This window comes from Paenibacillus sp. UNC451MF, assembly GCF_000686845.1.
Taxonomy (GTDB): Bacteria; Bacillota; Bacilli; order Paenibacillales; family NBRC-103111; genus Paenibacillus_S.
In genome coordinates, this window is sequence record NZ_JMLS01000024.1 from 57,672 (window position 1) to 145,997 (window position 88,326).

Below are 88,326 nucleotides of genomic sequence, written 5' to 3' on the forward strand. Positions count from 1 at the left end.
TGGGCAATATCAATGAACAGCTTCCCACCCCCTGATATTTCCAGAAAAGCTCCGAACAATATAAAGTAGAACACGAAATCTACGGATACCCCGATTGGAGAACCGAATATCCCATCTACAGAAAGGAACTGCAGATCTACCATCTCTGTAAAGTTCATTCCACGGTGCTGCAGAAGACCAGACAAGCTTGGGCCAAAGAAACCGTATAGTATAAACCCAACAGCCAGTAATGTCATTGCGTAGCCAACCGTTCGTCTGGAAGCTTCCAGCAGCAAGAGAACGGTCAGAACCCCAATGATCCAGTCCATTGAAGTGATGTCGTCTACGTACGGAATTCGGGAATTCAACCGTTCGCTGGAAAATGCGATATAAAAGCCTGGAATTAACCCAAGTACGGAAAGCGAGTAGTTATATACCTTGGACAACGTACTGGTATGTTCTTTCTTTGCATTGAACAAGCAAAAGGTTAAAGCAAGAGCGAAGCCAACATGGATCGCTCTTTGGGTGACGCTAGGAAAGCTGCCGAAACTGGCTGTGTATAACTGGAATACGGACCATGCGATAGCAATAAGTGATGGCAAACTTAAAAATTTTTTCATATGGCATTGTCCTCTCTTCCAATTATTATTTTAGCAGTCCCTTTTCCTTGAAATATTTCTCAGCCCCCGGATGCAGCGGAACGTTTACACTTGCCGGATCCATTGCCTTTGCAGGGTCGAAGTCTTTTAATGCATCATGCGCGTTAACCAGCTTCTCTTTATTTTCCATGATGGTTTTGGTGATGTTGTAAGCAAGCTCTTCGTTCAAGCCGATGGTCGTCAAGATCATGCTGGAGAAGCCGATGGTCGGCACGTCTGCTGCTTGTCCTTTATAGGAGTCTTTAGGCAAAGTGGCTGCTTGGTAACCCATTTTCTTGAACTTATCGACTACATCGTTCTCCATGGGTACGAAAGCAATGGGAGTATGTACAGCAATTTCACTGATGGTTGGGTGTCCTTTAGGCATAACGAGAATGTGAAGATCGGCTTCACCGTTTTGGAAAGCGGTTTGAATAACGTCGTTGGAGGTCAGCTCCACTTTTCCGCCGAATTTCTTCACGCTGTCATAAGTTAGGCCATAAGCTTCAAGTACCTGTCTGGTTGCAAATTCCGCCAAGCTTCCTTTGGTATTGGTGTAAATGCGAGCAGGGAGCTTTTTGTCTGCAATATCCTTAATGGATTTCACTCCGTTTTTCTCAACGAACGATTTGGATGCGACAAGCCCTACATAATATTGGTCCATCGAGCCTACAAGTGCCCGCAAGTCCTGTTGTTTGTCGGTATAAGCGATGTTGCCTTCATAAGCCCATTTGCTTGTAATACTGAAGGATAATGCCATATCTGCTTTTTTATCCTTCAACATGGTCGCATTTCCTACCCCGCCTGAGAACGGAAGTACGTCTACGGTCGAATTTTTGAGTACAGGACGCATTAATTCTGCGATGGATGCACCATATACATACCATGCGCTGCCCTGTGTATTCGTCGCAAATTTAATATTTGCTGGAACTGTGCTGCTAGGAGTCGATGCTGCAGGTGCTGCTGCAGGTGATTTCGCTCCACCACCATTGGTGCCGCAACCCATTGTGGCTACTAACATTAAACTTAATACACTTGCTGTCATAGAGCGCTTGTTGAACAATTTCATAATATCCCTCCATATGTCAAATTGGTTCATTTAATCAAAATGCCTCCATTACTTCGCGTAATAGCGAACCTCAAACGTTTTGCAGCCGTTAGGTGAAATCCAAGGTCCATGCTTCATTCCAGGAGGTCTGCATGCAACCATACCCGCCGTAAATTCCTGATTCAGACTTAAATCAATGATGGAACCTTCGATAATATAGAGCTCTTCCCAGAAATCATGAATCTGTACCCCGTTAGGAGTCGTATCCGTATTCGGTGCAAAAATGAGAATGCGTGTTGCCACCCCCGAATCAGAATCCTTTGCTATCACTCTTTCTGTCAGGCCCTCCACTGCACTAAAAGGCTTCTCCTCAAATAGGCGAAAATCCGTAAATTCCAACTCCGGCTTTGCCAACTTCCATCTCTCCTCTCATTCATGAATATCTTTCTGCAAAGAGTTCTAGCAGCTCACCCCCAGCACGAAATAAACTGTATTTTCCAAATTATCTAAATATTCTGTATTCCGTGTTGTGTATACATTAATACACAGTACCCCGTTTATAAAAGCGCTTCCATTTATATATTTACCGGATAGATTCTTTAGTTCTCTGCAAATGTTCAATCATTGTTAGGACCGCTGAATCCGGTTTTCGCTGCTCCAGAGTGGAAATGATTTTCAAATGCTCCATCAGCACTTCCTGCATCCGATTGCTTTTTTTCACCGCTTTAAGCCCAATTAACTGGGATAAGTTATGAAAGTTCAGCAGAGTCTGCTCTATTAATTCGAAACCTGCAAAATGAATCAACGTGCTGTGAAACTGCTGATCCAGATGAATAAATCTGACATCGTCATTTTCGAACATCGCCTTCTCCTGCTGCTTACAGCTGCGTTTTAATTGCTCCAACTGCTGCTCAGTGATCGTCTCAGCCAGACTTTTAATCACTTCGCTCTCAACAGACGTCCTTACAAGAAAAATTTGCTCGATTTCACTTTCTGTTACTGTACGAATCGTCATTCCTTTGCGGGGAATGGAAGTGATCAAGCCCTCTTTCATCAAATCAAGCAGCGCTTCGCGAACCGGAGTTCTGGATGTGTTTAATGAATCAGCTAGCTGTACTTCGGTAAAAATTTCCTTTGATGAAATATATCCGTTAAGGATTACCTTCTTGATCTCGTTGTAGGCTCGTTCTTTTGTTGTCGTATGTTTAACGATGGGATTCATATTAAATTTCATGATCAACATCTCCTCATATCTGGTTGTCTCATCCAAATATTTCATTTATTTCATGTACACATGATACGTGATACGTATTGGACGGTCAACATTTTTATGAGAATTTTCTCCTATAAAATCCCATTTTATGGCATTTATTGATAGAGAGATGTGGGTCTATCTTATTCAGATAGCCCACTCCATTTTTAACTATTTGAACATTTTCAAGGAGCGGTGTTTGTCTAGATTTTGAAGTGACCGATAAGTCCTTGCAGATCTTGTGCCATCTTGCTCAGATCGCCTGCGCTTGCGGTAATTTCCTCCATGGAAGCCATTTGTTTCTGTGCAGAGGACGATACGTCTTGGGCAAGTCCGGTTGATTCCTTGGCAATGTTCGCGGACTCATCCAGCGAAGCGGACACTTCCTCTGTTCCGGCTGCAATTTCCTCGGCGACAGCAGATATTTCTTGCACTTGGTTCGCCACTTCCTGAGCTGCTCTATAGATGAGGTTAAACGTTTCTCCCGCATCAGCCACGACCTGAATGCCTGTCTCTACTTCTCTTGCATTTTCATTCATAGCTTCAACCGCAAGAACCGTATCGTCTCGAACCTCTCGAATTAATGCTGTGATTTCGTTGGCGGATTGAGCGGATTGCTCAGCCAGCTTTCTGACTTCCTGTGCGACTACAGCAAATCCACGCCCTTGCTCCCCGGCACGTGCAGCCTCAATGGCTGCGTTCAATGCGAGCAGATTCGTTTGCGAGGAAATTTCCGTTATCAGTTTAACAATATCACCAATTTCCTGCGACTTCGCATCTAATCGATTAATGACAGAGGTACATTCACTGACCTTAACGTGGATATTGTCCATCTGATACGATATTTTCTCTACCGTTTCTTTCCCTTTTTCCGATTCATCCGAGGTTTTAATTGCACTCTCCGCCATTACGGAGGTTCCTTGAGCAATACGCTGCACCCCTGAGGCCATTTCTTCCATCGCGTTCGCGCTTTGCAAAGCGCCATGAGCCTGAACGTCTGCACCCTCTGCTACCTTCTGTATCGATTGAGCTATCTGTTGAGAAGCGACAGAGTTCTGATCCGCACTAGCTGACAGCTCCTCGAAAGTGGCGGCAAGCTGTTCAGAATTAAGGGAAACTTGCCCGATCAAAGTTCTTAAATTTTCCGTCATGGTGTTAAAGTCGCTTGCCAGCTGTCCTACCTCATTGCGTGCACGCACCTTCAGCTGCTGCTTCAAATCTCCCTGCGCCAATTGGTTCATGGCTTGTCCTACTTGAATTATTCCTTGAGACATCGTTGTACCCAACCACAAGGCAATAGCTATCCCAACTATCATGATGATGAGTCCGATCAGGAGTGTCCGAAGCCACATGCTATCCAATGACTCAGTAAACTCGGAATAAGGTGCGGTTACGACAAGCTTCCATACGCTATCCGGAATTTGGCGGGCACCGACCAAATGATTGGAGTTATCTTCTTCAATATAGCCAATGAACGGCTCCTGCATTTGTAAAAAATGCTCGTAAGCTGTTTTTTGCTCAGGTGTCGCTGCCGTATCCAAAATATTTTCCGTCAACACCTTACTGGCATCCGGATGAGCCAAAATGTCTCCTTTATCATTAACCATGTAGGCATATCCGCTTTTGCCGAACTGAATGCGCTGCACGATAGCTGCAATTTGTTCTCGGCCGATCGCTCCGGTAATGACACCTGTAACCGTGCCGTTAGCATCACGAATAGGAGCAGCGACATTCATAATCATGCTGTTGTCGGCTTTGGATATAATCGGTTCACTGATTAACGTCTTCCCGGTTAATGCAATCTGATAGTAGTCCCGGGAGCTGATGTCGAACTTCGTTCCCAACGCTTTTTTCTCAATCTGCTGTCCTTGTCCTTTGGTATCAAAAAGAGAAAAGCGTAAGAAATCGGAGTTTCTTGATAAATAACCCTGTAGTACTCCAACCCGTTCGTCAAAAGAATTCCCGTTAACAAAAGAGGGCAGGCCGGTAATACCATTCATTTCCGCCGTCACCCTATCCCGCCATTGGGTAATCAGCTGTGCGTTTAATTCCAGCTGCTGATTGACGTTCAATTCAATATCTTGCTTCAGCATATCCGATGACGACTTGTACATAAAACCGCCTACGACAGCCACCGTTACAAAAATAACAGCAATAACAGCAAGCATCAGCTGCAGCTTGAAGCTTCTCCAAGATTGAGACTGAAAAATAGCCGTGAATCGTTTCGTATTCATATTCCGCTCCTCTGAAGTTAATAAAAAATGGCTATTCAAATTTGAATAGCCAAAATATACAAACATCCTCTGTTTTGGCAACCCGGCTATCATAGCTGTATACAACCTTAGACCCGTGGCTTTGTGTCTCCATCTTTCGACTGGATTTACCTTTTTTATAAAATTTTCAAGTACAGGAACGCAGAAATTTGCCCTTAACATCACCTCTAGAAACATTTGTACAAATGTTATTGCGAGTTCAGTAGGTCTATGGATGCAAAAATGATCAATGTAAAATTTTACTTTTGTATACATAGTACATAATACTCAATACTCCAGTCAATACATTTATTTACAATTGTTTTGTTCTTTCGACAAGAACGATAGAAAAAGTTTAAAAATATGACAAAAATAAATGCATAATTGTTTGCATTTGAACCTTTAGAAACTGAATCGCCCACTCAAAGAAAACGTTAACTTTCTACATTCCTAGATGGATATAATTTCCTCAATAACAAAAAAAAGCCGCAATATCGGCGGCTTTTATCACAAAATATGGATTTAACATAACAACATTGTAAAGGATAGGCTAAATTATCCCTTCATCCTCTATGGCAAATTCGAAATCGTCCAAATCATAGACTTGAACCTGGATGGCCGCTTCAATCACTTTTTCAATAAAATCAGGCTGATCCGTCAAAATCGGTGCATGCTCACGTATGGACGTCAAGACGAGCTCCGTCTCGATCGGATCAAAGGCTTCCCCGTACTCTTCATTATCGTAAGAGTTTACCATTGTTAACGTGACGACATCATTTAGTGGCATCGGCGGACTTTTGGCCCATGGAACATTCAAGGCCCGCTCAATCTTTTTACGGTTCAATGGCTCTTCCAGCAATCCGATCAGCTCGGTAATTTTTTGTCTTACATGAGGCTCATCGTTTGGATCCGGCATGATCGGTTCCTTGCTGTCTTTGAGCTCATACAACTCCTGTATCGTAGTATAAGGAACGATGTATTCAACTGGTTGGCCAGGAACGAGCAGTTCTCCGTACACCGCAATCATAACCGCTTCTATGACAAAGCTTTTGCGCATCGCTCCGCCCCCCTCTCTGTCTGTAGTGGATCCTTCTAATACCACATTATATCACTATTGCAGCCTGTACACATCCGCAGCTTGCCTATTCAAAACAGCCCATCGTCAAGGAAGATACACCTTGAGCGATAGGCTGCCAGTTAGATCACAATCCGTTAGCGGACTTCATCTTGCAAAATCCATACACCTTTTGCAGGAAGCTCGGTTACTCCTGAGCGATTATTCCCATCCAATAGATCTTTATACATAACTTCTCCAAGATCGACAGCCGCCGGATGATCATTATGATTGAGTACGAACGTGAACTGCTGCCCCTGCTTCGTCCGGCGTGTTACCTCGATGCCTTCCGGAGCATGAAGCAGTGGTTCGATTCCACTATCTCGGCATATGCTCAGCAAGAGACGATCCATGAATTCCGCGTTTGGACTCGTTGCAACATACCACGCTTCTCCTTGCCCGAACCGGTTGCGGGTCAGAACCGGCATCCCTTGATAAAAGTCTGAGCCGTATTCTGCCAGTACCTCGGCTCCCTCCGAATGAATCAGATCACAAAGCAAACGGCACCCGTATGTGCTTCCCGCATCAAGCTCGCCGAAGGACGTCGTCATAACCATGTCGTTGGAAGCCTCAGGAGGCAGAGCATCGATCTCTTCCGCCCAAATGCCCAGCAGAGAGCGCAGTTCACCCGGATAGCCACCAAGTGTAACCAGATCGTTCTCGTTCACAATGCCGCTGAAGAACGTGGTTACGAAGCGTCCACCCTGCTGTACGTAATATTCAAGCTTCTTGGCGAAGCCGGGCTTAACCATGTACAACAGCGGAGCTATGACGATTTGGTAGGAATCAAGCGGCGTATCCTCGCCAATCAGATCAACCTGAATATTATGATCGAATAAAGCTTTGTAATATTTCATCATTTCATCTACATACTTGAGCTCCTTGCTAGGTCCCGAAGACATCTCTACAGCCCACCAATTGTCCCAATCGAACAAGATCGCGACTTTGGAATCGAGACGGGAGTCCAGTAACGTATCTCCAAGGCGCTGCAGCTCATCGCCAAGCTGTGCGCATTCACGGAAGACCCGGGTATGCTCATGTCCCACATGCTCGATAACTGCTCCGTGATACTTCTCGCAAGCGCCCATCGAACGCCGAAGCTGGAAGAACATAACCGTGTCTGCTCCCCGTGCAACCGCCTGATAGCTCCATAGACGCATAACACCAGGGCGCTTCAAGCTGTTGTAGGCCTGCCAGTTCTGCTGGCTCGGAGTCTGCTCCATCAGCATGAAAGGTTCGCCATCCTTCAAGCCTCTCATCAAGTCATGTCTCATCGCCGTTACACTGACAGGGGTATCGTATCGCGGATAGTTATCCCAGGAGACAATGTCCATCGACTTCGCCCATTTAAAGTAATCGAGCGGTTTAAAGGTCCCCATCAGGTTCGTCGTTACCTTGATATGCGGCGTTACGGCTTTGAGCTCCTCGTACTCTGCCTGGTAGCATTCCAGCAGCGCATCGCTGTTGAAGCGGTTATAGTCCAGAGAGATTCCTTGAAATGTCGTCTTGCCGTCTCCAAGCTGCTCTGTCAATGCACTTGGCAGCACAATTTCATCCCAATCGTGGAATGTATGTCCCCAAAAACGGGTGTTCCACGCCTTATTCACCGCGTCCAGCGTACCATATCTCTTCTTCAGCCAGACGCGAAACGCCTTTTCGCATTGGTTGCAGTAGCAGCTCCCACCGTATTCGTTGTTGACATGCCATACGGCTAAAGCCGGATGATTTCCGTACCGCTCCGCCATTTTACGTGCCATGAGACGGGAAAAACGCCGATAGGACGGGCTGCTTGGACAAAAGTTGTGCCGTCCTCCGAATTTACGCTGCTTGCCGTCGGACGTAACCCGAAGAACATCGGGGTATCTCTTGGCCATCCAAGCAGGCACGGCTGCGGTTGATGTGGCGAGACAAGCATAAACGCCGTTTTGTGCCATCTTGTCCAATATTTCATCCAACCAAGTGAAGTCGTAGGTTACTTCATCCGGCTGAAGGAGTGCCCATGAGAATACGGCAACGGTCGCTACATCGATACCGGCTAGCTTGAACAGACGCATGTCCTCATCCCATATTTCCCGTGGCCATTGGTCCGGGTTGTAGTCTCCGCCATAAAATATTTTGGGCAGCTTCGAATTGATCATTGTCAAGCTCTCCTTTTCCTTTATCCATAGTTTGTCCAATCACTTCACATTTCCTTGATCCGATGCGATGAATTTGCCCATCTGCTCATTCACGCTGCGCAGTGCAGAGTTGACATCAATCTTCGAGGCACCTACCTCGTAGGCAGCTGCATTTAGTTTTTTGCGAGCTTCCCCATCATAAGGAGTCGGCGGATGCAGCTTACCGGGCTTAGCACCGAAAATGGCATTCAAATTTTTCCCCTTCAAGGAAGGCAGATTCGTACCGAAATTGTTTTGATATTCCTGTGTTTTCTTTAATACGGTCAGATTGCCGTTCTGGTTGATTATCGTTTGCACCTCATCACTCAGGAAATAAGATATGGCCTGAAAAGCCTGCTCCTGATGCTTCGAGTTTTTTGAAATCATAAACATTTGGAAATCGATCTCACGCCCGGTTCCCTTAGCTTCCTCAAAGTTAGGAATTGTTACCATATCCCAATTCATAGGCTGGCCTTCCTGCTGCAGCTTCTCTAGCGCAGCCAGCATAGACCATGAGCCGATCATAGCGGTGTCCTTCAGCTTGGTAAAGTCGTTCTGCCCTTGCCCCGATGGCAAATTGCCGTCCAACCAACCCGGAATAGAATAAATTTCCGCTGCTTTGCTTACGACCTTTATCCAGGTATCGGTTTCAAGCACAGGCTTGTTCGATTGCACATCAACATAAGGTAGCGACAATCCATATCCCATTAAATCGGCTCCGCCCGGATTCAGCCCGCGGTATCTGATGCCGTTCTCCGTTCGGGTCAGCTTCTTGGCGATGGCGATAGCTTCATCCCAAGTCATTCCATCCTTCGGGTAGGCTATGCCGAATTTATCGAAAATGTCCTTGTTGTAGTACAGCGCCGGGAAGCTCATCGTTACGGGAAGCCCCATTAGCTCTCCTTTATTGCTATAGCTCTTCAGCGTCTCCAAAGTAATAGGATCAAGTCGACTCAAATCAGTATCGAATTTTTTCACTAACGGGTTCAAATCGGCCGTAAAATCTATCTTTTGAAAGGTCTGAACTCCCGTCGTGCTGGCGATAACCAGATCCGGCAAATTACCCGAGGCAATCAGCGTGTTGATATGATTCTCCTTCGTCGGATTCATGTTAACGAAATCCAGTGTAATATTCGGATACTTTTTCTTTAATGGCTCAATATAAAACAGCTGCGCTTCCTTCTCACTAACCCCTACGTTCAAATATACTTTAAGCGTTACAGGTTCAGTGCTGACCGACGGGACTGCATTCACCGTTTCCTTTACCTGCCCGCCACCATCCTTCGCCGTGCTGCATCCGGTTGCCAATACGAACAGAACGAGCGCCATACCAAGCTTTTTCATCTTCTTGTCCCCCGATTTATGTATATTCTCGCAGGTTCATTCGCAGACTTAAGATAACGCTTTCAAAACGGGTTTGAATTTTTCATTAGATATAGGGATATGAAACAAAATAATGGATGGTCATGCCTTCACTATATCTTGCATAGTTCCCTGCGATTAACATTTATAATAATTTGTTATTTTAACCGCAGCAATCTTAACATCTTAATCAAATATTATTATTTGAAACTAAACGTCTTATATATTTGAACCCTCCCCGCTCCCTTCGCGGAGCCGAGATCTGAACTCCCTGGGAGAGCATGGATTGTAGCGCTTGAACATTTTATAAAATTGCGCCACATTGGGAATGCCTACACTGCAGCCGACTTCCACGATACTGAGATCCTGTGTCAGCAGCATGCACTCAGCCATTTTTATTCGTTTGAAATTCACATAATCAACGAAGGTTACTCCCATCACCTTTTTGAAATATTTCACAAAATAATGATAACTCAAATTCATCAGGCTGCAGACGTCCTCCACCGATATCTTCTCCCCAATGTGCGCATCGACGTAGTTCAGCACTGGCTTCAAGCGAATAATTTCAATATCCTCCGACCCCTTGAGCAAGCCCTGCTTGTCATAACGCACTAGCAGCAGCATGAGACTTCGGACCGCTATCGCAATGGCCATTTCATATCCTCTGCGTTTCCCTTGCATTTCTTCAAAAATGTGCAATATTAAGCAGTGAGCCTCACGACGGGCATCCGTATTGGTCGTGAAAATATAATTCAAATCGTCTAACGGATTCGTGAGTTCAGAAAATCCGTGAAGGAAGGGCAGAGTGCTTTGATCCAAATATTGAGCCAAATTCACCTGAAGCACCACATAGCGAAGCGGATCCGTACTTCTATCAGACCTATGCAGTTGGGATGAGCCAAGCATGAATACATCGCCGTCATGCAAAGTAAGGGCCGTGTTCTTCGTATATACATCCAAATTTCCTTGTTGAATGGCTAGAAATTCTACTTCCTTATGATAATGCCAATCGCCGATATGAACATTACTGCGCTGCAGCTCCCATACTTTCAGAAACAACAGCGGATTTTGGTAAATGACCAGCTCATTTCTCGCCTCAGCAATCACACCGACAGGCTTAGCCATAACGCAGCACCGACCTCACTCCTACATTTATGAATAGAGCAAATTTGGATGTCCATTAATCCTTAACCCTTAACAATTTTTTAACATTAAAAAATAGCAAATGACAATTTTGAATAAAGATTGATTAAAAAATAGGATATCATTTTTTTGCTTCTATTTCTATAATTTTACTTATTGGAATCGTTTTCAAACATAATATAGGAGGTCTTAAAGCAATGTTCAAATGGAGTGGAACAAACGGAGCTTTACTTAGCCTTGTCATGCTGGCGGGATTGCTCTCTGCTTGTGGCGGCAAGGAGACGACGACAGCTGTTGGCAAAGATCAACCTAAAGTTAAGGAGGAAAATAAAGACCCCGTAACGGTTACATTCGGAGTCCGCCCCAGCTATTTGACCGATAACGAAATTCAACGCTATATCATTGATCCTGTGAAGAAGAAATATCCTTATATAACCGTCGATATTGTCAAATTGGATGACAAAAACAATTCCTTCGAAAAGCTTCTCGTAGCAGGTGCCCTGCCGGACATTAACGTAACCAATTCATTAACGCTGCAAGGAACGAAGCTGCTCGGCATCCAAGAGGATATGACAAAAATAATAAAGGAAAACAGTTATGATCTAAGCCGATTCCAATCCGAGCTTCTCGATACTGTCAAAGCGAACAATCAAACCGACTACCTGGTCGGAATCCCTTACTACGTCCAGTTTAATGCGCTCTACTATAATAAAGATATTTTCGATAAGTTCGGAGTTCCTTATCCTAAGGACGGGATGACTTGGTACGAGGTGACTGAATTAGCCAAAAAAATGACCCGAATGGATAATGGCGTGCAGTATCGCGGTTTCGAGCCAGACTCAGTGTATCGCCCCGCGTCTCAGCTTTCTCTGCCTCTCATCGATCCTAAATCTTACAAATCAATTGTAAATACCGATCAGTGGAAAACCGTACTGGAAATGGTTAAGAACATTTACAGCATTCCAGGCAACAATAAAGTCCAGCCGTTCAGTCCAGGCGTGAATGCATTTGTCAAGGACCGCACCATCGCCATGCTCGCAGGCTTGAACAACCTTGGTAATTTGGCCGATGTCAAGGATGTGTGGAATAACTGGGATTTCGCCTCATATCCGGTATTTGCGGAGAGACCAGGCATAGGCACACAAGCCGATTTCCATCTCATGCTTATGTCACCATCCTCGAAGGTAAAGGATGCCGCCTTCAAGGTCATGACAACCATCGTTTCCGACGAGGTACAGCTTGATATGGCTCATATGGGAAAAGGCTCCGTGCTGAAGGATAAGAAATTCCAGGATGAATTCGGTAAAGATCTCGAGTTCCTTAAAGGGAAAAACGTTCAAGCCATATTCAAAACCAAGCCCGCTCCAGCCTTCCCGCCGACGGAATTTGCTAGCGAGGCGTTTAACCAGATTACGAATCTTATGAAGACAATCATGAAAGATAATATGGACGTCAACACGGCTATGCGCCAATATAACGAGCAGATGGATAAATTTATCGAGCAGAACCGAACTAAGTAGTTGATTAATAAAAGAAAGAAGATGCAGGCTCACGCCTGTATCTTCTTTCTTTTCGTTATGACTCCAATTGATTCATTGTTGGGGTAGACTCTGAACCCATTGCATCATCCGGAATTTGCTTGGCGCTTTGCCGTCGCCGATTCCGCCTCCCCATTCGATGTAACCTCTTCTCAAATTGCCATCGTTCTCATTGATCACCAACGAAAAACTGAATACTCCGCTCTCTGTCCGAATCGGCGCTAATTCAGACCATGGCAATGCCAATTCATAGGTCGTCAGCTTCTGAGCTTCATCTCTTGCAACATGAACCGTCCCGTTTGCAACCAATCCTTTGGCAACACCAGAGGGTGTTATCCACCTATATATTTGAGGACCTGCTGCGGTTTGTGAAATGCCATACTCATAATAATTCGAATCCTCACCAGGCAAACCGTTCGAGATGGCAAATTGGATTCCGTCGTTATTCCACATATTCACATCCGCCGCCGGAAAAGCATGAGTATCATCTTTAATCGATGCAGTCAAATAAAAATTATTCTCATCCTGGTTGAGCCATAGTGAACCACTCAAATCGTCGGTCCCTCTGTAGCCGTTCACCTTTACGGTACCCTTGGCTAAATCGATGGTCGGCGGCTTCGCAATGATAAGCGGGTCAGGGTTTCCATCTACGTTAACCGTTCCGTTATAGACCGGATTGAATTCAACGGAGCCCGTATAAGCGTATGTTTTGTTGTTTCCGTAAGCCACGTTAAAGTTAGCTGTATAGCTTTTTGCCAGCTCTATGTTTTGTAGGGCGATGTCGAATTCCCCTGTTGCTTCAGGCTGCAGCACTTGATTCAGTTCCTGATGGCCTGATACAGCTCCTAGCTGCCAATCCACGCCATGGATAGGCAATGCGTTCACCTTTGAATGATTGTGGACTTGCACTTTGATCGATTGACTGAGCGGCAGCGTATCTTTAATTATAGGACGAATACGAATCGATTCAGACGGATTCACTGCTGCCGCATGCTGAAGCAGACCGATTGCTTGACCGCCGGATTTCAGAACCCCTCTCACCAGTCGTGTCCCCGGCACCTCTAAGCCGCTAACAACAACAGGCTGGAGCTTGGTTTGACCAGGAGCAGCGTAAAGTGGATAAGAGCTGCCCTCTACGTCCAGAGTAAAATCAAGCGTTCCCGAGGTCGTGTTGATCATCTCAACCTGCAAAGTTACCGGCTCGCCCGTCAGCGAGCTTTCCCCGTGAACCGCAAATGTTGCATCCTTGCTGATCCCTTGGATCTCCCCTTTGATATAGATAGGTTCTCCAGTCAAGGTGACGTAGATTTTGCCATTCACCGGCGTAAACATTTGCGTATTTCCCATCATGTCTGTAATTTCAACAGGTTGATTCGTCCGGATAACAGCGGAATCGGATGCCAGTGACCATACGACCCGTTTACTCTGTCCGCTTTTCGCAAAAAGGTAGCTTTTCAAGCCGGACTCCAATGACTCTTCACCCGAGAACTGCCAACCGGTGAGCTCTCTTGTCATAGCGGCATAAGCAGCATAAGCGGGCTTTGGAGTAAACGCTCCAAGTGGGTCAGCTACATTGCGGAGCAGACCGAAATTATCTTCGTTGTAGTCGTTACGGAGCCCATCATTCACTAGATCGTACCAATATATTTTCTCGACTCCGCTTGAAATCGCCGAGACATAGTAACGAACCAAATAATTTGCTTGTTTAATTTCATCGATGCCATTCGCGGCGTTGAAGGTTGGATAACCGAATTCCGTGATCCAAATCGGTTTGTCTTGGCCGTTATTATACTGGCGAATCAATGCCTTGATTTGCTCCATAGAGTCGGCTACGCCCTCCGGCTCATTGGGGTAACGGTAAGGATGCAGAGTTACCGCGTCCATGTACTGCAGCCCGCCCAACTTGAACACTTCCTCGATCCAGCTCACTGCATCTTCAGAAGCCACAATGCCGTAGACCGGGAATTCGGGATGCTCGGCTTTGACGGTTTCATACGTTTTTTTCAATAATTTAAAATAATAATCTGGCCGGGAGTTGGCGGGACTGTTGCCCCTTTTTCCAAAACCACCGTTAAACTCATTGTAGGCCTCCATCGCAATCAACTGATCTTTATAATAATTAACGTACGCTTCAGCATAGTTGGCAAAGCCTTCGCGCCCTTGATCGGTATATGGAGTTCCATTGTTGTCGTAAAACGGGTTATTGTATGCGGCCACAAACACCATACCGATACCCTGCTCTTTGAGCTTAACCATGTAATTATCGGGAGTTGGAGTGAATGTGTACACTCCCTTGGTCTTCTCAATCGCATGCCACTCAATGCCATCCCGGACCGATTTGGCTCCTGCCTGTTGAATTAACGGGATTGTGCTGGTCTGTCCCCGATGCAGATGGGTTGCGATCCCAAATGGAGAATCCGCTACGGCAGTAAAATCATAGGGCGATAGAACAGCGAACGACGTTTCTAATGAGACTGACGGTTGTTGGTTCGTAGATCCCACGGTTGCCACTAGCTTAAAGTAGCCTCGTTTAGAGAATGGGACTTGAATAAGTATTTGGCCTTTGTCATTGTGTCCTGTTCCTTCAGATATTTTAGCGCCTTGCATATCGTAAACAGACCATGTAACAGTGGACTGCAGCGTAGCTACTTTGAACTGGATCGGTTCATTTTCGGTAAACACATTTCCGGTTTTGATTTGTTTCAGCTCCGTTACAGGTACGTTCACCGTTACGTAGGGGCCATCTTGGCTCCACTGATTTTGAATGCTTCCAGCTTCGATCTTGAATGTGTACGTTTTGGCGATATCGGAATTTTGAATCGGAATATGATACGTAGTGCCGGTTACGGTTGCAATGGACTTGCCATTTTGAAGGACACGATAATTTCCCGCAGAGCCTTGCGGTTCCGACCATTTTAATTCCAAACCGTTCTCGTTCAATTGTACAACTTCAACGCTGGCGCCGGAGGGCCACTTTGGAGCCGCTGGATTAACACGGGTGTGCGATAGGGACAAATAGGGCTGATTCGCTGTGCTCTCTTTACTGTTGATATGGATAAGAGCACCGCTCTTGGCGGCTTGAGTAAAACCGAAACTGGCTACCTGATCGGATTCGAGCTGCGCCTTCACATAAGAAGTGACATCCACCTGAATCCATTTCCAGGTCAAGCCTACATTCACATTAGCCAAATAATGGTCCATGACCGGCTTGTCATTCCAGGTCGTCATATTCTCACTCCACGAATCGTCCTCCACTCCGTACAATTGAAAGGCCAGTGGACTTCCGTTAGCATTGTTGACCGCAGCATAAACATTCAACGTTGCCGTTCCCAATTCCCCGGCATAAGAGCTTAGATCGAATTTCATATAGGATTCCCGAGTATAGTTCGGATCGCCGCTCCACGTTCTTACCTGAAGTAACGGGAACGTACCGTAATTGATATTTACTGACGATCCCCCATTCATATAAGTATCTGCCAGCGGCGGGACCTGGATTGTGGCATTGTTCGTTTCGAGGGCGTAAATCAAGGAGCCTCCGTTAGTCATTAAAAAGCATGCAATAGCCATGATCAGTAAATTACGGATGACTGGATGTATCCGTCGGAAAGCTTTCATAAACCATCACTCCTCTTCTAAAAGTGGTTGAACAAAGCAAACCGTCTTTCTCTATACAAGCCAATCATTATGTCTTCAAGTTCTTCACCTCCCCTGCTCTTATTTCGATAGCTGTTTCATCCACTCCGATCCACACAGATATGGCTGAAGGGTTATGTACAATGTAGCCGGAGGTCGAATAACGGAGCTGCCGGATGGCCCCCATGTAAGCAACAATTTCGGAATTGGTGGCATACCAGATATCGGTGTGACGCCCTACTAGCTCCCCGAACTGTTCGAGCATGCTCCAATTTCGGTCTCTCTCGAACTCATAGCTATGGCCCCACACATAAAGTAGTGCCATTCGCGAGTGCCTGGGCTTATCGGAGAGAAGTCTTTCGCCGTACTCCAGCATTTGTTTATGATGGCAAGTCGGATGCCATAGCAGGAAATCGGAAGGCATCTGGAACGTATGACTGCTGGTTGTCGTTCGAGCATATTCAATGCCAAGGCCAGGCAAAGCCGACACAACCTGTTCATTCCAAGAGCCATAGGGATAACTCATGCCACGAACAGGATAATTAGTAAGCGCTTCCAAAGCGGCGCGATCTTCCATGATTTCCATGACAATGCGATCCGGAGGGGATAGGTCCAGGAAGGGATGCGCTGTCGTGTGGGCAGATACTTCTTGCCCGGTGTACAACGTCCGAACTTCCTCCACTCCTATATAACCTGGCTTACCAAGAAAACCCGAGTTTAGATGAAACGCACCTTTCAATCCGTAATCGTTCATTTTAGCAACAAGCACACGATCCTCTTCTCTTCCATCGTCGTAGCTCAATGTAATGGCTTTCGTTCTTCCGCCGGGAAAACGGTCGTATTGTATCCTCAAGATGGTTCCTCCTTTGTTGGGGAATGGTGATGAAAATAACCATTCCACGAGCTTGCCGGTACCCTAAGAAGATTGAAATTTGCACATATAATCCGGTGAAGTATCCTCCTCCAACCACTGTTGTCATTGGGAATTTGAATCTAATCGCTTTGCAGCGGGTATTTCCCAATGACAAAGGTGGACGCTAAAGCTCTTCCGAGAGATACCTCACCTACTCTAAGGGCAAATTTCTAGAACTCACGGTTTATCGACAGCCTATGGAATGATTAAGAATACAACCATTCCCTATCTATAATAGCTATCATGAGATCCATTTCCGTTCTTTTGAAGGGAAGCGACTTATCCTGCTGAGTTATTTGCGGATCTTCCACTTTCGTGTAAGTGAGCAGCGCTTTACCCGAACCGGTAAACATACAATTCAAATCCATGAATTCGAACGGCCCGGTCTCGATGTCCCCCACCCTCTCCCATGTTATACCGGCGTCTCGCGACAAAGCAGCAGTTAACGGGGTACGCAGTCCGTAATGGTGTCTTGTAGGATCATAACAGCTATCGTTATAAAACAAGACCAAATCGTTTGTTCCTGGAATTCGTCTTAAGCAAGTGCACGATTCTGGGGCTTTTAATCCCGAGGTTTGAGGCAACGACCATGTTTCTCCCCCATCGTCAGAATAGGACAAGAACACGGACCCTAGCTGCGTCCGAAGCGACATGATCAGCTGCCCGGAAGGCAGCTCTGCCACCGATGCCTCCATCGCACCGCGCATTGGCAGGTCGACCGTCCCGCCTGACCTCCGCCAGTTGAGTCCCTCGTCGTCGCTTAGAAAGCAAGCAACGATATTATGCTGGCTCCCCTGATGCCCCGTTCCAAAGTGAAACGGCAGGAGTAATCGCCCGCTCGACAAGACATTCATCTGATTGGCGCCTCCCTGAAGCCATTGTCCATCGCTTCGATTCCATACATTGCCTGCATCCGACCAGCTTCTCCCTTCATCGGTGGAGCGGAATAAACACAGGGTTGAGCTGCTGCCCCCGTGATGACCTCTCAAGCAATGAAGCATCAGTTCACCCGACGGTAATCGGGTTAAACCGGGAGCTTGCACGTTATGGTCTCCTGGCTGAACGTCCACGAGCAAGGATTCCTCCCCCCATGTGCTTCCGCCGTCTCTCGATAGTTTGGTATAAATGCGACAAAGGCCAAAATCGCTTCCTCCCTCCAAGCTATCCTCGTACTTATGCCAAGCCAAAAGCAGGCTTCCATCCTTCAGCTGAACGACGCTGGCCGTATCATTACGAGGATTGCCCGTTCCGGCTTCCGCTACCTTACTGTATTGGATCACTCCATTCCACACTCGTCTCATTCCTCCTCCTGTCTAGGGAAATCAGGATGGAAGGCACTCTATCCATCCTGTACCAAAGCTTGGTGAATACTTACCGGCTGCGATGACAGATCATTATTCGTTAAAATTTCAGCTTGAACTCGTAAAAGTCTTTAGTCAAAAATGCCTTTGTTTTGTTGTCCTGATACCATTTGGCATACCATTCTTCAATATTTTTGCCGTTGTTTTTGTCCCAGGTGCTTTTGGCATCCTGAAATGCCTGATCAATCGTGTAGGAAGTTCCAGAAATAATGGCCTTGGTCCAAATATCTCCTATATTTTTAGTGGCGTTATTAAACGACGTTTGCAATTCCCCAGGCATAGCGGGAATATGTTCCGGATGCGTAAAGTCCGGCATAGGGCGTTTCTCGTCCAAATAAATATCATACGCCTGCTTCATAAGATCCAGGTATTGCTTCTCTATGGGGTCGCTAGGATTCAACGATGCCTGAAACTGACCGCAAGAACCTTCTACAATCGGCGAGAAGAGCATCGTATAGGCGGCTGTGTATTTGATCTTCGGATCTGTTTTTTCTTTATCAATGAATTGCTGGCATCCATTTGAGCCTTCCTTCCAATCTTCACCTTTGACTCCGTATTTTAAGGTTTGGCCTGTTTCCTTGGCTGCCATGAAATCAACATAGCTCATAACTGCCTCCGGATGCTTGGCGTCCGCATTGATCATCGCGGTCACTTGAACCGGGTTGGACAAGATAGGGCTGAACTGCCCGAATACGGTAGCAGGAAGCGGAATAACCTGTAATTCTGCATTCGGATCTGCCTTTTTCAGTGCTTTGAATGTTTCAATATCGGATTGATGTACGCTCGAACCCCACATCCCGATTTTTCCGGCAATAATCTCCTGCGCATACAGTCCCATGTAACCGGAGCCTTTTTTCGTTAAATAATCTTTGTCAATTAACCCTTCATCGTATAATTGCTTCTTGAAGGCAGCCGCTGCTTTCGCTCTGTCCCAATCCCAAACCATCTTATCGCCGGAGATGACCCAGCCTACATTGCCGAACATACTATCGATAACTTGGATGGAACGGGAGCCCATATCAAGCGTAATGGTATCCTTCTTTCCATTGCCATCCGGATCGTTATCTCGGAATGCTTTCAATACACTAATGAGCTCTTCCGGAGTTTGGGGTACTTGAAGGTTCAGCTTTTTGAGCCAATCCGACCTTACCATCAACACATTGTGCGGTCGCAGCCCATTAATTCGGCCAAACCCGTACATTTTCCCATCGGGCATCGTGGCTGCTTTTTTCAATGCAGGATATTGTTTAAGTAAATCCTTATAGGTCGTGCTATGCTTCTCAATTAAGTCATCGACGGGCAGGATTAATTTTTGATCATACAATTGGTTGCGGAACGGGCCGCTAAACTCCTGAATCAGCTCGGGAGCAGAGCCCGAGGCAAACAACGTGTTGAATTTTTGAACGGACTCAGTCCTTGGAATCGAAATGACTTTGATTTGGGCCGGTCCGTTCTGGGACATCCAGGTCACCCAGCGATTTTTCTCAATTGTCCCCTCTTCGGGAGGTGTATTGCCGGCATCGTACGCAGAAATGGTAATCTGCTGCTTCTGTTTATCTGCTTTGGGGCTTTCGCTTCCGTTCTGAGCTTCCTTGGAGCACCCTGCTGCGCCTATCGCAAGCATACAAAAACCGACGACGGCAGCTTTCCATAAATCCTTCCTCTTCCCTTTCATCCTGTGACCTCCTGTTTGCTTGTCTTTAACCATCATAACGCTAAACTCATCCTTTTACCGCGCCGATCAACACCCCCTTAACAAAATGCTTTTGAAGAAGCGGATACACGACGAGCATTGGGATTAACATCACGGTCATACCAGCAGAGCGAATCGATTCCGGGGTCAGCATTTGCCTATCCTCTTCCTGAATATTTTGAAGCTCGTTCATCAGATTCGATTGCGCCACCATCTGCTGGATGAGAACGGAAAGGTTATATTTGCTCGAATCATTGATATAAATGAGCACATTCATGAATGAATTCCAGTGACTCACTCCATAAAACAAAGCCAGTGTCGCCAATACAGGAGCGGATAACGGGAGTACAATTTGTGCGGCTAATCTCCATTCTCCGCATCCATCCATCCGGGCTGAATCTTCCAATTCCTCCGGAATGTTCTCAAAAAAAGTTTTCATAATCAGCATGTTGTAAGCACTGACTAAACCAGGGAGCCACAGAGCCCAATAGGTATCAATAATGCCTAGCGACTTCACTAATAAATAGCTGGGTATGAGTCCTCCGGAAAAAAGCATCGTAAAGATAATCAGCAGTGTCATGAACCGCCGCCCGATAAAATGCTTCTTGGATAACGGGTACGCGGCAAAAACCGTGATAAGCATATTCAGCGCCACACCGACTCCGGTAATCACAAGGCTGTTCACAAATGCATTGGGCACACGAGTTCCTTTCAGCAAAGCTTTGTACGAGTCCCAACTAAACTCTACAGGCCATACAAACACTTTGCCGGCCAAAATCGCGTGATTGCTGCTGAACGATAGCGATACAATATGAAGCAGAGGAAATAATGCGCTTAACGCCCATAGTCCCAAAAATAAAGTGTTGAATCCGTAAAATACTTTTTCACTTTGTGTAGCTTTCATTCATGCCTGCCCCCTTGTTAAGTCAGAACAACCCTTGATCAAATTTGCGGGCTATGGCATTGGCTGCCAACACCAGTACTAACCCGATAACCGATTCAAAAAGCCCAACAGCCGCCGTAAAACTGAACTGGCCTCCCTGTAGCCCCACACGATACACAAATGTCGAGATGACATCGGCTACCTCGGATACGGCTGGATTGGACAACATATACACCTTGTCGAACCCTACATCGATCAGCTTCCCCATCTGCAAAATGAACATCACGATGATCGTAGAGCGAATTCCTGGCAGCGTAATATGCCACATTTGTCTCCATTTGGGAGCTCCATCCATAGCAGCCGCTTCATACAAAGACGGATCGAGCGAGGATAAAGCAGCCAAGTAAATAATGGCGGAAAATCCGGCTTCCTGCCAAATGCCTGAACCAAAATAGATCGCAAGCCAGCTCGGGATTTTATATAGGAAAGGAATCGGTTCCTTCGAACCCGTAATCGCTTGCAATAATTCGTTCATCGCTCCGCTTGAGGAAAATATAGTAACTACGACCCCGGTGACGATAACTATCGATAAAAAATGCGGCAAATAAACGAGCGTTTGGACTACCTTCTTATACCACCTTTTGCGAATCTCATTTAACAGAATGGCAAGAAGGATGGGAAAAGGAAACCCGATAGCAAAGCCAAGAATGCTGATTAATAACGTATTGCGAAACACCCTCATGAAATCCGGGCTGCTCCATAACATCTCGAAATATTTAAATCCGGCCCACGGGCTGTTCCATATTCCTTCGCGGAGATTGTAATCCTTAAAAGCAATGATGATCCCTCCTATCGGAATATACTTGAATACGATGAAGTAGATCAGGACCGGTAGAAACAAGGTCCATAGGGGGATATTCGATCTCCATAATTTACTTCGCTCCGTGTTTGTACGAATATGCTTTTTCACCGCCACGGCTGCCATTTTCATTTTGCCTGCTCCTTTTTGTATGATCGTTTGTGGAATTGTCCCCAATATACCGGAGAGCCGTGATCCGGCACAATATACACCTTTTTTCTCAATAGATAGGACACAAAAAAAGGCTTCGCAGCTGCTCTCGAAGCGATCTTCGAAGGGCAAGCGAAGCCTAATGTACTTTTTTTTATTGGATAGATTGCAATAAGGATCCGCTCTCATAGCAGCCTGTTATTCACCCAGGCTTCTCAGCGGGCAGTATTCAATCGGCTTCCGTCGAAATTTTTCTGTATTCCCCCGGTGTAAGTCCTGTAGACTTCTTGAAAGCACGGATAAACGAAATCGTATGTAGGTAGCCAACCTGACCGGCAATGCTTTGAACCGTATCCCGGGTTTCTCGAAGCAGCTGCTTCGCCCTCTCAACTCTCGTCAGCATAAGGTAATCCATCATATTCATTCCAAATTCTTCTTTAAAAATACGGCTCATAAAGCTGGAGTTGATTTGAAACAGCTCCCCGACTCCCGTCATAGACAGATCCGGATCTTCATAATGCTCATCCAAGTAGGCTTTAATTCTATAGAGAAGTGCCGTTTGAGAATCTTCATCCTTACGTTTGATAATTTCCTCAAAGACAGCGTTTAGCTGCGCATAGAAATAAGAGTATAGCTCCGCCTCTGTCTCCAGTGGTTCCAGCCCCTCGTTTAAGGAGTTCAGCCCGTTCTTCCAGATCGTTTTCAGATCCGAGGATGTTTCGCTCATCTCACGATCGATGGAGAACAAAACGAGCTTCATCAGGTTAAGGACGCTATCTTTGGATAGGCTGGCTTCCGACGTCTGCTGAACGAACTCCTGCAGTTTGGCAGACCACCCGGAATCACCTTGCCGAAAAGTCTGTGCAATGCTCCGTAGTAATTGCGGCTGTACGACCAGTTCCTCTTCCTTCAGATGCTGAATATTATCCGAGGAGATGACTCGATTATTACCGAACTTGAATTTCATTTTGACAGCATGCACTGCCGCCTTATGGGATTCAGCTATATCATCGATCTCCTCCGCTAACGATCCGATACCGATGGTAATCGTAATATCCAGATTCACTTGAATCCAATCGCAAACTTCTTGCGTGATCGTCTCCACCTTGGAATCCAAATGGCCCGATTGAAACAAAACGGCCAAATGATCTGCCTGAAGCCATTCTGTCCATACTCGAATACGGTGCTTTTCCGCTACCTCTTGGAATACTCGTAGAATCGCATATTTTAATAAATATTGATCACGTTTATTATAGCGTACCGCAAAATCGGGAAATCGATCGATTTCCGCTAACGCAACGCGAGCAACATATCGTTCTTCCAGCATTTGCACGATCAGCTCATCGTCTCGATGGATCATATTTCCTTCAAGGAGATCCAAAAACAATTTCGTATGACGGTACTTTACATTTTCATTCTTCAACACCTGCTGGCCGTCCACTTGGTCTAATAACTGGTCTATCGCTGCCTCAATAAAGTCGAAGTCGTTTCGCTGCTCATTTCCAAGCAACTGCATGCTTTTTTGTGATTTGAATCGCTCCAAACGATCCGTTAATGCTTCGATCGGTTTGTAGTTTTTACGGGTAACGGCATACATCCAGTAACCCCCAAAAGCAATGACTAACAGCCATAGTACGTAGCAAGCATAAAATATGGCCGAGCTGAAGCCATACACCTTGGAGTTGTTAACCGAACTGTGCATACCCCATCCCGTATAATCCGACGTAACCTCAAAAGAATGTATTTTTTTCTTCCCGTATGTAACTTCACTCTCACCAATGGCAGCAATAGAACCGTTCTCTCTGTCTACAAAGTCCAAATGACTATATTGGGAATTAGCCATTTGCTCAATCATGGATTGAATAGCATAAGGACGAACATTAACAACAATGAGCCCTTGTCCTCCGGAAATGGTCGGAACCTTGCTGGTAAGAGTCAGTACCTTACGGGTCACCACTTCGTTTGAATATACGTTCATTTCCGAAACTTTACGCAAATCCGACCATTTCGACTTGGGCTGATGATGTATCACTTCCATTAGAAAGTCCCGATCTGGGAAGTTGTCGATGGAAATTCTTTCATCCCTTGTCAACACGATTTGATCCCGGAATCGGTACAAATACAGTGAGTCTATCAGTGGCGTTGCGTGAATGATATTTCGAATCCGTTCGCTCATTTCAAGTGAATCCAGATACTTATTCGTTTCCTTGGCAGGATCGAAAAATTTATCAAAGGTCACGCTGTTAAGAATTTCTTTTACGATTAATTGATCGATGGAGCGCAGAGCGTCATCGACGCTTTGGAGCATTTGCTTCGTCGCGACCTCATTTACCCGGTTGGCTTCATTGCCAATGGTTAATCGCACGGAAATAATGGAAATGAGAACAACAACGGACGATACTACAATGAAAATGGGAAGATAGGACAAGAGCAACCGATAATACCATTGTTTTCGCATCCGAACGCACCTTTCCTTAGGAAGTCGAAATTAACGCTCAGCGTTCTTCATTAAAAATAGCACACCTCGGGTGTGCTTGATAAGCTATCTTGCAGATTCATGTTCAGACGGTATCTATTTTCAAAAATTCAACCTGCTGCGCAAACAAGCGAATCTGCAACCGCTCTTCCTCTGACAGCTGTTGAATCGGCTTTCTCGGCAGTCCTGCTTCAATTCCTTGCAAATGCAAGATTTCTCTTTCAAAAGCGATGAAATCATATTTTAATAACTCAGCGATCACACGATTCGCTTTGGATTGCAGCATGCGAGCCGTAACCAAGTCCCCCATCTGAAAAGCACGGTACAGCTCGACGAATAATTCAGGCATGATGTTGTATGTACTCCCGATAGCACCGCAGCAGCCGACAGCCAGCCCCGCAAGCAGGCATTCGTCAGGACCGTTAAACACGTGGAAATCCGGACCGCACGCTTCTATTAACTGTTGAAGCTCGAAAGTGTCCTTAGACGTAAACTTGACCCCGATTATGTTCTCTACCTTAGATAGCTCCTCATAAAACGATACGGTAGATTGAACGCCCGTCATAGCGGGAAAGTGATAAATAATGAGCGGAATATCTGCAGCCATTGCAATATCCATATAATGCCCTCGGACCTGCTCTTTTCCGTGCTTGTAATAAAACGGCGCCACCGACGAGACTGCATCTGCGCCGAATCGGGCAGCATGCTTCGTAAGCTCCACACAGGTAGCCGTGTCCATTGCCCCAACATGAGCTATTACAGGAACGTCTCCCCTAACTTCATCTATTACGATCTCGAGAAACGCCTGACGTTCGCCAACGGTTTGCAGAAATCCTTCACCCGTGCTTCCGCTTAAATAAAAGCCATCCACCTGTTTGTCCAGCAAATGACGAACGAGATGACGGGTTCCCGACTCGCTGATTCTCCCCTCACGATCATAAGGAGTAATCAATGCGGGGATAATTCCTTTGAATTTGTTCAAGGCCGACATAGTAGATTCACCTGTATCCTTTCGTTTTTTAGAAATTTATGTCATTAACAACGTTCTGAGGCTTGCCTTCCAGAAAGAAGCGCACATTGTCCACAGCGGTTTGCAGCAGTCGCCCTCGGGCTTCCCTTGTTGCCCAAGCGATATGCGGGGTAATGATGCAATTGGATGCATGAAGTAACGGGTTATCTGAGCTAGGAGGCTCCATGGAAAGCACATCTAGCGCAGCTCCTGCGATTCTCCGTTCATTCAATGCATGTGCAAGATCCATCTCATTCACCAGTTTCCCGCGGGCAGTGTTAATGAGAAACGCATTAGATTTCATCATACCTAAATGAGTTTTATTTATAATGGCTTCTGTCTCTGGCGTTAACGGACAATGTAGGCTAATGACATCTGAATTCCGGAATAGTTCCTCCTTAGAAACCCATTGGAAGCCGTCAAAAGGAACCGCTCGATCCGTTTCTCCTCTTCCAGTTAAAGCGATCACGTTCATTCCTAACGCATTAGCGATACGAGCCGTCTGCACTCCTATCCGACCTGCACCGATAATCCCCATCGTTTTGCCAGCCAATTCAACTAGCGTGGCTTTCCAGTAACACCAATCTGGACTTGTGGTCCATGCCCCCAGTTGTACAGAATGTGCATGCATACCGACCTGATGGCAGATTTCAAATAGTAAAGCAAAAACAAATTGAGCGACAGAATCGGTTCCATAGCTCGGGACATTAGTAACCACCACTCGTTGGGATTCAGCAGCTTTTACATCAATTACATCATAGCCTGTAGCAAGAACACCGATATATCTTAGATCCGGCAGCTGCTGCAGTGTGGTTGCACATAGAGGCGTTTTGTTGGACAGCAGCAGATGAGCTCCTTGAGAACGTTCCAAAATTTTATTCTCAGGGGTTCGATCAAATATAGTCACATCCCCAAGCTTCAGTAATTCATCCCAGCTCAAATCACCAGGGTTTAACGAATATCCGTCCAGTACGACGATGTTCATGTTCAACTCCCTCATGTTACCCTTTTCTAATTTCATGTTCTTGCTATAATAGCAGTATCTGGAATTGGAGGTACAGCAGCATGTATCCGGAGTATTTATTCGAATATCCTAATATGAACTCTAGCTTTCCATTCTTTATGAAACGGAAGCTGCAGTGGAAAACGCCTTCCCACCGACATGACTTTGTAGAACTGACCCTAGTACTTAACGGTCAAGGCACGGAAACCATTAATGGCGCTACGCATGACATGCTGCCCGGTACCATGGTACTGCTGCTTCCATACCAAGTCCATGAAATCGTCTCCCATCCGAACCATCCACTCGAATTATATATTTGCAATTTCCCCCTGGATGTTATTTTTGAGCTTGGCGAATTGGATTCCGGATTACATAATATCCTGTTAGGCAGTACTACAGAGGCTAGACAGACATTCCTTCATTTGAGTGGTAGCCTGTTTGATGAAATGCTGCAAAGCTTCCATTCTATTTGGGATGAATACGAGAAGCCGAAGCCATTTGCAACGGTCATGTTAAAAGTGAATTTGCAGCTGGTGCTTACCCAGTTTGCCAGAAGCAGACTGCAGGCCATTCCGGGCATGACTACGCGTGCATTGTCCCAGACTCCAACATCCCAGACTCGTTCTATTTGGCCTATGATCAGCTATATTCATGAACACTACTTGGAGCCGCTCAGTCTTACCGATTTATCCGAGAGATTTTGTATTCATCCCTCATCCCTTAGCGAAATGTTTACCCGCCAATACGGCATTCATTTCATAGACCTGCTACATGAGCTTCGCGTCCGCCATGCATGCTCGTTGCTGCATGCTACAGAGATGCAGATCACGGAGATTGCTGAGGAATCCGGTTTTGGATCTTATTCTAGTTTTGTCCGAATTTTCCATAAAACCAAGGGGATATCTCCTAAAGTGTACCGGGTATCTCATCGTACCGGGACACCTACGAAATAAATCATACGGGATGTAAATCCTTTAGCCGATGATGGAGATTATCGTATCAACCCTATGCTTGCAGGAGATCCTTATTGATTTTAATAACGACGCGTTTGGTTACCGTTCCTCCTGCGGGGCTGCAAGCTGGTCGGTGCAGGTCGTCTGGAAAATAAATAACAAACATGCCTGGCTTTAGCAGCAATTCAAATTCATTCTCAACCGTTTCGTACAATGCATAGTCCTTGTCGTTCAATTGATCCTCAACCGGGACGTTAAGCTCGGATTGTCTGGCAACGACATGAATCTCTTCCCCTGCCACGACCATTTGAACATCGATATACTTGGCATGATGCTCCGATTTTCGTTCCAGTGAAACTACGGTATTGGCTTGTTGAACCAGAGCAACCATGTCCTCCCCAAGAAGTCTATAAGTTCCGATGTCAGCATTGTCCAGATCTGTCATGCGCAAATAATCAATCGCTTTACGCAAGATTGGGGCATATGCCCATTGTTCTTTCTCCCATTTGCTCAAGTCACCAAGGATCATGCTGACTCACTCCTCATTTCTTACCATTCTCCTGAAGTGCCGAACTGGTTCTTCACATTCACACCAAATTGTCTGCCTGCTTCATCCATCCCCGCGAGCAGTTCCTCCACCGTCTTCCCTGCTGCACTGCGTGCCGCTGGTATCACCGTACTGCACTCATTGCCGTCCATATAAACGGAAGCTGCCAATAATCGGGCTTCATCTTCCTTCGGGATGACCATAAAACCATGCTTGTCAGCATGAATCAACTGCCCTGGCTGAACCTTGCAGCCAAATACCTCTACTTCAATTCCCCAGCGAACCGGTGTGCTAAAAGCATGACCGACGCATGTTCTCCGAGCAATGGCTTTGAAGCCAGCATTGTTCATTTCGTCTGTGTCGCGGATGGCTCCGTCCGTGATGGTGCCGATACAGCCTAATGCACGATGGATATTGCTGTTCACTTCGCCCCAGAATGCGCCAATCACTCGCGGTTTATCCAAATCCTGCACTATAACAATCTTTGGCCCAGGCACACTAGCCACATACTTACGATACTCACTCCACGCACTCGGATTATTCTTGGGGTGATCCGGATTGCTCGGTTCAAATTGCACAGTAACCGCATAGCCAACCATCGGCCCCATGTGCGGCATAAAATCGCGGGTTTCCTCGAGATTGAAGCCTTGTGTAATATCATACTTCGTAATCGCCTCCCAACCGTTGTAGATCGTTGGTGTGTTCCATCGCTTCAGCTTCAGCAAATCTGTATGGGATAATTTCAACTCGAGTTCATCCTCCTCATCGAATATATCCCTATTGTAAGCAGTTCATTTGAGAGAGAACTTTCACTTTTTCGTCCGAACCTCTCAATTTTTCGCTAGAAAAAGGACTCCGACATCAATCAGGAGTCCCGAAAATTGTAAAATCATAAGTGAAAAGCTTGATCTAAAGTTCTAAGCGTGCATCCCACAGCGGGAAATTATAAATAGAACCATACTGTCCCAACCTTATTCTTCATTCATCTGCTATGATAAGAAGAGAAGAAGACAACTAAGGATTGATGAATATTTAAGTATGAACCGGAGACCCTTGGCGGTCTTCTTTCTATAAAAGAACATAAGGAGGGCGTGTCATTTGACTATACAGCTAAAAGCCATTACGCCTGACAATTGGCAGCAGTGTGTCCGTCTATCCGTCCATCAGGAGCAGGAGCGCTTCGTCGCTCCAAATGTTTACTCTATCCTGCAATCCAAATTCGAGCCGGATAAAGTACCCATGGCTGTTTATAGCGACGATACACCGGTAGGATTTGTCATGTACGGCTGCGACCCTGAGGATGACTGCTACTGGATTATTCGGCTGATGATTGATAAGAAGCACCAGGGTAAAGGTTACGGAAGGACAGCTCTAATTCAAGCAATAGAACTTATTCGTGCTCAACCAGATTGCAGCCCTGACCTTAAAATTTCATACAAACCGGAAAATACGGCGGCAGAACGGCTGTACGAAAGCTTGGGCTTTCACAAAACCGGTGAAGTGATAGGACGAGCACCGCATAAGGAAGTCGTCGCCAAACTGCAGCTCAATTAATAAGCTTAGTTTACGGCCGAGGTGGCCAAAATGCTTCAACGTCAACAAACCAGCCTATGACTCAACGAGATTGAGTATAGGCTGGTTTGTTTTATTAGCTGCAGCTTTTAGTATCGTGCAACGATCATTTTTTTACGTGTATAAAACTCGACCCCGTCTTTACCATTAGCATGCAGGTCGCCATAGAATGATTTCTTGTACCCTGAGAACGGGAAGAAGGCCATAGGCGCCGGAACGCCTACGTTGACTCCCAGCATTCCCGCATCGATATTTTCGCGGTAGTGACGAATCGCTTTCGCACTGTCCGTGTAAATGCAGCCGCCGTTAGCGAATTCTGAGGCATTGGCAAGCTCAATTGCCTCGTCCAGTGACTCCACCCGAACAATAGACAGTACCGGAGCGAAAATTTCATCGGTCCAAATTTTCATTCCCTGTTTCACATGGTCAAAAATCGTTGGTCCGACGAAGTATCCGCTGCCACTCGCTTCCGGCACCTCACGGCCGTCAAGAATCAACTGCGCTCCTTCTTGGGCCCCTGCATCGATGTACTGCAGCGTACGGGCTTTGTGGGAGTCGCGGATGACCGGTCCCAGGAAAATTCCGTCCTGAGAGCCATTGCCAATCGTAATGGCTTTGGCCGCATCTGCCAGCCGTTCCACCAGCTCGTCTGCTACACTGCCCACAGCAACAACCACGGATGTAGCCATGCAGCGCTCACCTGCTGAGCCGAAGGAAGCGTTGATGATCTCTTTTACCGTAAGGTCCAGATTGGCATCTGGCATCACGATGGAGTGATTCTTGGCGCCTGCAAGCGCCTGAACCCGTTTGCCATGAGCCGCTGCCGTCTTGTACACGTATTCTGCGACCGGCTGGGAGCCGACGAAGGAGATGGCACTGATGCTCTTATGCTCGAGCAGGCCGTTCACCACATCATGCGCCCCATGCACGATGTTGAACACGCCGTCCGGCAGCCCGGCTTCGGTCAGCAGCTCGGCAAGCCGGTTAGCCAATAGCGGCGTCCGCTCCGACGGCTTAAGCACGAAGGTGTTGCCGCAAGCTATCGCTAGGGGGAACATCCAGCAAGGTACCATCATGGGGAAGTTGAACGGCGTAATGCCGCCTACGACCCCGATTGGATACCGGTGCATGTTGGACTCAATCCCAGTCGCAATGTCAGGCAAGGTACTGCCCATCATAAGAGTAGGAGCACCAGCTGCAAACTCGACACATTCAATGCCGCGCTGTACTTCGCCATAAGCTTCACCATAGCTTTTGCCGTTTTCCTTGGTGACTAGTTCTGCCAGTGACTTCCAGTTGTCAACCAGCAGCTGCTGGTATTTGAACAGAATGCGCGCGCGACGTGGAACGGCGACATGTCTCCATTCCTTGAAGGCTTCCGCTGCGGTAGCTACCGCCAGATTGACATCTTCCCGAGTCGATAATGGAACCGTAGCTAATATTTCTCCCGTTGCCGGATTCGGAACCGCCTCATATTGGGAAGACGTCGACTCGACCCACCGGCCGCCGATAAAATTTTTCAATGTGGGAACAGCTGCAGTTTGTGTAGGTTGTGTCATCACGTATCTTCTCCTTTTAGAACCCTAGAATGGAAAATTTTTTAGTCGCCGCTTCCTGTACGGCTGTCATAGGCCGCCCAAACAAGCTGATCCGGTCGAATGCCTTTGGCTTCTGCTCCATCTCGTCGCGCAGAGTGTTACCGAACGCCATGCGAAGCGCTGTGCCGATATTGATTTTGGCTACTCTATAGGATGCGAGCCTGCGCAGCTGATCGTCCGGGACGCCGCTGGAACCATGAATGACGAGCGGTATGCTCACCCGGCTTTGGATGCGCTCCAGCAGATCGAAGTCGATACTCGCGCCCTGTGTCTCCATCCGATGGACTGTCCCTACGGAGATAGCTACCGCGTCAATGCCCGTTTCACGAACGAACTGCTCTACCTCATCTGGATCAGACAGCTGATGCTTCATCGCGATAGACGGATCGCTATAGCCGACGGAGCCGATTTCCGCTTCGACGGAAATGCCTCGCTGATGAGCATAATCCGCGATTTCCTTCGTTCGGCGGATATTTTCCTCAAGCGACAGCTGCGAACCATCATACATAACGGAGCTGAAGCCGTTCTCGATTGCATCGGAGCAGGACTGGAAGTCTTTACCGTGATCCAGGTGGACGCACACCGGTACCGATGCGCTTTTTGCAGCCTGCAGCATAAGCGGGGCTAAGTATGCAAGCGGCATATGCTGAATAGCCGGAATGTTAGCCGCCAGAATGACTGGCGCGCGCTTCTCCTCCGCCGCCCGTACGACCGGGATGATATCCTCGTATCCGAATATATTGAACGCCGGTACTGCGTAGTCCCGCTCCGCGGCTTCATCGGCGATTTGTTTCAAGGTGACAAGCATGAAATGGTCTCTCCCTTCCTATCCCTAATGCATTTTTATTGATTTGTATGCTTATCGATAATTGCCTGAATTTCTTCTGCCGTGGGCATTGCATCCGAGCAGCTGTGACTTGAAACGACGATGGAAGCGGAGGCTGCTCCGAACTGCTGGCTTCTTGCGATGTCCCAACCGTTCATCAAACCGTATATAAATGCGCCCGCGAACGAATCGCCTGCACCGAAGGTCTTCACGACATTAGCTGGGAAGGTTGTTCCTGTGAAGCTTTGACCGTCTTTGGTAAAAGCGACCGAGCCGTCTCCGCCGTGCTTCACCAGCACGATCTTCGCGTGATGACCGAACCAGCGGTTGGCCGTAGCGGTATCGTCCTTTTGGAGTGGACCGTACGGGGCTTCCAGCAGGTCGAACTCTTCTCTTCCACCCAGAATCACATCGCTTTTTTCTGCGACCAGACTGCAGTAAATCCCCGTTTCCTCACGTGAGTTCCATGTATAAGGACGATAATCGATATCGAAGAAGACGACGACATTGTGCTTTCTAGCGAGTTCTACCGCTTTGAACACCGCTTCCCGTGATGGGCTTGCGGCCAGTGCTGTACCGGAGATCATGATTGCCTTCGCGTTCTTAATGTACTCTTCTCGAACATCGCTCGGCTCCAGCTTCAAGTCCGCCACATTATCCCTGTACATCAGGATGCTGCATTCAGTCGGCGATTTGATTTCGGTAAACGCAAGCCCTGTAACGGTACCGGATTTGTCCGTTATGACATTGGATGTATCGATTCCACGTTGCTCAAGATAATTCGTGATGAAGCGTCCGTGCTGATCGTCGGACACTCTGCCAATGAAGCCTGACTTCTTGCCCAGTCTTGCGATGGCGATAGTAATGTTGGCTGGCGACCCCCCGACATACTTGGTAAAGGTCCGTGTTTCTTCCATCGGACGGTGAATTTCATTGGCGTTCAAATCAATGCACAAGCGGCCCAAACCGATAAAATCCATCGGACGACTTTCATCAAATGTAATCAAGCTCATATTGACCTCCTCGATAGGTATTGATTTTGATTTATTTGGTCCATTCCTTAAATATCCACTCATGATCAGGATCATTCTTGAACTTCCACGTCCGGACAGGCCCGGCCATGACGTTCAAATAATACAAATCATACCCGGGTGGTGCAGATACCGGATGATAACCTCGCGGAACCAAAACAGCATCTCCATTGCTTACAGCCAGCGTTTCATTAAGCGACCGGTCGTCAGTATATACTCTTTGGATCGCAAAGCCATGCTCAGGTTGAATCTTATGATAGTAGGTTTCTTCCAAGTAAGATTGCTCAGGCAAGCGCTCCTCGTCATGCTTGTGCGGCGGGTAGCTCGACCAGTGACCGTTAGGTGTTAATACCTCGACGACGAGCAGACTGTCCGCCGGTTCATTTTCCGGTAAAATTTGATGAATTCGCCGCTCGGCGTTTCCTTTACCGCGAATCTCCACCTCAATCTGTGATGGAGAGATCAATCGGGCCTCGTACGTTCCTTTCCCCGGCGCCCTGCATACGGCCAGCTCCAAATCGGTGATAGCTTCGACCTCATAGTGGTCTCCGGATGGAACGTACACCGCATAGGGCGGAATTTGCTCGAACACGCTCATCCTTTCGCCTATTTGCTCCCAGCTCTGATCAGCCGTAGCTATGTTTGCCTTCCCTCCGATCAGGACAAGGCACACTTCCTCTTCCCCCGTCTCCTGCTGCAGCTGCTGTCCTGGTTCAAGGCGGTACACTTCAAAGCCAACGAATTTCCATCCTGCGGAATGGGGCGTTATGTTGAGCACGCGGCCGCCTTCCTCAGGCACTACAGCGCTGCTAACAATCAGCTCGCTCTTGGACATTGCTGTTCCTCCTTTTAGCCGATTCCGACTTCGATTTCGCTTAATTTCACCGGTCGTCCCTCAAGCAGGGAAACCTTGGCGGCGTACGCTATTTTCTCTGCCTGAAAAGCGTCGTTGCCGTCTACCGGCACCTGATTTCCATTCAAGATGCAATCGATGAACTGACGTGTCTCGTCGATGTATGAATCGTGGTACCTCTCCAAGAAAAAATATTTAGGATTATCACGAATAACTCCATTAGCTGTGCTGATTTCGGCGGTATTCGGATGGTCGTTCTGAACGCCAACACTGCCTTCGGAGCCGAATACTTCCACCCTTTGATCGTATCCATATACCGCCTTGCGGCTGTTATCAATGACGCCGAGCGCACCATTAGCAAACCTCAGGCTGATGATCGCCGTATCAATATCGTCCAATTCTCCGATTACCGGATCTACAAGCACCGCACCCAGAGCGTATACCTCCGTCACTTCACTGCCGGACAAATACCTCGCCATATCAAAATCGTGAATCGCCATATCCATGAATAGTCCGCCGGATACTTTGATGTAGTCATTACTTGGCGGCGCCGGATCACGGGACGTGATTTTGATTAAATGGGGTTCTCCGACGCGGCCGGCTTTTACGAGCTCACGCACTCTTTTGAAATTATGATCAAATCGCCGGTTGAAGCCCGTCTGCAAAATAACTCCTGCCGCCCGAACCTCCTCCAACGCTGCTGCCGTTTGGCGGTAATCAAGGCTGATCGGCTTCTCGCAAAAAATATGCTTGCCCGCTCTCGCAGCTTCCGTAATAAAAGGAACGTGCGTATTCGTAGAGGAGCATATAAAGACGGCATCAATATCCGGGTCTTCCATGATGTCCTTGTAATTATCCGTAACCGTAGGAACGCCGAGACCTGCAGCCCAATCCTTCAGTTCATCCGTGACATAAACGTCCGATATTTGGCGGATGGCGACCCGGCCGTTCCGTGTCAAGTGCTCTGCATGCAACCGGCCGATTCTTCCCGCGCCAATAATCCCAATGTTTAATTTATCCATAGTTTGACCTCACTGTCGTTCATTTAGGTTAAGCGCTTTATCTTAAAATAAGTTCATGCCTATAAAGATGAATCACCGGTTATTTCGCTCAAGTAAGCCCTTGCTCTTTGTGCATACTCCACCGGATCGGCAATAGAGGGGTCCTGCTCCGCTTCAATAATCATCCAGCCTTCATATCCGCGTGCCTTGAGCTCGTTGAAGATAGGTTTGAAGTCAATGCAGCCGTCTCCCGGGACGGTGAAAATACCTTTGCGCACGGCTTCTCTGAACCGGATGCCCTCTTGACGCTTCCAGTCCAGCACCTCCGGACGAATATCCTTCAGGTGGATATAGCGGATACGGTCGTAGTAGGTTTGCAAAATATACAGCGGATCGCTTCCTCCAAAATAAGCGTGCCCCGTATCATATAGCATGTGAACGAGTTCTGGATCGGTGGAATCCATTAACCGCGCGATTTCTTCACCGCTCTCGACTACCGTCTCCCCATGGTAATGATAGACCAGCTGCATGCCGTTGTCCCTGCAGTAGCGGCCGGCTTCATTCAATCCGTCGACCATATGCTTCCATTGCTCATCAGTTAAAGGTTCGATTCGTACCGAATTGTTCTCCAGATCCTCGAAGGCATTGCCCGTCTCACAGGTTACCACGTAGCGGCAGCCCATCGCTTTTAAAAAGTCAGCGTGCTCGCGAAACGCTTGAAGCTCTTCCTCCCTGCGTTCCAGCTGGCTAAAATGGACGGATTTCCACTGCGAGGTCAGGACCATTCCATTGCGATCCAACAGCTCCTTCAGCTCTTCCGTGTCTCGAGGGAACTTGCGGCAGAACTCCGTTCCCTCAAAGCCCAGCCGGGACATATCTCCAAGCACCTGCTCTGCGGTGTAATGATCGCCAAGCTCCATAATATCTTCGTTGACCCAATTGATGGCCGAGATGCCATAGTTCACTTTCATGGACAGACTCCTCTCTCCTATATGCAACTTGTGACGGCCTACCATTTGGGTGCCGTGCTTAATTTAGCTTGAAGCTCCTTGTAGGATTGCTTCACATTATCCATGTCCGAAACCTCTGCGACTCCTACGTGCCACCACGATTCGTAGCCATCTGTGTTCGTTCCAGGAAGCACCTTCATATCGATTAAGGTTGTCACTTGTTCTCCCTTTGCCTTCTCGAGGGCAGTTCTCAGCTCCTCTACTGTATGGACAGAGTAAGCTTTTGCTCCCAAGCTGCGGGCATGTGCTGCAAAATCAATCGGCATGTAATCCCCGGTAAGCTGGCTCGTCGAATTGGAGCGCTCGCGGAATTCGTTGCCGAAGCTGCCGCTGCCATGGCCTCTTTGCAGGTTATGAATGCATTGGAAGCCGTGGTTGTCGAACAGGAGAATCGTTATTTTTCTCCCTTCCTGCAAACTGGTCACAAGCTCCGAGTGAAGCATCAAATAACTGCCGTCCCCAACCAGGGCGTACACTTCTCGATCCGGCTCCGCAAGCTTAATTCCGAAGGCACCGGACACTTCATAGCCCATGCAGGAAAATCCGTACTCCATGTGATACGTCTTCGGCTGCGTCGTTCTCCAGACACGATGCAGGTCACCGGGTAGGCTTCCCGCTGCACAGACGATGACATCCTGCTCGTCAATGAAGCCGTTGATTTCGCCGAGAACACGGGTCTGTGCCAAACCGTCTGGACGTTCCAAACTGTATAAACGGTCTACCTCGACATCCCACTGCCGCTTCAGCTCCCCCAATTCCTCCGAGGTGTAGCTGGACGAATAACCATGGACCTTCAATTCTCTTGCAATGGCTTGAAGCGCATCCCGCGCATCAGCCGTGACATAAGTGCCGTCCAACTTGTACGCATCCAAGGAGCTGACATTCAAGTTCAGAAACTCGACGCCCTCTTGGGAAAATGCTGTCTTGGAAGCGGTAGAAAAATCGGACATTCTTGTTCCTACGCCAATGACAAGATCCGCCTGTGCCGCTAACCAGTTCGCGCCGAGCGTTCCCGTGACGCCTACACCGCCAAAGCTGAGCGGATGCTGCCAAGAGATGGCGCTTTTGCCTGCCTGTGTCTCTGTGACCGGAATGTTGAACGCTTCCGCGAACTGCCTAAGCTCCTCGACAGCCAGCGAATAATGTACTCCGCCGCCGACTACGAGCAGCGGACGCTTCTTGCTTCGAATCAGCTGAGCTGCCCGGGCAACGGCACTTGCTGCTGCGGGTTTTCTGTCGATATGATGCACGCGCTTAGCTAGAAACTGTTCCGGATAGTCGTATGCTTCACACTGCACGTCCTGCGGCAGGCACAATGTCACGGCTCCCGTCTCTGCCGGGTCGGTGAGAACACGCATTGCGTTGATAGCTGCCGTCATCAGCTGCTCTGGACGGTTGATGCGATCCCAATATTTGCTGACCGGCTTGAAGGCATCATTCGCAGTCGCCGTATAATCCAGCGGATATTCAATCTGCTGAAGCACGGGATCGGGCTGTCTGCTGGCAAAAACATCGCCAGGCAAGAGCAGCAGAGGTATCCGGTTAACCGTGGCCACTCCGGCCGCCGTAACCATATTCAATGCGCCCGGACCTATTGACGAGGTGCAGGCGAACATTTCCAGCCGATTCTTCTGCTTCGCATAAGCGATTGCAGCGTGCGCCATCCCTTGCTCATTTTTCCCTTGAATGAAGAGCATCTCTTCCTTGTACTGCTCCAGCGCCTGACCGAGCCCCGTTACATTACCATGACCGAATATGCCCATCACGCCTTTGAAGCATTTGTGCTCGACGCCATCAATCTCGATATACTGATTGTTCAAAAAACGAAGCAACGCCTGTGCCATCGTCAATGTTACCGTTTTCATAAATCGCTCCTCCACCTTTTTGATTTAAGCGCTTCACCTAAAACAATATATTGCTTAATCGATCTAAAAATACATTTATAGCGGTAAACTTCTCAGCTTGTGGTTAAGCGCTTTCCCTTAATTCAAATTTACTCCATCCCTCCGTTGTTGTCAATGAGTAAATAGATACTTTCTCAAGACTCCTTAAAACGGATCACCTGGAGGCAGAACTCATTCGGCTTCATGCATACGGGAATCTGGGTAAGGAGATTCTAACACTAAGGTGGATAATGATTCCATAAGGGGTTATTCTTAAAGAAAAGAGTCGAAAGCTTGCAGGAGGTGACCCCGCTTGTTCGAATTTCAAGACGTTTATAATTTGCTGACGCTTCTCAATTATCTCTTTGCCTTAGCCATCATCTTTTTTGAGCGCCGCAATGTGGTGGCCACTTGGGCTTGGCTGATGGTCCTCCTCTTCCTCCCTGGGGTCGGATTTATCATTTATCTGCTGGTTGGTAAAACGTTGAATGGCCGCCGGATAAAGGCGATGAGAGATGAGACTAGAGAGGATTTCAACGCGGTATCGCGCCTGCAGACAGAGCAAATTGAGCTCGGAGTGATGCACTATGTTGACCCAGCCATGGAGGCTTACCGCGATATGATGCATATGAACCTGATGAGCGGCCGTTATTCCGTACTGACCCAAGATAATCAGGTTGAAATTTTCACGGATGGCCGAAGCAAGTTCACCTCATTGTTTACGGCAATTCGAGAGGCAGAACTATATATTCATTTGCAGTATTACATTGTGCGAGCGGATGCGTTAGGACAGGAGTTGATCCGTCTTCTGACGCAAAAAGCTCAGGAGGGCGTCGAGGTTAGGCTGTTGTACGACGATGTCGGAAGCTATGGGCTGCAAAAGCATTTCCTGAAACCGCTGCTCGATGCGGGCGGAGAGGCAGCAGCATTTTTTCCGTCAAGGATTCGTTATTTGAACCTGAGGCTAAACTACCGTAACCATCGCAAAGTATGTGTTATCGACGGCAAATGGGGCTATATCGGAGGCTTCAATGTAGGGGATGAGTACTTGGGTCTAGACCCGAAGCTCGGCTCCTGGAGGGATACCCATTTGAAGCTTGCGGGCAGCGTCGTCAAAGTGCTGCAGGCTCATTTTATGATGGATTGGAACCGAACCTCCGCGCCTCCAATCAGCTATGAAGCTAAATATTTTTCCGAGGATATGCACCCGCAAGGCGTGGGTATGCAGATCGTGTCTAGCGGTCCTCACTCGCATCGGCAGCAGATCAAAAATGCCTATATTAAAATGATTCATTCCGCCAAACGCAGCGTCTTTATTCAATCGCCTTATTTTGTACCCGATGAGAGTCTGTTGAATGCGCTGAAAATGGCCGCTTTATCCGGTATCGACGTCAAAGTCATGATCCCGGACCGTCCGGATCATTTTTTCGTCTTCTGGGCATCCCGTTCTTACCTGGGAGAGTTATTGGATAGCGGGGTGCGTTGTTATTTGTACGAAGAAGGCTTTCTTCATGCCAAAACGCTTGTGATTGATGGCAAGGTCGCTTCAGTAGGTACAGCCAATATCGATATTCGCAGCTTCAAGCTGAACTTTGAAATTAACGCCTTTATTTACGATACGAAGACAGCGGGTAAGCTTGAAAATCTCTTTACAGCGGATCTGAACCATTCTCATGAGCTGACACTAGCTTCCTACAAACGGAGATCTTATCTAAGTCAATTCAAAGAGTCGATCGCCAGACTGCTGTCCCCTCTACTGTAACAGATACAGACTGGTACCAGGGCAGCCGCTAGTGATCCTTTTGGCAAGAACAAAAAAAACAGCGGACGCTTAAGCGCCGCTGCGGGTAAACCCTTCTTCCAGAAGGTATTCTTCGGCTTCCTCGTAGGTTTCGAAGGCCGACTCCAGATTTTGTCTATCATATAGATACCACAGCTCATCTTCGTAGAAGAGCCGCAGCTTATGGTTGTCAGGACCGGTCCACAGCTCCTCACGGCTTGCTGCTGACGAAGTTGAAGACGACTTCGCAGTCTGCGTCGGATCAGGTGCGAGCGAGCGGATGGAGGCTTCAAGCAAGCTGCGAAGCTCCTCTTCCGTGAGATCTCGGATATTGACGAGCCCTTTCTCGTCGGTCGAATATCCCTTCAAATGTCCGGCGTAGACGAAGCCGTTGCCGTTTTTGTGCAGGTGATAAACGACATTTTTGCGGTCAAAGCCGCTGTCCTCATATTGAAAATTGACCCGGCCCAAGGAGACGTCCTTGCGCTGCAGCTCCGGGAATGATTCTATAACAGCCAGTTTTTGTTCAAAAGTGAGCATTTCATGTCCTCCGCGGTCCATTGGTGTTTTGTTGATTATAGCACAGGATTGTACGAAGACCAATGAAAGAACGCAGAGTTCCCTTTCCCCCTTCAGCTACTGGTGCTTGCTATGAATCTCAGCCGTAACTATTTCTACAAACTGCGCAATACCCATTGCGCCCAGATCTCCCTCTCCGCGACGGCGGACAGCTGCTTGACCGGCATTCTTTTCACTCTCGCCCAATACCAGCATATAAGGTACTTTTTCCAGCTGCGCTTCCCGTATTTTATAACCAAGCTTCTCGCTGCGGATGTCGACTTCCACACGAATGCCTGCATCCTCCAGCTGCTTCTTCACGTGAAGGGCGTAGTCAATGTAGTTGTCTGACACCGGCAATAGCTTTGCTTGAACCGGAGCGAGCCATACTGGGAAAGCTCCGCTGAAGTGCTCTGTCAAAATACCGATGAAGCGATCGATCGAACCGTAAATCGCACGGTGAATGACCACCGGCCTATGCTTCTGATTGTCTTCTCCGATGTAATTCAAATCGAATTTCTCCGGCATTTGAAAGTCTAGCTGAATCGTGCCACACTGCCAGCTCCGACCAAGCGCATCAAGAATGTGGAAGTCGATTTTGGGTCCGTAAAATGCCCCGTCTCCTTCGTTCAACCGGTATTCGATGCCGCGGTGCTCGAGTACATTTTGCAAGGACATTTCCGCCTGCTGCCAAAGCTCTTCCGAACCCATCGAATCCTCCGGACGAGTAGACAGCTCGATCTTGTATTCAAAGCCGAATACTTGGTACATCTGATCGATCAGCGCAATAACGCGGCCGATCTCCTCTTCGATCTGGTCCGGTCGCACGAAGATGTGCGCATCATCCTGGCAAAATGTCCGTACCCGCATCATCCCGTTCAAAGCGCCTGAGAACTCATGACGATGCACCTGCCCGAATTCGGAAATTCGGATCGGCAGCTCCCGATAGGAGTGTAGGCTGTTTTTGAAAATCAGCATATGTCCGGGGCAATTCATCGGCTTCAGCGCAAACTTCGTATCATCCACTTCCGTAAAGTACATGTTCTCGTGGTAATGATCCCAGTGACCGGACTGCTCCCACATCCTCTGGTTCATCATGAACGGTGTGCGGACTTCATCATAGTCCTGCTTCAGCTGAAGCTCTCTGGAATAATTCTCAAGCTGTGTGCGGATTGCCATCCCTTTGGGCAGATAGAACGGCATTCCCGGCGCTTCCTCGGAAAACATGAACAGTCCGAGCTCTTTGCCAAGCTTTCGGTGATCCCGCTTCTTGGCTTCCTCCAGCAGGTGGAGATGATTCTCCAGATCCGCTTTTTTAGGAAAAGCTGTCCCATAAATACGCTGCAGCATCTTGTTTTTGGAATCTCCGCGCCAATAGGCTCCTGCCACATTTTGAAGCTTGAACGCTTTGATCCGCCCTGTGGAAGGCAAATGAGGTCCGCGGCACAAATCGAAAAATTCGCCTTGGTCATAGATCGAGATGACTGCATTCTCAGGCAGATCACGGATAAGCTCCAACTTAAGCGGATCATTGAGCTTCTCGAACGTTTGAATCGCTTCCTGACGGCTTACTTCCCTGCGGACAATCGGCAAATTCTCCTGTGCGATCTTCTCCATTTCTTTCTCAATCGCGGCAAGATCGTCAGTAGACAGCGGCTTCTCGATATCAATATCGTAGTAAAAGCCATCTGCAATAACCGGCCCGATGCCAAGCTTCACCGTCTGCTGTCCGTAGATGCGTTTGATCGCTTGTGCCATCAAATGCGCTGTGCTGTGGCGATATACCTCCAACCCTTCTTGACTGTCGAGCGTCACGATTTCTACCAGACCGTCCTCCTGGAGCGGCCGGTTCAAATCGACAAGCTTGCCGTTCAGCTTGCCCGCTACGGCATTTTTCCTCAAGCCCGGGCTAATGGACTCAGCCACTTGCTCCATCGTGGTCCCCCGTTCAACCTCCTTGACTGCTCCATTCGGCAAAGTGACTTTAATCTCATTAATACCCATGGTGACGCCTCCATTCGTTTTGGTTTTGATTTATATGAACGCAAAAAAACGCTACTCTCCCAAGGGACGAGTGCGTTCAGCTCGTGGTTCCACCCTGATTCGAACCTACACCAGTAAGCTAAGCAGCGGGCAAGCTGGCTCAACATACAATGCAAGTTCCTCAAGCATCCGGTAACGCGGATGAGACGGTGCTATCTACTGTCGCAACTTTAACAGTTGCAGGTTCGACATCACGGCTGCAAAGGGGTAATTTACGCTTCCGGCCTCTGAAGGAGCTCTCACCTAACCTCCTCTCTCTGACAGTCCTTGAAGGAAATCATGTCTTTGGTCATTGCCTGAATATGTTATTGGTTCATCATTATAATCATCGTCTCACGAAAGGTCAAGGGGCCTTTAGAAAAATGTGTCCACGCGGAATCATAGAAACGCGAGTGTCATTGGCTTTGGAAAGCCTGTACACTTTAACCCCATGCTGTCCCGCGGCTTAGAACACACAAATAATTAATTCCCTGGAAGCACCGCTGTAGAGCCGCGAACGACCAGCTCAGGCATTAGGACAACCCGCTGCTTCATGGATTTTTCACCTTTAATCTCCTGCACGAGCAGATCCATCGCTTGACGCCCGATTTCCTGAATCGGCTGCGCAACCGTTGTCAGAGGAGGATCGATAATCGTTGCCAGAATCGTGTTGTCGAAGCCAACGACAGACAACTGCTGCGGAAGCTGCAGACCTCGCTCGCGTGCAGCTTGAATGGCCCCGATGGCAAGCAAATCATTGCATGCGAACACAGCGGTTGGCGGTTCCTCCAAATCGAGCAGTCGGCTCATCGCTTCCTTCCCTCCGCTAACGGTAAAATCTCCGGAGGTCACAAGGCGCTCATCCACCTCAATCCCTGCTGCAGTCATCGCCTGCTTGCAGCCGCGAATCCTCTCCCGGTTACTCATTGTATGTACATCCTCCGCCAGAATGGCGATTCTCCGATGTCCCTGCTCGACCAAGTGGCTTCCCGCCTGATAGCCACCAAGAAAATCGTCCACCATAACCGTATCCACGGCTAATGTCGGCATTTCCCCGGTAATAAGTGCTATGGGCACATTTTGCTGAATCAGCTTTTTTAGAAACATATCTTTTTCCGTTCGAGTGGCGACGATAACGCCATCTACCCTTTTTTGCGTTAACAGCGAGAAATATTTGATTTCACGGTCAGGATCATTATCTGTGCTGCAAATAAACACATTGAAGCCGTATTCGTGCCCCCGATCCTCTACTGCGCGTGCGATTTCAGCGAAAAACGGGTTCGCCAAATCCGGTAAAGTCAGCCCTACGGTAAAGGTGCTTTTACCTGTCAAAGCAGAAGCGACCATGCTCGGCTGGTATTTTAGCGCTTCCATAATGCTCGTTACATGCTTTCTCGTTTTGTCACTGATGCGGCCCGTACCGTTTATCACCTTGGATACTGTGGCGATAGATACCCCGGCGGCCTCGGCCACATCATAAATAGTCGGTTTCATCCCCTGCTCCTCTCTAACTTTGTCTGCGTTTTATTGTTTATCATACGATATCGACCTATGACATGTAAACTCGAAGGAATAGCGCTTACCCTTTTTAAATACAGAAGCCATCCTGGCATGTTCAGGATGGCTTCTTCTGTATATCAATTATTATTGCTTGCCCAAGGATTGAACGGCCGTTAAGAATGCTTCCCGGTACTTCTTCTCATCTTCCATTGCCTCTTGAAGTATGGGTAGAAGCAGATTCATTTCTGCCCTTAAGCCATCATTACTGTTCGCCAAGTTCAGCAAGTACGTATACATGAGCAACAAACTAGAGTAGTTATTGGAATAAGATAAAGTTATCGCTTGTCCTCCAGCCCCGCCGGTCCCGCCGATTGCGCTCGCATTCGCTTGCGGTAAAGATGAATCGGCCGTTGTTGCTGTGTTGTTATTCATATCGTCAGTCATTGATTTCAGCTCGCTTTCCTTATGAGTTTAGTCATCATCATCGTCATTATCTATTTTGACTTTAGCTTCTACATCTCCGCCTTCGCCGCCAGTGCCTCCAACTCCGCCGTCTCCAGCGACGGTACTGTTCGATTGAGTAATACCCGCCGATATCTCGGCAGAGGCACTTCCGCCATTACCCCCATCGCCAGCAACTGCAACAGCAAGAACACCACTTATTGCACTCGCACTGCCGCCGGCACCGCCACTACCGCCGGTTGCACTGGCTGTGGAATCCGCAATGCTTACGCTAGCACTATTTGACGAGGTGGTAAAAGCATTGCTGCCGCCGTCACCGCCGGTACCGCCATTGCCTCCGTTTCCTCCAGGACCGTTAGCTGTGTTGTCAATGTCGATCTTTTTTTCTTTTTCCTTGGAATGTCCCATTATGAGCACCTCCTGGGCTAACTGTTTTGAGTATCATCCGTTTTTTTAAGCTTATCGGTTAATTCTAATTTATTGATATTTACAATTGTTTTTCCATTTAGTGTAATTTGTAGCTTTTCATTATTATTAGTGACATCGATGGAATTGCCACCAGGTACTGTTTTCAATTGGTCGAGCAATACACCGAGTGAGGTTTCATCTAATCCTGTAAAGGAGACTGCATTTTGACCGTCATTACCTACAGTAGCATTAGTTCCGTTCTTACCTGGCTGCCCATCAGCCCCATTTTTTGCTTTTGTTGATTTTCCCATTCTGATTACCACCTCCTGTTTGTACATTTTATTCGTACTGTACTATATGGTTATAGTTTTCTATCATGTAATCTAGTGGAATGTGCGAATACACGGGAGATTGGAAGAAAAGTGAGGATAAGTGGGGAACCAACATGACCTCAGGTGAAATATAAGTCCACCTATATTGCACTAACTAAAATTTTAAGTTGAATGCTAAAAAAGAGCAGGCGCCTCGCCTGCTCTTTTTTTGAACTAACCTACGTCAATATTCTGTTGATTTTGGTTGTCCGGAATGACAAATGATACTGTTGTTCCTTCGTTAGGCTTACTGATAATAGACAAGCCTTGACCGTACAATTGTATTAATCGTCGATTCGTATTGGAAAGTCCTATGCCGCCTGTTCCCTTTATGATTGGACTCAACAGCTGAATAACCTGTTCTTGTTCCATCCCCTTGCCATTATCTTTCACTTCAATAAGCGTGAAGCTATCCTGTCGAGTAATCCGAAGATGAACCGTACCGCCTTTACTCTGACTCAAGAGGCCATGCTTGAGGGCATTTTCAATTAGTGGTTGTATTGAAAGCGGAGGGAGAAGTAAGTTTGTCTCGGGTTCAACATCCCATACGATAGACAGTCTTTCCCCAAAGCGCTCTTTCTCAACATATAAATAGGCTTTAACGAGCTCCAACTCATGGGAAAGCTTGACCAATTCCCCCGTATTGAGGAAATTAAAGCTGATCCGTAAATAGGACGTAAAGGCTTCGCCCAGCTGACGCATCTTTTCCGTATCGATATCACTTAACGACATGATTGAATTGAGTGTGTTAAAAAGGAAATGAGGATGAATTTGTGCCTGCAAATAGGCAGCCTCCATGCGCAAACGTTCGTTTATAGATTGCTTGAGCGTGATCAAAGCCCTAATTCGGTATTTTAGTTCCAGAGCGTCTACAGGCTTGGTAATGTAATCGTTGGCTCCCGACAAGAATCCGGTGTAGATATCAGCAGGCTGACTGCGCGCAGTCAGCAGTAAAACCGGAAGTTCCGATACGGAGTAATGCTCCCTTACTCTCTGCGTCAACTCGTAGCCGGACATCTGCGGCATCATGACATCGGCAATCAGCAGATCCCATTGTTGTGTACCGAGCAAATCCATCACCTCTCGAGCTGAATTAGCTGTTGTGATGTTATATGGCTCCGTCGAAAGGATTCCAACAAGCACGTTCAGGTTAACGGGGTCGTCATCAACTGCAAGAATATTCATCCTCACCTCATCCAAAAGCGGCGGGATCAGTACGGAGACTGCCAATTCATCGATTGCGGTGTCTGGAAACAATAATTCAGCGGGCCTATCCTCAGTTCCGTCCGTTACTATGTGTGAATGAAGAGGATGTTGTAACAATGGGATACTCGACCTGCTCGCTAACGGCAGATCAAAACTGAATACAGAGCCCTTACCCAGTTCAGAGCGAACTGTCAATGTACCACCGTGCAATTCGACTAACTGCTTGCTAATGCTTAAACCAAGTCCAATTCCTCGTCCATCACTAATTCCATAAGATCCTTGTTCGTAAGGAAGAAATACTCTCGCCTGAGTCTCCTCATTCATGCCGACCCCAGTGTCGGAAACATGGATAACGGCATGTCTTCCCAGAATTTCGGCGGAGACAGAGATCGTCCCTTCTTCTGTGTATTTGAGCGCGTTATGAACCAGGTTATACAAAATTTGCACGAGTCTTTTCTCATCGGCCATAACCAGTGGCATCGATTCTGCGATATCCATATGCAATTGAATAGGCTTGCCTTCTATCATAAATTTTAACATAGTGATTACACCGGGAACGATCGATTGAATCTGCAAGGGCTCTTGCTGCAGCACAATGCGGTGTTCTTGGAGCCGTGCGACATCGAGAAGATCACCGAGCATATGAGACATCCGGCGGCTTATGGTTATAAGCAGTTCCATATCCTTAAGACTTCTCTCACCCATCTTCTCTTTCTCTTTGGTTACAACGGTCTGAGCGATATTCATAATCCCATGCAAGGGTGTTCTTAGTTCGTGCGATGTATTGGCAAGAAATTGGTCTTTGAGCTTGTCGGCTTTTTTTAACTGTTCGTACAGCGCTGCTTTTTCTCTGGAATTATGGAAGTACTTCTTAAACCAGTAGGCAGAAAAGCCAATAATAGCTGCAATGATATCTATTGGATAGTAAACGACAGTATAAGAGCTCCATAAGCTCCAGACAAAACTAGACATAATGCCTGCTGCGGATAACAGCAAGAAGACGCCGTCCTTGTCGGGTTGCTTCCTGAAGACCATTGTTCCGGTTATATAAATAAACCAGACAAAGGGTACTAAATAGAAAAAAGAAAATATCCCTAGTGCAGATGTTCCATTCACCCATGGAGCACTAGCAGCCAGCAGAAATGCTGAATAAGAAATGAGCGCCGCGGTGAATGCTCTCAACCCTATGCTTTTCGGACGAGTCGAAGAGAAGCTTCTGAAAAGAAGTAGAATAAAAAAGGAATGCCATATCAGGGCAATCAGTCTGATCTTCAGACCCCATGTATAGTTGATCGGCAACCATAGCAAGAGCAGGTTATCATGGCCGGCCCCAATCGAAACTCCAACAGTCAATGTTAAGGCACAGACAATGAGCAAAATCCGTACATGAGGATTAAACCAGTAGAGGATACAAGCATATAAACAGTGAAGCATAAGAACAACAAATATAACCAGTTGAAACCCGATGGAATACCACCGCAAGTAGTCGATTGCTGCCTGAGTACCAAAGCGAATGGAATGCAGGATACCGCCGTTGTAAGGGTCGTCGAAGTTGGCTACTCGAATAAGCAATTCGATCTCTGTTGCACCCACCATAGTGTAGGAGCCAGTATAAGAGATATTCTTGGGCGTGTACTCCTTAGCATTTGTGGCAGGTTTTCCGAAATCGTTCTCAACTTGCCCATTTATTTCCACACCGGATGAAGCTTGTATTCCTCGAAACCAAAATGCAACAGGCTGCTTCAATGGATCGACTAGAATGCGTAGACGATACGTTCCGTACCCATAAGCGGAGTCCGATCCATTAGACAGCACGCTGCTCCAGTCTCCCGGAACCTGAATATTGCGGAATTGGTCCTCAGCTGACTGTACATCCTGATGAGAAACTAACTTTGCAGGATAAAACTGCCACTGACCATCCAAAGAGACCATAGAAGAATAATCCAGATCCCGACCGCGCAGGTCAAGTACACCATTAACAATAGGAGGGTGCTTTTCAATATGAAAAATCTCGAGCCAAGCCCAGCGCAGACCCTGGAGAACGCCAAGAAATAATATTATTATGACTATATATTTAAGGGCACTTTTATTTTTTATTCGCATCATACCAGATGAGATTCGACATTAACTGCATTTATTCCTTTATTAATGGATCCCCATGTTTATATTCTCAATGTGCATGCAAGGCTACTTTTCTGTTTGGAGGCAGGATAGTTTAATTATAGCTATCCATTACTACGAATTGAAAAACCTTACTATGATATGATTTAGTGGAAATATTACTTCTTCCTATCTGAAGCAATATCCACATAAGGGAGGCTATGATCAAATGAACCAAGCGAATGAGATGGACATCGACGTAACTCTCGTGAAACGATTGATCACCGTACAATTTCCGCAATGGGCAGACCATCTCATCCAACCGGTTGAATCAGCCGGGACGGACAACATGATTTATCGGCTCGGCAAAGATATGGCCGTGCGATTACCTCGTGTCGAATGGGCTATTGGACAGGTTGAGAAGGAGCAGCAGTGGCTACCCAAACTTGCACCACATATATCACTTTCTATCCCCCTCCCGCTTGTGATGGGGATGCCCGCCGAGGGCTACCCCTGGCGCTGGTCTGTGTATCGGTGGCTCGAAGGTGAGAACGCAACCATCGGGCGAATCGATGATCCTCGTCAAGCAGCGACTGCACTGGCACAATTCGTAGCCTCCTTGCAGCGGATCGATCCCACAGGGGGTCCGGCCCCAGGATCGCATAACTCTGGCCGGGGTGTGCCATTGAGCATGCGGGATGTGTCCGTCCGGAAAGCAATCGCAGACTTGAACAACGTGATCGATCCCGACTTGGCAACCGCTGCCTGGGAAGCATCCCTGCAGGCACCAGTATGGCAAGGTCCAGCCGTCTGGCTCCACGGCGACCTCCATCCGGGTAACCTGCTGGTCGAACAAGGACGACTAAGCGCCGTCATAGACTTCGGTACTCTCGGAGTAGGCGATCCGTCCTGCGATATGATGGTCGCATGGACTTTCCTATCTACCGAAAGCCGTAAGTTATTTCGCGCAGCATTATCGGTGGATGACGCCACTTGGGCTCGAGGTCGTGGCTGGGCATTATCCTTCGGGCTGATCGCCTTAGCATACTACTTAAATACGAACCCCCTACTCGCCGCAATTTCCCGACGTGCTATCGATGAAGTTCTTTCCGAGCATTTGAATGGCGAATGACACCGTTCTGATTGTTAAAAAAGGGATGCCGTTTGCCGGCAACCCTTTCTCTATCTAATGACGCTTTAGTTTCACCACGACACACCACACCATATTATTCTATCTTCTTACATAGTGACCAGAATATAGCTTCAGTTGTAAAAATAAAATGATCTATAATATAATTTAAAAAGAATAGACATTTGGGAGTGGTTGTAGTGGAAATCAGAACGGACGATCTAACTGGATATAAAGTAATCGCTTTAATTGAAGAGCATCTCCAAGGAATGTCAGAAGACTCTCCTAAGGAGAGTGTCCATGCCTTAGACCTGGATGGATTAAGAAAACCCGAGGTGACCTTTTGGAGTGCATGGGAGCAAGATGAATTACTTGGAATAGGGGCACTTAAAGAGCTTGATGTTACACATGGTGAGGTAAAGTCCATGCGTACGGCATCGTCCCATATGCGAAAAGGTGTTGCAAGAAAAATTCTTGAACATATCATAGCCGTCTCCATAGAGCGTGGGTATACTAGACTCAGTCTGGAGACTGGCTCTATGGAATCCTTTGCACCAGCAAGGAAGCTATATGAGAATCTCGGTTTCCATTATTGCAATCCATTTGCAGATTACATCGAAGATCCTTACAGTATGTTTATGACCAAGGAATTATTACGAAAAAATCCTATGAGTAATACATCAATGCAGGAGTCTTTCCGCTGAACATTCCCGCTGAGCCTAAAGGAACTTTTTCGTAAATTCAGCACCAATACGAAGGCAAATTCTCTTGCTCTGCAGCCTGGATGACCGGTGTAACATCATAGTCCACACTTTTAATATGTATTTGACCGTCCGTAATGGTGATGTAATGCGCATCTTGCGAACGGTCTTCTTTTTGCCGGGTTGGGCGATACGAGGTACTGCCCGGATTTATCCATAACTCGTCGTCTTTTAGGTAATGCACCGCTTGCCAGTGGGTATGCCCGAGGATGATTCTTTTCGCATGTGCGTGGTTTTTGGTTTCGGTGGTGTATGTGGACCAAAATTGTCTGAACTGATAAATGCTTTCGATGGTTTCATATTTTGGGCCAAATTGATGTTTCATGCAGTAGTGAATGCCGTCCATGTGGAATTCCACCGTTTCAGGTAATCGTTGCAAAAAGGCAATTTCTTCGTCATTTAGGCGGCTTGCATTATGATACGCCCAGTTTCGTTTGTTTGAAGGCAAATCCTCCATCTTTGTACTTGATTGATAATGGGCGATGACACGTTCATCATGATTCCCTTTCGTACATACCACATGTTGCTTCCGCACCCAATCGATCACCTCGTTGGGAAAAGGGCCGCTGTCAACCAGATCCCCCGTACAATAAATGATATCACTGTCACTTTCCTGTTCCCATATAGCGCGTATGGAATAAATATTGCTATGAATATCGGAAATGATGAGGGCTTTCATGTTGTAACCTCACTCCCTTTCGATATGATGATCATACAGTTATATTTGGGATAAAAATGATAATAGATTTAATTTTTCGAGTGGACTAACACATTCAGTCCAATAATTTATATTCACCGTCAGAATTAGTATTAATATGTCACCAGCACCGACTATCGTTTCGATTGCCAATTTTGCTGATCATTTATTTTTTAATTATTTCCGCATCTGATAATTCCCATCGGCTTGAAAGTGTACCTCTGATAGTAATAGGCTTATCCTTATTAACAGACGTTAAATCGACGTCTTTTGGAAAAACAACTTTAAAATCAAGTCCTGGTTTAATCTTTACGTTAATTACATTTTGTGAGTTGCTAAAATATATGCACTTCTTACTTCAGAAACAGTGCCACTCCATTGGACTTGTTTTCCTTTAATTGACTCCCAATATTCACTCTGTTGTAACGAGGTTCTAGATTCGTAGAAAGAATATAATGATTCAAAATTATTACTAATTATCCCGATCTTTTTTAACTCTTCAGCCTCTTTTTTCTCAGAATTAGAACCTAAGAATGAGATAGCAATACCAATCATAATTAGTAAGCTTATGATAGAGGCAAAGGCCATGAATGTTCTACCATATGTTTGCCTATCCCTTTTACTTTCATTAGCAGTTTCTTTCTTTATACTTGCATCACTAGATTCACAGGTATTCTTCCTTTCAAATTTATTAGAATTAGTATAACAGTGTAAATTATGGAATTCTAGAATAAAATGGGGAACAGCTGCTAATGCAGTCTGCTCCATCTATCTTTGATTTTCCTTAGAGTAAATCATCTATTTCAACAATGTGCGAATAGCCCATAAAGCATTATTTGCTATTTGCTTTATTAGTCGAGCACTCGAGCCGTAATCAGGTAAGCTTAATAGGGAATATAGGGGCAGTGGATGTATAAAATAAAGGCATTGACTAATACGATATATCGTTATATTATAGCGATATATCGTATTGAGGAGTGAATATATATGAGATTTTATCAGGGTCGTCATAAAGAGCGAAAATGTTTTAGTCACGAATACGTACACCATGAGAAGTTTTTGAGGCACCGTCATGGCGGTTCGCGGGGTGGTTTTGGTGGACGCAGTGAAGGCAAACGTCGTTTCTTTGAGCGCGGGGAGTTCAAGTTTGCTCTACTCGAGTTGTTGGCTTCGGAACCCATGCATGGCTATCAGTTGATCAAGGCTATGGAGGAGAAAACAGGTGGCTTATATACCCCTAGCGCAGGCTCTATCTACCCGAATTTGCAGTTGTTAGACGACATGAAGCTTATTAGCTACAGCGAAACAGAGGGTAAGAAGCTGTACCATATAACGGAAATGGGACTGGAATCTCTTCGTGAAAGAGAAAAAACAGTGACGGAACGGACAGAGGACCGCTGGGAACGGCATGGACGACATCGGAAGCTTGGCGGTGGAAATGGTAAGCAAGATTTGCGTGGTTTTATGAAAGAATGGTCCGATCTAGTTTATCTGATGATGAGAGCATCAGAGGCAGCGCAGGAAAACCCCACATCCAAACAGGCAACGCAGTTTCAAGAAGTAATGGCCAAGTTTCAAAACAGTTTGAAAGAAGTTCTATCCTCTGCTCCAAATTCCAGCATGGATGAAACAGTGACATCTGAAACTGATTCATTAACGGACGAAGACAAAGCTGGCGAGTAAGGTGTTGAATAACGAGTATTGTGATAACAGGAAACGATAGTTAAACTAAAGGCAGCGGTAGTCTAGGACTTCATCCTCACATCCGAAGCAACCTCTGCCTATATATTTGAGATAAGTCTATAACTTAACACTCAGATTGCATCAAAATAGATTGGATTGGTAAGAGCCACTACCAGCAGTTGATCTACTTCCTTAAAATGCCGCCACACCTCCACGCGAACAAACCTAGGGCCGGTTCGTTCATGCTTTTGAATATTCAAGCTAACTGCTTCTGATTCCTCAGAAGTACATACTTCTTCTTTTACAAGTCCTTTCTCCGTAATCCACCTTACCCGATCTCCCGGGAGCAATCCGCTGCTATTCAGCGTTACGGCATCAATCTGCTCTCGTTCCTCTTTAGGAACAGAATCTCCTGTCCGATAAGTTCCAAAACTCAGCTCTAAGAACGGACCTTCCGGGGCATAAGATATACAGACATGCCCTTTACTGATAGCATTCAAAATCCCCTGTGTCGCCTTCGTCTCCGCATACACCCATGTACAAGGCATCGCATGCTTGACATACTTGTCAGGCCGATGCACATCGCTGCCTCCAACGGCTGTCAGACGGCGCCCGCCCACCAATTGCTCCTGCCACCATTCCAGTGCCCTCGCATTGCGATCGGTCCAAGGGCCGTTCCACACCTCGACCCAATCGAAATCGACGTTAAAATCCCATTCCCATGGGCAAAAGTCACAATGAGGATGGTTCAGCACAATACGAGCTCCACGCTCGCGGGCCATACGAATCCGCTCATTGACATCAGCCTGATTTTCAACTCGAAAATCATCCAAAGGCTCAGTAACCCCCAGAAAATTGCTGTGCCCGCAATTGGTCGTGAACTCCATTCCCTGAATCATTAGCACCGCCGTGTTGCGGGGATAAGCGTAGTTTTGGCTTATTGCATTATGATCCGTCATTGCAATGAAGTCACAACCGAGCTGCTCCATGATCGCTGCATTTTCCTCCAACGAATATGTGCCGTCGCTATGTATACTATGCGTGTGCAAATCCCCTTTAAGCCACCGGGATGTTGATAGAAAGACTTCGACTGTAACTGTGACCTGACAGCCTTCCTCAGGTACCCGATAAGCGTTATGAAGTACAGCCCATGAACCGGGGTGCAGCTTACCGGGAACATAACCTGGCGTCGCTTGTTCTAGTCCAATCCTGAACTCCTTCCGCGCTCCCCCACTCCAGCCACGCACCCTCCCGGTATCCCGCACACCCAGATCAATGACCGCCCTTGCTTCACCAAACGATTCGACCAAGTAAGTAACCGCTAGCTCCTCCGCATGATCGGGCACCTCGAAAGGAATCTCGATATACATCCCTTGTTCACTGCGAGCAATGCAGCGTTGGAATTCGTTTCTCACCGTTGGTCTCTGCACTTTGTCCATATCCTGCTCTCCCCATCCGGTTTAATTAATCAATCTCCACAATCGCAACAACAGGGTAATGATCCGATGGATAGGCCTCTCGAATCTGCCTTCGGTCTACTTTCGTCTCCAGAATCTTCACACCCGGTGAACCGAAAATATAATCGATTGGATCCCCGTCCGTTCCGCCACGGAAGCTGTGAGCCGTCCGGCCAACTGTTCCCTCATAAGCCGTGTAAGCGTCCGTAAGCCATCCGTTCGGTCCTTCTTTTCCCGTTTGCCCCCGCATATAACGAATCGGCTGATCGGCGGGCGCGCTGTTCAGATCGCCCATCACGATCACAGGCACATCATGACTTATCAGGCGGGACATATAGTTCCATATCACCTTGACACCGTTGTCCCGGGCCTCTTGGCTGTAATGGTCCAAGTGAGTGTTATATACCGTAAACACGTTGTCGCCGTTTAGATCGCGAAATGTTGCCCAAGTACACATCCTAGGGAAATAACTCCCCCAGCTTTTAGTAGCTGCTTCGTCAGGCGTCTCCGAGAGCCAGAAATGCCCTTGATCAACCACGTCCAAACAGTCCTTCTTATAAAAAATCGCGTTGTGCTCATCTTCAAATCCGCCGAATCGGCCCACGCCGATCCAAGTGTACTCCTCGAGATGCTCCTGCAGCTCCGTCAACATGGAGAAATACCCTTCCTGCGTTCCGACAAGAATGGGATCATGCTCTTTAATCATATCCGCTGCGCGCTCTATGCGGTTCGGCCATGCGTTATCTCCGTCGCTTGGCGTATTGCACCGCAAATTAAACGTCATCATCGTATAGTTCATGGGTTTTATCCTCCTTAGAGTTTTGACGAAGTCAAAACTTTCTTCGTAAGCATTCACTTTGAGTTTTGACAAAGTCAAAACTTTCTTCGTAAGTATTTGCTTAGAATTATTGGGCTGTCGAGAAGCCTGTATCTTCGTGAAATTTGCTATAGAGGAAGGTGGGGTATGCCTTGGAAGAGTTTACGTCCGCCTTTGAAATTCGTGAATATACCGCTAAATTCTAATCAGATTCACGGATTTCAACAGCGGCTGGAAGGGCATACCCCACCGAACTATACTAGCAATATTTCAGCCTTTTTAGGTTTCTCGACAGCCTCGGTCTTACTTCGTAAGCATCCGCTTAGAGTTTTGCCTTCGACAAAACTTACTCCTTCACCGATCCAAGCATAATGCCGTGAATAAAATATTTTTGCAAAAACGGATAAACGATCAGAATCGGCACCATAGAAACGACGATCTTGGCGGCGTTCAACGTTTTATCCGATACTTTCATCAGCAGCTCGGCCTGCGATGAATCGAGCTCCACAATGTTCAGGTTCACCACAAGCTGCTGAATATAGGTTTGCAGAGGGTAATTCTCCGCGCTGCGCATGAAGATCATCCCGTCGAAGAAGGAGTTCCAATGCCCAACGATACTGAACAGCGTCACGGTAGCAAGAGACGGCAGCGAGAGCGGAACGAAAACTTTGATCATCATGTACCACGGTCCTGCCCCATCCATGTAGCCTGCCTCGCTCAGCTCTTTGGGCATATTACGGAAAAAATTCATCAGCAATATGACATTGAATACAGGTACAGCCCCCGGCAGCACCAGCGCCCATATTGTGTTGAACATTCCCAGTGCCTTAACCGTCAAATAGAGAGGAATGATGCCACCGCTAAACAGCATCGTGAACAGCATGAACCACATATAGAGGTTCCGAAGAGGAAACTCCTTAGTGCTTCGCGATAGCGGATAAGCCATCAGAACCGTCAGCAAGAAGTTAATGGCGCCTCCGAGGAGCACCCTTTTGACAGAAACAAAAAACGAATTGAGAAAGTGAGGCTCCTCCATAATCCGGCGGTACGATTCAATGTTAAAGCCCACCGGCCAAAACTTGACGAAGCCCCCGGACGCAGCCGCATTGTCGCTGAACGATACAGAGAACGTATGCAGAACCGGTGCGAGCGAAATGATAGAGATCATGAGCATAATGAGCAGTAATACAGCTTCAGCCAACCGCGCTGAAACGGTTTTATTCCGTACCATCCGTTTTCACCTGCTTTATTTAGAAAATACGATAATTTGCATATTTATAGGCAATCCGGTAAGAAATGATAATCAGAACGAAGCCGATTAAGGATTTTAACAGACTGACAGCCGTAGCAAAACCATACTGGGATTGAACCAGACCTACCCGGTACACATAAGTATCGATAATATCTCCAGATTCATAGACTAGCGGGTTGTACAGGTTAAATATTTGATCAAAGCCCGCGTTCAGCACGTTCCCGATACTGAGTGTCGCAAGCAGCACTACCGTAGGCACTAGACTCGGCAGCGTAATATAGTACAGCTGCTGCAGCCGGCTGGCACCGTCCATCTCCGCCGCTTCATACAGCGAGGGATTAATGCCTGCTAGAGCAGCCAAATAAATAATGGCGGCAAAGCCGAACTCTTTCCAGATATCACTGCTGATCACTATGGTTGGGAACCATTTGTTGCTAGCCAGAAATAAGATCGGCTCATGCCCCATCGCTTTGACGATTTGGTTGAAAATCCCGTCCAGCGATAACATATCGATCACGACTCCAGCCAAGATAACCCAGGACAAAAAATGAGGTAAATAAACGATCGTCTGCACCCATCGTTTGAACACCATGAAGCGGACTTCGTTAAGCAGGATTGCAAAAATTAACGGGACTACCAGATGTGCGATAATTTTACAGAGGGCTATGAAAACGGTGTTATAAAAGATCAGCCCGCTGTCTCTGATTTGGAACATGTACGTAAAATTTTCCAAACCGATCCATGGGGAATCCCAAATACCTAGTCCGATCTTGAAGTTCTGAAAAGCAATCACGATTCCGAACATCGGTACAATATGAAATAAGATCAAAAACAAAATGCCTGGCAGCAGCATCAGGTGATAGTGCTTGTAATACGATTTAATGTTCATGTCTCACCTCGGGTGATCAGATGAAGAAAGCACCGCCTTTCACGGGAGGTGCTCTCACTCTATCTTTTCTGTATTATTTTTTGGCTTTGTTAATTTCATCTACAACTTCTTTGGTGATCTCGTCGCCGCCTTGTGATTTCCAATCGGTTACGAACTGATCGAACGCATCGAGCGGCTGCTCGCCCATGACAATTTTGAAGAATGTCTCCTTCTCGAGCTTTTGCAGGTTAGCCCACTTGCGCTCCATGGTCTTCGTCACGGCCGTATACTCGCTGTATATTTTGTTCATATTCATTTTGAGCAAATCGGCTGGCACCGTGTAGCCGTAGTAGCCCGACCAATCCTTAAGATCGGCTTTCGGATTTTTCTTATCCCTCATAGCCTTGTCGTACAGCTCTTTCATCTCCGGACTGAGCTCTTCCGGCTTGGTCTGACCATTCAGTGCTTTTTTGAGAACATCCGCCTTACGTTCCACGGCATCACTGTAGTCGTACGTTGCATTCCCGATCGGCCAATATTCCGCGCTTACGGAGAAATCCAGCTTCAATGCATCGGGATCTGCTTTACGCTGGGCTGCAATGAAGGTGTTGGCATAGACCATCGCCGCTTCAGGATGCTTCATCCCTTTTTTGACGACAAGGAACGTATTGCTGACCGGAATCATCAGATTGTTAACAGTACCTTTAGCATCGGGGATCAGATAAGGAACAAAATCCACCTTAGGATCATTTTTTATAGCATCGGATATCAAGCCGCCCGACCACCATGGACCGAAGAAAATGCCTGCTTTACCGCCGACAACGACCTGATTCGGATCTTTACGCAGTGCAAACTCCTTATCGATCAAGCCCGCCGAATACATCTCTCGCAGCTTGCCAAGCGCCTGCTTCGTCTCGGGGAGGATGGAGGCATACACAATATTGCCCTTGCTGTCCTTGATCCAGTTGCCCGGATAAGCGCCGTAGGCCTGGAAGAAGCCTTTAAAGTCGATCCGCTGCGCCTTTCCTGGAACGCTAAGCGAGCCTTCAGAGCCAGCCAGTCCTATCGTGTCCGCTTTGCCATTGCCATCAGGGTCTTTTTCAACAAATGCTTTGGCTATGGAAATAACATCATCGATCGTTTTGGGCGGCTGCAGCCCTAATTTATCCATCCAGTCTTTACGCAGCCACACCATACTGGCCGCATCCGCTTGAACGCTAATATTCGGAATTCCCATCAGCTTTCCTTTATAGGTCGCTTTCTCCAATGCTTTGTTACTTGTAGACGCATACAACTCCTTCGTTAAAGGGGACGCGTATTGTTCGTACACTTTACTGAGATCCTCGATCTGACCAGCATCGGCCAACGCCAGGAACATCTGCTCATTGACGAGCATCATATCCGGCAAATCGTTGCTCGCGACTGCCAGCTTCATCTTTTGATCGTAATCCTGACCGGAGGCATACCATAATATTTTAAAATTGATGTTCGTTTTATCTGCGATGTATTTCATGTACTGGTTGCTCTCTACCGTATCGCCCGCTGGAAGCTTGGCGCCCGGGCTGACGCTTTTGAAGGTGGTTACCTCGATAGGGCTGGGCATCTTGAACGGATCGATCTTGGCGTTCGGTTGTCCTGAAGGTTTAGGAGTGTCGGCTGTCTTACCTGTTTCGGGAGTATTGCTTGAACATGCCGTCATGAATACGGTGAGTGCCGCAAATATCAGCCACGCTTTTTTCTTTCTCATACTTCCCCTCCTCAAAGGTTTTCGTTAGAAAACTAACTTCGTAAGCCTATTTTAGAGTTTTCGTAAGAAAACTGTCTTCATTTATATTTTAAAGAAAAAGAAAGACGACCAGGTCAGTTTGTGTCCTGAATTGCGGCACAAATCATCTCACGATCGTCTTTCTCTCATAGTTTTGTAGACGAAATTGCACTTCATGGAAGACGATTTGCGACCTCGTGTTCCATTTTGCGAAACTCGCTAGGGAGTACACCAGCAATTTCACGAAAAACTTTGCCGAAATATTTTTCATTGGGATATCCCGACTGTGTGGCAACCCAGCCGATTGTCCTCTCTGTACGGCAAAGCAGCTCTTTGGCATGATTGACCCGCACCTCCCGAATGTAGTCATTGAACGTCTTGCCTACAATATCCCTAAAGCAACGACTGAAATAACTGCGGCTCATATTTACTCTTCTGGCGATATCCGGCAGATGAAGCTCCTCCTGAAGCTCTTCGTGAATAATATGCACCGCCTTGGCAATGCTTGCCTTCACTTCAGGAGAGTAGGGGCTGTCTAGCTCCTGTAGGACGTTAGCATGATCGGCCATCTCTATTCGCCAATCCGCCTCCTGAGCCTGCTCCTTCATCTTGTCCACGATTCTCTTCAGCACTTCACCCATATGCTCATGTTCAAGCTCAACCTTTGTAATATAATCCAGCGCTCCGAGACGAAGTGCTTCCTGAATGAATTCAAAATCCTGGTGAAAAGTGAGTACAACCATCGCTACATGCCGATGCCGCTCCTTAACCGACCGCATCAGATCGATTCCCGACATAACAGGCATAGCCAAGTCCGTAATCAACAGGTTGACCTCATGGTGCTCGAGAAACTCCAATGCTTTCCGGCCGTTTCCCGCTTCTCCTACGACCTCCAGGTTGTAATCCTTCCATGGCATCATGGAGATAAAGCCTTTGCGCACTAAATGATCATCGTCTACCACCAGTACTTTCAGCATGGTGACACCTCCCTATGAATCCTGCTTAATTCACAAGCTCAGTCTTCGCTATTGGAAGACGGAGCCGGATCGTCGTACCTGACCCTATTGTACTTTCAATATGAAAGCTTGCCTCAGCGCCGAATTGAAACTTGACCATGCGGTACACATACTGTAGCCCGATTCCAAGCCCCACCATTTTTCTCTCCGGATTGTCTTCAAGCACGAGGCGATCCATTTCCTCCTGCGTCATCCCTTCTCCATTGTCCCTCACTTCGATGATGACATGCGACTGCCCATCCTCCTTGACGACGACTTCAATAGCGCCTTGATCCTCCATGCCGTGATACAAGGCATTTTCAACCAAAGGCTGCAGGATAAATCTCGGGATCGGCAGCTCCAGCGCCTTCGGGTTCGCGTGAATATGAACATCAAACTCAAAATGATACCGAATTCCCTGTAATTCGACATAATGCCGTAGAGCCTCGATTTCGTCTCGTATGCGGGCAGGGCCCCCTTTTCCGAGATTATAATAAAGCACTTTATTAAGCATCGATACAAGACGGTCAATGTCTCTTTGTCCATTGGCTCGGGCAAGCCAGCGAACCGTATCGAGCGTATTATGAATAAAATGCGGATTAATCTGGGTCATCAGCTTTTCGACTTCAAGGAGAGCTTTGCCCTTTTCTTTTTGCTCTACCTCATTAATCAGCTCGAATATACGTCCCCTCATGTCGGCAAACTCACGGTAAATGACGGCAAATTCCGAAATATGCGATTGCCTTGTTGGGAAGTGCTCATAATTATGCTTTACGCTGCGAATATCCGCATTCAGGACATTAAGCGGACGGTACACGGTGCGCCATATGAGCCAGGCGAGATAGCCGCTAGCCGCAAGCGTGAGCACTGCGAACAAAGCGAATTGCTTGATCCACCGGTTAATTTCCTGCTTGTATACTGATTGAGGAACAGCAGCCATCACTTTCCAGGACTGATTGCTCGTCTCCTCGAACATGTAATAGTCCTCTGACGCAGCTTCTTTCATCTTCGCGGACAATGCGCTGGAACCAATCGGAAAATCGGTCTTATTCTCGCTAAACACGACCTTGCCGTTATTGTCTACGATGAGATGGACCAAGTGACCTCCGAACTGATCGTTGTCCTTAATAATGCTCTCGGCCAGCTTGAAATTGGTCTCTATATAGACGTACACATCATCGCGATCCGGCAGCTCCACCTTGCGCAGTATCGATAGCACTTCATTGCCATCTATCGGATTGAGCGAACGATGCGGACCGTAATAGGTAATTTTATCGAAACGAATTAGCACAGGGAGCTTCAGGATATCATCATCACGCACATTAAAGTTCTCAAACAGCTTCTGGTTATCGTTCGCAAAATAGTAGAACATAAGGCCAAGCGTAGGGTTCGTAAAATGAATCAAGCTGAGCTCACTGCGAATGTCGTCATTCAGTCTCTTCTTCTCGTAATAATCAGCTGCCAAATAGCTTTCCAGGTTTTTACCGACTCTACCGTCAAAAGCAAGCTGCTGGGAGGTATGGTTCAGCTGGCCTATCGTATCCTCAAGAGAAATGCGTACCTGATGAAGGTTGCTCTGTACGCCTCCTTCCGCCTTATTTTGCAAAATGGCATACATCGAAAAATAAGAAATACTTCCGATCAAGATCAGTGGAGTCAACGAGCTTATGAATAAGATGACAATCAGTTGATATTTCAACGAGTACGGCCTCGAATAATCTCTGCGCAGTAACGGTATTTTCATTAACCCACCCTCGCTTTACAAAACCTTAATAAAGCGCTTCCAAATTTAAGTCAGCTGTTGGGACACATTGAATCGCCCTGTCCACGTAAGCTGGTTCTCCCCCCTCTTTATTGCTTATTATATAGAGCTAAAAATCGGCTTACAACCGCTTTTTGCATGATAAAGGTTAAGTTTAGGTAAAGCGCTTAATCGAATATTAGATTCGCTATTATGACAATAGCTGTCACTATTATCGTTTATTATGAATATAAGACCAGCAGGACTTAACAAACCGAACTTAACAAAACCAAAGGAGCTGTATACGATGATTTTACAAATGACCCCTTTTATCATGTTGGACGGAAATGCCAAGGAGGCTATCCAATTTTATGAAAAAGCGTTACATGCCAAAGTCCTTTTTACACAAACCTTCGGAGAAGCGCCTGTAAGCCCAGAATCCCCTGTACCGGAGGATATAAAAGAACGCCTGGCCCACTCCGTATTAAAAATTGGCGAAGCCGATCTGTTCGTTGCCGATACTACACCTGGTCAACCCCACCAAGGTGGAGATACTGTATACATCTGTATTACCACTAACGATATTGAAGAAGCAAACCAATTGTTTGACTCCTTGCAGCAAGAAGGCCAAGTGAGCTTTCCTCTGCAGGAAACTCATTTTAGCCCCGCTTATGGTATTGTAACGGACAAGTTCGGAGTTACTTTCCAGATATTCGCCAAAAAGAAATGAGCGATGAATAAGGAATTCGATACGTTTCTTATTCGACTCAGTTAGCTGCTGCTGTTATTATGACAAAAAAAGCCGCCACAACGCATGGCGGTTTTTTGCTTGAAGCCTCTCTGAATCTAACTTCTCTTCATCCGCTTATAGCAGCGCAGCGGCTTGGCTTACCAGCGACGAAAGTTGATCGAGATCGACCGTTTGACCTTGTCGCAGCTTTATTGTTTTTCTTTCAGGTGGACCGTCGAACATCCCTTCCGGAAGCGTAAGCTCACTTGCGTTAAAGATCGTAAAGCTTACCGCGTCTTTGGAATTGCTAATGACAGCGGAGTATTTGCCATTGCTCAAAAAATGAGGTTTCTTGTACTGAATCCGCTCTTGAATGTCTGGAACTGCCTTATGAACAGCCTCGCGAAGCTGGAAGCTCAGCTCCCTCTGCCAAGGCTCTTTTACTGCTTCAATAAATTCCGTTACTTCTTGGTTCATCTGTCATTCTCCTTTATTATCCATGATATTAACCATTAAAATCTGTATCTATAAGCACGACGAACGAGAAACGTTGAAATCGACCGCCGACGAAAAATCTTCTAACTTTTTCTCAGCACGTCCATTTAGTCCAGCAAATCAAACTCCGTGACGGGTGGTTTGGGTTCTAACAACGATTCCTGCTCGAAAAGCCGGCGAAGCTCAATTTCCCCCGCGCCGTAGCCCTGGGGATCCGGCATCCGCATCGCCCAATCGATCGCTTCTTGCTCCGACTCCACTTCAATCAGTGTATATCCCGAAACCAGTTGCTGCTCCCATGCAAAAGGTCCTACCGTTACCTTGGGTTGACCCCCTGGTACCGGATAAGAAATTCGCAGCCCGCTCGAACTAGGCTGCAGCCTTTCCGCTGAGAGAAGCACGCCGGCTTTGGTTAAAGAATCGTTATAAGCCCTCATCGCTTCATTGAGTTCCCGGCTGGGCTTCACGCCCGCCTCAGAATGCCCGCTTGCTTTGACAATCATTATAAATCGCATTGATATTTCCCTCCTTCTACCTAAACGACGAACGGAAGAAGAAATAATCGACATCGCAAACAAATCATTTTCAAAAAAAGCGAATGAACGTTATGTCCACTCGCTTCTCGACTTGATTTAGATGGTAAGTAGTTAGCTGCCTGATTCGCTTGATGCGCACTCGGCAGCGTGTTTGAGCAAAAGTTCACGCTCACGTGTATTACGTGTCAGCGCCGCAGCGCGCTCGAACTCTTCGCTAGCTTCATCGTAACGTCCCAATTTGGCCAAAAGGTCGCCGCGAACGCTAGGCAGAAGGTGATAATCCTTCAGCGACGGTACGGAAGTCAGCTCATCGACCATTTGAAGACCAAACGATGGTCCAAATGCCATAGCTATGGCTACTGCACGATTAAGCTCTACGATAGGTGAAGGCATCACACGGGACAATGCTTCGTAGAGAGCGGCAATGCGCACCCAGTTCGTCTCTGCTGCGGTTCGAGCCTCCGTGTGGCACGCTGATATCGCGGCCTGCAGAGAATAGGGACCAAGGGGGCGACCTAGCTTCTTAGCTCGCTCGAGTGAGGTCAAACCGCGGCGAATCAGCAGATGATCCCATAACCCTCGATTTTGATCCATAAGAAGCACGGGCTCTCCCGCAGGGCCTACACGGGTTTTGAACCTTGACGCTTGAAGCTCCATCAATGCTACCAGGCCATGAACCTCCGGCTCCATTGGAGCGATTTCAGCAAGGATACGGCCAAGCCTAAGCGCCTCCTGACAAAGCAAAGGGCGTATCCAATGGTTCCCGGATGTTGCCGTATATCCCTCATTGAACATAAGATATACAACCTCAAGCACCGTAGACAGACGCTCCTTGAGCTCATCGCCTACTGGAAGCTCAAATGGAACTTGCGCCTTGCTTAGAGTCCTCTTCGCCCTTACGATCCGCTGCGCGATAGTCGATTCCGCAACGAGGAAGGCGTGGGCAATCTCATCTGTGGTGAGACCTCCAAGGAGACGGAGCGTCAGAGCAACACGTGCTTCCTGGGATAGGATCGGATGACAAGTTGTAAAGATTAATCGTAGGAGATCGTCACCGATATCCCCTTCCGTCGTAACTTCCAGCGCATGCTCCGTAAATAGATCATTGCTGCGGCTAAACTCTTCATATTTCCGGTCACGGAGTTTGTTTCTTCTTAACAGATCGATTGCACGACGTTTTGCCGTAGCCATCAGCCAGGCACCGGGATTGTCCGGAATGCCGCTATCGGGCCACTTTTCTAAGGCAATGACAAGCGCATCCTGCGCAAGATCTTCCGCGAGACCAACATCGCGTACCATACGTGATAATCCTGCGATAAGCTTGGCCGATTCAATTCGCCATATGGCATCAATGGTACGGTGAGCTGCTGAAGAAGCCGTCACGATTTCTTGAGCCTCTCCATTTGTTCATGAAGTAAGGCCAACATTTCCGGATCTTGCGTTAAATCCGGCGCCTCGATCACCTGCCGAAGCTCGATTTGTCCTTCCCCATGCCCATGGGGGTCCGGCATACGCATGGCCCATTCAATCGCCTCTTCTCTTGACTTCACCTCTATGAGTGTGTATCCGGCAATTAACTCCTTTGCCTCGGTGAAAGGGCCATCGATCACCTTCGGTTTGCCTCCTGGCTCCGGATAGGAGATCCGAATGGCGTTCGAGCTTGAATACAATCCATCGGCAGCAAGCAGTACGCCTGCCTTAGCCAGCTCTTCGTTATACCGCAGCATGGCTTCGATAAGCTCCTGACTAGGCATAATATCTGCCTCGGAATCCTTAGTAGCTTTAACAATCATCATAAATCGCACAGGTAATTTCCCTCCTGAATTTTATTATTAGAGACTTGTTTTTTGAGTTGTTATCAAACCGATAAACGATGCCTCTACATAGTCGACGAATGCAGATTGATTAAATCGACATGCCGGGGCATGTTTTTAATTAAAATTGAAAACTTGGTCGTTGTTCAACATGAGCAGCACTGTTAATCATTCGTCACTTGTAAAAAAACTCCTTTTGCTTTCCTCAAGCTAAGCTTTAATAAGAGGCATGCAGCAGCTGTTCGATAAACTGTTTCTCCTCAGGATTTCTTTGGGTCAGCTTATCGTACAGCTCCTTGTCCTCTTTGCCGCTTTTGGCAAGCGCAGCTAAATACCAACGGGCGATAACCTGCTGCACCTGTTCTTCCAGCCGTCCGTTGCTTCCCAGCTTCAAGGCTGCCTCCGCTTCATTATAGTGTCCTTCTATGTACAGCATTTGACCTGCTGCGATGGCCATTTCCGGGGTAACCGTGAACGGGGCTCCCAGGTTGATCGTTTTGGGCATAGCATCAAGCTGCTTGCGCTTGTCGAGAAAATGGTTGAACAGCTTTATTCCTTCGCTGCGATGCATTGAGGCGGCATTGATATCATGAGCGAGCTGCGCTTTTTCGCTTAGCTGGAAATGAACGGAGAGCGCCCGCTCATATAGCATAGGTTCCCATGGAAATTTGTTTAACGCATCCAATGTTACGGTTAATGCCGACTCATAATCCTGCTTTCTGATAGCTCTTATCCATTTTTCTTCCACAAGCTCCCTCGACCATGGCTCTACCTTCTGCAGCCTCTCCTCCAGCTTCAATGCTTCCTGATCAAAGCGTTCATCCTTCGTTTGGGAAAAGCCGGATCGCCAAAGATTTATTAACAACAGCATATAGCCGGGATTATCCGGTTGCTTATTTATTGCCTCTTGCATCCATTGGGTTGTTTCCTGGAGGTCGACCTCCTCTTGCTCGTACATAGCTTTCACCGCGTTCTGCATCGTTCGGCCACCTGACACATTCAACACACCTGTAATCATCAGGAAGATCGCTGCCACAGACAGCAAAACTCCGTAAATGATAGCCGGTTTCATGTTGATCAAGCTCCATGTCAGCTTCTTGCTCGTCCCTGCATGATCGCCCGTCGCAGGCAATCGCTCACCCCCGACAGCCGCCATACCTCCTAAACAGAGGAAAACGAGCGAAGTCAAATACACAAAGCTTAAATCAAAATCCATCAGGCTGTGCATCAACAAAGCACCAGCGACAATGAAGTACATTACATGAGGCTCAGACTTAACATTCAGTCGAAGCAACGCACGAATATACCTGAAGACCACATAGCCAAGCAGTATGATAAAAGAAAGAAGCCCTACGGTTCCCTGCTCGATCCACAGCTGCAAAATAAAATTATGTGCTTGCCGGCTAGTATAAGGGTAGCTTTGATATGTCGGATACAAGCTCGACCAAGCTCCACCGCCCGCTCCAAACACAGGGTAATCCTTGATGATTTTTAACGAGTCCAAGTAAAATACGCCGCGCTCCAGCACACTATGCTGCTCGAAGTTGATACTCTTTATCCTCTGCTCCAAAGTTTGCGGCAGCAGTGACAATAGCGGACTATCTATGGCTACAATGACAAAGGCTAATAGACCTACGACAACCATTCCGGATGGAAGCACCCACCGGCGAGTCCACAACCTCGATGTTCCTATACTCGTTTCCCGGGTATCTTGTTTCTCCATATTCCGATCACGCAGCAGCAGGAAATGCTGAGCAGCCCAACCGATCAGAGCGGCTCCCAACGCTACGGCAAGCAGAAGCCCCCAGCCCTCCCAGATCGATGCAGCGGCTTGATTCTTCTGCACAGACAGAGCTGTTTCCGTCATTGGTGTCAGAATAGATAATGTCCCCAATCCTGCCAATAGCAGGTGGAGCAGCAGCATCCATTGTCTGGACATCTTCAGCAGCAGCATTAGCAATAGAACGATAATAGGCAGCATTAGCAGCGCTCCGCGAGACAAAGTCAAGAATAGCGACAGAATGGCTGGAACGAGCATGAATGCGTGAAGCAAGGACATGGTTCTACTTTTTTCCGTCACCGCACCATAAGCTGCACAAGCTATAACAACCAGCAAAAATCCTGCATTGGCATTCGGATACTGGAAGACGGAGTTTAACCGTAAACCATACGACTCGACGACAACAGCAGACCAATAATGCGCATTCCCGAATAAAGTAAGAAGGCCATACAAGGTAACGATATAAGTGCTCATTACAATGAGCTGTGGAAGCAGTCTTCGGCCTGACGGATTGAGCGTAATGATCATTCCAAGCAGAAACATGATTGCGTAGAACAATTGAACCTGAATGAGTAAAAAAGCGTAGTGTACGGAGACAGCTTGTATGTACGACAATATGGCGCTGATCGGCATAAGCCAAACGAGCCCAAGTGTTATGCCGTGATCCTTCCATTGCTCGCGGTATTTTACCGCGTAGACAGCAATAATTAGCAAAATAAAAGACGCCAGCAGCAGCGTGCTTTGGATCGGCAGCTCGTAAGAGATATTGGATCTTGGATCACCCTCGATCCTAGCTGACAAGAATAATCCCTTAAGGTATGGAACCAACAGTAAATAAGCCGTAACAAAAATAAAAAACACCCCGTGCATAACGGTGCTCTTTTCGCTCGACCTGCCGGATTTCAAACCTACTCCTCTACTTCGATACTTCGTTTGCGTTTGCATTTGGTATATACCCTCCATTGATTTCATCCTGGCTATTAGCTTGTTTATTACATAGACGAGTAAATTATGGAAAATGTTCCTAAAAACATGAAAAATATTGTCAATTTATGTTTCCTAACCACAAAAAGACTCCCGCTGTTTTAGCGGGAGTTAAGCTTGTTGAAATGCCATATTTTCAGAACTACTAGGTGGTAGGTGGAATATCTCCTGAAGGAGGTACTCGACCGATAACCGGGAAGCTCCTCCTTTCATTGGGTTCTCTTCAACTGCTTCAGCTATTAAGATGGAGCCTATCTCATCCACAAAGGACCAACATCTTGCGCAGTCAATGGCTTGCGCGTCACATTGGCGGATGAAGCCTCATCGGCTCCTACATCGTTATTGCCGTCATTTCTAGCCTGACCGTCCATATCATCTGTCACGTAGCTGCCGGCAGCCGCGTTCACAGCCGGGCTATTCGCACCAGGGCGATATAAGCCATTTACCAGAGTCATACTCGAATCAAGCATATTTTTCTCCAGTATATTCGGGAGGAAAGTAAACTTATTCAAAGGCGCAGCTGTATCCTGCGCTATTGTATCGATCGTTTTGCCACCGGATGGTCTATAGAAGAGATTGTTCGAGATCGTGTTGTTTTGCGGCAGCAGCACCATCTGGTATTCCGGCCACATTGGCTTCATTTTTCAGCAAAAGTGGACAACTTTCATTTATCTCAGCTCATTTACTTCCCTTATTTCATTCAAGTTAATGATACCGAGTACGTATCCAGCCTGTTTCGAAAATTGACGGATGCCTATCAAACAAGAAACGATCTGACCTCCCCTTTAAAAATCAGATCCAGTCTAATGGATATCCTTACTTATTTTTTGGAGCATTCTCCTGAACATACGGTTGGGCTGCTGCCTTCATCTCCATCTTCATCCAATCACATTCTCAAGTACATTGAGGATCATATAGCTGAGCCTTTGACGCTGGAAAGATTAGCTGGAGAGTTTCATTATAATCCGAACTATTTCATCCGTTATTTCAAATCCATGTTCAAGATGTCCCCAATCCAATACATAGGCATGGTCAGAATTGAGAATGCCAAAAGACTCCTTATAGAGACGGAGTGGACTATCGAGAAAATAGCAAGGGCTGTAGGTTTGGACCGATTTTATTTCTCTAAAACATTCCGTCAAGTGACCTCCTTATCTCCCAGCATGTACCGCAAAATGCACCGTACAGAGTTATCCCGATCATCCGCCGAATAAAACTGTAAAAATTAAAAAAGCCGAAAATCCCCAGAGGAACAATCGGCTTTTCATCTATTTCTTATTGTTTTATGTCGTAGATTTTGTACATGTCATCCAGCATGAGGTTAGCCGCTTTAACGCCGCCAGCTGTATTCCAAGTGGTGTCATCTACTTTAATCAGTTTGTTATTCTTAACTACTTTCAGGTTTTTCCACAACGGATCGTTCATCCATTCTTTCTCCTGCTGAGTTCCTTTGCCATCTCCGGTTTCATACGTAAAGTAGAAGACGCGGTCAGCGGCATCAAGCTCAGGCAGACGTTCCTTAGTAATATCCTCGAATGATTTCTCATCGCTCTTAGGGTCAGAACGCGGGATACCGATTTGTTGGAAAATAACGCCTGTAAACATGTTGCCATAATAGAATCTGGTTTTGCCGCCCATGAAACGAACAACAGCTACTTTCTCTTTCAGCTTATCGCCGGCTTTGCTTTTGAAATCCTCAATGCGTTTGTCAAAAGCGGTGATAATTTGCTCTCCTTCTTTCTTCTTGTTCAAAGCGTCGGCATAAAACGAGAAGTTGCTTTTCCATTCGCCGCGCAATGTTTCGGAATATACAGTTGGAGCAATTGCTTTCAATTGATCGTAGATTTTTTCATGACGCATTTTGTTACCGATAATCAAATCCGGTTTCAAAGAAGCGATGATTTCCAAGTTAGGCTGGGATTCTGTTCCGACTGTTGTTACACCCGCCATGTCCGCTTTAATATGATCGAACCAAGGCTTACCGGTATACGATTCCACAGCGCCGACAGGCTTAACACCCAGCGCGAGCAAAGCTTCCGTTCCTTCGTTTGTCAAAATGATGACCTTTTGCGGATGTGCAGGTACGTCTGTCTCACCCATCGAGTGCTTAATTTTACGTGGAGCATCCGTTGCAGCCGTTCCCGCATTGGCTTTGTTATCGGCAGCTCCTGTCTGTGCCTGCTGCTTCCCGCCGCAAGCAGCCAAGAAAACAGACAACATTAAAATGACAGCGAGCAGGGCTGCTGATCTCATTCGAAAGGATTGGTTCTTGTAATACATTTCTGTCTAGACCTCCCAAGTTCGTTCATATGATAATGATTCTCATTCACATCGATAATAGTACTTGAACCTAGGAAAGATGTCAATCTCTTTTTTGTTCGAGAGTCCTTGAATAAAAAGAAAACTCCCTACTCTCGAACTATATTCCGAGTAGGAAGTTGGCCGTACTTTGCTACAACATTCGAGAAGGAAGAGGAACCATGATGCGCCTGCGCCGCTGAAACGTAGCCCATTCTCTCACTCCGAGCTCCCTCACTGTGTCTGTGACGCGCTGCAGTTCGTAGGCGAGCTGCTCTGGAGCATGCGCATCGGAACCGAAAGTAAGCGGGACCTTCAAGCTCACCAATCGCTCGATAATTTCTATGGAGGGGAACCATGATCCACAAGGCTTGCGCAGCCCTGATGAATTGATTTCAACAGCAATGTCAGCGTCTGCAATAATTCGAGCCGTCACATCCCACAGCTCGTGGAGGTTACCCTCTGGTAGTATATTCAAGCCTTTGACCGCGTCCATATGGCCTAAAATATCAAACTGACCGCACCGTGCCGCCTCCTGAATCAGGCGTATATAGCTGGAGTATGTTTTCTCGATTTGTAGTCCCTCTTGCTTCCATAGTTTTGGACTAAAAACATGAAAGCCGTTGCCGTTTAGATAGTGAACCGAACCCATGATATAGTCGAGAGGATAACCGGCATAAATTCGGCCATATTCCTCCGCCCAACCATGAAAATAGTCTGACTCCACACCTAAGCGAACATCAATGCGACCCCTGTATTCATCCCTCAGCCGAACCATTTCTTCCACATAGAGCGCAAATTCAGACTTGGCCATCGTCATTCCTGGAACAGGATGATCTTCTTCCCGATTAAAGAACGGGCTGTGATCGGATAAGCCTATCTGATCCAGCCCAAGCCTAATAGCAGATTCAATCATATCTCTGAGCGACCCTTGGGCATGTCCGCAGCGGTCATGGTGGGTATGATAGTCAATTTTCATAAAAGTTTCCTCTGCCTTTGATTATGGCTTCTCTGACTTGATATATTGATTAATCGCTTCTTCCGCTTCCCGTAGAGCGGTGTTTACATCCTTTTTGCTCTCGGCATATTCTTTAAATTTATCTACAAGAATCCCTCTAGATTTCGTGTAGAAGTTTGAATACGGAGGCGCTGCAGGAGCCGGCTTGCTTTTAAAAATACTCTGAATCTTCTTATCCTTGAAGGCCTCATTGCCTTTCAAAAATTCAGCGCTGAATTTGGGATCCTTCATCAGCGGCAGCTTGCCCGCTCTAGAGCTCATCAGCTGCACTTCGTCCGAGAACATAACCTCCAGCACTCGCATCGCGTCTTCTTTATGCTTACTCGTCTTGCTGATGGTTGTCACATTAATATCGTATGCCCCATAAAGATTCGGTTTGTTCGGGTAGCTCGGATACTGGGCCACATCCCAATTCAGGGTAGGGTCTGCTGTCAACTTATCGAACAAATTAATGGTCGTCAGCATCGCTACCGTCTTATCTTTAATAAACCGGTCCGTAATGCTCCCTTTCATAATGCCTTCCTTAGGCTTATTGCCAGGTATGTCATATATGCGTTTCCCCGTTTCGAACACTTGCTTGTAAGGCTCACTGTTAGCATCGGTTTTATCTGTTCGTCCGTCCACAATACCTAGCGACTGGGGAGTCAACATTCGGGTTAAGTAATCGGGATCTAATCCGAGATACTGAGTCCCTCCATCCTCTCGTGTCACTTTCTTAGCCAAGTCAATGGTTTCATCCCAGGTCATGCCATCCTTCGGATAGGGGACCCCGAATCGGTCGAAGATGTCTTTATTGTAGTAAGTAACATAAATTTGCACCCAATTCGGCAGGCCATAGAGCAGTCCGCTCTTTGTTGCGGCTTTGACACTTTCAAGGGCTCCTGGATCAAACCGCCCTAAATCCATGTTCATCTTCTTAGCAAGTGGAGTGATGTCCTCGAACAACCCCATATCGTCATATTGGGGCATTAATCCGTTCCAGACCGAGACCAGGTCGATTTCTTCACCTGCTGTTATGGCCTTCTCTACCGATGATTTGGATAAAAATTCGAGCGTAATGTGCGGATATTTTTTCTGAACAGGGTCTTGAACCAGCGTCTTGAAATCCTCATCGGTCCAATAGGCCTGAGTCTGATATACTTTAAGCGTAACGGGCTCGAGCTTTTCCTGAGTCTTGGCTTGTTCTTGCGGTTTGGCTTCAGCATCTATTGTAGTTGTTTTCTGAGTACAGCCTTCCGTTATAGCAGCAACTAAAATCATCGCGAGAGTTACGTTTAATCCTTTTTTTAAGGGATACATAGTATGAACTCCTCACTTCATTGATTTTTTCCGTTCGAGCATCTTATGGCCTCTAGCCTGTATAACCGAGCGCACGGTATCCGACATTCAAGCCCCCGTCCAAGGATGCATTCCGTTCATCCCCTTCCGCTTAATATGCAATTGAAGCTATTTCTTAGGTGCAGGGTAATCCTTTTGCGTTAAGACATTCAGCTTATTCCCATCAGAAGTTAACAGCACCTGACCATGAAAGGCCGTGACATAGGTATCGATATGATTTTTTTGATAGTTTAGCAGCTGCTTGTAATTATTGAATTTGTTGTAGCTGATGACAGATACCTTTGGCGATACTGTGCTCAGCCAAGACTGTGATGACGAACTTGATATTCCGTGGTGCGGCGCATCCATGAAATCAGCTTTGAGCTTGTCACCGAAGCGTTCGATTAATTCTACCTCCCGTTCCCGGTGTATATCTCCCGTAAATAAGAAGCTCGTATCCTTATAATTTAGCTTCAGCAGCATTGAGGCATTGTTCACTTCATCCAACTCGAACTTTTTGACGGCTCCTGGCAGCTCTCCCTTTCGGGGATTCAACACCTCAACCCTCACCTGCTGCCCTAGCTGAAACTGATCATTTTCCTGTAAGTATGCGGTTTTGATTTTCTTGGATTGAACTACCGACATCGTGTTCCGATAGGCAGCCCATTCTACGGGCTTCTCATCCTCCAAGTAGAACATATCGACCGGAATTTGTTTGAAAACGCTATCAAAACCACCGATATGATCAGGATGCGGATGCGTATTGACGGCTATGTCGATTTTATTAATTCCCAGCTTCGACAAAGCGTTCACTACCTGAGGCCCAACCTCAGGAATTCCCGCATCGATGACCATCGTCTTGCCGTCGGGTGATTGAATGATAATACAGTCACCGGAAGGTTCCTTGTTCTCCAGATCCAGATATCTCACTGTGAGAAGCCCCTTGTACGATGAGGCAGCATATAAGCCATCTAGCCTATCCACAGGTACAGACGATTTGGGCGGAGGATTTGCCGTCATCTCTTGACTCTTGCTGCAGCCAGAGCAGATCATAACCGTCAACCATAGCGCAGCGACGGATCGTGTTAACAACCTGGGGATTTCCATCGTTAACTTATCTCCTCCTTTCTCATTTAAGAGAAAAGTACAATCCTATATTTCCACGCTTAATCCATCATAAGCGCATGTCACACCCATGCTTTGAAAATAGGCTGCGATCTCCTCATGCGGATCTACGCACTGATGGGAATAATGAGTAGCCCAAACGGGTGTCGTCTCTGTAATAACCTCCAACTCACGCATGCGATCGAGCATCAATTGGAAGTCTCCGAAGCTTAGATGGGTTTTGGCTTGCTGACGCGTGCCGAGCGTGGCCTCCATCACGACCGCATCCAGCCGCAAGCCCGCTAGCTGACTCCAAGCTTCCTCCCGGTAATATCCCGTGTCAGCAGCATAAAGCAGCTTCACTCTGCCATCATCAACGATGTAGTTCATCGCATCCCCGATAGATGGAATGTGAGAGGCCTCAATCGACTGTATTTTATAGGGAGACAGCTCAAGCTGTCGTCCTGCGGAGAAAGGAATCCTTCTAATCTCAGCAGACTTGTCCTTGCCTCCCGAAAAATCCCACATAGTGAGCACGGATGGACCTGCCACGACGGTTAGCTCCTGCAAATCTGTCGATAGACGAAACATTCGTTGACGAAGCTTAAGATTCAGCGCGTTGAAATGATCCTCATGACTGTGTGTGACGAGCAAATACTTAAGCTCAACAAGGGAAATGCCGAGGTCTGCGCAAGCGGCATACAAATCCGGTCCGATGTCTATGAGCAGGTCATCATTAATCAGCATCGACTGTCTTTTGCGAATGTTTTTTCCTTTTTCTTTTCGCGCATGCTCGCAGGTTTTGCAGGCACAGAAGGGAAATGGAATTCCTTCCGCAGCGGCGGTACCCAAAAAAGTGATTTTCATCTAAAGCCCTCCTTCACGGTAGACCCTAAGCTATACTTCACGGCTGATTCATTATACTATATGAATATTATAGGTCAGCATTTTACGGGGTATCAATAGAACCATTTTCAGTTTATATAACTATATTCAAATTATGAAGGAAAAGAGGAAAATCTTAACATGATTCGACATGGTAACGTGTATATGACTATCACGGAGCTGGAGCACAAGCTGCCCGTATATCTGAATTGCATAGGTAAATGGCGAAATCAGTACCGGATTGAGCGTGAGAATGGGTACACGGATTATCAGTGGATTCAATGTACAAGAGGACAAGGCATGCTGGATCTGAATGGAACGGAGCATTTCATCAATCAAGGGCAAGGCATGCTGCTATTTCCTGACGAGCCACATGAATATTACGCCACCATCGAGCCTTGGGAAGTGAATTGGATGGCCTTTAACGGAAGCTACGTGAGTGAAATATTGCACTCCTTGGATTTTGTCAGCAGCCGCATTCTGACCTTTGCCAATCCAGACCCAATTCTCCAGAAGCTGTTTCAGCTCAGGTCTGTTGCCGAAGCCACCGATCCGATGAAAAGCTTGAAGTGCTCGTCCCTTACTTACGAGATTATTCTTGATCTATACCGTTATGGAGCCCATACCGATATCCGTTCCAGACAGCAGTATTTCGAACAGTTGGCCCCTGCCCTTCGATATATTGAGGATCACTACCATAAGGCTATCACGCTGGAGGACTTGGCATCCAAGCTTTCAGTGACCCCGCAGCATACTTGCAGCCTCTTTCAAGCTACACTTGGAGTGCGACCTTTCGAATATGTCACCAAAATTAGGCTGCGTAAAGCCAAAGAGCTCCTGATGCGTCAGCAGGAGTTGGATATTAACGAAGTAGCACGTAAAGTCGGATATGAACATACGAGCTATTTTAATAAAGTGTTCAAGCGCGAAGAAGGTATGACGCCTGGCGCTTTCCGCAAGAAATTATAGGCGGGATCGTTTGGACATAAAAAAACACCCCTGTCGGGGTGCTGAGATTGACGAGAAACCCATGAAGTTTCAGAGGTGTACGAGTTACTCCGGTGGGGTATCCCCTTCCAGCCACTGTTGTTATCGGGAAATTTTTAATTTATTCGCTTTACAGCAGTGACTTCTCGATAACAAAGGTGGACGCTTCGCTCCTCCAGGGGGATACCCCACCTCCCGACATCCTTCATCTTCTGAATAATTGAGTTTCTCCATAGACTCAACCCCCCTGTCGGGGTGCTGGGATTTATTCTTAGTCAAATAATGGCGTAGATAAGTAACGCTCACCATTATCCGGCATGATCACAACGATATTCTTGCCTTTATTTTCTGAACGCTTGGCAAGCTGGACAGCGGCAAATGCAGCAGCACCCGATGAAATGCCCACCAGCAAGCCTTCTGTTTTAGCAAGCTGGCGAGTGGTCTGGAATGCTTCTTCGTTCTTCACTTTATAGATTTCATCAACAATCTCCCGATTGAACACACTGGGTACAAAACCTGCTCCGAGACCCTGCAGCTGATGAGCCCCCCGCTTACCTCCTGATAGTACTGCCGAATCGAATGGCTCTACTGCAACGATCTGCACAGACGGCTTTTTCTTCTTCAACGTCTCGCCGACACCAGTAACCGTTCCTCCAGTTCCTACGCCGCTTACGAAAATATCTACTTCGCCGTCCGTATCGCGCCAAATTTCTTCAGCAGTAGTGACTCTGTGAATTTGCGGATTAGCCGGATTATCGAATTGCTGAGGGATAAACGAATGCGGAATTTCTGCAGCTAACTCCTCTGCTTTACGCATGGCTCCCGGCATTCCTTCCGCTGCTGGAGTGAGGACTAATTCTGCTCCGAGTGCTTGTAAAATTTTTCTACGCTCGATACTGAACGATTCGGGCAAAGTAATAATAAGCTTATATCCCAAAGCAACGGCTGCAAACGCGAGACCGATGCCTGTATTACCGCTAGTAGGCTCGATAATAACCGAATCCTTGTGCAGAACGCCTCTTTCCTCAGCATCCTTAATCATTGCATATCCAATACGGTCCTTCACACTTCCAGCCGGATTAAAGTATTCCAATTTAGCAATTAATGCAGCTTCCAGCTGCTGCGTTTGGCTGAATTTGGCTAGCTGAAGCAGTGGTGTATTTCCGATAAGATCGGTCAAGTTATTGGCTATATTCCGCATATAGACCCCTCCTATGAAACAATTATTGTATGATTTGAAACAATTATTATATAATTCCCTATCACATGGTATTCAAATCTTAACACCAAAAAAAAAGAAAGTAAAATAGCGGAGCTGCATCACTACCATTATTACTGCTGTTTTTGGTAAATTTCATAGATATAGGGTCTACATCAAATACTTTCAATAGGATTGCCAATAAAATTAGGGACCAGCTTTTTACCGTTAATACAAAAACTTCTGCCATCCAATGTAATATAAAAAGGCCCCTTATGGCTGTATGAGCCAGAAAGGGGCCTTCAAGTTCCTATTTGCTTATTGAGGCATCAAGCGGGTCGATACCCCGATGCGGTTCCATGCATTGATCGTGACGATCTGCATAATGATTTCTGCGATTTGCTTCTCATTAAAGTAGCTCTCTACTTCCTCGTACACTTCGTCAGGTACGTGTGTCTCAGCCAAAAGCGTGATCGACTCCGTCAGAGCAAGCACCGCACGTTCCGCATCCGAGAAGAAAGGAGTCTCTCTCCAAGCATTCAATGCATAAATACGCTGCTCCGTTTCACCAAGCTTGCGTGCTTCCTTGGTGTGCATATCGATACAAAATGCGCAAGCGTTCACCTGAGAAGCACGAATTTTAATGAGCTCCCTCAGCTTCTTATCAATACTTGTGCCTTCCACATATTGTTCGAGCCCCAGCATCGCTTGATAACCCTCTGGAGCGACTTGATTCATGAATAGTCTTGTTTTCATTGAAATGGCCTCCTCATATCCCGTTCCTATGGGATTGTTTTTGTCTTTACACTAACTAAGACAACCGAGAAGCCGTTTTGTGACAACCAAACTATATAATAAAGAAAAAACTTTTTAAGCACTAGCTGAATAAACTGCAGAAGCTTTTTTGCGCCGGATCATCAATAGATAGCATACGACAGCACCAACATCGGCTGCAGCAATAACAATCCCCATAGGTACAGCTGTCCCGCTTCCTCCGAGCCCGACAAGCGGAGCTACAACGCCCCCGGCAATGAACGACAGCAATCCCAGAAGAGCGGATGCACTTCCCGCAGCTTGCGCTTGATTCTGCATCGCAAGGGCAAACGAGGTTGCGCTTACGATACCCACGCTTGACACGACAAAGAACAATGGCACCAATATAGCGTACAATCCCGCCCCGACAAGGATCATGGCAAGCAGTGTTACACCTCCGAGCATAGCCAACACGAGTCCGCTAACAAGCAGCTTTTTTTCACCAAGCTTCCCGGCCAGCCTTCCAGTAATTTGCCCCGCAATAATAATGCCAAGCCCATTAATCGCAAAGAACATACTATACATTTGCGGCGAAGCGCCGAAAATATTTTGAATGACAAACGGTGAACCGGATATATATGCGAACATAGCGGCGATTACAAGTCCCTGGGACAATGCATAGCCCATGAACATCCGGTCACTTGCCAAGCTTCGAAAGGTTTTGAGCGTATTGGTGATACCTCCTTTGGAGCGCCGCTGTACCGGTAGCGTTTCGGGAAGGCCAAATATAACGGCTAGCAGCATGAGCACACCGAACACGCTTAACACGACGAATACACCCGGCCAGGCCGTGGCACGCAATAGTTGCCCCCCGGCAATGGGAGCAAAAATTGGAGCAACACCGTTGACTAGCATCAACAAGGAGAAAAACTTCGTCAGCTCCGTGCCCGAATACATATCTCTTACGATAGCGCGAGAAATAACAATACCTGCGGCACCGGCAAAACCTTGAATAAATCGAAGTGCAATCAACGCCCAGATGGATGGACTAAACGCACATAAGAGCGAAGCAACCGTATAGACGAGCAATCCGGCAATAAGCGGCATACGGCGACCTCTAACATCGCTTAGAGGACCGGCCAACAGTTGACCGAGCGATAACCCGAGCAAACAAAACGTGAGACTAAGCTGGGCAAGTGAAGTTGTAGTATGAAGATCGTCCGCAAGCGTCGGCAGCGCCGGCAAATACATATCGATGGACAGCGGTCCGAAGGATGCCAACGCCCCCAGCACCAGTGCCATCCACAGCCGCCGCGAACGCGCGGATGATGATAAATCATCAATATGATGTTCAGTCATAGGATCAAACCTTTCTTTCCTTCTCTTTTATTAGACAACTAATTACTTTGCTGCATTACCTCCAAATCGGTGTGCATTTGCAGCAATAACCGCCTGAACAGCAGCTTTTCCTCCAGACTAAAATGCTCAAAGCATTTGTCTTCAATGACATGCAGAGCTCCCTTAACTTTCTCCGTGGCAAATCGCCCTTTGTCCGTAAGGTACACTCTGGATACACGTTGATCGTCAGGGTCAGTTCTCCTTTCGACCAGTCCTACCTTCTCCATGCGAGTAATCATAACGGTAAGAGTTGCCGGCTGCACATGAATTCTGGAAGCGAGCTCCTTCTGAATTTGGCCATCCTGCTCTGCCAATCTTAATAGCAGCGGGGGTTGACCTGGATATACTTCATATTCTTGGATCAGCTTGTCGATACTCTGTCGATGAAGCTTCAAAACATGCTTCATGAGATGCGTCAGAGCATCCGTATGTTGGAAATTCATGGCCGACCCCACCTTTTTAATTAGTCAACTAATCAAATGCTAGTGTAGAGGAATGAGCTGACTTCGTCAACCTTTTTTCTAGAGATAATCTCATTAGTTTTCGCGAAAATAATGTGAGTTTTAGCTATGTTGGGACTAGCTTAATTTCGCTAAGCTTAAGAAGAAGACGCTTCCATTCCTTCGACGGAACGGCCTGCGTCCCATCAATAAAACAGGAGGTGAAAGGCTCAAGTTAACGCCCTGCGGTTATCGTTTATTACAGCAGCAGCAATACCTATCTAAGGAGGATGTTTAATGATGAAAGGCTCAAGAACCCCATTTGGTTGGCTTAGAAGCCGCACCATGTCCGTATCGGTTTTGTTTTTGCTATGCTTTACGCTGGTTCCGTTTTTCGCCGTCTCCACGGCATTTGCAGCAACCAAAACCGTACCTGCCGGAGATGTTACAACGCTTCGCAGTTATTTGTCCAGCGCTCAACCTGGAGATATTATTGAAGTTTCCGGCACATACAACATCTCGAACGGTACCCTCGCCACTTCTGTAAGCGGTTCCAACGGCAATTATATTACCATTCGCGGGACTGGCAGCGGGGCTACGTTTAATTTTACCGCTTCGGCAGGCAATGCCGCGGTTCATGTCAAACACAACTATTATAAATTGGAGAACCTGACGATCAATTCCAATTCGAATTCCAATAAAGGGCTCTTAATCGAAGCGTCCCACGGCTATGTAACGAACGTAACCGTTAAGAACACATTAGCCGAAGGCTTCAAAATCCGTAAAAACAGCCAATATTGGCTGCTGCAAAACTGCTCCGCACAAAATACTGGTCAAAGCGGCAAATTCGGCGAGGGCTATTATGTCGGGGATGCTGACCAAAACTGGACGACAGCACCTAATGCCGACCAAAGCGGATACATTACGTTCCTCAACTGCAGTGCCATCCAAACGAAAAATGACGGCTTCGACTTCAAGGAAGGCACGCATGACATTAAAGTTATAGGCGCCAACATTGACTTCCAAAATACCGTTCCCGAATCGACTGTAGGCAATAACGGATTGTTCATCCGGGCTAATAACGTGCAGGTCATCAACACGGCCATCAAAAATAACGCAGGTACCGGGCAAGGGATCAGAGGTAACAAAATGACCGCTTCCGACAACAACTCCTACGGCAGCAATTTGGAGATGAAGGCTTTAACCGGAGACAACCTGGCTGGTTCCCTTATTTATACAAGCTTCACCAACAATAAGCTGTATACGGACTATACTTCCACCAATGTTGCAGGAGGTCTGTATGCATCCGGCTCCAACACAGCTACATCCGCGAGCCCTTCTTCCTTCGTAGAAATGACATGGAGCGGTGAAGGCGGCGATACTTACAGCAGCGGTTCCACACCTACGCCTACTAATCTTGCCCTGAATAAAACCGCCACTGCATCGACCGAATGGAGCACTACCTATGCTGCAGGTAAAGCAGTAGACGGCTCCACTAGCACTCGTTGGGCTTCCGCTTCCGGAACAAGTGCAGACCAATGGTTGAGAGTCGATCTCGGTTCTAGTCAAACTTATAGCAAAGTCATCATTAAAGAAACCAATTATGCCAATATCACATCTTTCAAGCTGCAATCGTCGAGTGACGGCTCTACGTTCACCGATATTACTACCGGCACAACCATCGGCGCTTCCAAAACGGTCACCTTCTCTCCAGTAACATCCCGCTACATCCGTTTGTATGTCGTATCCGCTTCCGATGAAGCGAATGTCAATGAATTTGAAGTGTACGCCAATTAATTTGGTTATAAAATGAAGAAAGCCTATCTTCCGAAGGGTATTTCCCTGACGAAGGTAGGCTTTTTTAAAGTGCCGAGCAAAAAATTATAGGATTTAATCTTTTAAATTACTTACGAGTTAACTCTTCTACTCTATTAAAAATTAATGTTTGATTGTTTGGCAATTTCATATCAGCATGAAAATGACCGAAATACCAATGTTTGTAATATAATCGTTCTTTAATATTATCTAAATATATATTCAACTCATCTATTTCAATATTTATTCTTAAGTCTTGTGTAAATAATTCGATTGTAGATGCTGGGCATGTATGAGTTACAACGAAATCTACATTCCAATTGTGCTTCTCTAGATTCTTTAGTCCTTCAATATATTCTTCATTACTTGGCATTTCTCGTGCCCACCAGTTAATGTTCTCTTTTCTAAATTCTTTATCATGAGATCGAGCCCCTCCAAAAGTGAAGAACTTAGATCCATTGATTGTAAATACTTGCCCTCTCATCAAATGGATTATACTCTCGTGAATTACGTGTACTTTCCCGCCATTCCAGATTTCCACCGAATAGCTATCAAGCATTAACCCCTCCCTCAAACCATACAGCAGCACGTTACTGCGTCCATAGTCCCAATCTGAGAAATAGGCCTTGGAAAAATGCAACATTTCGCATATGCGTGAGTCTAATAACATGTACTCTGTCGAAAAGGGGGTTATAGTGCTACATATTCCGAGAATTTTGCGGAGAGCTGCAATGAATAGCTGCTCTCATCCGTTCGATCATGACGGTTAATGTCACAACGATTATTGTTTAGAGGTGAAAGATGAAGTTAAGGTTAGTTACTACATTGTTATCGCTGCTGCTTATCGCCCTGCTGATCCCTGCCTTCGCATCTGCCGCTCCTCAAGGTTCGGCCGTAGGCATACCTTTATATTTTAACGGGAAGCAATTGAATCCCGAAGTTGCACCACGAATTATTAAGGATGTGACCATGGTTCCCGTCCGCATCATAGCCGAAGAGCTGGGCTCTAAGGTGACCTGGAATCAAGCACAACAACAAGTTACCATTACCAAGGATTCGATGAGCATTCAAATGGTTATCGATAAGCCTTCAGCAACCGTGAATGGGGTCAAGCTACCTTTGGATTCCGCTCCTTTGCTGATTGAAGGTAATACGCTGCTCCCTGTTCGCTTTATTGCCGAGAACATGGGAATCGAAGTCAATTGGAACGATGTAGCTCGAGCTGTCTATTTGAAAGAAACCAAGACGGGATCGGGTTCTACAGAAACGGTACTTCCTCCAACCGGACAACCAGATAAGACGGACAAGCCTGCAACGGATGCTAACGGGAAGCCTTTGCCTGTTATCCAATCGATTGAAATGACTCCAACTCAACTGCTTATTAAAGCAGATTCTGGAACGCTTCAGCCTAGTGTCTTTTCACTGCGCGATCCTAATCGGATTGTTATCGATATTCCGAATGCTGTGTTGAACCCGTCTATGTACAAGAATGAAGTTACCAAAAGCGGAGACACTGTATCCAACAACGTATATGTATCTAATGTTCGCTATTCTTTATTTAATAACAATCCTTATTCCGTTCGCGTTGTTTTGGATATGAAGGAATCCATCGACCTTAAGTGGGAATCCGGGTTTAATACAGCTGCGCTGGTAGGTGTACTTAATAAAGCCAAATATAAGGTCGTTATTGATCCGGGTCACGGAGACCAAGATCCAGGTGCCAAAGCCGTTAACGGCCGTAACGAAAAAGAATTCAACCTCATTATGGGGTTAAAAGTGTATAACCTGCTTCAAAAAGAAGCGCAAATCCAGCCTTCCATGACGCGCAATGACGATACGTTCATTCCGCTGGATGACCGCGGCAAGTTCGCCAACGACCTTAACGCCGATGCTTATGTTTCCATTCATGGTAACAGTTACCTATCGACATCCACAGGAACGGAAACGTATTATTACAAGTCGGATAGTGTTGAGTTTGCTAACATCATGCATAAGCATTTAGCGGCTGCGACTGGATTGCCCGACCGGGGAGTGCGTCAAGAAGCTTTCCGCGTGGTAAAAATAACAAACATGCCAGCCGTGCTGCTGGAAGTCGGTTACCTGTCCAACGCGCGGGATACCGAGCTCATGTTTGACGAAGCATTCCAAGATCGGGTTGCCGAAGCCATCGTGGCCGGAATTAAAGAGCAGCTCAACATTCAGTAAGGTAAAAAGGCGGTGATTTTCAAATGCAAAAACATATAGTTCGCGGTTTGATTCTTACAGGAGCCGTAGCATTGGTTTTATCCGGATGCGGTCAAAAGCCGTTAAGCAATGGAGGAGCCTCTCAAGGCTCCGGGAACCCTGCTGTCAACAGCCAGGCTACTCCAACTCCTACTCCTCCGGAAGCTCAGCAAAATGCCAAAAAGGAGCCCCTAACCAAACAAATCAAAGCTTATTATGGGGACGATCAGGCAGAGAAGCTAGTTGAGAAAGAAGTCACTATCAACTACAACGAGGATAAGGACAAGTATACCGCAGCGCTTTGGACTCTAAAGAAGGCTCCTGAGAACAGCAATCTCGTTCCTCTGGCTCAAGCGCTTGGATTTAAATCCGCGGTCCTTAAGGATGGTACGCTCACACTGGACATGACCATATCCGGCGAAGGGCGTCTAGGTGCTCCGGGTGAATCCATGCTGCTGCAAGCGATTCAAAAAACGTTATTCCAATTCCCGGAAGTTAATTCCATCGAAATACTGGTTGACGGTAAAGCCGTAGACTCGCTAATGGGTCATATGGATCTGCCTCATCCGATCAAGCGTTAATTGCACTACCAAAGAAGCAGATTGCCTCGGCAGTCTGCTTTTTTTATTGCATTCGTTTCTGTGGATGAAATAGCTGGGGATAACTCTTGTTGTGGATATGTTTATAAGTGAACTCCGATTTATGCACAGCTTGACTTTAGAAGCTGTTGATAATGTGGATAATGATGTTGATAACCATCATTTCCTCGATACAGACGAGGTATCATTATAGTACAAAACCAACCCATTTGAAAAGCTAAATTTTGCTGTACACAGGCATAGAACATTATGTCGAAAAAACGCGAAATGACAGCAGTATTTATGTTAAAATAGTTGTACTTCCTCACGAGGGTGATTGTATGACTATTCTGCTCATTTTTCTCATGATCGCTGCCATAGTATTATTCATTACCAAGTCGCATAATCCGTCTGCGTATTGGATGGGATTTGTTCTGGTCGGCTGGTTTCTTAGTATGGCCGGGTTGATCCTCTTCATAGCTAAATACGGGGGATTTTATTATAAGGTGAATATTGTGCTGTTCTTCAATGATAGCATCCGTAATTTTCTACTGGATTTGCCTATCAAGATCGAAGGTATTAGCCGCATGATCACGATCGGCCGGTCTTTGTTCGTCTTCAGCCTGATCGGGTTATCCGTTTCTCTTTTCTACTATCGACCCTTTAAGCAGCTATGGAAAATTTTTGCCCTCAACACTCTGCTTCCGATTGCTAATATCATCTTCTATGATCCGATCATCTACAAATGGGCTCTTACAGTCCTTGATCGCAACGTTACGTATATTATCGGCTGGGTCACCCGCGGCTGGCTCGTGGTTTCACTTCTCGTTGCCTTGTCGCTTATGATCGGCAAGTATCGTAAAATGACGATCCCCTGGGTCAAGAAACAAAGCAAGCATATATTGTACGGCGTTGTTTCCCTGGTGCTGTTTTATTTTTACCTTGGCTTTATGGGGCCGCTGCAGGTATTCGACGTACGAACCTACTATGTGCTTTATTCGGACTTTTCCAATTTCAATCCCCCTCTCTCGTTATTCGGCTGGTACGCCAGCATTGTCTTTACAGGTGTTTTGTCGCTTGTCAGCATCCTTTCTATTTGGCGCTATACTGAAGTAGAGAAGACCATGGGTAAAAGTGATCTTCAGCTTCAGCGCAAGCTGAATACCGCCAACATGGGGGCGAGAGTGTTCACCCATGCCATTAAAAATCAGCTGCTCATGATTCAACTGCTGATTCAGCAGGCCAAAGAGCAAGGAGCCATTCAGGGTGCCTCACCATCTAATGATTCAATGCAACCGCTTACCAAAGCAGGAGATATCGTATCTCACACACTCGGGAGACTGGATCAGCTCTACGATTCATTCAAGACGAATCAGCTGCACCTGAGACCCGTTGCCGTTCGTCCCCTCATGGAGCTGACATTGGAACGATTGAAGGTTGTTCCCGAGCATGTCGATCTGCAGGCCGTCCTCCCTGATAGCGACTGTATGGTATTGGCGGATTTGGAACACTTGTCGGAAGCTTTATACAACTTGGTGATCAACGCTATCGAAGCCATTGACGATGATACGGGGGGCGTTGTTCAGGTCAACAGCTATGTGGAGGAGAACTGGGTCATTATCCAAATCATCGACGATGGTCCCGGTATCGAATCTGAGCTTCAAGAAACGATCTTCGATCCATTCTATACGAACAAGAATACGACCAGAAACTGGGGAGTCGGACTGTCTTTCAGCAAGCATATCGTGTTAGGCCATTACGGCCGCATCCATCTCGACAGCAAACCAGGCGAAGGAAGCACATTTCAAATCATTCTTCCATTGTACGTGTTGAAATCCTAGTAAAAAGAGAGTTGGTGACCGAATGAACCCGATACGAATTATTGTGGCGGAAGATCTGGATGTGCTGCGCGAGCATTTTTGCCAGTTGATCGGGCGTGAGAACGATATGACCGTGGTCGCTCAAGCCTCCAGCGGGAAGCAGGTATTACAGCATTTGCAGGAGCATCAGGCCGACATCGTCGTAATGGACATTGAGATGGACATGAAGAACGACGGGATTATTACAGCCGAGAAGGTGCTTATGCAGTATCCTCATATGAAAATTATTTTTCTTACCGTGCATGAGGATGACGAAACCGTGTTTAATGCTTTTGAAACCGGCGCTGTCGATTATGTGCTCAAGACCAGCTCTCCTGAGGTCATCATGTCCAGCATTCGCAATTCGTACGATGGGATTGTTCAAATCCGGCCTGAATTTTCATATAAAATCAAAAATGAATTTTCACGTATTCGCCGCAATGAAGAAAGTCTTCTGCAAGCTACCATTATCTTGTCCCAAATGACACCAACCGAGCTAGAAATACTGGAGCTTCTCCTGAAAGATATGAAAATCGCCGAAATCGCCAAGTTCCGTCAGGTGGAGCTGTCCACCATCAAAACTCAGATCAATATGATTCTGAAAAAGTTTAACAAAAAAAGGTCTAAGGAAGTCAGCGCTATGCTTCGTGATTTGAATGTGCAGCATTTGATCCATAAAGTAAGAGGAAACAATTAGTTACCTCTATTGAAAATTTCCCGATAACAACAGCGGCTGGAAGGGGATACCCCACCGGAGTAGCACATGTCCTTCTGAAGTTTTATACGTTTCTTAACAATATACACAGCCGAAACCGGCTGTTTTCTTTTTTTACAAAAAATTCATTGACCCAAAATGCGGTTCAGTGATAAGATTGAAAAAATTTACCTACCGCTTTCAATATCTTATACAAACCAAGGAGGAATGAATGACGTGGCCACGTATTACCTGGAACCATCCCGCACCTTCAGTGAATTTTTGTTAATTCCTAATCTGACGACCAAGGAATGCACACCGGCAAATGTTCGTTTGAAAACACCGCTCGTGAAGTTTAAAGAAGGTGAAGATCCGGCGATATCTCTCAATATTCCGTTCTCATCGGCCGTCATGCAGGCCGTGTCCGATCATGGGATGGCCATCGCTTTAGCACGGTGCGGAGGCATTTCATTCATCTTCGGCTCCCAGTCCATAGAGGAACAAACAGAAATGGTTCGCAAGGTCAAAGGATACAAGGCCGGCTTTGTAGTCAGCCGCTCCAATTTGACACCCCAACACACCCTTCAGGATGTGCTCGATTTGAAAGAAAAAACCGGGCATTCCACCGTGGCTATCACGGAGGATGGCACGGCTAGCGGCAAGCTGCTCGGAATCGTCACCAGCCGTGACTACCGTATCAGCCGCGATCCATTAACGAAGCCTATCCACGAATTTATGACTCCTTTCTCTACGCTGATTTATGGTCAATCCGGCATTTCGCTATCGGAAGCGAACAATTTGATCTGGGAACATAAGCTGAACTGCTTACCGATTGTGAATGATCAGCAAAACCTGGAATACCTCGTATTCCGCAAAGACTATGACGCCCATAAAGAAAATCCTCTTGAGCTGCTGGACGGAAACAAAAGCTATATTGTAGGCGCAGGGATCAATACAAAGGACTACATGGAACGCGTTCCTGCTCTTGTCGATGCCGGTGTCGATGCCCTCGTTATCGACTCTTCTGACGGATACAGCGAGTGGCAGCGCGAAACGGTACAATACGTTAAAGCCAATTTTGACGTCAAAATCGGCGCGGGCAACGTGGTCGACCGGGAAGGGTTCCTGTATTTGGTTGAATCCGGAGCTGACTTCGTCAAAGTAGGTATAGGTGGAGGCTCTATCTGCATTACCCGCGAGCAAAAAGGGATCGGCCGCGGACAAGCCTCAGCCATCATGGAGGTAGTAGAAGCGAGAGATCAATACTTCAAGGAAACGGGCATTTATGTACCTATATGCTCGGATGGCGGTATCGTTCACGACTATCACATTACGCTGGCTTTAGCTATGGGAGCCGATTTTGTCATGATGGGTAGATACTTTGCCCGCTTCGACGAAAGTCCGACACGCAAGCTGAGAGTCGGCAACAATTTTGTTAAAGAGTTCTGGGGGGAAGGCTCCAATCGCGCGCGCAATTGGCAGCGGTACGACACCGGCGGCAAAAACAACCTTTTGTTCGAGGAAGGTGTTGATTCGTACGTGCCTTATGCCGGCAGTCTTCAAGAGAACTTGGATAAAACGATTGGCAAAATTAAATCCACTATGTGTAACTGCGGTGCCACAAGTATTGATGAGCTGCAACGAGTAGCCCGAATTACGCTTGTATCGGCGACAAGTCTCGTCGAGGGCGGGGCGCATGATGTTATTTTGAAGGAAAGCAGCTTGTCTGAGGAAAGTCATTAATGCAAGCATTATAAAAAGGAGGGGAATCATCCCCTCCTCAGATTGTAGAGAAACCCATGTTTTTTTAAAACGTTGGGTTTCTTTCTGTATTTAGAGGCTATTTTGAGAAGGCCGGATGGGAGGCTAGGCCTCTTTCGCCTTCCGCTCCAGATGGAATGCAATCTTTTTCATGTTTTGTACGGCTGCTGTCATAAGCGCTTGCTCCGTGACATTTCGAAGCCCCCGCAAACGGCAATAGCGAAACCCATGGAGCTGTTTAGCGTCCGCGAAGCTTCGCTCAATCGTTTCTTTTCGTTTTTGGTAAAGCCGCTTACCGGATCTACTCAACCGGTTTAATCGCACTTGCTCCTTGCTATCTTCCCAAATATG

At 46.8% G+C, this 88,326-nt stretch carries 76 protein-coding genes and 1 riboswitch (1 of these 77 cut by a window edge); of the genes, 16 read left to right on the forward strand and 60 right to left on the reverse strand.

The window, feature by feature from the left end; all coding sequences use genetic code 11:
- The 9 genes from BP97_RS37175 to BP97_RS0123065 form a co-directional block, all read right to left on the reverse strand.
- Window positions 1-599: the 5' portion of a TRAP transporter permease gene (locus BP97_RS37175; RefSeq protein WP_036746401.1), read on the reverse strand. It extends 1,285 nt beyond the left edge of the window; the window shows 599 of its 1,884 coding nt (coding positions 1-599); its start codon is at window positions 597-599; the stop codon falls past the left edge of the window.
- A 25-nt stretch (window positions 600-624) separates the two neighbouring features.
- Window positions 625-1,686, reverse strand: coding sequence for a TAXI family TRAP transporter solute-binding subunit (locus tag BP97_RS0123030; protein ID WP_197035519.1), 1,062 nt, complete (start codon window positions 1,684-1,686; stop codon window positions 625-627).
- A gap of 48 nt (window positions 1,687-1,734) precedes the next feature.
- On the reverse strand, window positions 1,735-2,079 hold the full coding sequence (locus tag BP97_RS0123035; RefSeq protein WP_028551232.1) for a cupin domain-containing protein: 345 nt from the start codon (window positions 2,077-2,079) through the stop codon (window positions 1,735-1,737).
- A 169-nt stretch (window positions 2,080-2,248) separates the two neighbouring features.
- Complete coding sequence (locus BP97_RS0123040; protein WP_051620897.1) at window positions 2,249-2,899, reverse strand: GntR family transcriptional regulator; 651 nt, start codon at window positions 2,897-2,899, stop codon at window positions 2,249-2,251.
- A 221-nt stretch (window positions 2,900-3,120) separates the two neighbouring features.
- On the reverse strand, window positions 3,121-5,151 hold the full coding sequence (locus tag BP97_RS0123045; RefSeq protein ID WP_028551234.1) for a methyl-accepting chemotaxis protein: 2,031 nt from the start codon (window positions 5,149-5,151) through the stop codon (window positions 3,121-3,123).
- Window positions 5,152-5,224: 73 nt separating this feature from the next.
- Window positions 5,225-5,312, reverse strand: a riboswitch (cyclic di-GMP riboswitch).
- Window positions 5,313-5,719: 407 nt separating this feature from the next.
- On the reverse strand, window positions 5,720-6,226 hold the full coding sequence (locus tag BP97_RS0123050) for a hypothetical protein (protein WP_028551235.1): 507 nt from the start codon (window positions 6,224-6,226) through the stop codon (window positions 5,720-5,722).
- A gap of 155 nt (window positions 6,227-6,381) precedes the next feature.
- The gene (locus BP97_RS0123055; RefSeq protein WP_028551236.1) at window positions 6,382-8,421 is read right to left on the reverse strand and encodes a beta-galactosidase; all 2,040 of its coding nucleotides are present in this window, start codon (window positions 8,419-8,421) and stop codon (window positions 6,382-6,384) included.
- 39 nt (window positions 8,422-8,460) lie between these two features.
- On the reverse strand, window positions 8,461-9,783 hold the full coding sequence (locus tag BP97_RS0123060; RefSeq protein ID WP_028551237.1) for an ABC transporter substrate-binding protein: 1,323 nt from the start codon (window positions 9,781-9,783) through the stop codon (window positions 8,461-8,463).
- 237 nt (window positions 9,784-10,020) lie between these two features.
- On the reverse strand, window positions 10,021-10,926 hold the full coding sequence (locus BP97_RS0123065) for a helix-turn-helix domain-containing protein (RefSeq protein WP_028551238.1): 906 nt from the start codon (window positions 10,924-10,926) through the stop codon (window positions 10,021-10,023).
- A 215-nt stretch (window positions 10,927-11,141) separates the two neighbouring features.
- Here BP97_RS0123065 and BP97_RS0123070 point away from each other — a divergent pair, with 215 nt between their 5' ends.
- Window positions 11,142-12,464 carry an ABC transporter substrate-binding protein gene (locus BP97_RS0123070; protein ID WP_028551239.1) on the forward strand — a complete coding sequence of 441 codons (1,323 nt, stop codon included), beginning with the start codon at window positions 11,142-11,144 and terminating at the stop codon, window positions 12,462-12,464.
- Between the two features lie 72 nt (window positions 12,465-12,536).
- Here BP97_RS0123070 and BP97_RS0123075 read toward each other — a convergent pair whose 3' ends face one another.
- The 9 genes from BP97_RS0123075 to BP97_RS0123115 form a co-directional block, all read right to left on the reverse strand.
- Window positions 12,537-16,097 carry a CBM96 family carbohydrate-binding protein gene (locus BP97_RS0123075; protein WP_028551240.1) on the reverse strand — a complete coding sequence of 1,187 codons (3,561 nt, stop codon included), beginning with the start codon at window positions 16,095-16,097 and terminating at the stop codon, window positions 12,537-12,539.
- Between the two features lie 67 nt (window positions 16,098-16,164).
- Window positions 16,165-16,968, reverse strand: coding sequence for a polysaccharide deacetylase family protein (locus BP97_RS0123080; RefSeq protein ID WP_028551241.1), 804 nt, complete (start codon window positions 16,966-16,968; stop codon window positions 16,165-16,167).
- A gap of 266 nt (window positions 16,969-17,234) precedes the next feature.
- A complete protein-coding gene (locus tag BP97_RS0123085; protein ID WP_081824321.1) occupies window positions 17,235-18,329 on the reverse strand; it encodes a sialidase family protein in 1,095 nt (364 codons plus the stop codon).
- A 100-nt stretch (window positions 18,330-18,429) separates the two neighbouring features.
- Entirely contained in the window at window positions 18,430-20,064 is a 1,635-nt protein-coding gene (locus BP97_RS0123090) for an extracellular solute-binding protein (protein ID WP_028551243.1), read from the reverse strand.
- 46 nt (window positions 20,065-20,110) lie between these two features.
- Window positions 20,111-20,986: a carbohydrate ABC transporter permease gene (locus BP97_RS0123095; protein WP_028551244.1), complete on the reverse strand. Its 876-nt coding sequence runs from the start codon at window positions 20,984-20,986 to the stop codon at window positions 20,111-20,113.
- A 22-nt stretch (window positions 20,987-21,008) separates the two neighbouring features.
- Window positions 21,009-21,956: an ABC transporter permease gene (locus BP97_RS0123100; protein ID WP_051620909.1), complete on the reverse strand. Its 948-nt coding sequence runs from the start codon at window positions 21,954-21,956 to the stop codon at window positions 21,009-21,011.
- A 247-nt stretch (window positions 21,957-22,203) separates the two neighbouring features.
- Window positions 22,204-24,432 (reverse strand): helix-turn-helix domain-containing protein, encoded by a 2,229-nt coding sequence (locus tag BP97_RS0123105; RefSeq protein ID WP_028551246.1) that lies wholly within the window; start codon window positions 24,430-24,432, stop codon window positions 22,204-22,206.
- Window positions 24,433-24,535: 103 nt separating this feature from the next.
- Window positions 24,536-25,441 carry an N-acetylneuraminate lyase gene (locus BP97_RS0123110; RefSeq protein WP_028551247.1) on the reverse strand — a complete coding sequence of 302 codons (906 nt, stop codon included), beginning with the start codon at window positions 25,439-25,441 and terminating at the stop codon, window positions 24,536-24,538.
- 28 nt (window positions 25,442-25,469) lie between these two features.
- Complete coding sequence (locus tag BP97_RS0123115) at window positions 25,470-26,444, reverse strand: D-2-hydroxyacid dehydrogenase (RefSeq protein ID WP_028551248.1); 975 nt, start codon at window positions 26,442-26,444, stop codon at window positions 25,470-25,472.
- Between the two features lie 80 nt (window positions 26,445-26,524).
- Here BP97_RS0123115 and BP97_RS0123120 point away from each other — a divergent pair, with 80 nt between their 5' ends.
- Window positions 26,525-27,415: an AraC family transcriptional regulator gene (locus BP97_RS0123120; RefSeq protein ID WP_028551249.1), complete on the forward strand. Its 891-nt coding sequence runs from the start codon at window positions 26,525-26,527 to the stop codon at window positions 27,413-27,415.
- 52 nt (window positions 27,416-27,467) lie between these two features.
- Here the strand turns inward: BP97_RS0123120 and BP97_RS0123125 are convergent, their stop codons facing one another.
- Window positions 27,468-27,944 carry a NanQ anomerase/TabA/YiaL family protein gene (locus BP97_RS0123125; RefSeq protein WP_028551250.1) on the reverse strand — a complete coding sequence of 159 codons (477 nt, stop codon included), beginning with the start codon at window positions 27,942-27,944 and terminating at the stop codon, window positions 27,468-27,470.
- A gap of 20 nt (window positions 27,945-27,964) precedes the next feature.
- Window positions 27,965-28,708 carry an RraA family protein gene (locus tag BP97_RS0123130; RefSeq protein ID WP_156043291.1) on the reverse strand — a complete coding sequence of 248 codons (744 nt, stop codon included), beginning with the start codon at window positions 28,706-28,708 and terminating at the stop codon, window positions 27,965-27,967.
- A gap of 352 nt (window positions 28,709-29,060) precedes the next feature.
- Between BP97_RS0123130 and BP97_RS0123135 the strand changes: the two genes are divergently transcribed.
- Window positions 29,061-29,516 (forward strand): GNAT family N-acetyltransferase, encoded by a 456-nt coding sequence (locus BP97_RS0123135; protein ID WP_028551252.1) that lies wholly within the window; start codon window positions 29,061-29,063, stop codon window positions 29,514-29,516.
- Between the two features lie 107 nt (window positions 29,517-29,623).
- Here the strand turns inward: BP97_RS0123135 and BP97_RS0123140 are convergent, their stop codons facing one another.
- The 7 genes from BP97_RS0123140 to iolD are packed head-to-tail and all read right to left on the reverse strand — an operon-like array spanning window position 29,624 to window position 37,718.
- Entirely contained in the window at window positions 29,624-31,093 is a 1,470-nt protein-coding gene (locus BP97_RS0123140; RefSeq protein ID WP_028551253.1) for a CoA-acylating methylmalonate-semialdehyde dehydrogenase, read from the reverse strand.
- Between the two features lie 16 nt (window positions 31,094-31,109).
- Window positions 31,110-31,940, reverse strand: a complete 831-nt coding sequence (locus BP97_RS0123145) for a class II fructose-bisphosphate aldolase (RefSeq protein ID WP_028551254.1) — start codon at window positions 31,938-31,940, stop codon at window positions 31,110-31,112.
- Between the two features lie 35 nt (window positions 31,941-31,975).
- Window positions 31,976-32,971, reverse strand: coding sequence for a 5-dehydro-2-deoxygluconokinase (gene iolC / locus BP97_RS0123150; RefSeq protein WP_028551255.1), 996 nt, complete (start codon window positions 32,969-32,971; stop codon window positions 31,976-31,978).
- 31 nt (window positions 32,972-33,002) lie between these two features.
- Window positions 33,003-33,824, reverse strand: a complete 822-nt coding sequence (gene iolB, locus BP97_RS0123155) for a 5-deoxy-glucuronate isomerase (protein ID WP_028551256.1) — start codon at window positions 33,822-33,824, stop codon at window positions 33,003-33,005.
- 14 nt (window positions 33,825-33,838) lie between these two features.
- Window positions 33,839-34,864 carry an inositol 2-dehydrogenase gene (iolG, locus tag BP97_RS0123160; protein ID WP_028551257.1) on the reverse strand — a complete coding sequence of 342 codons (1,026 nt, stop codon included), beginning with the start codon at window positions 34,862-34,864 and terminating at the stop codon, window positions 33,839-33,841.
- Window positions 34,865-34,923: 59 nt separating this feature from the next.
- A complete protein-coding gene (iolE, locus tag BP97_RS0123165; RefSeq protein WP_036746402.1) occupies window positions 34,924-35,814 on the reverse strand; it encodes a myo-inosose-2 dehydratase in 891 nt (296 codons plus the stop codon).
- Between the two features lie 38 nt (window positions 35,815-35,852).
- Window positions 35,853-37,718, reverse strand: a complete 1,866-nt coding sequence (gene iolD / locus BP97_RS0123170; RefSeq protein ID WP_028551259.1) for a 3D-(3,5/4)-trihydroxycyclohexane-1,2-dione acylhydrolase (decyclizing) — start codon at window positions 37,716-37,718, stop codon at window positions 35,853-35,855.
- Window positions 37,719-38,049: 331 nt separating this feature from the next.
- On the opposite strand from iolD, the gene cls reads away from it, so the two are divergent.
- Window positions 38,050-39,498 carry a cardiolipin synthase gene (gene cls, locus BP97_RS0123175; RefSeq protein ID WP_028551260.1) on the forward strand — a complete coding sequence of 483 codons (1,449 nt, stop codon included), beginning with the start codon at window positions 38,050-38,052 and terminating at the stop codon, window positions 39,496-39,498.
- A 69-nt stretch (window positions 39,499-39,567) separates the two neighbouring features.
- Here the strand turns inward: cls and BP97_RS0123180 are convergent, their stop codons facing one another.
- The 7 genes from BP97_RS0123180 to BP97_RS0123210 form a co-directional block, all read right to left on the reverse strand.
- Window positions 39,568-40,056, reverse strand: coding sequence for a hypothetical protein (locus BP97_RS0123180; RefSeq protein WP_028551261.1), 489 nt, complete (start codon window positions 40,054-40,056; stop codon window positions 39,568-39,570).
- Window positions 40,057-40,152: 96 nt separating this feature from the next.
- Window positions 40,153-42,078, reverse strand: a complete 1,926-nt coding sequence (gene thrS, locus BP97_RS0123185; protein ID WP_028551262.1) for a threonine--tRNA ligase — start codon at window positions 42,076-42,078, stop codon at window positions 40,153-40,155.
- Between the two features lie 501 nt (window positions 42,079-42,579).
- Window positions 42,580-43,590 (reverse strand): LacI family DNA-binding transcriptional regulator, encoded by a 1,011-nt coding sequence (locus BP97_RS0123190; RefSeq protein WP_028551263.1) that lies wholly within the window; start codon window positions 43,588-43,590, stop codon window positions 42,580-42,582.
- Window positions 43,591-43,740: 150 nt separating this feature from the next.
- The gene (locus BP97_RS37180) at window positions 43,741-44,040 is read right to left on the reverse strand and encodes a hypothetical protein (RefSeq protein WP_051620899.1); all 300 of its coding nucleotides are present in this window, start codon (window positions 44,038-44,040) and stop codon (window positions 43,741-43,743) included.
- A gap of 27 nt (window positions 44,041-44,067) precedes the next feature.
- Entirely contained in the window at window positions 44,068-44,466 is a 399-nt protein-coding gene (locus tag BP97_RS0123200) for a hypothetical protein (protein WP_028551264.1), read from the reverse strand.
- Window positions 44,467-44,483: 17 nt separating this feature from the next.
- Complete coding sequence (locus tag BP97_RS0123205) at window positions 44,484-44,777, reverse strand: hypothetical protein (RefSeq protein ID WP_028551265.1); 294 nt, start codon at window positions 44,775-44,777, stop codon at window positions 44,484-44,486.
- Window positions 44,778-45,011: 234 nt separating this feature from the next.
- Window positions 45,012-47,975: a hybrid sensor histidine kinase/response regulator gene (locus BP97_RS0123210; protein WP_442952385.1), complete on the reverse strand. Its 2,964-nt coding sequence runs from the start codon at window positions 47,973-47,975 to the stop codon at window positions 45,012-45,014.
- Window positions 47,976-48,372: 397 nt separating this feature from the next.
- Here BP97_RS0123210 and BP97_RS0123215 point away from each other — a divergent pair, with 397 nt between their 5' ends.
- Entirely contained in the window at window positions 48,373-49,275 is a 903-nt protein-coding gene (locus BP97_RS0123215; protein WP_028551267.1) for an aminoglycoside phosphotransferase family protein, read from the forward strand.
- 197 nt (window positions 49,276-49,472) lie between these two features.
- Window positions 49,473-49,976 (forward strand): GNAT family N-acetyltransferase, encoded by a 504-nt coding sequence (locus BP97_RS37185; protein ID WP_051620901.1) that lies wholly within the window; start codon window positions 49,473-49,475, stop codon window positions 49,974-49,976.
- 37 nt (window positions 49,977-50,013) lie between these two features.
- On the opposite strand, the gene BP97_RS0123225 is transcribed toward BP97_RS37185, so the two are convergent.
- Together BP97_RS0123225 and BP97_RS0123230 are read right to left on the reverse strand one after the other, a co-directional pair.
- Window positions 50,014-50,712, reverse strand: coding sequence for a metallophosphoesterase family protein (locus tag BP97_RS0123225; protein ID WP_028551268.1), 699 nt, complete (start codon window positions 50,710-50,712; stop codon window positions 50,014-50,016).
- Between the two features lie 336 nt (window positions 50,713-51,048).
- Entirely contained in the window at window positions 51,049-51,498 is a 450-nt protein-coding gene (locus BP97_RS0123230) for a hypothetical protein (protein WP_028551269.1), read from the reverse strand.
- Window positions 51,499-51,717: 219 nt separating this feature from the next.
- Here BP97_RS0123230 and BP97_RS0123235 point away from each other — a divergent pair, with 219 nt between their 5' ends.
- Complete coding sequence (locus tag BP97_RS0123235; RefSeq protein WP_028551270.1) at window positions 51,718-52,413, forward strand: PadR family transcriptional regulator; 696 nt, start codon at window positions 51,718-51,720, stop codon at window positions 52,411-52,413.
- Window positions 52,414-52,544: 131 nt separating this feature from the next.
- Here the strand turns inward: BP97_RS0123235 and BP97_RS0123240 are convergent, their stop codons facing one another.
- The 7 genes from BP97_RS0123240 to BP97_RS0123270 form a co-directional block, all read right to left on the reverse strand.
- A complete protein-coding gene (locus BP97_RS0123240) occupies window positions 52,545-53,852 on the reverse strand; it encodes a CehA/McbA family metallohydrolase (RefSeq protein ID WP_028551271.1) in 1,308 nt (435 codons plus the stop codon).
- Window positions 53,853-53,877: 25 nt separating this feature from the next.
- Window positions 53,878-54,669: an endonuclease/exonuclease/phosphatase family protein gene (locus BP97_RS0123245; protein ID WP_028551272.1), complete on the reverse strand. Its 792-nt coding sequence runs from the start codon at window positions 54,667-54,669 to the stop codon at window positions 53,878-53,880.
- A gap of 364 nt (window positions 54,670-55,033) precedes the next feature.
- Entirely contained in the window at window positions 55,034-55,918 is an 885-nt protein-coding gene (locus tag BP97_RS0123250) for a carbohydrate ABC transporter permease (RefSeq protein WP_028551273.1), read from the reverse strand.
- 19 nt (window positions 55,919-55,937) lie between these two features.
- The gene (locus BP97_RS0123255; RefSeq protein WP_028551274.1) at window positions 55,938-56,828 is read right to left on the reverse strand and encodes an ABC transporter permease; all 891 of its coding nucleotides are present in this window, start codon (window positions 56,826-56,828) and stop codon (window positions 55,938-55,940) included.
- Window positions 56,829-56,901: 73 nt separating this feature from the next.
- On the reverse strand, window positions 56,902-58,554 hold the full coding sequence (locus BP97_RS0123260) for an extracellular solute-binding protein (protein ID WP_028551275.1): 1,653 nt from the start codon (window positions 58,552-58,554) through the stop codon (window positions 56,902-56,904).
- Window positions 58,555-58,745: 191 nt separating this feature from the next.
- Window positions 58,746-59,549, reverse strand: coding sequence for a response regulator transcription factor (locus tag BP97_RS0123265; protein WP_028551276.1), 804 nt, complete (start codon window positions 59,547-59,549; stop codon window positions 58,746-58,748).
- Between the two features lie 25 nt (window positions 59,550-59,574).
- The gene (locus BP97_RS0123270; RefSeq protein WP_051620903.1) at window positions 59,575-61,311 is read right to left on the reverse strand and encodes a sensor histidine kinase; all 1,737 of its coding nucleotides are present in this window, start codon (window positions 61,309-61,311) and stop codon (window positions 59,575-59,577) included.
- A gap of 304 nt (window positions 61,312-61,615) precedes the next feature.
- On the opposite strand from BP97_RS0123270, the gene BP97_RS0123275 reads away from it, so the two are divergent.
- Window positions 61,616-62,038: a VOC family protein gene (locus BP97_RS0123275; RefSeq protein WP_028551278.1), complete on the forward strand. Its 423-nt coding sequence runs from the start codon at window positions 61,616-61,618 to the stop codon at window positions 62,036-62,038.
- Window positions 62,039-62,173: 135 nt separating this feature from the next.
- On the opposite strand, the gene BP97_RS0123280 is transcribed toward BP97_RS0123275, so the two are convergent.
- The 6 genes from BP97_RS0123280 to BP97_RS40310 form a co-directional block, all read right to left on the reverse strand.
- Window positions 62,174-62,515, reverse strand: a complete 342-nt coding sequence (locus BP97_RS0123280) for a DUF1801 domain-containing protein (protein ID WP_028551279.1) — start codon at window positions 62,513-62,515, stop codon at window positions 62,174-62,176.
- A gap of 125 nt (window positions 62,516-62,640) precedes the next feature.
- The gene (locus BP97_RS0123285) at window positions 62,641-63,048 is read right to left on the reverse strand and encodes a YciI family protein (protein WP_028551280.1); all 408 of its coding nucleotides are present in this window, start codon (window positions 63,046-63,048) and stop codon (window positions 62,641-62,643) included.
- 132 nt (window positions 63,049-63,180) lie between these two features.
- Window positions 63,181-64,452 (reverse strand): RNA polymerase sigma factor, encoded by a 1,272-nt coding sequence (locus tag BP97_RS0123290; RefSeq protein ID WP_028551281.1) that lies wholly within the window; start codon window positions 64,450-64,452, stop codon window positions 63,181-63,183.
- The gene (locus tag BP97_RS0123295; protein ID WP_028551282.1) at window positions 64,449-64,874 is read right to left on the reverse strand and encodes a YciI family protein; all 426 of its coding nucleotides are present in this window, start codon (window positions 64,872-64,874) and stop codon (window positions 64,449-64,451) included. Before BP97_RS0123295 ends, BP97_RS0123290 begins: the two co-directional genes overlap by 4 nt.
- Window positions 64,875-65,100: 226 nt before the next feature.
- Complete coding sequence (locus BP97_RS0123300) at window positions 65,101-67,608, reverse strand: O-antigen ligase family protein (protein ID WP_028551283.1); 2,508 nt, start codon at window positions 67,606-67,608, stop codon at window positions 65,101-65,103.
- 290 nt (window positions 67,609-67,898) lie between these two features.
- Complete coding sequence (locus tag BP97_RS40310; protein WP_197035520.1) at window positions 67,899-68,279, reverse strand: hypothetical protein; 381 nt, start codon at window positions 68,277-68,279, stop codon at window positions 67,899-67,901.
- Between the two features lie 174 nt (window positions 68,280-68,453).
- On the opposite strand from BP97_RS40310, the gene BP97_RS37190 reads away from it, so the two are divergent.
- The gene (locus BP97_RS37190; RefSeq protein ID WP_197035521.1) at window positions 68,454-68,861 is read left to right on the forward strand and encodes an AraC family transcriptional regulator; all 408 of its coding nucleotides are present in this window, start codon (window positions 68,454-68,456) and stop codon (window positions 68,859-68,861) included.
- Between the two features lie 61 nt (window positions 68,862-68,922).
- Here BP97_RS37190 and BP97_RS0123315 read toward each other — a convergent pair whose 3' ends face one another.
- The 5 genes from BP97_RS0123315 to BP97_RS0123335 form a co-directional block, all read right to left on the reverse strand.
- Window positions 68,923-69,927, reverse strand: a complete 1,005-nt coding sequence (locus BP97_RS0123315; RefSeq protein WP_197035522.1) for an ABC transporter substrate-binding protein — start codon at window positions 69,925-69,927, stop codon at window positions 68,923-68,925.
- Window positions 69,928-70,099: 172 nt separating this feature from the next.
- Window positions 70,100-70,924 carry a histidinol-phosphatase gene (locus BP97_RS0123320; RefSeq protein ID WP_028551286.1) on the reverse strand — a complete coding sequence of 275 codons (825 nt, stop codon included), beginning with the start codon at window positions 70,922-70,924 and terminating at the stop codon, window positions 70,100-70,102.
- Between the two features lie 21 nt (window positions 70,925-70,945).
- Window positions 70,946-72,262 (reverse strand): ABC transporter substrate-binding protein, encoded by a 1,317-nt coding sequence (locus BP97_RS0123325; protein WP_028551287.1) that lies wholly within the window; start codon window positions 72,260-72,262, stop codon window positions 70,946-70,948.
- A gap of 147 nt (window positions 72,263-72,409) precedes the next feature.
- Window positions 72,410-73,387: a ComEC/Rec2 family competence protein gene (locus BP97_RS0123330; RefSeq protein WP_028551288.1), complete on the reverse strand. Its 978-nt coding sequence runs from the start codon at window positions 73,385-73,387 to the stop codon at window positions 72,410-72,412.
- A 45-nt stretch (window positions 73,388-73,432) separates the two neighbouring features.
- Complete coding sequence (locus BP97_RS0123335; RefSeq protein WP_028551289.1) at window positions 73,433-74,251, reverse strand: MBL fold metallo-hydrolase; 819 nt, start codon at window positions 74,249-74,251, stop codon at window positions 73,433-73,435.
- A 159-nt stretch (window positions 74,252-74,410) separates the two neighbouring features.
- On the opposite strand from BP97_RS0123335, the gene BP97_RS0123340 reads away from it, so the two are divergent.
- Window positions 74,411-75,238, forward strand: a complete 828-nt coding sequence (locus BP97_RS0123340) for an AraC family transcriptional regulator (RefSeq protein ID WP_028551290.1) — start codon at window positions 74,411-74,413, stop codon at window positions 75,236-75,238.
- A 289-nt stretch (window positions 75,239-75,527) separates the two neighbouring features.
- On the opposite strand, the gene cysK is transcribed toward BP97_RS0123340, so the two are convergent.
- The 4 genes from cysK to BP97_RS0123360 form a co-directional block, all read right to left on the reverse strand.
- The gene (gene cysK / locus BP97_RS0123345) at window positions 75,528-76,457 is read right to left on the reverse strand and encodes a cysteine synthase A (RefSeq protein WP_028551291.1); all 930 of its coding nucleotides are present in this window, start codon (window positions 76,455-76,457) and stop codon (window positions 75,528-75,530) included.
- Between the two features lie 315 nt (window positions 76,458-76,772).
- The gene (locus tag BP97_RS0123350) at window positions 76,773-77,210 is read right to left on the reverse strand and encodes a carboxymuconolactone decarboxylase family protein (protein WP_028551292.1); all 438 of its coding nucleotides are present in this window, start codon (window positions 77,208-77,210) and stop codon (window positions 76,773-76,775) included.
- Between the two features lie 114 nt (window positions 77,211-77,324).
- Window positions 77,325-78,566 carry a multidrug effflux MFS transporter gene (locus tag BP97_RS0123355; RefSeq protein WP_036746405.1) on the reverse strand — a complete coding sequence of 414 codons (1,242 nt, stop codon included), beginning with the start codon at window positions 78,564-78,566 and terminating at the stop codon, window positions 77,325-77,327.
- A gap of 38 nt (window positions 78,567-78,604) precedes the next feature.
- The gene (locus tag BP97_RS0123360) at window positions 78,605-79,048 is read right to left on the reverse strand and encodes a MarR family winged helix-turn-helix transcriptional regulator (RefSeq protein WP_028551294.1); all 444 of its coding nucleotides are present in this window, start codon (window positions 79,046-79,048) and stop codon (window positions 78,605-78,607) included.
- 294 nt (window positions 79,049-79,342) lie between these two features.
- Here BP97_RS0123360 and BP97_RS37195 point away from each other — a divergent pair, with 294 nt between their 5' ends.
- On the forward strand, window positions 79,343-80,842 hold the full coding sequence (locus tag BP97_RS37195; RefSeq protein ID WP_197035523.1) for a discoidin domain-containing protein: 1,500 nt from the start codon (window positions 79,343-79,345) through the stop codon (window positions 80,840-80,842).
- Window positions 80,843-80,948: 106 nt separating this feature from the next.
- On the opposite strand, the gene BP97_RS37200 is transcribed toward BP97_RS37195, so the two are convergent.
- Window positions 80,949-81,419, reverse strand: coding sequence for a hypothetical protein (locus tag BP97_RS37200; RefSeq protein ID WP_036746406.1), 471 nt, complete (start codon window positions 81,417-81,419; stop codon window positions 80,949-80,951).
- A gap of 242 nt (window positions 81,420-81,661) precedes the next feature.
- Here BP97_RS37200 and BP97_RS0123375 point away from each other — a divergent pair, with 242 nt between their 5' ends.
- The 5 genes from BP97_RS0123375 to BP97_RS0123395 all read left to right on the forward strand — a co-directional run bounded on the left by BP97_RS0123375 (window position 81,662) and on the right by BP97_RS0123395 (window position 87,957).
- Entirely contained in the window at window positions 81,662-83,065 is a 1,404-nt protein-coding gene (locus BP97_RS0123375) for an N-acetylmuramoyl-L-alanine amidase family protein (RefSeq protein WP_028551295.1), read from the forward strand.
- Between the two features lie 23 nt (window positions 83,066-83,088).
- A complete protein-coding gene (locus BP97_RS0123380; RefSeq protein WP_028551296.1) occupies window positions 83,089-83,664 on the forward strand; it encodes a GerMN domain-containing protein in 576 nt (191 codons plus the stop codon).
- 338 nt (window positions 83,665-84,002) lie between these two features.
- Entirely contained in the window at window positions 84,003-85,502 is a 1,500-nt protein-coding gene (locus tag BP97_RS0123385; protein WP_028551297.1) for a sensor histidine kinase, read from the forward strand.
- A 22-nt stretch (window positions 85,503-85,524) separates the two neighbouring features.
- Window positions 85,525-86,217, forward strand: a complete 693-nt coding sequence (locus tag BP97_RS0123390; RefSeq protein WP_028551298.1) for a response regulator — start codon at window positions 85,525-85,527, stop codon at window positions 86,215-86,217.
- Between the two features lie 234 nt (window positions 86,218-86,451).
- On the forward strand, window positions 86,452-87,957 hold the full coding sequence (locus BP97_RS0123395) for an IMP dehydrogenase (protein ID WP_028551299.1): 1,506 nt from the start codon (window positions 86,452-86,454) through the stop codon (window positions 87,955-87,957).
- Between the two features lie 123 nt (window positions 87,958-88,080).
- On the opposite strand, the gene BP97_RS0123400 is transcribed toward BP97_RS0123395, so the two are convergent.
- A partial coding sequence (locus tag BP97_RS0123400) for a transposase (protein ID WP_028550327.1) occupies window positions 88,081-88,326 on the reverse strand: 246 nt, incomplete at its 5' end.

Coding starts and splice junctions, on each gene's coding strand:
- BP97_RS0123050 (WP_028551235.1), bottom strand. CDS start 6,226: ATGCGCAAAAGCTTTGTCATAGAAGCGGTTATGATTGCGGTGTACGGA.
- BP97_RS0123040 (WP_051620897.1), bottom strand. CDS start 2,899: ATGAAATTTAATATGAATCCCATCGTTAAACATACGACAACAAAAGAA.
- BP97_RS0123125 (WP_028551250.1), bottom strand. CDS start 27,944: ATGATCCTTGGTGACTTGAGCAAATGGGAGAAAGAACAATGGGCATAT.
- BP97_RS0123285 (WP_028551280.1), bottom strand. CDS start 63,048: ATGCGATTTATAATGATTGTCAAAGCAAGCGGGCATTCTGAGGCGGGC.
- BP97_RS0123215 (WP_028551267.1), top strand. CDS start 48,373: ATGAACCAAGCGAATGAGATGGACATCGACGTAACTCTCGTGAAACGA.
- BP97_RS0123205 (WP_028551265.1), bottom strand. CDS start 44,777: ATGGGAAAATCAACAAAAGCAAAAAATGGGGCTGATGGGCAGCCAGGT.
- BP97_RS0123065 (WP_028551238.1), bottom strand. CDS start 10,926: ATGGCTAAGCCTGTCGGTGTGATTGCTGAGGCGAGAAATGAGCTGGTC.
- BP97_RS0123045 (WP_028551234.1), bottom strand. CDS start 5,151: ATGAATACGAAACGATTCACGGCTATTTTTCAGTCTCAATCTTGGAGA.
- BP97_RS0123055 (WP_028551236.1), bottom strand. CDS start 8,421: ATGATCAATTCGAAGCTGCCCAAAATATTTTATGGCGGAGACTACAAC.
- BP97_RS0123230 (WP_028551269.1), bottom strand. CDS start 51,498: ATGGAGCAGACTGCATTAGCAGCTGTTCCCCATTTTATTCTAGAATTC.
- iolB (WP_028551256.1), bottom strand. CDS start 33,824: ATGTCCAAGAGCGAGCTGATTGTTAGCAGCGCTGTAGTGCCTGAGGAA.
- BP97_RS0123250 (WP_028551273.1), bottom strand. CDS start 55,918: ATGGTACGGAATAAAACCGTTTCAGCGCGGTTGGCTGAAGCTGTATTA.
- cysK (WP_028551291.1), bottom strand. CDS start 76,457: ATGCGGAATATAGCCAATAACTTGACCGATCTTATCGGAAATACACCA.
- BP97_RS0123085 (WP_081824321.1), bottom strand. CDS start 18,329: ATGAGACGAGTGTGGAATGGAGTGATCCAATACAGTAAGGTAGCGGAA.
- BP97_RS40310 (WP_197035520.1), bottom strand. CDS start 68,279: ATGTGGCCGGAATACCAGATGGTGCTGCTGCCGCAAAACAACACGATC.
- BP97_RS0123375 (WP_028551295.1), top strand. CDS start 81,662: ATGAAGTTAAGGTTAGTTACTACATTGTTATCGCTGCTGCTTATCGCC.
- BP97_RS0123115 (WP_028551248.1), bottom strand. CDS start 26,444: ATGAACATCGTCGTACTGGACGGATATTCGTTAAACCCTGGTGATTTG.
- BP97_RS0123300 (WP_028551283.1), bottom strand. CDS start 67,608: ATGCAAACGCAAACGAAGTATCGAAGTAGAGGAGTAGGTTTGAAATCC.
- BP97_RS0123145 (WP_028551254.1), bottom strand. CDS start 31,940: ATGCTTGTCACCTTGAAACAAATCGCCGATGAAGCCGCGGAGCGGGAC.
- BP97_RS0123315 (WP_197035522.1), bottom strand. CDS start 69,927: ATGTATTACAAGAACCAATCCTTTCGAATGAGATCAGCAGCCCTGCTC.
- BP97_RS0123090 (WP_028551243.1), bottom strand. CDS start 20,064: ATGAAAGGGAAGAGGAAGGATTTATGGAAAGCTGCCGTCGTCGGTTTT.
- BP97_RS0123350 (WP_028551292.1), bottom strand. CDS start 77,210: ATGAAAACAAGACTATTCATGAATCAAGTCGCTCCAGAGGGTTATCAA.
- BP97_RS0123360 (WP_028551294.1), bottom strand. CDS start 79,048: ATGAATTTCCAACATACGGATGCTCTGACGCATCTCATGAAGCATGTT.
- BP97_RS0123235 (WP_028551270.1), top strand. CDS start 51,718: ATGAGATTTTATCAGGGTCGTCATAAAGAGCGAAAATGTTTTAGTCAC.
- BP97_RS0123270 (WP_051620903.1), bottom strand. CDS start 61,311: ATGAAAATACCGTTACTGCGCAGAGATTATTCGAGGCCGTACTCGTTG.
- iolD (WP_028551259.1), bottom strand. CDS start 37,718: ATGAAAACGGTAACATTGACGATGGCACAGGCGTTGCTTCGTTTTTTG.
- BP97_RS0123060 (WP_028551237.1), bottom strand. CDS start 9,783: ATGAAAAAGCTTGGTATGGCGCTCGTTCTGTTCGTATTGGCAACCGGA.
- BP97_RS0123380 (WP_028551296.1), top strand. CDS start 83,089: ATGCAAAAACATATAGTTCGCGGTTTGATTCTTACAGGAGCCGTAGCA.
- BP97_RS0123190 (WP_028551263.1), bottom strand. CDS start 43,590: ATGAAACCGACTATTTATGATGTGGCCGAGGCCGCCGGGGTATCTATC.
- BP97_RS0123280 (WP_028551279.1), bottom strand. CDS start 62,515: ATGAACCAAGAAGTAACGGAATTTATTGAAGCAGTAAAAGAGCCTTGG.
- iolE (WP_036746402.1), bottom strand. CDS start 35,814: ATGAAAGTGAACTATGGCATCTCGGCCATCAATTGGGTCAACGAAGAT.
- BP97_RS0123200 (WP_028551264.1), bottom strand. CDS start 44,466: ATGGGACATTCCAAGGAAAAAGAAAAAAAGATCGACATTGACAACACA.
- BP97_RS0123070 (WP_028551239.1), top strand. CDS start 11,142: ATGTTCAAATGGAGTGGAACAAACGGAGCTTTACTTAGCCTTGTCATG.
- BP97_RS0123225 (WP_028551268.1), bottom strand. CDS start 50,712: ATGAAAGCCCTCATCATTTCCGATATTCATAGCAATATTTATTCCATA.
- BP97_RS0123095 (WP_028551244.1), bottom strand. CDS start 20,986: ATGAAAGCTACACAAAGTGAAAAAGTATTTTACGGATTCAACACTTTA.
- BP97_RS0123340 (WP_028551290.1), top strand. CDS start 74,411: ATGATTCGACATGGTAACGTGTATATGACTATCACGGAGCTGGAGCAC.
- BP97_RS37180 (WP_051620899.1), bottom strand. CDS start 44,040: ATGACTGACGATATGAATAACAACACAGCAACAACGGCCGATTCATCT.
- thrS (WP_028551262.1), bottom strand. CDS start 42,078: ATGGGTATTAATGAGATTAAAGTCACTTTGCCGAATGGAGCAGTCAAG.
- BP97_RS0123105 (WP_028551246.1), bottom strand. CDS start 24,432: ATGCGAAAACAATGGTATTATCGGTTGCTCTTGTCCTATCTTCCCATT.
- BP97_RS0123210 (WP_442952385.1), bottom strand. CDS start 47,975: ATGGTCTCTTTGGATGGTCAGTGGCAGTTTTATCCTGCAAAGTTAGTT.
- BP97_RS0123385 (WP_028551297.1), top strand. CDS start 84,003: ATGACTATTCTGCTCATTTTTCTCATGATCGCTGCCATAGTATTATTC.
- BP97_RS37195 (WP_197035523.1), top strand. CDS start 79,343: ATGATGAAAGGCTCAAGAACCCCATTTGGTTGGCTTAGAAGCCGCACC.
- BP97_RS0123110 (WP_028551247.1), bottom strand. CDS start 25,441: ATGTCGGCCTTGAACAAATTCAAAGGAATTATCCCCGCATTGATTACT.
- iolC (WP_028551255.1), bottom strand. CDS start 32,971: ATGAGCTTGATTACATTTGATGAAAGTCGTCCGATGGATTTTATCGGT.
- BP97_RS0123180 (WP_028551261.1), bottom strand. CDS start 40,056: ATGCTCACTTTTGAACAAAAACTGGCTGTTATAGAATCATTCCCGGAG.
- BP97_RS0123030 (WP_197035519.1), bottom strand. CDS start 1,686: ATGAAATTGTTCAACAAGCGCTCTATGACAGCAAGTGTATTAAGTTTA.
- BP97_RS0123120 (WP_028551249.1), top strand. CDS start 26,525: ATGTATCCGGAGTATTTATTCGAATATCCTAATATGAACTCTAGCTTT.
- BP97_RS0123275 (WP_028551278.1), top strand. CDS start 61,616: ATGATTTTACAAATGACCCCTTTTATCATGTTGGACGGAAATGCCAAG.
- BP97_RS0123325 (WP_028551287.1), bottom strand. CDS start 72,262: ATGTATCCCTTAAAAAAAGGATTAAACGTAACTCTCGCGATGATTTTA.
- BP97_RS0123140 (WP_028551253.1), bottom strand. CDS start 31,093: ATGACACAACCTACACAAACTGCAGCTGTTCCCACATTGAAAAATTTT.
- BP97_RS0123390 (WP_028551298.1), top strand. CDS start 85,525: ATGAACCCGATACGAATTATTGTGGCGGAAGATCTGGATGTGCTGCGC.
- BP97_RS0123255 (WP_028551274.1), bottom strand. CDS start 56,828: ATGAACATTAAATCGTATTACAAGCACTATCACCTGATGCTGCTGCCA.
- BP97_RS0123245 (WP_028551272.1), bottom strand. CDS start 54,669: ATGAACTATACGATGATGACGTTTAATTTGCGGTGCAATACGCCAAGC.
- BP97_RS0123240 (WP_028551271.1), bottom strand. CDS start 53,852: ATGGACAAAGTGCAGAGACCAACGGTGAGAAACGAATTCCAACGCTGC.
- BP97_RS0123075 (WP_028551240.1), bottom strand. CDS start 16,097: ATGAAAGCTTTCCGACGGATACATCCAGTCATCCGTAATTTACTGATC.
- BP97_RS0123260 (WP_028551275.1), bottom strand. CDS start 58,554: ATGAGAAAGAAAAAAGCGTGGCTGATATTTGCGGCACTCACCGTATTC.
- BP97_RS0123335 (WP_028551289.1), bottom strand. CDS start 74,251: ATGAAAATCACTTTTTTGGGTACCGCCGCTGCGGAAGGAATTCCATTT.
- BP97_RS0123100 (WP_051620909.1), bottom strand. CDS start 21,956: ATGAAAATGGCAGCCGTGGCGGTGAAAAAGCATATTCGTACAAACACG.
- BP97_RS0123330 (WP_028551288.1), bottom strand. CDS start 73,387: ATGGAAATCCCCAGGTTGTTAACACGATCCGTCGCTGCGCTATGGTTG.
- BP97_RS0123265 (WP_028551276.1), bottom strand. CDS start 59,549: ATGCTGAAAGTACTGGTGGTAGACGATGATCATTTAGTGCGCAAAGGC.
- BP97_RS0123355 (WP_036746405.1), bottom strand. CDS start 78,566: ATGACTGAACATCATATTGATGATTTATCATCATCCGCGCGTTCGCGG.
- BP97_RS37190 (WP_197035521.1), top strand. CDS start 68,454: ATGGATATCCTTACTTATTTTTTGGAGCATTCTCCTGAACATACGGTT.
- BP97_RS0123320 (WP_028551286.1), bottom strand. CDS start 70,924: ATGAAAATTGACTATCATACCCACCATGACCGCTGCGGACATGCCCAA.
- iolG (WP_028551257.1), bottom strand. CDS start 34,864: ATGGATAAATTAAACATTGGGATTATTGGCGCGGGAAGAATCGGCCGG.
- BP97_RS37200 (WP_036746406.1), bottom strand. CDS start 81,419: ATGCTTGATAGCTATTCGGTGGAAATCTGGAATGGCGGGAAAGTACAC.